Below are 115,343 nucleotides of genomic sequence, written 5' to 3' on the forward strand. Positions count from 1 at the left end.
ACAGCTGCTCTATCCCCTGAGCTACGAGGGCGCTGATCTGAATTCTACCAAAGCCCTTCCCGGTTGACAAATCGCACTGGCGTTGGTATAGTCAATTAAGAGATAATGACGCCTGCCATCAGGCGCAAAAGGGAGCGCAGCAAGCTATGCACGCGTATGTGATTGGGGTTGATTTGGGCGGCACGCAGGTGCGCGCGGCCCTGAGCGACGCCACGGGCCAGATCTACCGGCGCGTGGCTACCGCCACCAAGGCCGATGAGGGTCAGGATGCCGTCATCGAACGCATCAAATCCCTGATTGACCAAGTTTGGCCCAAGCCAGATCAGGGCACTGTCAAGGCGATTGGGTTGGCCGCGCCTGGCCCGCTCGATCCAACGTCTGGCGTGATCGTATTTGCGCCAAACCTGCCCGGTTGGGACATGGTGCCGTTGCGTAACATCATCGCCGGGGCTTATGGTCTACCGACATTCCTGGGCAACGACGCCAACCTGGCCGCCCTGGCTGAGAACCGTTATGGAGCCGGGCGTGATATTGCCGACATGATCTACATCACGGTAAGCACCGGCGTGGGCGGCGGTATCATTACGCATGGTGGGATGCTCCTGGGCAGTCACGGCTTCGCAGCCGAGGTGGGGCACATGACGGTGGAAGCGCAGGGCGCGCGCTGTCTGTGCGGCAATAGCGGTTGCCTGGAGGCCTATGCCAGTGGGCCAAGCATCGCCCGCCATGCCGTGGAGGCCCTGCACCAGGGCGCCACCAGCATGGTCACGGACATGGTGGCCGGTGATCTCAGTCGTATCACGGCCAAAGAACTGCATGATGCGGCCAAGGCCGGTGACCGCTTGGCGCAAGCCGAATTTCGACGCGCGGGGTTCTACCTGGGCGTCGGCATCACCAGCCTGCTGCATCTCTTCAACCCGCGTATGATCGTGCTTGGGGGCAGTGTCATGAAGGTGGGCGCGCTGCTGACCGACGCCATTTGGGAAGTTATCCGTGCCCGTGCGCCACATCAGTATTGGGAGGGCCTCTCCATCGTTTCCGCTGCCCTGGGCGATGACGTGGTCCTCATTGGCGCCATTGCACTGGCGGAGGCCGAAAGTCAGCGGCGGGGTCAGACTATGGCGCGCGTGCCATAGCTCACCGCTATGCGCCCGCCGGTCGGCGCCTGTGGAACGAACTCCTGGCGCCCCCAGCAAACAAAAAAGGGGAACACGTGGTTTTTTATCTGACCTTCTGGGAGATCATCGGTTTCGTCCTGATCGCGTGCCTGATTGTTCTGACCATCTTCGCGATCGTTGAGCCAGGCCCTCTCCAGCGTCGCTCACGCGACCGGCGCGGGCAACTGGCAAACACCGACACGCCGCCCGAAAAGAAGTAGAAGTAGCTGGAAGTAGCTGGAAGATTCAAACTGTGCAATCCTCGGCACCATACCGTGCGCCTGCCGAGGCGAAAAAATGTGGGAGATCACCGTGTTGATTCAAGCCTTACGCGACGTGTCGCTCATTATTCTCTCGATTCTTTCCTTCATCATGTGTATCTTGCCGCTCGTCGCCATGTTCTTTGCCGTGCGTGGCACACTGGCCCTGAAGCGCAAGACGCACGCCCTGGCGCCACAGGCCCAGGCCAAAGTGCGCTGGGCACAAACGATGGTGGATCAGGGCGCCAATAAGGTAGTCACACCCGTGGTTCGCGCCCACCTGGTTTACACCCGATGGTCAACCACCGGGCGCGTCCTGCTGCGGTCACTGCGACGCCAGACGCATCATTCCGATTGACTTGATTTCACTGATTTCACTGATTTCACTGATTTCATTGATTTCATTGACTTCATTGACTTCACTGACCTCTTGTCTCGTAAATCATTCTCACTCAGGGAGCAAATAAGCGATGGACAGAAAACAACAGCGATTAGTCTTTGGCCTTGTCATCGGCGCCATCTTTGGCCTGGTGCTGGCGTGGATTGCCACCAACCGCGATGAGCCGGCCAACAGCGCCGTGGCCCGCCTCAAGCCCGGCGATTGGGTCAAGTTGGGCATTAGCCTGCTCGGCGTTGCCCGCCAGATGAGCGATCTGATCGAAGCCGTGTAAGCGCGGGCGATCTCACCAGGCCGATAGTGTCTTGTCACGCTACCACGCGGCACTTTCTCTGTCGCTGCAACGTCATGACTTCTGTTCATTGGCCGCGCAGCCACCGGCGGGCCGGAAACCCTTAGAAACTCCCGTGACACCAGGCTCAAGTCACAGGCTGGGCCGCAGAAGAAATGGGAAGGAGAACGTGCCGTGAAGAAATCCATGCAACTGTTGTTGATCGTTGTTCTGACCAGCTTGCTGCTGGTCACACCGCTGGCCGCGCTGGCCGCACCGACCGATGGTGCGCCGGCTGCGGCCAGTTGTACCTATTACACCGTGCGCGCGGGCGACACACTGACCAAAATCGCAGCCCGCTATCACACGGATGTCTGGACCATCGCCCGCGCCAACGGCATCACCAATCTGAACCGCATTCACATCGGCCAGGTTCTGTGCATACCCGCGGCCAGTACGCCGCCCGCGTGCCCGATCAGCTATGTGGTGCAGCGTGGTGATACGCTCACCAAGATCGCCAGCCGTTTTCGGGTGAGCGTTCTGGCTTTGCGCAGCGCCAACCAGATCGGCGACATCAACCGTATCTACGTGGGCCAACGCCTGCGCATTCCCTGCAATCCACCGCCGCCGCCCACGCCTCCGCCACCCAGCAGCGCCGCGTGGACAGCCAAGTTCTACAATAACGAAGACTTGAGCGGTGCGCCGGTGCTGACGCGCCGCGATGCCGGCATCAACTTCAACTGGGGCTACGGCTCTCCGGCGCCCAGCAGCGTGCAGGCGGATCACTTCTCCGCCCAGTGGAGCCGCAGCGCCGCCTTCAGCGGTGGCACCTATCGCTTCTACGCACGCAGTGATGATGGCGTCCGCCTCTGGGTGGATGGGGTCAATCAAATTGACGAGTGGCGCGAACAAGCCATTGCGGGCTTCTACAAAGATGTGGTGCTCAACCAGGGTAGCCATACCGTCGTTGTCGAATACTTCGAACGAACCGGCCTGGCTGAAATCCACGTCTGGTGGGAAAAACGCTGAGCAGGCGTCAGATCAACTCACAGAAACCCGTTTTTTCTAAAGAAACGGGTTTCTGTACCTCCAACTCTCACGGCAAAATCCTCTGTAGCCACGTCAACGGGTCCACCGGTATGAGGCCCACGCGCATCTCCCAGTGCAGATGTGCGCCGGTGGAAAGACCGGTGGTGCCGACCTCGCCCAGTTTATCGCCCGCCTTGACCTGCTGCCCCACCGTGACCTCGATCTTGGACAGATGCCAATAGCCGGTGTGCAGCCCGGCGCCATGGTCGAGAATCACGGCATTACCGCGCACCGCCAACGTCTCCGCCAACACCACCACGCCGGGCGCCGGCGCCGTCACGGTCGTGCCGGTCGGCGCGCTATAATCCTGGCCTTCATGAAAACTGGTCACCGGCCCACCGTTGTAGCTGCGCCGCGTGCCAAACGGCGAGGTGGTCTGAAACGCGCTGCCCAACGGTGACGTGAAAACCCTAGTCCACTGGGGAGACAGCTCATGCTGCGGCCAGATGATGTTCAGCTTGACCCGCTCATCGGCCAACAACGTGGGCGCCAGCAGGCCTCCCTTGGCCGCGGGCAATACGATGTGCTGCGTCTCGAAACTGCCCGCCTGCACCGGCACCGGCCAGCGCAGATGCAGGGTCAAATCATCCGGCTCCGAGCGCAGGCGAAACGGCAAGGCCAGGCCTTGAATATCCACATCCAACCAGGTGAGACCCGGCGGCGCCAACGGATGCACACCAAACAAGGCCCACGTCTGCCCCTGCCCCGCCACCAGCGCCAGATTACTTCCGGCGTAGCGGGCCGTGACCGTCAGCGGATAGTCGGCAACCAACGCCAACGCAGCCGCCTGCCCCTGCAGCGGCGCCGCCGGCGTGATCTCGAACCGACGCACGCCCAGGGCCACCCAATTCGGCGTTATCGGAACCTCGATCTCCTGACCTGGCTCCAGCCTTCCCTTCGAATTGGACGGATTGGCTGAAACTAATAGTGATTTGACTATGCGAAATTTTGATGCCAGGCCGGTCCACGTATCGCCCGGCTGCACCAGGTAACGCAGGCGTGGCTGTGGCCAGGTGTCGGAGGTCCGCGCCGGAATCAGCAGGCGCTGACCGATTGCCAGCCGATCAGGGTTCTCCAAACGGTTCGCCTCTACCAGGGCTGCGACAGTGGTATCATAGCGCGCGGCAATCGCGCCCAGCGTTTCGCCGGCCTGCACCACATGCACGATGGCCCCGCTCTGCCGCACCGGCTGGGTGTGATCGGCGGCTGCTGGCGCCGCAGCCAGCGGGTCAGCCGGTAGGGTTAGGCTCAGCCAGAGAATCAGGCCAAGCAGGCCCTGGCTCAGCCTTGCACGCCTCATAATTAGTTTTGACACGTCTCGCACCTCATGCGATAATCGCCCGGAGATCAACCTGTTTGTGGAGGAGCCTACCTGATGGCATTGACCGACGCCCTGTCTGCAGCTCAGCAGTACGAGCCGCAACTATTTCATGATCTGCTCGAACTCCTGCGCATCCCCAGTGTCAGCACCGTGCTGGCTGCCCAGTCCGAGGTGCAACGCGCCGCGGACTGGGTCTGCGCCTATCTGCAAGAGATCGGCCTGGAACATGTGCAAACGCTGGAAACCAACCGTAACCCCATCGTGTATGCCGACTGGCTGCACGCGCCCGGTCAGCCCACCGTTCTTTGTTACGGGCATTATGATGTGCAGCCGGCGGACCCCCTGGAGCTTTGGCGCACACCGCCCTTCGAACCGACCATAGATGGGGGCAATGTTTACGCCCGCGGCGCGGCCGACGACAAGGGCCAGTTCATCATCCACCTGGCAGCCATCCGCGCCATCTTGCAGGCCGACGGCCGCCTGCCGGTCAATGTCAAGTTCCTCATCGAAGGTGAAGAAGAAATCGGTAGTCCCAGCCTGGACGCGGTGCTCGACACCTACCACGATATCTTCCAGGCTGACGCGTGCCTCATCTCTGATTCCCATATGCTGGCGCCCGACTGCCCCGTTATCATCACCAGCGTCCGCGGTTTGGTGGCCGTGCATGTGGAAGTAACCGGGCCGGGCAGGGATCTGCACTCCGGCACGTTCGGCGGCGCCGTCCACAACCCGCTGCAGGCGCTGTGTACCATCCTGGCCCGCCTGCACGACGCCGATGGCCGCGTGGCGGTTCCTCATTTCTACGACCGCGTGCGCCCGTTGACCGAGCATGACCGCGCCGCCCTGGCACAGATTCCTTTCACACGCGCCGCCTGGCTGGCCGAAGCCGGCAACCCGCCCGATGATTGGGGCGAACCGGAGTACACCATTAGCGAGCGTACCAGCAGCCGGCCCACCCTCGAAATCAACGGCCTGGCCGGGGGCTTTGCCGGCGATGGCCTCAAGACCGTCCTGCCGTCGCGTGCCATTGCCAAGATCTCCTGTCGCCTGGTGGCCGACCAGGACACGGAGGAGATTCGCAGCCTGCTCAGCGCGACCATCCACGCGCTGGCGCCACCCACGGTGCGTGTCGAGATCAAACCGATCCAGTCTGGCCCAGGGGCCACGGTCAACCTCGATCATCCGGCCATCCAGATAGCCAGCGCCGCCTACGCGGCCGTCTACGGCGTGGCGCCCCTCTTCGTACGCGAGGGCGGCTCCATCCCCATCGTCGCGCTTCTCCAGAATAAGTTCAACATGCCATCGCTCCTGATGGGCTTTGGCCTGCCGGACGATGGGCTGCACAGCCCTAACGAAAAGATGAGCCTGGCTCAAATTCGCCGCGGCGTTGCGACGATTGTCCACTTTTTCTATGGCATGGCGCGCTGACAACAGCCATCCGAACCCTATTCCTGGCCGGCCACGTGACCGGCCAGGAACTAGGCCTGATACTTCTCCGGCTTCAGCACTCCGATGAACGGCAGATTGCGGTACAGTTCATTGAAGTCAAGCCCATAACCCACGACAAACTCATTCGGAATGACGAAGCCCACGTAATCCACCGGCACGTTGGCCTCGCGGCGTCCTTTCTTGTCCAACAGTGAACAGATACACAGCGACGCGGGGTTGCGGGCCAGCAACAGGCGGCGCAGATACGCCAACGTATGCCCGCTGTCAATGATGTCTTCCACAATCAGCACATGACGGCCCTCGATACTCTCTTCCAGATCCTTGATAATCTGCACCGCCCCGGTGGATTGGGTCGAAGCGCCGTAGCTTGACGTGGCCATGAAATCAATCCGATGCGGAACGGTGATCGTACGGATCAGATCGGCCATGAAGACCACACTGCCCTTCAAAACGGCAACCAAAAACAGATCGCGTCCTGCATAGTCCTGGCTGATCTGCGCGCCCAGCGCCTGCACGCGCTCGCTCAGGGCGTCACGTGCAATCAAGACCCGCAGGATGTCGGCTTCTGTGCCCGCCGGGGTACTAACTGCATCTCCCATCATCCAATTCCTCCCCTCTCGATCCCTTGCTTCATTGAACTCCCGTTGCTGCGCTCCCCAGGCAGAGCGATTGAAATCTTACCCTTCAGGTAGATTCCAGGGGCGCAGCGGCCGCACGGGCGGCTGCGCAAGCGGCACCTGCGCCAACGGGCCGTGGGCCTCGACCACATTTGCCGCCACCCAGCCCGCGCCACCGCGGGCGGCACAACAGACCCGCCACCAGCCCGCATCGCCAGCCTGCGCGATGGACCGACCCACGATCAGTAACCGGCGACCAGGAGCCAACTGCTCCAGCACACGATAGGTGACACCCGGCCCTGCGCGCAGGTTGACTCCGCCGCGCGGCACAACCACCTGCGGTGCGGACGGCGTGGGAGCAGGGGTGGCTGTGGGGCGCGGCGGCGAAAGCGGTGCCGGCGCCGCACCTTCCCCATTCTTGTAACGCGCCGCCCATTCCCGCGTCAGGTCAACATAGCGGCTGCCGTAGGCCTGGCTTGGCTCGATGTAGGTTCCTTCGGGCCATTCGTTCCACGACGTGATGATCACCCAGTCCGCGGCGCTTGCCAGGGCGCCATTCCAGGTCTTGGCATAGTAGGCGCCATCCTCGCGGCCACGAATAAAGGCATCACTGCGGCCTGTGCGCGTATCGTTGTAACCAGGCATCACCGTGGCCACCCAAATTTTGCGTCCCCAGGTTTGACTGGCTGCCCGCACACGCCGCCCCCACTTGAGCAACTGCGCGCCAGGATCGGCCGACCAGGCCACGCTGTAGAGATGATGGCCGTCGAAGACCTGCTGAAAGCCAATATCCACCCCCTCGGCGATCCAGAGCGTCTGCCGGCCGGGGTCAACTTCGTCGCGCAGTGCCTGCCAGGCCCCCACCCCGAAGCGCTGCTGGCGCCAGAAGAAGATCACGGGGCGCCCGTCCACGCGTAGATAGGCCGGATGGTTGGCATGCGTCGCCAGCAGTGTACGCAGCGCCTGCGTCACATCACCGCTAGAACCAAAAAATGGCCCCTGCGTTTCGAAGTCAATGGCTATGCGAAAATTTCTTGCGGCCGCCTCATCCAGCAACACGCGCAGGTTGGTCTCGGTCTGGTTGTTCTCGATGCGCGGGCCGTACCAACTGACAACAAACGCATCTATGCCGGCGCTCTGCGCCTGCTCGATCTGCCGCGCCATTGCCCCGCGATCGCGCGAGGTGTAGAGCGTGGCCGGAAAATCTGGAACTTTTTCATTGCGCCAGGTATTTTCATCGAACCAGTTATAATAGAAAGCCAGCACCAGGCGCTCTCCGCCCAGCGCGGCCGGGGAGGCCGCCGCGGCCGGGTGTCCAGCCAGGGCTGAGGGTAGAATCAGGAGCAGCGCCAGCAGCCAGGGCAAGGCGTGGGCCGGGCCGCGCACGCCTGCAAAGAAGCGGGGGAACAGGCAGGGGTGGCGGGGTCTGTTGGTCATTAGTTTGTGCATGATCCTCGTCGTTTGAGTATTGCGAAAACGCTTACGCAATCATTCTACCAAAGGTGACCCAAAGCCCAAAACCGCACGCTGGCGTCGTATGCCGCGGTTTCTGGTTTTCGGTAGGTATCGGGTATAATCTCCTCCCAACCACGCGTGAGGTGAGAAAAAAGATGACGAGGCGTCTGTCAACTCGTGTTGCCCTGTTCGCCATGCCCGTCGCCCTAATTGCTGTCTTCATGGCTCTGATGCAAGTCGGTGTCCTCTCCCCTGGAGTTACCGCCGCCCCTCAATGGATAACGTCCGTCTTCCAACAGGGCCTGTTTGGCTACAATGGGACGCGCGACGCGACCATGAACGCCCGCGACCCGATTACGCCCGACGGCACGCGCGGCGCAGTGACGTTGGAATGGCAGGACTACGAGGAGAACACCAGTCGTGCTCTGCTGTTCTTCGACCTGGCTTCGATTCCGGCAACCGCCACTGTAAGCAGCGCAACCCTGCAATTGACCTTCACCGACCTGACGGTCGAGCGCCCCATCACCGTCACCGCCGCCCCCATGCTGCGCACCTGGCTGGAGTATGAAGCCACCTGGCTGGAGTCCGAAGTGGGCTTGCCCTGGAACAAGGCCGGCGCGGACGGCATTGGCGACGATCGCGGCGAAGCAGGGCCGCTGACCGTCGTACACACCCAAACCTTGACCGTGACTCTCGACCTGCTGGACTTCGTCCAGCAATGGGTCGCGGACGACGCCAGCAACACCGGCCTGATCCTCATGGTCAGCGGCGAACCTGACGAGTATGCCCGCCTGGAACTCGCCAGCCGCGAGCACAGCGTGCAGGGCCTGCGCCCGCGCCTGGAAGTAACTTACAGCACCGATCCCCTGGAGCCAACCTTCACCCCGACCGTAACCGATACGGCCACGGATACCCCCACCCCGACCGATACGGCTACGAATACTCCCACCTCAACGGACACCGCGACGCCTACGCCCACCCCAACGGACACGGCGACGCCTATGCCCACGCCGAGCCTCTGGGTCACCACAACCCTGGTGCAGGGCCAGGATGGTTTCCGTGGCTTCTACGACGCGACGATCACCAGCGGTACTCCCAACACGAACTACGGCGCCCGGCCCGAAACCACACTGAGTTGGATCAGCTATTGGCCTGGCCCCGATGACCGCACGCTGCTGCGCATGGACCTCTGGCAGATTCCTTCCAGCGATACCGTAGCCGAGGCCACGCTCAGCCTGTACGTGACACAGCGCAACCAGGCCACGCCCGCCCGCCTGCGCGTGTGGGGCCTGCTGCGCCACTGGTCCGAAGCCACCGTCACCTGGACGCGCCCCCACACCGAAACCGTGGGGAGCTGGGTCGCGGGCGGCGCGGCCGGCCTGGGCAACGACCGCGAAGCCACCGTCGCGGCCGAGGTCAACATCAACCAGACGAGCGGTTGGGTGCATATCCCAATCACCAATCTGGTCCGCAACTGGGTGGCGTCGCCAGACCGCAATTTCGGTCTGGTGCTGGAGGTCGAGGGCCTGAACTGGGAGAGCGTCTACTATTCCTTTGCCTCTGCCGACAACCCGTCGCCAGAGCTGCGCCCACGTCTCACCGTGCGCCATGCCGATCCGGGGTCGTGGCAGGTCAAACTGGTGCAAGAGGGGCGCTATGGCGAAAGTGTGGCCGACGACGCCTCCATCAGCTATTGGCAACCAACCGTACCCCTGGGCGGCGACTCCAACCTGGTCATGCAATGGCGCAGCAGCCCCAACGACCGCCCAGATACCCAACGCGCGCTCGTCCGCTTCGACCTGGACGATGTGCCCACCACCGCGCGCGTGCGAGAGGCGCAGATGTTCTTCTTCCTCCCGCCGGTCACCCAGGCTGAGCCGGTGCAACTGCGCGGCTGGCGCCTGCTGCGGCCCTGGAACGAAAGCGAAGTCACCTGGCTCAGCCCGGTCAGCGGCGCACCGTGGGGCCTCCCCGGCGCTGATTCCATCGCCCATGATCGCGCCGGTGAGACCAATGCCGACCTCTCGTTTACGCAATCCGACGGCTGGATCGTGCTCGATGTCACCGACCTGGTGCAATTTCAGGTCGCCAACCCTGAGGAGAACTACGGCCTGCTCCTGGCCATCGCCAGCCTCAACGGCACCGATGTGGCCTACGCGCCGCTCAGCTCGCAGAACGGTCAGGTCAATCTGCGCCCGCTGCTGCGCCTGATCTATTCCACCGATCGCCAGCAGCCCACACCGACGCCGACCCCTGCGTCCACCTTCACCCCCTGGCACGAAGTGACCTTGCGCCAGGGCCTCTACGGCTTCACTGACACGCAAGACACGACCATCATCCGCTGGCAGCCCACCACCAACCGCGGCACCTTTTCGCTACTCACGGCCGGCTGGCGGGACGACTTCACCAACCCCGCTGAGGACCAACGCGCCTTGCTGCGCTTTGGCCTCGATACCATCCCCTGGAGCGCCCCCGTGCGCGACGCCACGTTGTCGCTCTACTTCCAATACAGCTCCAATCCGCATCCTGTCCGGCTCAAGGTCTACCGCATGACGCGGCGCTGGTGGGAACAGCAGGCCACCTGGCTGCAGGCCAGCACCGGCGGCCCCTGGCAACAGCCCGGCGCTGATGGCCTCGAAACCGACCGCCTGACCGATCCCACCATCACGCAGGGCATTCTCCAGCCCAATGGTTGGGTCAATCTCGACGTGACTGCCCTGCTGCAATTCTGGCTCGACAATCCGGGGCAGAACTACGGCGTCATGCTGATGATCGAAGGGCTGGACGGCCAAACCGTCTATTACGACATGCGCAGTGGCACGCACTGGCAGGTAGATACCCGCCCCACGTTGCGCTTTGCCTACACCACCGACCCCGCCGTGCCCACTGCTACCAGCACGCCCACCTACACCCCCACGCCGACACCGCTCAACACCCCGACGCCGGACTACTGGCAGACCCTGGTTCTACAACAGGGCAGCGGTTTCAGCGGCATGCACGACGCGGACATCGAGATGTATGCGCCTGACACCAACAATGGCAGCGGCGCCTACCTGGACGTGCGCTGGTCCAACGACCTTTGGCCGGCTGCCGCCGACATGAAGGCGCTGATTCACTTCGACCTCAGCGCTCTGCCGTCAGGCGCTGTGGTCCAACAAGCCACCCTGAAGATGTACCAGGTCAGCCGCAGCAACGTCACCCCCATGAACCTGTCAGTCTACCGGGTCTTGCGCGCCTGGTGGGAAACCGAAGTCACCTGGAACCGCGCCATGCAGGGCGCCGAAGGCCCGCAGCCCTGGGCCAGGCCAGGGGTCGGCGGTGTCAACAGCGACCGCGAACGCGAGCCAAGCGGACACACGCTCATTGACAGCTATGCTGGCTGGCGCGTCTTCGATATGACGAACATCGTGCAGTTGTGGGTCAATCAACCGGCCACGAACCGCGGCCTGCTGTTGGAGGGCAAGACAGACAACAACGACACGGTTCTGGTCAGCTTCGCCAGCAGTGAGTATGGCCGCGATGTCACCTTGCGCCCGAGCCTGAGCCTGGTCTACACCACACATGGCTCGGTGCCGACCCCGACCGCCACGGCTACCCACACATCCACCCCGCTGCCCACCGCGACCCCAACTGCCACGCCGTCGGCCACCCCCATCTACAATCCCGACGCCCACACGTTGACCTTGCAGCAGGGTGTGCGCGGCTACTTTGGTACGAACGATTTCTGGATGGGCGCCGGTTCACCGTCTACCACCCATGCGCTTGAGCCGATCCTGCGCATTGGCTCAAGTTCGCATGACACCGTCGCCCGCGCAGTGATCTCCTTCAACCAGGAACTGTTGCCGCCCAATGCCGACATCCTGGGAGCCTGGCTTGAGCTCTACCTCAACGATCGTTCCAACGATGCGCCCCTGGCGGTCAGCGTTCACGTGATGCGTCGTGGCTGGGCCGCGGCCGCCGCCACCTGGCAGCAGGCCAACGCCGGTCAGGCCTGGAATCTTCCCGGCGCCAGCAGCCCAGCCGACCATGACCCTCAGCCCCTCGACATCCAAAATCTACCCTCACAGCCCGGGTGGCTGCGCTGGGATGTCACTCAGGCCATCAGGCGCTGGCTGGTCGAACCAACCGCCAACTACGGATTTCTGTTCAAGGGTGATGGGCCAACCAGCGTCCAGGTTGGCTTCAACAGCGCAGAGCGCATCTGGTCCGGCGCGATACCTACGGCAGGTCGCCCGCGGCTAGTCATTGTGTACCGCACACCATAACCTGAGAACGAGCGATTTCGTCAGCATGTGTACCCCGCCGTCACCTCGAAGGGGAGAAGAGGAGAAGAGGAGAAGAGGATGAAGAAGATGAGAGGAGAGAGGTAGTGGCTATTGCAGATGATTTGAAACAACTGCTGACCCAGCCCACGCGGCTTGAACAACTAGGCATCCCTGCATCCATCATCACAGACCTGATCTATCGTCTGTTGTTCAATGAAGGGGAGGTCAACGTCGGTCGTTTCGTAGAGATTCTGCGCGTGCATCCGCAAATCGTTGACCAGGTGCTCTCGGAACTGTCGCACGAACACCTGGTTGAAGTGGTACGCGCCGGCGCCCTCCGTTTCAGTTACACCTATCGTCTAACCGACGAGGGCGGCAGGCGCGCCCGTGATTCCGTGGATCGCACCCAGTACGTCGGGCCAGCACCGGTGGACGCAGAAGCCTACAAGCGCTCAGTGTTGCTCCAAACCACCAACAAACAGCGCGTCAACCAGGCCCAGGTCAAACAGGCGCTCAGTCATCTCATATTGCCAGAAAGCTTTCATCGCAAAATTGGCCCGGCCATCAACGCCGGCTCATCGCTCTTTCTCTACGGGCCACCTGGTAACGGCAAGACGACCGTGGCCCAGGCCGTCGCCAAGCTGATCGCCAATACCGAGCCGATTTGGATTCCCTACGCCATCTGCATGGGTGGCCAGATCATCCAGGTGTTCGATCCGCTCGTCCACGTGCCGATCAAAGCCGACCCCAACGACCCGCAGGCCGCACGCCTGAACGCCGGTGTAGATCGGCGCTGGGGCCTCTTTCAACGGCCCTCCGTCATGGTCGGCGGCGAGCTGCGCATGGAAGCCCTCGAACTGCGCTACGAGCCGGTCGCCAAATTCTACGAGGCGCCCCTGCAGCTCAAAGCCAACGCCGGCATGTTCTTGATTGACGACTTCGGCCGCCAGCAGATGAGTCCGCAAGAGCTGCTGAATCGCTGGATCGTGCCGTTGGAAAGTGGGATTGACTTCTTGCGTCTGCGCTCCGGCCAAACCATGGAAGTCCCATTCCGCCAGTTGATCGTCTTCTCGACCAACCTGGACCCCAGTGAGTTGGTGGATGGCGCATTTCTGCGCCGCATTCAGATGAAGGTTGAAGTGGCAGGTCCCGATGAAAAAACCTTCCGCCAGATCTTCATCAAGGTTTGCCAGGTCTTCGACGTGCCCTTCGACGAAGCCGGATTCAATCACATCCTGCAAAAGTGGTATCGGGATGCCCGTCGCCCCATCCAGTCTGTTCATGCGCGCGACATCATCAAGACCATCCTCTCTATCTCTGATTACACCGATTCACCCCCGCGCCTGGTGCCGGAGATGATTGACGAAGCCTGCAGTTCCTACTTCGTGGACAACCACAGCGCCGATTGACGCCCTGCGGACGGACCGGGAGTCCTCACCTCAACCCCCGACCCCTTCTCCTCTCCGCGCGGCGGAGAGGAGAAGGGGGGAAGAGGGCGGCTGTCTTTGTAGGTCTACCGCCGCCGCCTGTCAGGCATTGGCTCGCCTGGGAAGAGAAGGGGGGAAGAGGGCGGCTGTCTTTGTAGGTCCGGCCTCCTGGCCGGACGGCTTTGGGGCAGGAGCGTGTGATCTGGTGCAGAGAGCGCCGTCACGCCGGAGACGTGACCTACGGGCGACGATGCTATTTTCAGGTCAGCGTTGCCAGGGCCAGCGTCGCGGCTTGGCCGCGTCCTCCGCGGCGGTGTCTTCTTCTCGCTCTTCCAACAGTGGGATTGACTCCTGCGGTTCCGTCCCCATCGGCGCCTCGCTCATCCCCATCACCGGCAGATCGTCAAGGTCCAGGGGCCGCGTAGCGTCCTCCCGCGCCGGCTCCAACGTGGCCGTCGCTACTGGTGCGGGCAGGGCCAGCGGCGGCGCAGCATCTTCAGGCGAAGGCAACTGCGCCGCCCCGCGCTGGTAGATGTTCATGAAAACCGGCGCGGCCACGGCCAGCGGAATCGTCCGCCGCACCGGCACCACGCTGGTTTCCCACAACTGGCGCAGGGCCACGTAATCCCACGCGGCCGAGATGATGCCCTCGGTCGTTTCCGCGCCCACTTCGGCCATGATGCCCGTGTAGCGGTTGGTGAATTCCAGCGGCGCGCAGATGGCGCTGCGCCCGATGAACGGTTCGGACTCGCCCGGCGTGAATGGGTTGTAGCCAACGATGAAGCTGATCGCACCGTACAGATGGTTTTCCTGCACCCGTGCCAGCAGCCCGGCGCGCATGCGGTGGTAAAGGGCCGGTTCGCTGCAAGCTCCCAGGCTGATGATCATCTCTGCGCCCTGGTAAGCAAGCAGGCGCCCCGCCTCCGGATAAAGCACATCTGGCCCCAGGAGCAGGCCCAGGCGCCCGACCGGTGTGGCAATCGCCGTCCAACCGTCGCCTGCTTCGGCCAGCGCCGTATTTTCGGCCACCATCACCACCCGTGACTGCTGCCCGAGCACCGTGCCTTGCGGCCCAAACACCGTCGCCACATTACGAATACCACCATCGGTGCTGTCCACGGCGTACAGACTGCCGGCGACGATGGTCGCACTGAACTCCTGGGCCAGGCGTCCGAACAAATCGGCATAGCTGTCCCACAGGGTGTGGCTGTTCTGGTTGAGCAAGCGGCCCAGCTCACGTTGAAAATCGGAGCCAAGCAGGCCGGCCGTGCCAGAAGCCATCTTGCTGCGCGCGCGCTCCCAGAATCCGGCGCGGTTCTGGCGGCCGCGATCCGCCTGCTTGAGCAGGCCGGCCCGCAGGCTGTTCAGCAGCGGTGGCGCCGCCATCATGCCGGCCAGTTCGGGAAAAATAATCAACTGCGCGCCTTTTGCCTGCGCCACGCGCAGGAAGCGCCGCAGCTCATGCTCGAAATCGGCCAGATCGGCCGGCAGCCGCATCTTCTGTTGAACGACACAAACGATTACGTTATCCATCGGATTGAACCCCGCACGTCAAGAACAGGCTTGCGCCTCACGGCCCAGCGCCAGGCCGGCGTCAAAGGCCCTCTGCCACGAATTGTAACATGCCCCCATGCACAATCAAAATGTCACCGCTTGACATTCACCCCAACGCCAGCCATACTTGACGCTGACGCGCCCCTGGATGTATGATTAGCTTCCTGCACTCTACAGCCGGACCAGTTAGAATTGGTTGATCCCCAGATGATTGTGCTGACCTCCTGACCGGCGCGGTCGCCAATCCCCCTTTCCCCCAATCCCCTATCCCCCAAAAAAGGAGATTACGATGGACGACAGTTTTGCAGCACCTTCCACCCATTCGCCAAGCAGTTCCCCGCCCAGGTTCTATCTCTTCCTGATCGTCGTGCTCCTGCTTGGCGCGGCGCTGGTGGCAACCACGCGCATCCGCGCGCAGGAGACAGGCAGCAGCCTGTTGCGCCTGCAATGGGCCACCTTTGATCCGCGCGAGGTTGAGCAAAAGATGCCCGCCGGCGCCCTCGGCCTGGTGGACCCGGAGAAAGCGCCCTATCAGATCGTGCAGTTCCGCGGCCCCATCGAAGAGGCGTGGAAAACCGAGCTGGCCGGCGCCGGACTGGAACCGCTGATCTACATCCCTGATTATGCGTTTGTGGTACGGGTGCATGGCGAGGCCAGCCTGGCGCAGGCGCGCCAGATGCCGCAGGTGCGCTGGATCGGGGCCTACTACCCGGCCTTCAAGCTCAGCCCGGCTCTGACCGCGGAAGCAGCGTCAGCCAACGCCGCGCTCGATCTGCGCGTGCTCGGCTTTCCCGGCGAAAATCAGGACAGCCTGCTCGCAACCCTCAGCGGACTGGGCGCGCAGGTCAGTACAGCCTCTGACCACGGCTGGGGGCCTGTGCTGCGCCTGCGCCTGAGCGCCGATTCGCTACCCGCCCTGGCCCAGGTGGATGCGGTGCAGTGGATCGAGCCGGTTTACCCCGTGACGTTGAGCAACGATGTCGGTCGCGGCATCATGAACGTCAACCTGGCCTGGCAGCGCATGACCGCCCAGGGCGTCAACCTCTTCGGGCAGGGTCAGATCGTGGGCGTGGCCGATTCCGGTCTCGACACCGGCAGCCTCGGCACCATCAGCGCCGATTTCGCCGGCCGCATCGTCAGCACCTATGCCCTGGGGCGCACCAACAACTGGAGCGATCCGAGCGCGCACGGCACGCACGTGGCCGGCTCGGTGCTGGGCAATGGCGTCAATTCGGGCAGCAATCCGGCAACTCATACTTACGCTGCATCCTTTGCCGGCGTCGCACCTGAAGCCCAGCTCGTCTTCCAATCTCTGCAGGACTCCAGCGGTGGCCTGGGCGGCATTCCCGACGACCTCAACGACCTCTTCCAGGTGGCGTACAACGACGGCGCACGCATCCACACCAACAGTTGGGGCGGCCCCACCGGGTCAGCAGGCAATCCTTATGGCGGTTATACCGCAAACGCGCAGGAGGTGGATCAATTCACCTGGACGCACCAGGACATGGTGATCCTCTTCGCCGCGGGCAATGAAGGCACCGACCAAAACGGCAACGGCGTGATTGACCCCGACTCCATGGCCTCGCCGGGCACGGCCAAGAATGCAATCACCGTCGGCGCCAGCGAGAATCTGCGCAGCAGCGGCGGCTACAACCCCGGCGGGGCGTGCAGCCTGTGGGGCAACTGTTGGCCGGGCGATTTCAGCGCCAACCCCATCAGCTCTGACCGCCTTTCGGACAACGCCGAAGGGCTGGCCGGCTTCTCCAGCCGCGGACCAACCGACGATACCCGCATCAAGCCTGACATCGTCGCGCCCGGCACCAACATCGTCTCGGTGCGCTCACACGGCGCCGGCGCGGGCACAGGCTGGGGCGTCTACGATAGCAATTACCTCTACGAGGGCGGCACCAGCATGGCCACGCCGCTGACCGCCGGCGCCACCGCGCTGGTGCGCCAGTGGATCATCAGCGTGCGCGGCATCGCCAATCCCCTGGCCGCGCTGGTCAAGGCCGCGCTGATCAACGGCGCACACAACATGGCGCCTGGCCAGTACGGCAGCGGCACGACCCAGGAAGTGCCCAACGGTCGCCCCAACAGCGTCACCGGTTGGGGCCGCGTGGACGTGGCCGCCAGCGTCAAGCCTGACTCGCCGATCCAAATCGTGCTGAAGAACGACACCGCCGGCCTGGCGACAGGCGGCGTCAGAACCTACCAGATGACCATCAACAACGCGGCGGCCGCCGCAGCCGATGTGGCCGCAGTTGACAGCCGTGGCGGAGCACGCCCCGTCGCCTATGCACCGGCCGCCGAGATGCTGATCAACGGCGGCTTCGAGCAGTATCACAACGGCTGGACCGAAACCACCCAGGTGCCTACGCCCATCATCAACCATGCCAACGACCTGCCTGTGGCGCCGCACAGCGGCAGCTACGCGGCCTGGCTCGGCGGCTATCATGACGCCGACGACCAGCTCTTCCAATCGGTCAATGTCTCGGCCGCGGCCACCGGCGCCACCCTGGGATTCTGGTACTGGTCCACCACCGACGAAAGCGGCGCCGGCTTCGATTACTTCGCGCTGCAGATCATTGACCCGGTCAACGGCTCGCACTACGTGGACGCGGTAGACATTGACGCGGTGCCGCCCACCGATGCCTGGCAGTACGCCAGCTACACCCTGACCCCCAGCCAGGTGACGGCCATCCGCGGCAAGACGGTGCGCGTGCGCTTCCGCGTCGTCACCGATGGCAGCGTCCTTTCCAGCTTCTTCATTGACGATGTCAGCTTCGATGTGCAAAGCGGCCCGCCGGCCACTGCTACCGTCACACCAACCCCCACCGCCACCCCGATTAGCGGCGGCGGCCCCCTGCGCATCACCCTGGCCTGGTTGGACTACCCCGCCAATCCCGGCACTACGCACGCCCTCGTCAATGACCTGGATCTGGAAGTGACCGGGCCCACCGGCACGGTCTACCACGGCAACGGCGGCGGGTCGGCCGACCGCAACAATGTGATCGAAACCGTCTTCCTGGACAACGCACCCAGCGGCGCCTACACCGTGCGCGTCAAGGGCTTCAACGTGCCCCAGGGCAGCGCACAGCCGTTTGGTCTGGTTGCCAGCGGCAAGAACCTGACCGAAGGCGGCGGCGCAGCCACGGCCACACCCACCCCCACGCGCACGCGTACCCCAACGCCAACGCCCACCGGCGGCGCTTCGCAGCGACGCAGCTACCTGCCCTACGTCGCACCGTAACACAAGCCTCCGGCTTGTTTGTTACCGCGTCATCTTTGGTACACGGATTTTCACAGATCAACACAGACACGAAAGCGATCAGTGTCAATCTGTGTCAATCCGTGTACCTCTCCTGTCTGGCAAGAAATGTCAGGTATCGCGGCCGCACTCGTGGTAGACTGGCGTTCAGATCATCCGACGATCGCTCGGCCCACAGCCGGGAACCTGGCTGGCCATCGGTGACCTGGCAGCAAACGCGTCCGGGAACCAAATGCGTGCGCAGTGTCAGCGCAGGGCCACTACTTATGGCGCCATCCCGACGCGAAACGACACTTATCCCAGCACCGGCGCCCTCCGGTGCTTTCTGAATTAGTTATCCCGCTTCCCTAAGGAGAGTACCATGTCTCACCCAATCCCGGTTCGTACCCTACTGCTGAGCCTCTGCCTCAGCCTGCTCATCTGCGCGCCCGTCCAGGCCGGTGATGATCCAACCGCCCAACCTGGCGCGCCAGAAAACCCGACCACCCTGCCCTACCCGATCCTGTTTGTCGCACAACCGCCCATCCGTTCGGACTTCACCACCATCGGCTCCACCTTCGGCAACCAGGGCACCGACATGTCAGCCGTCGCCCGTGGCGGCGACCTCTGGATCCGCTATCCGGACGGTAGTCTCAAGAACCTGACGGCCGCGGCCGGCTACGGTGCGCCCAGCGCGTTCCAGGGCGCCACCGCCATCGCCGTGCGTGATCCGGCTGTGCATTGGAGCGGTAGCAAAGCCCTCTTCAGCATGGTGATTGGCGCGCCCACGCAGCGCTACCAGTGGATTACCGTCTATTGGCAACTCTACGAGATCACCGGCCTGGGGCCTGCCGACACCCCGATCATTACCCTGGTGCCCAATCAGCCGGCCAACTTCAACAACATCTACCCGCTCTACGCCAGCAACGAGCGCATCATCTTTGTCTCGGACCGGCCACGCGATGGCGCGGCGCATCTTTACCCCCAGCGTGACGAGTACGAACTGGCGCCCACCAACACCGGACTCTGGAGCCTTGATCCCCAGACCGGCGACCTGCGCCTGCTCAACCACGCGCCCTCCGGCGATTTCGGTCCCATCATTGACAGCTTCGGCCGCGTGCTCTTCACCCAGTGGGATCACCTGCAGCGTGACCAACAGGCCGACGCCGACGCCAACTATGGCACCGGCGCCAACTGCGCCAGCAGCTACTACGGCACCTTCAACTATTCTGATGAATCGGCCGCGGCCGTGCGCCTCGATGACCGCAGCGAAGTTTACCCGGAGCCGCGCCCCTGTCGCGGTGATCTGCTCGGCGGCACCAACCTGGCCGGACACACCTTCAACCAGTTCTTCCCCTGGCAAATCAACGAGGATGGCAGCGAAGGCGAGACCATCAACCACTTGGGGCGCCACGAACTGGCCGGCTGGATCCCGCGGGCGCTGACCGATGACCCCAACCTGATTGACTACTACGGGCAGATCGGCCGCTTCAACCCCAATCTGATCAACAACATGTTCCAAATCAAGGAAGACCCCCTGCACCCCGGCGCCTACTACGGTGTGGACGCGCCCGAATTCAGCACGCACGCCTCCGGCCAGGTCATCAGCATGACGGTACCGCCCGGGCTCGATGCCGATCATGTCGCCGTGACCTACGTAACCCATCGCGCCACCGCCAGCTATCGCCAGGATAACGACCCGCCCAACCCCAATCACTCCGGTCACTACCGTGAGCCGCTGCCCCTTGCTGATGGCACCCTGCTCGCCGTGCATACGCCGGAAACACGCGCCGAAGGCAACCAGGGCGGGCCACATGACACCCGCTATGATTTTCGCCTCAAGACCCTAACCCTCGGCGCCAACGGCTACTGGGTCGGCGGCCAATTGCTCACCACCGGCATCACCAAGACCCTGGGCTACTGGTCGCCCGACGAGTACATTAGCTACAGCGGCCCCCTCTGGGAGCTCAACCCGGTTGAAGTTCGGCCGCGGCCCATCCCCAGCCGTCCCACACCGCCGCTGGCTGCGCCCGAGCAGCAGATGTTCGATCAGGCCGGCGTCACGGTGGCGGAGCTGCGCGCCTACCTGGTGCAAAACCAGCTCGCCCTCGCTGTCAGCCGCAACGTGACCACCCGCGACGACCTGGATAAACAGCAGCCGTTCAACCTGCGAGTGCCCGGCGGCGCGCAGACCCTGGGCACAGGCGGGCGCATCTACGACCTGGGCCATCTGCAATTCTTCCAGGCCGATCAACTGCGCGGCTTCAGCGGCTGCTGTGGCGAGACGCCTTTCCCCGGTCGCCGCGTGCTTGCCCAACCCCTGCACGACGCCGCCGCGCTCAACAGCAACCCACTGACCGGCGGTCCCACTGGCAGCGTCGCCGTCGCGCTCGATGGCTCGACCGCGGCCTTTGTTCCCGCCCGCCGCGCCATGACCTGGCAACTGACCGACGGCAGCGGCGCCAGCGTCATTCGCGAACGCTACTGGATCACCTTCCAGCCCGGCGAGGTGCGCGTCTGCACTTCCTGCCACGGCCTGAACACCACCGACCAGGCCGGGCAACTGCCGCCCGCCAATCCACCGCAAGCCCTGCTGCAACTGCTGCAATACTGGAAGGCTCAGCACAATGCCACCGCAACCCCCACCCCCCTCAGCGCCACGCCGACCGCGACCCCCACGCCGGCGGTCGTCACCGTTACGCCCACGAGCACCGGCGTGCCCGCATCGGCAACCCCCACGCCGTCGCCCACGGCAGCGCCCGTCACCCCGCCGCCCACGCCCAACCTACCGCCCGATCATCCACGGCTGTGGCTGCGCCCGGCTGACCTACCGCGCCTGCGCGCCTGGGCCGTGCCGTCCAACCCCATCTACGCCCAGGGCATTCAGGCCCTCGCGCTCGACTACAAAGCGCGCATGGACGATGGCCGCCTGTTCACCGAAGACTGCGGCTGCACCTTCGGCGCCTACTATGCGTACCCCGTCGAATGGGGCGCGGAACTGTTCGCCTTCATGTCGTTGATTGAAAACAGCCCGGCAATCCGTGCTGACTACGCGCAACGCGCCCGCACCCTGCTCATGACCATCATGGATCAGGCGGTGCTTGGCCCCACCCCGGAGGACAGCCATTACCGGGGCGCCAACTTCTCTACCAATATGCGCTCCCTCTTCTTCGGCGAGGCCTTCCCACTCACCGTTGACTGGATCTACCCCTCGCTGACGGCGCAAGACAAGGTCACCATTCGCACCGTCTTCTTGCGCTGGCTCAACGAGAATCTGGTCGCCACCACCTCCGGTCTCGATCACCCAGAGCCGGTGTGGCTGCTGAACAACCCGGCCCTGCTCGCGGATTCGGACCGCTTCCGCACCGCGGCCAACAATTTCTTCGATGCGCACATGAACCAGATCGGCCTGATGGCGATGTCCCTGGACGCGGCCGATGATCCGGGCAATCCAAACGTGGTTGGGGATCAGGTGCAGGATTACCTGGCGGATGCCACCGGCGCCTGGCTCTACATGCACCGTCAACTGACCCTCAGCCAGGCTGGCGGCGGCATCTCGCCCGAAGGCGCTGCCTATGGCCCCACCGGCCTCGGTCGCGCGGCCGAACTGATGCTGGCCCTCAACACGGCCGGCCAGGCCGATCCCGCCGTCTGGGGGCCGCAGGTGCAATTGGACGGCGATCCCTTCTGGGACGCGGTCATCCCCGGCCACATGCAGTTGCTCAGCCCCGTGCCCAGCATCCTGCCAGGGTTGGAGTACATGGGGCCGGTCCATCTGCCCACCGATTTTGGCGATGCGCAGGATGTCTGGATGCGCGACACGATGACCCTCTTCGGCGCCCTCGGCCTCTACGCCGATTATCGCGGCGATAGCGCCCGCCGCGACGCCATCCGCTGGGCGCAGACTCACCTGGCGCCCGGCGGCGCCGCACACCTCGTTCAGCGCGCCGGCGATTTCAACCATGTGCGCGACTGTGTGCTCTACTTCATGCTGTTCGATCCGGCCGCCGCTCCAGTCGCAGATCCACGCCCGGCCCTGCCCACCGAGTATCTTGCGCCGGGCGTCGGGCTGCTCTCGGCCCGCACCGGCTGGGATGCCCAGGCGCGCTGGTTCACCTACAAGCTGGGCTGGAACAGCATTGACCACCAACAGGGCACGGGCAATATGTTCGAGTTCTACCGCAAGGGCGAATGGCTGACCAAGCAATGGGCCGGCTACGGCGTTTTCTCGGGCAACTCCGACTACAAGAACACCCTGGCTCTGCAAAACGACCCGCCGAACACCGGTATCAGCTTCTGGCAGGCCAACTACGCGCACGGCTCGCAGTACGCCTATGGCCCAGGCGGCGATCCTACCTGGCTCGCGCACAGCCTGGCGCCGCATTATGTCTACGCCAGCGGCGACGCTGCCAATCTCTACAACAACCCGGACGCCAACTCCAGCGCCATCCTGCAGGCGCAGCGCGCCATCGTCTGGCTCAAGCCTGACACTATCGTGGTTTACGACCGCGCCGCGTCAGCCAGCGCCAACCGCTTCAAGCGCTTTTGGCTCATGCTGCCGGCCGCGCCGATCATCGTTGGACATCACGTCACCGTCACCACTGCCGGCGCGCAGACCCTCGCTGTGGACACGCTCCTGCCCACCACGGCCACCCTGAGCTTCGACAACAGCGTTCCCAACGGCGCCGGCTACGATGAAACAGCGGTCGGCGAAATGATGCACTATCGCCTGCAGGTGGAAGCGCCGGGCGGCCCGGCCGCGGTTCGCTTCTTACACGTGTTGCAGGGCCTGGACGCGGGCGCGGCGCCCGCGCCGGTGACCGCCGTGCAAAGCGCCAGCGGCATCCCCTACGCTGGCGCGATCATCAGCGATACCGCCGTCCTGTTTCCCGTCAACTTTGGCGACAGTGGCGCGTTCAGCGTCAGCCTGCCGGCCACTGTCACCGCCTTCTTGATCACCGGCCTGCTGCCCAATGCCGGCGTCACGCTGACCGTGCAGCCGGCCGGCGCCGGCCAGACACTCAGCGTGACGCCCGGCGGCCAAACCTACCGCGCCGATGGCGGCGGCGTCCTGGCCCTGGGGCGCCTGGCCTCGCCGGCCTGCGTAGACCAAAATCAGGACGGCCGCAGCGGCGCCGATGATGTGCAACAGGTGGCCGGTCGTTGGAACACCCATCTCCTCACCCCTGGCTGGGATGCCAGCCTCGATCTGAACTACGACGGGCAAATTGACCTGCTCGATGTCACGCTGGCCGCATCCGCCTGGGATCAGGCGTGTACGGTCAACCAGATTTGGTAGGAAATGTCAAGTCTCGTCATGCTTTCATGCTTTCATGCTTTCCTTGACAGACTATCAGCACCCGCGGCATGGGTGGCACAGAGGGAGCCAAAGTCAGTGTTCTTACAGAATCGCCGACCGTGGTCTGTTATAATCTCGTTACGTTCCCGAATGTTTGTACCACAGTCCCTACCATCCCGTCGTCAACCCACCAGGTGGGCGTACTCCAAGGTCATCACCGCCACATGACGCCCAAACACAGAAACCAGGCACTGGCAACTGCAAGGAGGCAGCGAACGACCTATCGAACAACATTTGGCTGACCCCTCGGATCTTTACCACGTGTCCCCTCATGCCCCCTCATATAAAGTCCAAAGACGATTGTCGGTTTCCCGCTTGGTGATGATAGCGAGGCAAGCCGGCGCGTCGAGTTTAGTTTGCATCTGTCACAGGAGGATCGTATGAGTCTCTTTAGTCGTCGCTTGCGGGCCATGAGTCTGGCCCTGATCGTCATGGTCGTCTTGGCGGGCATGCCGCTTTATGCGCAGCGCAGCCAGGAGGGCTTCGTTTCCACCGAAAACGCTGGTACCGCAGTGGCTGCGGCGCCGTTTGAAGAAGTCGCAGAGTGGTCGGACAAGATGCCAGAATTGAGCAGCGAACAGCAGGCTCAGTTGGATTTCAACATTGACCGCGTCAATCTGCCGGGACCAGCCCGTGATCTCGACTCTGCCGAGGCCAGCGATGGTCTGCAGTTGGACGTCGCCCCGGCCGCTGATTCCGAGACCACGTTGGCCGAAGCGGCCAACGCCGACAAGGCGCCGCTGGCGCCTGGCGATGCCCAGCTCTATCGTAACGTTGCCTTCGGCGGCACCATCCCCAGTGGCAATAAGTCGAACGTGCTCGAGCCCAGCCTGGGCGTCGGCGGCAAGTACGCCTTCTACAGTGGCAACTGGTTTGCCGCGCGTTCTGTTAACGGCGGCTCGACGTGGAGCTACATCAACGCGTACACCAACATGTCCGACTTCTGCTGTGACCAGATTGTGCAGTACGACAAGGCGCGTGACATGTTCCTGTGGCTGCGCCAGGGCGTAGCCAACGGCTCCGGCGTCAATCGCTTCCGCCTGAGCGTCTCCACCAACGGCGCGGCCTCCTTCTGCGCCTATGACTTTTACCCCACCAACACCAACGCTGGCTGGACCAACCAATGGTGGGACTATCCGCACATCCAATTGGGCGCAGACTACGCGTACATCGCTTACAACATGTTCAACGCCAACAGTTCCTGGACGCGCACGGTAATGCTGCGTCTCCCGCTGGATGCCCTGCGCTCCTGTTCCGGGTTCAGCTACAACTACCTCTCCAGCACCTCGTGGTTCACCTTCGTGCCGGTGCAGGGCGCGGACCATGTCATGTACTTTGCGTCCAACAACCCGACCAGCTCGCCCTACAACCGCATCAGCATCTGGCGCTGGCCGGAGAATTCGACGAGCACCTACCAGGTCATCAACAGCGTGGCGGCGTGGACGTATGGCAGCAGCCATCAGTGCGGCAGCAGCAGCGGCAACTGGATGGGCCGCTCCAGCGACCGCCTCTTGGCCGGCGCACGCTACGAACTGCACCACGCCAACCTCAACGTCAACGGCCGTAAGATTCTCGGCTGGTGGTGGAATGTGCAGCAGGGCGGCAATTTCACGCAGCCCTACATTGATGGCTACGCGGTCTACGAAGACACCATGACGCAGGTCAGCGGTAGCCAGGGACGGCCCTACATCTGGAGCTCCAGCTACTGCTACGGCTACCCCAGCGTGGCGGCCAATGCACGCGGCGACCTGGGCATCGTCATGGACTACGCGCAGAGTAGTGATAGCTGGAAGTCGCGCGTCGGCTACATCATCGCCGATGATTTCACCAACGCGCCGCCAGGCTTCAGCCTCCATGGCGTCATCTCCAGCAGCGCGCGCCCCTCTGACAACAAATGGGGCGACTACAACACGGTGCGCGTCTTCCAACCCGGTCAAAATAACTGGGTGGCCGGCGCTCACTACATCCCCGGCAGCACCAACTGCAGCGTCTGCAGCGCCCCGGTCTACTTTGCCTTTGGCCGCTCACGCGACTACTACAACTGGAGCCGCTGGGCTGGCTACTAAACCCTGAGATAGACCTAAGATGGCGGCGGCCCCTCGCCCGCCTCCTGAGCCACTGACGGACCAGAAGTCCGGCGTCGCACATGCGACGCCGGACTTTTCTGTGGCCTGCGCCGTGCGTCCGCAATTGAACAAATCGCGCCAGGCAAGCGTCTTGGACGCGGCTCAACGAGAGTGAGACTTCGGAAGTCTGCAAGACTTCGGCAGTCTGCGAGTCAATCATCCAAAGGAGTCAGTACAACATGATGACAACAAGACAGTGGAGCACTTTCAAGATGTGTACCATCGCCAATATCGTGGCGCTTGCCCTGGGCGCCTGCACCTTCCAGGCCCCCATGAGCAATACCGGCGGTCAAGCCGACCAAACCGGCTGCCCCACACCCACGGCTGTGATCGGAGATAGCCTCGGCGCTGAAGAGAGCGGGCAGGCCAACGCCAGCCCTGTCGGCGTAGACGACCTGACCGTTGCCGCAGGGCCAACCGAACAACTCAGCCCGGCGGAACGCGAGGCAATACTGGACCGAGTCAATCAAGGCCCAGCCCGGCCTGACAGCGCAGATACTGCGTCGGTTCCTCCTGTACCTGGCACCGAATCTCACCCCGGAGACGCAACCACAGCCGATGCAGCCACCGACCTCGATGTTGCGCCCACGCCCACCCCCTGCCCGTAGTCCGCGCTTTGGTCACGCCTCGGGCGCGACGGCCGTCCGTTGCCCATTCGGCATCGCGCCAGAGGCGCTGACCACCGATAATTTGGCGGTTGTGTTACTCCATGTTATAATCGCCAATCGTGCGTCAACACGGCAATAAACCATGTGCGAAGTCTGACCCGGCGGCCCATGCCACCGGGTTCCGCTTGTCATAAAGGGCCTGCTGCGACCGGGACTGCAAGCGTCAGAGATCATTCGACGCAAGACCAAAAAATGGCAAAGACAGACCGTAGGAATCATAAGAAGAAAGGGTCATCATGACGAATACTTTGATGCTTTCAGTAGAGCAAGAACAACTGCGCAGCGACATGCCGGCGCTGAGAATCGGTGACACGGTCAAGGTGCATCAGCGCATCATCGAAGGCAACCGCGAGCGTGTGCAGATTTTTCAGGGCGTCATCATGCGCCTGCAGGGCGGCAGCGGTGTCAATTCATCGTTCACCGTACGCCGCATTGCCTCGCACGGCATTGGCGTCGAGCGCACGTTTCTGTCGCACTCGCCCCGCCTGGACAAGATCGAAGTCCTGCGGCACAGCAAGGTGCGCCGTGCCCAGCTTTACTTCCTACGTGAGCGCCGCGGCAAGTCCGCCCGCCTGCGTGAGCTGCGCGACTAGTCCGTCGTCGCCGCTCGTTCGCCGGGGTGCGGGGTGCCTTTCACTTCGCCAAGCGTGAGAGCGCAGGGATGTTCCCTGCGCTTTGTTTTTGGAGCGCGCAACTATGCCTGACCTGAGCGAAGAAACCCGGCTCTGGCAACTGGGCTACGGCACCGTGGCCGGGCTGGATGAGGTGGGCCGCGGGGCGCTGGCCGGGCCGGTGGTCGCAGCCGCCGTGGTCTTGCCCATCCTAAGCGATGTGCCGCCGGCGCTGGCTGAGGTCAATGACTCCAAGCAGTTGAGTACACGCCAACGGCAGCGCCTGGCCGTCGCCATTCACCGGGTTGCGCGTGGTGTAGGTGTCGGTCATGTGGCCGCCGCTGAGATTGACAGGATTGGCATCGTGGCGGCAACCCGGCAAGCGATGCAGCTCGCGCTCGCACAATTGCATGCCCTCGGCATGCCGGCCGATTTTCTGTTGATTGATTTCTTGACCCTGGAGCTTCCGGTGCCACAAAAAGGAATTGTCAGAGGGGACAGTTGCTCGCTCTCGATTGCCGCGGCCTCGATCGTGGCCAAGGTCACGCGCGACCGCTGGCTGACCGCTCTGCACGACACCTTTCCGGCCTACGATTTTGCGCACAACAAGGGCTATGGCACGCCTGCGCACTTGCGAGCGCTGGCCACCGTCGGTCCGTGTCCTGAGCATCGGCTGAGCTTTCGTCGCGTGCTGCCAACGCCCCAACCGCCGGCAACTTGGGCGGTAGAGCAGCAGGCATGACCACCGCACGCCAGGGGCTGGGCGCTCGCGGTGAATTATTGGCGGCCGCCGAACTGCAACGCCAGGGTTACACGATCCGAGCCACCAACTGGCGCTGCCGTTTTGGCGAAATTGACCTGGTGGGGGAGGATGCCGGCGTCCTGGCTTTCGTCGAAGTGCGTACCCGGCGCGGCGCCGCCTTCGGCACACCCGAAGAATCGGTCACGCCCGCCAAGCAGGCGCGCCTGGTTGCCACCGCGCAGACCTATGTCCAAACCACCGGCTGGACCGGCGCCTGGCGCATTGACGTCGTCGCCATTGTGCTCGATCACGCCGGTCACCTGCAGCGCATCACGGTGCTCCAAAATGTCGTCGGAGAATGAGACACGCCCGCCCGCCCCCGCCCTGCCTCCGCTGATTGCCGTGGTGGGACCGACCGCCGTGGGCAAGACGGCCCTGGCCATCCGGCTGGCGTTGGCCCTGGACGGTGAAATTGTCTCGGCTGACTCGCGCCAGGTTTACCAGGGGATGGACATTGGCACCGCCAAGTCTACCGCCGCCGAACGAGCATTGGTGCCCCATCATCTGCTGGACATCGCGCCGCCGGAGCAGGCGCTGACCCTGGCTGAGTTTCGGGACCTGGCCTACCAAGCGATTGATGATATTCTGCGCCGCGGGCGCTTGCCCTTCCTGGTGGGCGGCAGCGGCCAGTATGTGCGGGCCGTGCTGGAAGGTTGGACGCTGACCGCGATCGCGCCTGACCCTGACCTGCGCCTCCGCCTGGAAGCGGACGCGATCCGGCACGGGGCCGCGGCGCTGCATGAACGCCTGGCTGTGCTCGATCCGGTTGCCGCGGCGGCCATAGATGGGCGCAACGTGCGCCGCGTCATTCGGGCGTTGGAAGTGTGCCTGACCAGTACACAGCCCATCAGCCAATTGCAGACGCGACAGCCGCCGCCCTATCGGGTCTGGCAGGTTGGCCTGCAGCGGCCCGTCGCTGATCTCTACGCACGCCTCGATGCGCGGGTGGATGCTATGTTGGCCCAGGGGCTGGTGGCCGAGGTGCAGCAGGTGCGCCAGCGCGTGCTCGGACTTGGCTTGCAAGCGACCCAGCCGGCGCTGACTGGCCTGGGCTATCGGGAGATTGGGCAATACCTGGTCGGTGATTTGACCCTGGATGCGGCCGTGGTGGAAATCAAACGCAACACCCGCCGCTTCGTGCGCCAGCAACGCAACTGGTTCCGTGCCACCAACCCGGCCATTCACTGGTATGAAGCGGAACCCGACCCGACGGCCCGCATCCTGGCTGGCATCCACGGCTGGCTGACCGCGAGCGCCCTGCGCGCCGATGAGTGCTGACATTGGCGCCGATGATTTTATTATGTAAACAAGCGAGAGACACGAAAGCGAGAACCGCGAAAGGAAGGCGAACATGATCGCTGCGCAAAAAGTAACGACGTCCTGCCCTTATTGCCGGGCGTCCGTACCGGTTGAGATTCACAGTATCATTGACGTGGGCCAGAACCCCGACCTCAAGGGGCAGTTTTTGTCGGGCCGCCTGAATTCAGCGACCTGCCCGAACTGCCGACGCACTTTCCAGATGGGCGGCGCCCTGCTCTACCATGATGGCAGCAAGGACTTCCTGGGCATTTTCCTACCACACGAAATCAACCTGGCCAACAAGGATCGTCAGCGCCTCATCGGCGATCTCAACCGGCGCCTGGTGGACAGCCTGCTGCCGGAGCAGCGCCGGGCCTATCTCTTCCAGCCCAAGGAATTCATCACGCTCAACGGCATGGTCGAGGCCATCCTGGCTGCCGACGGCATCACACCGGAGATGCAGCGCGCCCAGCGTGAGCGGATGCAGTTGCTGGAGACCATTTTGCGCGGCGCGACCAGCGCGGACGCGCTGCAGGCCATGGCCAAAGAGTACGATGCCAAATTGGACTTGAACTTTTTCACCATGCTGGCGGCCATGGTGGAGCAATACGCAGCCGAGGGCGACACCCAGTCTGCCAACATGTTTGCCGCGCTCTATCAACAGATCCTACCGCAGACCTCGTTTGGTGACAAGGCCAGGGCACAGCAGGAAGCCGTCGGCCAGATCAACCAGCAGACCACGCGGGAGCAACTCCTGAACATGATCGTGGCCGCCGAGGACGATCAACTCGAGGCCTATGTCATGGCCGGTCGTCCGCTGATTGACTATGGTTTTTATCAAGAGCTGACCGGCCGCATCGAAACGGCGCAGGCGGCTGGCGACACCGCAACAGCCCAGCGCCTGACCTCGCTGCGCGAGCGCATCCTGGCGCTGACCGCGCAACTTGACCAGGCCAGCCGCCAGATGCTCGAAGAGGCCAGCACGTTCCTGCGCGACCTGCTGCAAGCGCCTGACCCGCAGACCCTCCTGCAGGAGAACTGGGATCGGGTGGACGATGCGTTCATGCAGGTGCTGGAGATGAACCTGGAGGCGGCGATGCAGCGCGGCAACCGTCCTGTGGCCAACCGTCTCAACGCGATCATGCAGACGATCATGCAGCAGATGCAGTCGGCGCAACCGCCTGAAGTGCAATTCATCAACGAACTACTGACCACCGAATACCCAAGCGGCACCCGCAAATTGCTGGTAGAGCGGCGCGCTGAACTGACACCTGATTTTCTGGCCGCCCTGGATGAAGTCGCGGGCATGATGGAACAGCAGGGGCAGGCCGAAGTAGCCAAGCGCCTGCGCGACGTGCGCGGGCAGGCTGCCCTGGTGGTGTGACAGCGCGTGCCATCTTGTCAATTCCACGGTGATCGTGTATAATGACGTCGTTTGTATCATGCTGGCGATTTTCCCGGTTTGCCACCGCAGCCAATGCAGGGGTCACATCATCATCAGATAGGCTCGATAGAAGACGGCGCCTTCGGCGCTGGTCTTTTTTTTGTTTCATTGCGCGCCATAGCGCGCCATAGCCCTGGTCAACGCCGTGACCACAAGAATGCACGAGAGAGGACGATGGCGAATAACAAGGAAGTATACTTGACAGTAGAAGGTATTCAGAAGCTGCGCGAAGAGCTGGAATACCTGCAGACCGTACGACGGGCGGACGTGGCCCACAAGATTCACGAAGCCAAAATGGATGGCGACGTGTCTGAGAATGCGGGCTACGACGAAGCCAAGAATGAGCAGGCGTTTGTGGAAGGACGCATCAAGACCGTTGAGCGCCTGATTGCCGGCGCGGTCATGATCGAGAGCAATCACCACAAAACCCACGTCGTGCTCGGCGCTCGCGTCACGGTACGCGATATCGAGTTTGACGAGACTGACACCTATGTGATCGTTGGTTCGGCCGAAGCTAACCCAGCAGAGGGGCGAATTTCGAACGAATCGCCTATGGGCCGCGCCTTGATGGGCGGACGGGTGGGTCAGCACAAACAGATCAACACACCAGGCGGCACCATCAACGTGGACATCGTCGAGATCGAGTGACCCGTGTTTGAAAATCTGAGCGATCAAGAGCAGGCCCGCCGCGAAAAGCTGGCGCGCTTACAAGAACTGAACATCCCTGCCTATCCCGCACGCTGCCAGCGCACCCACACGGCGCAGGAGGCAGTAGCGGCCCTGGAAGCCGCCGAGGCAACCGGCACAAGCGCGGCGACCGTCTGGTTGACCGGCCGCCTGGTGGCGCTCCGGATCATGGGCAAGGCGTCCTTCGCCCATATCGAAGACGGCAGTGGTCGTTTCCAGTTGTTCATTCGACAAAACGACGTGGGCGCTGAGATCTACGAGAATCTGCTCAAGAAACTCCTGGACCTCGGCGACTTCGTCGAGGCCAGCGGCGCCCTTGTGCGCACCAAGACGGGTGAACCGAGCTGCCAGGTGCAGTCACTGCGCCTGATCAGCAAAGCGCTGCACCCCTTACCAGATAAGTGGCATGGCCTGCGCGATGTCGAGACCCGCTTTCGCCAGCGTTACGTGGACCTGCTGGCCAATCCAGAGGTGCGCCAAACCTTTGTCACGCGGGCGCGCATCGTCAGCGCCATCCGTCGCTACCTGGATGAAGTCAGTTTCCTTGAGGTGGAAACCCCCATCCTGCAGCCGCTCTACGGCGGCGCGGAGGCGCGGCCCTTCGTCACCTTTCACAATCAGCTTAAACAGAATCTCTACCTGCGCATCTCCTTCGAGCTGTACCTCAAACGCCTGCTCGTCGGTGGCTACGAGCGCGTCTATGAGATCGGCCGCGACTTTCGCAACGAAGGCATCAGCTTCAAGCACAACCCGGAGTTCACCCAGCTTGAGTTCTACGAAGCCTATAGCGACTATGGCGGCATGATGCGACGCTGCGAAGAATTGATCACGTCGGTGGCGCGGGCGCTGAACGGCCATACCCGCCTCACCTACCAGGGTCATGAGCTTGATCTCACCCCGCCCTGGCGCCGGCTGACGATGCGCGAGGCCATTCGCACGGCCACCGGGCTGGACTACGCGGATTACGCCGATGCTGCCAGCCTGGCCGCCGCCATGCGCGGTCTGGGGCATCCACCAGAAGCCAACGCCAACCGAGGCAAACTGATCGAGAGCCTCTTTGCCACGCACGTCGAGCCAAATCTGGTGCAACCGACGTTCATCCTGGACTATCCGGTGGAAATTTCGCCACTGGCCAAGAAAAAGGACACGGATCCCACCACGGTCGAACGCTTCGAATGCTTCATCGGCGGCATGGAAATAAGCAATGCCTTCTCCGAACTCAACGATCCGCTCGATCAACTGCAGCGTTTCGAAGACATGGGGCGCGCGCTGGCTGCCGGTGACGAAGATGCGCATCCACTCGATGAAGACTTCATCACCGCGCTCTGCTACGGCCTGCCGCCCACCGGTGGTTGTGGCATCGGCATTGATCGCCTGGCAATGATCTTCACCGATCAGCCCACGATTCGGGAAGTTGTTCTCTTCCCCCACCTCCGCACAAAAGAAACATGAAACCAGGGCGCTGAAGAGGCATCGCCGGCTTCAGCGCCGCATGACTCGATGAGGTCAACGATGCCCTATCCACTCTACGTCGCCTTCGTCTGGCACATGCACCAGCCCTACTACCGCGCGCCTGGGCAGACTGAAGCCCTGCTGCCGTGGGTGCGTCTGCATGCGGCCAAGGACTACCTCCACATGGTTGAAGTCCTGGCGAAGTACCCCGCCGTCCACGCCACCTTCAACCTGGTCCCATCCCTCACCGAGCAACTGCTCGACTACGCCGCCGGTCGCCTGACCGACCGCGTCATGTCCCTGGCGCAGCGCAGCGCCTGGACCGAGGAAGAAAAGACGTATCTCGTCAACATCTGCTACAGCGTCAACTGGCCCAACATCGCGCGCCGCTACCCCCGCTTCAGCGAACTGATCGAACAGCGCGAGCGCGCCCTGCTCAATCCGCTGACCCTCAGCGATACCGACTACCGGGACCTCATCACCTGGTTCAACCTGGCCTGGACTGATCCCAACTGGTTGGAAAACGACCCTGAACTGTCCGCCCTCGTGCGCAAGGGGCGCCATTTCAGCCTGGCCGACACCATGGCCGTCATCCACAAACATCTCAAGATGTGCGGCATGGCCCTGCAAAGCTACCGCGAGCGCGAGGCCCAGGGGCAAATCGAACTGACCACAAGCCCCTACTACCATCCTATCCTGCCGCTCCTGCAAGACAATCGTCATGCCCTGCGCCATTCGCCCGGCCTGCCCTTGCCGCCGTCCGGCTACAACTTCAGCGCACCGACCGATGCCGAAACCCAAGTGCGGCTGGCCGTTGCCCATCACAGTCAGCATTTGGGTCGCCTGCCGCGCGGACTGTGGCCGGCCGAAGGCGCCGTCTCCCCGGAGATTCTGCCCTATGTCCAGGCCGCGGGCCTGCGCTGGCTGGCCTCGGATGAAGAGATCCTGGCCCGCAGTCTCGACATCCCCGTGGTTCGTGACCATGAGAAGCTCAACACCAACCCGGCCGCTTTCTACCAGCCCTATCGCCTGCTCGTTGACGACCAGCCCGGCCCCGCCATGATCTTCCGCGACCATGAGATGTCGGATCGCATTGGCTTTCTCTACCAGAACATCCACGGCGTGCAGGCGGCCGAAGACCTGGTCACCCGCCTGCAGTGGGTGCATTGGCGCCTAGGCGACACGCAGCCGTTCCTGCTGCCCATCATCCTGGACGGCGAGAACTGCTGGGAATGGTACGAACACAATGGTGATATTTTTCTCGACAGTCTTTATCAGCGCCTGCAGCAGAACCACGAACTGCGCGCCGTCACCGTCAGCGAATACCTGGACACGCACCCCACTCGCGCCACCCTGCCGCACCTGGCAACCGGCTCCTGGATTCGCGGCGACCTGACCACCTGGATCGGTGACCCTGAGCACACGCGCGCCTGGAGCGCCCTGGCCCGTACCCGCGCCGACCTGATCGCCTGGCAACAGGCGGCCGTGGACATCGAGCCGGCGCAGTTGGCGCGTGCCTGGCAGGCCATCTACATCAGCGAAGGCAGCGATTGGTTCTGGTGGTATTCGCGCAACAACTCCTCCGACCAGGACCTGCTGTTCGACCAAACCTTCCGCGCCAACATGGCGGTGGTTTATGAAATCATGCATCAGGCCATTCCAGAGTGGGTGATGACACCCATTGCCCAGGGCGGCCGCCTGCTGTGGAACCATCAACAGCCAACCGCGCAGATCACCCCCAGACTGCGCGCCGCGGCGGATGCAGCCCCCGAGTGGAACGGCGCGGCCATCATCCAGGCCCGCGCGGTCAGCGGCGCCATGCAGCGCGCCGACGATCGCCCCAGCCCGCTGCAGATCATCCGCGTCGGCTATGACAACAACGCCCTGTACCTGCGCCTGGAACTTGCCACCAGCACTGCTCACACCGACATTGGCGTCAACCTGCGCACGGAAGCGCCAGGGCGGACATCCACAACGTGGGGCGTGCGCCGGATGGCAGCCGCGACGACAGCCTGGCTGCACCAGCAGACGAGCGACGGCTGGGAGCATGTAGGTACGGCGCCCACAGCCGTAGGTGAGCGCGTCATCGAAGTGGCCGTGCCCCTGGAGTCACTCGGACTGACCTTCGGGATGACCATCCATGTACAAGCCGACGCCAGCGACGACCGCCAGCGCATCGTCAGCCTGCCGTCCGAAGGCCCGCAAGCCATTCTCTTTGCGGCCCTGGCCCCACCCGCCTGATGGTTGTTTCGTGTCAATTCGTGGCAAAAGTCGGCCCGGCGGGCGTGGGTGCTGGCCCGCGATCCGTGGCAGCATCTTCCCGACGATCAATGGCACGCGCAATTTGCGGCCATGGACCGTTTGGCGGAGGACTTTACGGGTGTCTCGGATGAGGAGCTATCAGATGAATTGAGGGATGCGCTGACCGCCGTGCGCGCCGAATCATCTCCCAACAAGCTGAGATAGCTGTGACAGAGCTGTTGACGAGTCGAGCATATCACGCGCGGCGATCTGCCAAGAGGCAAAATTTGGGGCGGGGGTGAGCGGGCGACCGGGCCGCGGTGAATTTGGACGCTGCGCAGATTTCGAGTAAGATGGCGTTACGTGGAAAACGAACCCAAGCAGAGGAGCGAGAGAGCAGATCATGGAAGTGCTTTTATTGAAAGACGTGCCGGCCCTGGGCCATGCCGGTGACATCAAGAAGGTAACGGGCGGCTATGCGGCTAATTATTTGATCCCACGTGGGCTGGCTACACCCGCGACCGGTGGTGTACGTCAGCAGGTCAAAGACATCAAGGATGCGACAACCCGCCGCCAGACACGCGAACGCCAGCAGGCGCAGTCCCTGGCCGAGCGCATGACGGCCACGACGCTCACGTTCACGGCCAAGGCCGGTGAGTCAGGCCGTCTCTACGGTTCGATCACTGGCGCTGATATTGCCACCGCGCTCGAAAAGGCATTGGGGCAGCCGGTGGACAAGCGCACCATTTTGCTTGAACATCCCATCCGCGAGGTTGGCACACACAGCGTAGGCGTCAAGCTGCTGGGGGACATTCGACCCGACGTCAAGGTTGTGGTCAATCACGAGGAGCAGTAAATCTTCGTCCGCTTTCGGGAAATGCCCGGTTGAGTCAGGGAGCCTGCGAAACGCCCGTTTCGCAGGCTCTCTTTGTTGCACCGATCAGGCGCGTGGGCTGTCTAGGGTTCGATCGGTATCTGAATGCTGCCCAGGTTCTCGAAGCTGCCGCTGTCAAGCTGACGGTAGATGACGATCTGCGCCGCATCCGGACGCGGATGACTGGGCAGAGGCAGGCGAAAAACGTCGGTGATGGCTTCGCCGGCGCTCCACGCGGTGGTGGGATACAGGCCGGCGACCGGGTGGCGTACATCGAATTGAACGAGCTGATCTGCCGCCTGCAGTGCCTGCCCCTGGCGAATGGCGCGTATGGACACCGCCCAGTCCGCGGCCGGCCGCGCCTGCGCCAGCCAGGTGACGCGCACTTCAAGGCTCGGCGTCAACGGCCTGGATGGCGCCCATCCGGGCCAATCGTCTGCGCGCTGCGGTTCGACCAGGCGCGCGGTGACGCTGAGCAAGGCCAGACCATCGCCGATGACCTGGGCGTCTCGTGTATCGGCGGCCAGCGCGGGCGCGGCCATCACCTCAATCAAGTTGGCGCTGACGGCTCGCCAATGCGGCTGCGCTGTGACCTCCTGCGCGACCAGGGGCGCGGCCGCCACCGAAGTGAAAAGCCGCCCGCCCGTGATCAAGATGTCGCGGGCCTCCGCGCTTGTGAGCGGGCGCACGTCTGGCCGCACGCCGCCGATGATGGTCAGGTAGCGCAGGGCGTCAGCCTCGGCTGTGGTCGCCAGGATGTGCGCCGCGGACGGCGCATCCGCCAAGAGATCCCAGCCTGGCGCCAGCCCCGTGTCGGTGATTCGATCGGACTGATCGGCGCGCCCAAAGTTGAACAGCAGGCGGCTGCCCAGCAGCAGACCGAGCGCCAGCAGCAGCAGCGCCGGCACGCGGCGCGCCCAGCGGCCGCTGTACACTGCGCCGGCCGTGGCGCGCTTCCAGACCCGGTCGGCTGCCACGCCTAACCCCAACGCCAGCAGGGCATAGACCGGCATCACCACCTGGTACCAGTTGCCCAGGCGGTCAATGAAACTGAAGGCGACGTAGATGAGGGCGGCGCCGGCCAGCAGGCCACCCAGGCGCCGACCGAGGAGCGCCCAGCCCGCAAGACCGGCCAGCGTGCCCAGGGGCGTCAGCTCACGCCAGAGCAGCGCGGGCCATTCGACCGTCCACGGGGGCGTGAGCGACCAGGTCAATTCGCTGCGGCCCTGGCCGGTGCTGATGAAATGCCAGAACCAGTCCCAGGTGCTCAACCAGACGCCGCTGCCGCGCCATTCCGGATGCTGCGCGCCACGCAGGTAGATGAAGATGTAGCTGAGCAGCGGGAGCAGGGCGATGACCAGGAGCTGAGCGAGGAAGCGCGGCCGGCGTAGGAGATCAGGCTGCTGGCGGAGCACCAGCCAGGCGATGGGTGGGACAATCGCCAGGACTGTGACCATGTGGCTGAGCGCAAGCCCGGTCAGGAGGGCGATGAGCATCAGCCAGCGGTCGGCCGCGTGAGGGGAGCCGACGGCTGCGCCTGCGCGTGGTGCAGCTTCCAGCCAGCGACAGGCGGCCCAGACGAACAGCAACGTGTGCAGCACGGCCGAGGTGTACTGTTCGGTGGTGACGGCGTAGAACCAGAAGAAGTAGGTGGTGGCGTAGATGGCGGCGGCGAGCCAGGCCAGCGGCCAGTTGTGCTGGGTCAGGCGCAGAAGCAGCCGATAGAGCAGGGCCAACGTCAGCAGCGCCCACCATGTGGAGTAGCCGGCCAGCAGGCTGACGGGGTTGACCTGGGGCAGCAGCAGGCGTCCGCCGTGGAACCAGAGCCAACCGCCCAAGGTGTAGAGCGGATAGCCGGGCGCGTTGCTTGGTCGTGCCTGCACCTGGGCATACTGGTGCGTGATCAGGTCGCCGCCGGCCAATTCACCGGCGCGCAATCCATTATCCAGCGTGGATAGGTAGAGGCAACAAGCCCCAATCAGCAGCACGATCAGCCCCATGCGGGCCGGCCGTCGCGGGTGTTGCAAGCGCGAGTGTTGATGGAAAGCCACGAAACGAGTCTGCCAGATCATGGGCTGCACTGTAGCATTGCTCACAGGCTTTGTCAACCAGCAAACGTTACATTTTAGGGGTAGTCCATGCACGCGGACTTTGACTTTGTTGCGGCGGCTTGGTGTCGCCCGGCTTATGCATTATCACAATGCGCTGGTCTATGATATACTTGCATACAACTGCTTTGCGTGTAAGCAGCGCGGAGGGATGAACGATGTTGGATCTACGAACAGAAGCGCGGCCAGTCGGCTTTGACTTCATGATGCTCGAGTTACCTACAGAGGATGGTGTCCCCTTGGAATCAAATTGGCATCGTATCGAGATGAACCTGCTGATTGACTCGCTGCACTATCATTGGCGCCAGCGCACCGACTATTTTGCCGGTGGCAACATGTTCATCTACTTCAGTGCGGAGCAAGCGCGCAATCGAGACTATCGCGGGCCTGATTTTTTCGTGGTCACTGGGGTGGATGGCAGCCGTGATCGGGGCGCCTGGATCGTCTGGGAGGAGAACGGCCGCTATCCGAATGTCATCATCGAGCTGGCCTCTCCATCCACGATTCATACCGATTTGGGATTCAAGAAGGACCTGTACGAGCGGGTGTTTCGCACGACGGAGTATTTCTGCTATGACCCCGGCGGACCTGAGCTACTGGGGTGGAGTCTGGACGCTGGCGAATACCGCGCCCTGAAACCGAATGCGCATGGTTGGCTCTGGAGTCATGAACTCGACGCTTGGTTGGGCGCCTGGCAGGGCGAGTTCCTGCGCCTGCAGCAGACCTGGCTGCGTCTCTATGGGTCGGATGGGGCTTTGATTCCCGTTGTTGGCGAGGCCGAAGCGCAGCGCGCCGCGACTGAAGCGCAGCGCGCGCCGCGACTGAAGCGCAGCGCACACACGAAGCCTTGCAGCGCGCTGAGGTGGCCGAGACAGAGGTTGCCCGCCTGCGAGCGCTCCTGGCAGGGAAAAACGGAACCCATAGCAACGGTTGAGCAGGCACGTCTCATGCCGGGCCAGGCGGGATCAGGCCGCACGTGGGCGCGCTGACTGAACGGAATCAGCAAACAAGAGAGTCGGCAAGCAGAGAGAACAAAGGTAGAGAGTCATGGGAGTGAACGGAAACGGATCGCGGCCGCGACAGGCATTGATTGGCATTCCGAGCGCGCGCGATCGCTCGCAGCGTTATTTTGGCCTGTCCATCTATATCCAGAATCGCATGTACGTCCAGGGCGTCACCCTGGCTGGCGGCGCACCTATTACCATCCCCTTGGAATTGGACGAGGCGACGCTGCGCACGATCTACGATAGCCTGGATGGCGTTTTTCTGCCGGGCGGAGAGGATATTGATCCCGCGCTGTACGAGGAAGAACCGCACGAACTCCTGGGCGCAGTGGACGCGGAGCGCGACCGCACCGAATCACTGCTGACGCGCTGGGCGTTGCAGGAGAACAAGCCGATCATGGCCATCTGTCGCGGCGCCCAGATGCTCAATGTGGTGGCCGGTGGCTCTCTCTTTCAGGACATCACCGCACTGCGGCCCCAGTCCGAAAAGCATGACTACTTCCCGCCCCAATTCGAGCGCTTCCGTATCAGCCACGAGATCGAGGTAGACACGGGCAGCCGGCTGCACGACATCATCGGCGGCGAGCATTCGGTCAACAGTATGCACCATCAGTCGGTCAAGGCGCTGGGCAACAACCTGCGCGCCGCCGCCTGGGCGCCTGACGGGGTCATCGAAGCCGTCGAGGCGATCAATCACCCCTTTGCCATCGGCCTGCAGTGGCATCCTGAGGAATTGGCCCCGCGCAATGATGCCGCCATGCTGCGCATCTTCCAGACGTTCGTGCAGACGGCGGTCGAGTCGCGGCGCAACGGGCACTGAGCCATCTGTGGCATCCATCGGTATTTTTGATTCTGGTGTAGGCGGTCTCTCGGTTTGGCGAGAGATCGCCTTTTTGCTGCCTGACGTGGACTTGATCTATTTTGCCGATCAGGGCTACTGCCCGTATGGACCACGCACCCTGCCCGACATTCGTCAACGTGTTGAGAAAGTGGCTCGTTTCTTGCTGGCCCAGGAAATCGAGCTGCTCGTCGTCGCGTGCAATACCGCCTCGGCCGCGGCGCTGTCGCACTTGCGCGGGCTGTTCGATCTGCCCATCGTAGGTATGGAGCCGGCGCTGAAGCCGGCCGTGGAGAAAACCAACAGCGGCAAGGTGGCGGTCATGGCGACGCCGGCCACCTTTCAGGGCGAACCCTTCGGACGCTTGATGGCGCGCTTTGCGCACGGCGTGCAGGTGTTCGTGCAGCCCTGTCCGGGCCTGGTGGAGCAGGTGGAGCAGGGTGATTTGGACGGCCCGGTCACCCAGCGCCTGCTGCACCGTTACCTGGACGGTCTGCCGGCTCAAGGCGTGGATGAGTTGGTGCTGGGCTGTACGCACTACCCGTTTCTGCGCCCGGCGATCGAGGCGGTCGTTGGGGCAGGCGTCCAGGTGATAGACCCAGCGCCGGCCGTCGCCCGGCAGGCGCGGCGCCTGTGGGAGCGGCTGGAGACAAAACCGCTGACAAGCTCAGTCCCACAGCGGCGCTTCTACACCACCGGGCCGGCTGAGCGCCTTCGCCAGCAGCTCTGGCAACTGCTCGGCCCCAAAGCGGCGCACCAGGCCAACGTGCAGACAGCGTCTCTCCACGAATAACCAATTCGTGCCAATTCGTGTAATTCGTGGCGAAAATATCCCCACTTTTATCCCAAATTTATCCCAAACGCTTTTTGGGTTATTTCAGGATGCGCATTAGGCTGCAAGCTGGTAGATGATAGGTCGGTAACGGGGTGGGGGAATGGGTTTGCCGGCGGCGCGGGCGGCGTCGAACCAGGCGTGCTTGGCGATCTCGGCTTGGGCCAGGGCATCGGCGGGGGTCAGGCCGAAGGCAGAGCATGCGCAGATCGGGGATATCGGCGATATACCCTTCATCCTCCTCGCTGTAAAAGATGTTGATGTGATAATCTTGTGGTGTCACAGTTCCTTCGTTATTTCAGGACGTAGTACGTACCCTTCTTGTCGCCCACTTTCAGCAGGATGCCCTTGTCCACCATGTCGGCGAAATCGAGGCGCAGGGTTTCGGCGGACACGTCCGGGCACAGGTCGCGATAGTCACGGTTGGTGATGCGGGTGCTGGTTTGGATGAATTGGATGGCGCGCAGTTGGCGCTCGTTCATGTTCTGCTGCCAGACCGGGATCGGCCGCGAGGTCTGGATGTTCCTGAGCACGACGGAGAACGCGTAGGGCGTTGGTTTGAACTCCGGCTGCGGGTGGCCGTTCTTGACCATATCCTCGATCATGCGATCAATGCCCAGTCCCAGCTCTTCGATGTAGCCCCACTGGAACAGGCCGTTGACCAGACGTGGATTGCGGCTGAAGTGCTCCTCGACGATATTGTCCAGGGTGATGTAGCCGGGCAAGCCGCCGGGGCTGCTCATTTCCAGGCGGTCGTCGAACATGCGCGCCTCGATGCGGCGGCCACGCACCCGGTAATCGCGGTGGCACACCGCGTTGACTAACGCCTCGCGCACGGCAAAGGGCGGGTATTCCGATTTTTCCTCGCGCTGCAAGCCGCGCACCACCGCCTGCACGCGCATTTCGCTCCAGATGATCTGCCACAGGCGCTCGATCAGGCGCGCCAGCGGACCGACGATCTCCTCGCGGCGGCCGTAGCCTGGTAGCCCCTGCGGCCCCCGCGCCTCCGTGCCGGTGAAGCGCACGAACACCGCGCCGCTGTGAGGAAGGAAAACCTGGGGATCGCGGCCGAACAGCAGAATGCCAACCGTCGTGGGCGCCAACTCGGGCGTCAACGCGCCGATCTGAACCAGCAACTCCTGACGCGACAGCGTCAGCTTGCGCCGCTGACGCTCCTCGCGCTTCTCGATGTATTCGGTGATGATGGCCTCGTCCAGGTCAGCCAGGGTGGCGCCGGCGATCGGCTCCGCCTCGAAGTCGCTGCTCGACTTAGTGGCCGCCAACTGCCGGATCTGCTCGCCGCCCAGTGGGCTGTTCTGCGCACCACTGCGCACGATCACCCGACCATCGGCCAGGCTGTGCAGCTCGGTGCTGCGCGGTACGAAGACGCCGACAACATCGCCCTGGCCTGTTGACACCAACTGCCACTCCGTTTTGACCGGGGGCCGGCAGTTGACCAGCGCATGGCGTAAGGCGCCCTCCACTTCTTCTTCCTGCAGATTGCCGATGACATGGCCGGCCGGCGTTACACCGAGCAGAATGTGGCCGCCATCGGTATTGGCGAATGCAACCAATGTTTCAGTCAACCGCTCTGCGTCCACTGTGGGCATACACTCAATCTGAGGGCCGGACCGGCGGCCGATGAGATGGGTCACAGACATGATGATGTTCCTATCGCCTCACGCTGTGGCTGACGCCGTCTCTTCGATTTGCAAGGGGGGTGGCAAGGGGGGTGGCAAAGGGGCTGGCAAAGGGGCTGGTAAGGGGAGCGGCGGAAGGGCAGCGGTTGGCGTGACTGGCTCCGCCGTCGGCGCAAGCCCCAGGCGCACCATCACCGCCACTGTGTCATCCTTCTTCAACTGCACCAGGCGCACACCGCTGGACGCGCGACCGTGGCGCGGGATGTCCCTGACACGCAGGCGCAGGGCAATGCCGCCGGCGGAGAAGAAGGCCACTTCTTCATCCTCCTGCACCACACGCGATGAGACGATGCGCCCGTCCTTTTCCAGGCGTGATTGTGACAGGGTGACCACACCGCCAGTGTAGCGGCCCCTCGGCGTATACTCGCTCAGCGAAGAACGTTTGCCAAAGCCCTGCGGCGTTACCACCAGCAGATCACCGCCTGGCTCTATGACATCGAGCGATGTGACCCGGTCGCCCTCGCCCAGGCGGATGCCCCAGACGCCGCTGGCGGTGCGTCCCATCGCGCGCACCTCGTTTTCGTCGAAGCGCAGCGCCTGCCCTTTCTCCGTCACCAGGATCAATTCCTGCTTGCCGCTTGTCACCCTGGCCCAGCCGAGCTCGTCGCCATCTTCCAACGGCATGGCGATGATGCCGTTAGGCCGCACCGAACTGAATTCGCTCAGCTCCACGCGTTTGATGCGACCGCCGACGGTTGCCATCGTCACATAGGTGGCGTGTTCGAAATCGGGCACGGCTACCATCGCCGTTACCCGTTCATCTGGCGGCAGATTGATGAAGTTGACAATGGCCAGGCCCTTGCCGGTGCGGCTGGCGTCGGGCAGGTTGAACGCGCGTTCGGAATAGATCCGGCCTTTGTTCGTAAAGAAGAGCACGAAATCCAGGGTGCGCGCGCTGAGCGCCTGCACCACCTGGTCCTCGTCACGTGTATTCATGCCGACGACACCGCGGCCACCACGTCCCTGTGCCCGGTAGACACGGGTCAGCGTACGCTTGACAAAATTGTCCTGTGTCAGCGTCACCAGGACGTGCTCTTGTGGAACGACATCCTCGTCGTCCGCGCTGCCGTCCGGCAGAATCTGCGTCCGGCGGCGGTCGCCGAATTTCTCCTTCAGTTCCAGGATGTCGGTCTTGATGATCTCCAGGATTTTTTCGGGATGATCGAGCAGTGTGCGCAGGTGGGCGATGCGCGCCATCATCTCCTGGTATTCGGCCTCGATCTTGGCTCGTTCCAGGGCTGCCAGGCGCCGCAGTTGCATGTCGAGAATGGCCTGCGCCTGCACCTCGCTCAGGTTGAAGTGGGTCATCAGCCCCGTGCGAGCATCATCGGCGCTCTTGGAAGCGCGGATGAGCGCAATCACCTCGTCCAGGAATTGCAGAGCGATGCGCAATCCTTCCAGGATATGCGCACGTTCCTGGGCCTTGCGCAGCTCGAAGCGTGTGCGCCGCGTCAGCACTTCCTGGCGGTGTTCGACATAAATCTGCAGGGCGCGGCGCAGCGAGAGCAGGCGCGGCTCGCCTTCAACCAGGGCTAACAGGTTGACCCCAAACGTACTTTGTAGCGGTGTCAATTTGTAGATCTGACTGAGCACCTTGCGCGCCGAAGCGCTGCGCTTCAGTTCGATCACGATGCGCATGCCTTCGCGATCGGACTCATCGCGCAGGTCGCTGATCTGATCGAGCCGTTCCTCACGCACCAGTTGGGCGATGCGTTCGAGCAGGGTGGTCTTGTTGAGTTGGTAGGGGATTTCAGTCACGATGATGCGGAAGCGCCCGCCCTTCGTGTCTTCGATGGAGGCCACGCCGCGCATGATAATGCGCCCTTTGCCGGTGGCATAGGCGCTGCGAATGCCCTCCGTGCCCATGATCAGGCCACCGGTGGGGAAGTCCGGGCCGCTGATCAGTTCCATTAAGTCCTCAACGGTCACGTCATCCCGCTGTTCCCATCGTTCGATCAGGTAGGCGATGGCATCGGCCAGTTCAGCCAGGTTGTGCGGCGGAATGTTGGTAGCCATGCCGACGGCAATGCCTGATGAGCCGTTGAGGAGCAGATTGGGGAGCTGGGCCGGCAGAACGGTCGGCTCCTCCAGGGAGTCGTCGAAGTTTGGCCCCCAGTCCACCGTTTCTTTTTCGATGTCACCGAGCATGTAGTCAGACAAACGGGCCAGGCGGGCCTCGGTGTAACGCATGGCGGCCGGGCTGTCACCGTCAATCGAGCCGAAGTTGCCCTGGCCGTCAATCAACAGGTAGCGCATCGAGAAGTCTTGCGCCAGGCGCACCATCGAATCGTAGACGGCCACGTCGCCGTGCGGGTGATACTTACCGAGCACTTCACCGACGATACGGGCGCTCTTCTTATACGCGGTACCCGGACGCATGCCCATGTCATGCATCGCATACAGAATACGCCGATGCACCGGCTTGAGGCCGTCACGCGCATCGGGCAGGGCGCGCGCCACAATCACACTCATGGCATAGTCAAGATACGCACTGCGCATCTCGACATCTATGTCAATAGGCTGGATTTTTCCGATTCGCGGATCAACACCGCTGGTGCCGACTTGTAGATCAACCCCGTTTGTGCCGGGTTGGAGACCCGTCAGTTCGTCCGTCAAGGCATTGCTCCCTCATCCATGCAAAAACCGCACCCGGTAACATGACCGAGGCGGCTTGTTGTTCCTCAGCGGCGTATTATAGCAAATTTCGCCTTGTTTCGCAATGTTTGTGTTTTCCACACTCCCTATGGTGACATGGGTACTCAATTTCGAAGCGCTGAGTTCGAATCGTTCATGTAAGCAGCTCGATGTCGTAGTCCACGACCTCGCAGTCGAGACGCCAGTGCTCGACGGCGTCGGCCACGGCTTGCAGCAGCCCGTGCGCATAGTCCGAGCTGACCGATACGCACGCGACGCCAATCACCGCGCGCTGCCAGGCGTCGTGCGCATCCACTTCAGCGGCCGAGACGTTGAACTCATGCCGCAGCCGCGCGAGAAGCGACTTCAGGATGCCGCGCTTGCCCTTCAAGGAACCGTTTCCTGGTAGGCGTAGCTCGAGACTGAGATAAGCGATAGATGGTGTCATGACGTCAGTTCTTGCCGGTCCACGCGGGATGGCGGTAGCGCTCGCTGAGCAGACGCTCGACGCGCTGCTGCTCGCGGGCGCTGAGTTCGCCTGGCTCGAAGCTCAGGTGCAAATGCTCGGCAAATGCGCCGGCGAGCGCGACCATGGCCGCATGGATGTCAATGGGTTTGCCCAATTCGGCTTCGACGGTGGTGGCGCGCTGACCCAGCGTCAGGCGTAGGGCCTCGCGTTCGTCTGCTGACGCCACGGCCAGGCCGTCCACCACGCGGGTGATGTCCCCGGTCAGCGGCAAGGAGCCGTGCTGTAGCACCCAACCCTGGCGCCGGCTCTGTGCACTGCCGATCAACTTGCGGCCATTGACCGTGATCTCATAGGCCGACGGCACTTCGAAGCACGCGGCGCTGACATCAGCACCGGTGCGGGTGTCACCGGGCGCCTTCTTGACCGTCAGCCCCATCCGCTCCAGCCCCAACTCCAGGGCCTCGGCCAGGCGCAGATACGCATCCAGCACGCCGCCGGTCAGGCGCGGCTCGGACGCAGGGCCGGTCACGCTGTAGGTCAGCTCGTCGGTGTGCAGGATGCTGCGCCCCCCAGTGGGTCGCCGGACGATGTCGTAGCCCAGGCGTTGACAGGCCGCCAGATCCACTTCTGACAAGGGCTGATTGCGACCCAGTGACAGGCATGGCGGCGCCCATTGGTAAAAACGCAGCGTCGGCAGGCTCTCACCCGCTCCGGCCGATTCGGCCAGCGCCTCATCCAGGGCCATATTGGTGGCGCCATCCAGCGGCGCGCTGCTCAGCAAGCGCCAACGGTCGGTCATGGCCGTTCGAATGGCAAGTCAACCACCTGCCCCTCGATCGTCTCGTCGCCGCTGCGCACCATGACCGCTGTCCCGGCCGTCGCGTAATCCCGTTTGACAAAGGCCAGGGCGATGGGACGTGCCAGCGCCGGCGAGTAGACGCTGCTGGAAACCGTGCCAATGCTGCGACCTTCGACCTCCAGCGCAGCGCCGGGCGCCACCATTTGCGCCAACAGCAGCCCGCACAGGTGACGCGTCACCTTGTCATAGGTGAGCTGGCGGGCGATGATCTCCTGACCGGTGTAGCAGCCCTTGGTCTGACTGATGTACGCCAGCAGGCCGGCTTCGAGCGGGGTCACGGCGTCTGTCATCTCGATGCCAGGCGCCGGCATTCCAGCTTCGACGCGCAGCCGATTGTAGGCCTCCTGCCCGATGGGGCGGGCGCCCGCGGCGGTCAGCGCCGCCCGGACCTCCGTCCAGCCCGCGGCCGGCGTCAAAAGGCGCCAAGCGTCAGCGCCTGGTCCGGGCAGGCGCACAACGGTGACCGAGTGACCGGCCAGGCTGATCTCGCGCCACTGAAAGCGCGCCAGGGCAGCGATGTCCGGTTGACCGCCGGCTGCGGCCAGGCAGTCGGGCGCCTGCGGGCCAAGTAATTCGAGCTGATGCGTCTCCGCGTTCAGGTCGGTCACCGTCACCTGATCCATGAAGAAAATCAGGCCGCGCAGATGACGCACCAACCGCTCACGCAGGGGCGGCCCGTTGAGGATGATGAAATCATCCGGCCGCGCCAGCACCGTGAGCGTATCGAGGATGCGCGCCTGCGGATTGGTCAACACCGTGATTGTGGCCTGGCCGGGGCGCAACGCCTTGACATCGTTGGTCGTCTGGCGCTGCACGAAATCAACCCGCGTCGCGCCGGAAAGGCGCAGCGCACCCATCTCCGCGCGCTCGATCAGCGCCACCGTGGCGCGAGCGGCTTCATATTCAGAGATGCCGACTCCCGGAAAGTTGGCATCTCTATCGGCTCCCGATACAACGGGTTGTGTCATCGTGTGCAACACCTCGGCAAACACTCGAATGCTGTCAGCGGGGGCATTGTCTACTGCAAGCGGGAATAGAGTTCACTTTTCTGTTTAAGAAAACAGGCGCAATTCGTGCCCGCTTGCAGTATATCATACGGGCAGACGATTTGCCAACTTGATTTATTGGCGCACGCCGCCGTGGTCGCGATCCGCACGCAACGGCCTGCATATGTTATAATTCCGCTATCCATGCCCATGCTGCCGGGCGCAACGGGCGGCGCAGAGGTGGTCACGTGATCGAAGGCAAACGGATTCTCTTGGGTGTCAGCGGCGGCATTGCTGCGTACAAGGCGGCCTTTTTAGCCAGCCGCTTGACGCAGGCCGGCGCGCGGGTAGATGTTATCATGACTTCTGGCGCGGCGCGTTTCGTCACGTCGTTGACCTTTCAAGGCGTGACCGGCCGACCGGTACATGACGACGTGTTCGGCTCGCTGCCTGATGGCCGCATCGCGCATGTCAACCTGGCCCGAGACGCTGACCTGCTCATCATCGCACCGCTCACCGCGCACACGCTGGCCCGCCTGGCGCACGGGTTGGCAGACGACCTGCTGACTGTCACCGCCCTGGCCTGCACCGCGCCGCTGCTCCTGGCCCCTGCGATGGAAGAACACATGTGGCAGCACCCGGCCACGCAGGCTAATCTGGAGACGCTGCGCCAGCGCGGCGCCTTCATCGTCGGCCCGCTCAGTGGTCACCTGGCGTCGGGCGCCAGTGGCAGCGGCCGCATGGTCGAGCCAGACGACCTGCTGAGCGCCGCGCGCTACCTGCTGGGGCGATCAGGGCCGTTGGCCGGCCAGCGCGTGGTCATCACCGCGGGTGGCACGCACGAGGCGCTCGACCCGGTTCGTTTCATCGGCAATCGCAGCAGCGGCAAGATGGGCGTGGCGCTGGCCGAAGCGGCGCTCGACCTGGGCGCAGAGGTGGTGCTGATTCACGGCCCGCTCGCGGTCTCACTGCCCTGGGGCGTGGAAACGGTGGCGGTCGAGTCGGCGCAGCAGATGTGCGACGCCGTCCTGGCGCAGCAGCCAACCACCGACGTACTCATCGGCGCGGCGGCTGTGGCCGATTTCCGGCCGGCGGCCGTGGCCGAACAGAAGATCAAGAAGCAGCCGGGCGGCGGCGGCCTGACCATCGAGCTGGTGCGCACGCCTGACATCCTGGCGATAGTGGCTGCGCAGCGCGCCCTCAGTGGACGGCCGCGGGTAACGGTGGGCTTTGCCGCGGAGACCGAAAACCTGCACGCCAACGCCCAGGCCAAGCTGGCGGCCAAAGGACTCGATCTGATCGTGGCCAATGACGTAACCGCCAGCGATGCCGGCTTTGGCGTAGACACCAACCGCGTCACCCTGCTCACCGCGGACAGCCCGCCGGAGCCATTACCGCTGCTGAGCAAGGCCGCCGTCGCCGCGCATATCATGCAGCGGATCGCGGCGCTGCTGAGCTAGGCTTCGATTTTCGCTCTTCGCTCTGTCCCTGCCCTCACAACCGGTCCGGATACACCCCTGCCGCCAGCAGGGCTTGGATTGCGGCTTGAACTCGCGGCCGATCAGCCCGGTAGGTGACGCCGAACCACTGCTCTTGCGTGGGCAGGACCTGCACCCGCGCGGCCTGCGCCTGCACCAGTTCGCCAACGACATTAGGCAGGAATAACTCGCTGCGTAGGAGGGCTGCGTCCTCCCGGTGCAGAAAGTGCGCCAGACGCTGTTCCAGCTCGCCAAAGAGTGCGGGCGTAAAACCCCAGAAGTTCATCGAAACGTGGGTGTCGGGTGCGAGAGGCGTCCAGTCGCTGGCCTCGTGCCAGGTCTTGATGCCATCGCTGAAGGCCTGGATGCGGGTGTGCTCCTGGATGCTGATCAGGGTGCCATCGGCAGCCACCTGGCACACACCGCGGGCCACGTGTCCATGGGCAGACAGGGTATTTTGCAGTGGGTAGCCCACCATGCTGAAGTCGTAGAAGCCGGGCTGATCGCTGGCCTGGCGGAGGTGCTCGGCGATGGCCTGAAATGAGGTTGCGCCGTAGAAATCGTCGGCGTTGATGACCGCAAAAGGCGCCTGGATGGTATGGCGGCAGCACCAGACCGCGTGGCCGGTGCCCCAGGGTTTGACGCGGCCGACCGGCGCCGGCGCCCCGCCGGGCAAATCGTGCAGTTCCTGAAAGACGTAGTCCACCGCGGCTTGCGCCTCGACCATGCGGCCGATGCGTGCGCGGAATGCGTCTTCGATATCGCGGCGAATGACAAAGACGATGCGGTCGAAACCGGCGCGCAGGGCGTCATAAACCGAATAGTGAATGATCAGCTCGTCATGTGGCCCCACCGGATCAACCTGCTTAAGCCCTCCATAGCGGCTGCCGATGCCTGCGGCCATGATGACCAGGCTAATATCGGGCATTGGTTCTCTTCTCTCCTTAACGTAGTTCAGCAATTCCCGCAGGGGGAAGTTTCATCCTTATCATACCCCGCACGATGAAAAAAGCCAAGCCACGCCGAGGGAACAGCAGCGAGTCGCATCATCCCTACGCAAAGCATGTGATCAGGATGAATCGGCCATCCGGTTGCCTTTCCAGAGTGATTGCGCTATAATCTGCTTGAACAGTACGTAAGGAGATACGAGTTTATGTGGACAACTTCAGCCATTTCGGCCGCCGGGCGGCTGACGATTCCTCAGGCGCTGCGTGATCGTCTCAGATTACGCCAGGGCAGCAAAGTACATATGCAGGAGTTGGCGGATGGCGTGGTGATCATCAGCACGCGACCGCTCACACATGCCCAAATCGCCGGATACCTGCTCGACAGTCTTGTCACCGGTATTGGGCCAGAAGCCGAAAGACTCGGATTCTACGATGAAGAAGATCTCGACGTAGTCATTCGCACCATTCGTGAGCGCACTCTTGCAGAACGCTATGGGATCACCCAAACAGCTTAGAGTCTTCGTGGATGCCAATGTCTTGATCCGAGGCATTACTTTCCCGCGCTACCCGTACGAGATCCTTCGTCTGGCTACCCGACACGAGATCGTCATGGTCATCTCGCCCACCGTTCTGGCGGATGCTCGTCACTACTTATCCACGCTTTTTCCCAACCATCTTCCCAAACTGGACAGCCTGTTGTCAGTTGCCCTGGTTGAAATCGCGACGATCTCGCGGGTCAGGAACCACGGGGGGGGGGGCGGAGACATCAAAGACGTTCCGGTGGTCTTGCGCGGTTAAGGCCGCGTGGACTCTCGGTCTGCCGGTGCCGACCTGACCGATGTAGACGCGTACCGAGGCTCCTTCTCTGCGCGGAGGTGCTCAGAGTTGGAACATTTCTGCGCGTGATGGGGTGGAGTCATCAGGCCCTGGATTCCATTAGCCGCCGACGTTGGGATGAGATCCACGGCGATACCTGGACGCGATAAGCACGTCAGGCAGGTCACCACGCTGCGCTGCAGCCGCCAAAGCAAGAACGCCAGGACCGTCATTAGCACAGTCCTGGCGTTCTTCGTTTCGCAACAAATTTGATCGTTGACGTGCTACCTGTCGCGGAAGACCTCGGTGCCCAACGCAGCCTGGGCGGCGGCCAGACGAGCGACGGGGACGCGGAAAGGCGAGCAGCTCACGTAGTTCAGGTCAATCATGTGGCAGAACTCGATGGAGCTGGGATCGCCGCCATGCTCGCCGCAGATGCCCACTTCCAGGCCGGGCCGCGCAGCGCGACCTTCGGTGACGGCCATGCGCATCAGGCGACCCACGCCTTCGCGATCCAATTGCTGGAAAGGATTGTTAGGCAGGATCTTGTCTTCGACATACTTGAGCAGGAACTTGCCCTCGGCGTCGTCGCGTGAGTAGCCGTAGGTGGTCTGGCTCAGGTCGTTGGTGCCGAAGCTAAAGAACTCGGCCTCTTTGGCAATGTCACCGGCGGTCAGGGCCGCGCGTGGCACTTCGATCATCGTGCCAAATTTGTATTGGACACTCACGCCCTTGTCACGGCAGACCTGCTCGGCCAGCGGGCGCAGCGTCTTCTCAACGACCGACAGCTCGTTGACGTGGCCGACCAGCGGGATCATGATCTCCGGATGCACCGCCTTGCCTTCCAGGGTGATGTTGCATGCGGCTTCCATGATGGCCCGCACCTGCATGGCGATCAGGCCGGGCAGCATGATGCCCAGGCGAATGCCGCGCAGACCGAGCATCGGGTTCATTTCGCGCATGCTCTCGACGGCCTTGAGCATCGTCTCGGTCTCGTGCAGCTCAGGCCCGGTGATGCCCTTGGTGCGCAGCTCCGTCACCTTGACCAGCAGTTCTTCGAAGCTGGGCAAGAATTCGTGCAGCGGTGGGTCAATCAAGCGGATGATGACGGGGTAGCCGTCCATCACGCGGAAGATGCCTTCGAAGTCACTGCGCTGGAACGGCAGCAACTGATCGAGGGCAGCCTGGCGGATGACGTCATCCTTGGCCAGAATCATTTGTTGGACAATGGGCAGGCGCTGCTGTTCGAAGAACATATGCTCCGTGCGGCAGAGGCCAATGCCCTCGGCGCCGAAGGCACGTGCGCGCACGGCGTCGCGTGGGTAGTCGGCGTTGGCCCACACCCCCAGGCGCTTGACCTGGTCGGCCCAGCCGAGCAGGGTCTTGAGGTCCACTTCCTCGTCGAAGTTGGGATCAATCCGGTTGATGGCGCCGGTGAAGATTTCGCCGGTGGTGCCATCAATGGAGATGATGTCGCCTTCCTTGATGGTCTGGCCGCGTGCAGCAAAGGTGCGCGCTTCCAGGTTAATGCGTAGTTCTTCGCAGCCGGAGACGCAGGGCAGGCCCAGGCCACGGGCCACCACGGCCGCGTGACTGGTGGCGCCGCCGCGCTGCGTCAACACACCCTTGGCCACCAACATGCCATGCACGTCGTCGGGGTTGGTCTCCGGGCGCACCAGGATGACGGGGTAATCCTTGCTGGCCAGGGACTCGGCACGGTCAGCGTCCAGGGTGGCATGCCCGACAGCGGCGCCGGGGCTGGCGTTGAGGCCCTTGGCCACCAAGCGGCCGGCCTTCCTGGCAGTATCCTGGTCTATCGGGTCGAAGCGCGGCAGAAGGAGCTGCACCACCTGGCCCGGCTCCACACGCATGAGAGCTTCTTCCCTGGTGATGATGCCTTCGTTGGTCAGATCAACCGCCACCTTGACGGCGGCGGCCGCGGTGCGCTTGCCGGCGCGGGTCTGCAACATCCACAGCTTGCCGCGCTCCACCGTAAACTCCAGGTCCTGGATGTCGCGGTAGTGGCGTTCGAGCATGTCGCAAATCTTGATGAATTCGTCGTAGGACTTTGGCATTTCCTTGGCCATGTCATCAATCGGATGCGGCGTGCGGATGCCGGCCACCACGTCTTCGCCCTGCGCGTTGATCAGATATTCGCCATAGACATGCTTTTCGCCGGTGGCCGGGCTGCGGGTAAACGCCACGCCGGTGGCAGAATCGTCGCCCATGTTGCCAAAGACCATCGTGCAGATGTTGACGGCCGTGCCCCAGTCGTGCGGCAGCTTGTTGAAGTTGCGATACTCCATGGCCGGCCGCCCAAACCACGAGTGGAAGACGGCCGCAGTGGCCTGCTTCATCTGCTCATAAACATCGTCCGGGAAATCTTCGCCCAGCGCTTCCTTGTAGATGGCCTTGAACGAGGCTACCACATCCTTGAGCTGGGCCGTGGTCAGGTCGGCGTCGGTCTTGGCGCCCACTTGCGCGCGCAGGTGCTCCAGCGCATGCTCGAACTTCTGGCGGTCCACACCCTTGACGGTGTTGCCGAACATCTGGATCAAGCGGCGGTACGAGTCCCAGGCAAAGCGCTCGTTGCCGGTCAAGCCCACCATGCCGGCCAGGGTTTGCGGATTCAAGCCGATGTTGAGCACCGTGTCCATCATGCCAGGCATGGAGACACGCCCGCCGGAACGACAGGAGACCAGGAGCGGATTGGCGGGATCGCCGTAGCGCTTGCCGGTCTGCGCTTCGACAACTTTGAGCGCCTCCAGGGTTTGCTCCCACATGCCGGCGGGGAACTCCTTGCCGGCATCAAAGTACGCGTTACAGGCTTCGGTGGTGATGGTAAAACCAGGCGGAACCGGTAAGCCAGCATTGGTCATTTCAGCGAGGCCGGCGCCCTTGCCACCCAGCAAGTTGCGCATATCCTTGTTGCCTTCGCTAAACAAATAGACCCACTTCTTTGTCATTTTTCCTCCTCGGACATAAAAAAAGAGATCAAATCGGGTCAGATCATCATCATTATAGGTCAGAAGCGCGGATTGTGCAAGGAAGCACGCACACAGGTCATAGGCCGGTTGAGGTGATTCCAACCCCAGACCCAAGGCGGTTTGACGGCGCATGAGCTTACCCATTATAATCCCGGCCCTACCAAGACAATGGACAGTGACCGCCGCGACCGTGGGCGCGGCTCTGCGGGGGAGATGCTGACCATGCGCAAAATGCGCAAAATGAACGCGACCGTGCTCTACCTGGTGTTGACGATCACCGTGGCTTTTCTGGAAGGGATGATCTTCACCGTCAGCTCCGTCTACCTGGTGACGATGGTCGGCCTCAATCCGCTGCAACTGGTGCTGGTCGGCTCCGTGCTGGAAGCGACCGCCTTCCTGGGCGAGGTGCCGACCGGTGTCGTGGCCGATGTCTACAGCCGACGCCTCTCCATGGTCATCGGTTATGTCGTGATGGGCTGCGGTTTCATTCTTCAGGGTGCGGTACCACAGTTCGGCGCCTTGTTGGTTGCGCAGGTGGTGTGGGGACTGGGCTACACCTTCACCAGCGGTGCAACCGAGGCCTGGCTGGTGGATGAGATTGGTCAGGAACAGGCGGGGCGGGCCTTCTTGCGGGCGACGCAGCTCAGCTCACTGGCGGTGCTGCTCGGCATCGGCGGTGGCACGCTGCTCGCCCAGGTTGGAGGCCTGCAGCTCCCCATTGTGCTGGGCGGGGCCGGCCTGATCGCGCTGGCTGCGGGGCTGGCGCTGGTGATGCCGGAACAGCACTTCACGCCGACGTCGCGCGCGGATCACACCACCTGGCAGACGATGATCCACACCACGCGCAGCGGCTGGCGGGTTGTGCGCTCACGGCCGGTGCTGTTCACCCTGCTGGTGGTGGGAATGATCAATGGCGCGTTCAGCGAAGGCGTGGATCGCCTGTGGACCATTCATCTGATACAAAACCTGACCTTGCCCCAGGTGTTTGGCTGGCAGCCCATCGTCTGGATTGGGCTGATTCGGGCTGCCTGGCTCATCCTGAGCATTGCCGCGGCTGAGGTGGTGCGGCGGCGCCTGGACATGCGCAGCGATCGGGCGATTGCGCGTACGCTGTGGTGGATGACCGCGGGCATCGTGGCCGGCGTCCTGGGTCTGGCGCTGGCGCCCAGTTTTGCGCTGGGGGTGATTGCGTTGGTGGCGATCATGATGCTGCGCCGCACGATGGGGCCGATCCTGTCCATCTGGACGAATCAGCACATTGGGACTGCGGATGCCGGCGTGCGCGCCACCGTGCTCTCCATGGTCAACCAGGCGGATGCGATGGGGCAGATTGCCGGCGGGCCGGTGGTGGGCGCCGTCGGCAACTTCTCCCTGCGCCTGGCGCTGACCATGTCGGCCCTCATCCTGACGCCCGCGCTGGCACTCTATCGCCGGACGCGCTTGCCGCCATCGCAGGTGTAGCTGGCCAACACCGTGCTTCCCTGCTTCACCTGCTGCAGCCGGTTCTCCGCATCGTAAACCAGCGTGTAGGTCACGCCGCCCACCGTGCGCCCGGTCATGTTGCCGTTGCAGGACGGAATCAGCCACGAATGACACGAATTCCAGGGCCTTTTCGTGTCAATTCGTGCAATTCGTGGCAAGAATCCGCCCAGCTTTCTCTGCCACGAATTTCACTAATTTGCACGAATTTCAGGGGCCTTTCGTGGCAATTCGTGCAATTCGTGGCAAAAATCGGGCTGATTGCGCCACTCATGGTAGATCACGGCGATGGCGTCGGGAGTGATGCCATCGCCGCCTCCCACCGATCATCGAGTTTGACCAGCAACTCGCCCAACTCATCCTCGTCAAGGGCCAGCGGCGCCGCGGGGGCAATCTGGGCCGAAAATCGTACGACGAACTCGCCATATCGCGCCAGCATATGGCAGAGTTTGGCGCCTTCCGTGTTGGGCGCAATGTAACTTGCACAGGCTACGTACGCCTCGTCTGCAAAATCCATTAGTGTTGTCAATTCGGGCTTTTCCTCCCAGGCGTCGTTAGCCTGTCTACCAGAATAGAACACGTCCAGTTGACGCTTGTACTCACGCTGCGCACTGCGCACGAATTCGTAACGATAGATTTCATGACCCACTACGCCGTCTCCACTCATGCCTCGTCGCGGATGCTCCAGGGCGCCATGCGAGTCTGCGGTTGGAATGATGGGCCGATTACTCCAGCCAGGAGGGAACAGCGTAGCATCCATCAGCATGGATTCAGTGGTAAAGGGCCGCAACGGCGCCGGGGCGCCGGGTGTGCAGATGAAGCTCAAGACAGCCACAGCGAGGCAAGTCGTCAGTGTCAGGACCGCCAAACGCAATCTCCGTGTGTTCATGGCGTCACCTCGGCCTGTTATCGAAATGACCAACGTCATAAGGCGCACCAGACCCCCGTACTGGAGCATAGTTCGGCGTCCCAGCCGCCAGGACATCATGGTATTCTGCCGCCAGCGCCGTTGATGATGACATTGGTCGCGTTCATGGGGTGTGGCTGTCTAGGCTGGTGGAAATCTTTTCGTCAATGGCGCGGAGGATACGCTCAAAGTCCGCCGGGGACATATTGTATTCGTTTCCAACAACTGCAGTAAATTGGGAAATATACTCACCGTACTGCCCAATAGCCGTACAGGCTGTCCACCTTTCTTCGCCTTTGATTTGGAGAGTCAGCTCTTGGAGCGTGCAGTATAGTCGAAATCGGTCGGCCACTTCGCTGTGATAGGCCGCTCCTCCCAGTTGTTCGATAGAAAAGGAAGAGTCTGGAGGTCGGAACCTCCTACGGAATTCCCAAACAGCCTCAACACTGCTTTCAAAGTTCCATATGACTTGATTAGCACCCAGAAAGTCGAGATGGTCATCTGGCGAAGCGAATCCCACATCAGCAAAATCGATTGCTCCCTGATCCATTAAGATGTCTAGACGATCTCGCGCCGAAAAAGGTGGTAAATCAACAGTCCACCCGGTTGGAAACAGGGATAGATCATCAATAAGCAGGTCCTCAGCAGGCACCCGTATGGAGCGCGCTCCACAACTTGTCAAACCGATCAACAATGCCACAGCTTGGAATAGAGCTATAGTAATTCCAGCTAGCTTTCTCATATTGGCCTCCCTTGCTGTCTAGAGCAACTACCGGATTGCCAAGCCAGGCGTGCGCTCGATCGCATCGATGATGTCCATCGGGGTGAGCGTCAGGTTGTAGGTGTTCCACAGGTCAATACCGATCTGGATGCCTATCTGATCTGCGGGATCGTCGAATGCACGCCAGCCCTGAACTCCTGAAGTTCGTCGAGGCAAGTATTCGAGACTACGCTCCTTTACCGTATAACCGAGGCTGCTCCCGATTTGTTCGGCGCCCGCGCCTTCGAGCAATGCATCCCCCGAGAAAGCCGATGCTGTTCCCAGGTAACCATATTCGATGTTTCCCCAAACATCGTAGTAGTACTCGACCTCACCTAATGCGGCCCAATAAGGAGAGATTTTGCTGCCGCGAAATTCGGCGACTAACTTGGGCTTAGGATCCCACTCACCACCCTGGCGGACTTTCCAGGCAAAGATAGCCATGGCCTTGAGACGATTGACTTGATCGCTCATACGTGCTACTGATGGTGCGCCGGCAATTGCAGGAACTCCACATCCCATGCATTGAGAGTTGAGGTTCGCCAACTGTGAAACAGTACTTCCCTTTGCGTTAGTGAGCAACTCCTGATAAATGAACTGCACCACCGCAGGAACGGATGCCCAATTGATATGAGCCGGTTGGCGACGCACCGCCGGGGGGGGGGGGGGCACCTGTCGCGGGGCGGGGGGGGGGGGGGGGGGGGGGGGGGGGGGGGAACGGGCGGGTCGTAGTATCTCGCGTTGTAGAAATACAACCCGCCCGCCACCTCGTCCAGCACCTGCCCGGTGAAGCGTCGCTGCGTCGGCGTCGTCTGATAGGGCGTCCCTCGATTCTCACCCCACGGCTTGTACCACAACTCCCCCGTGCGCACCCCGGTCGCGTCCGCCGTCACGCTGGTGCTGCCCAGGTGATCCCCGAACAGGTAGCTCACCGCACCGTTCTTGCGCAGCGCAATCCGCTGACCACCCGCCTGGTAATACTTCACCACCTCCGACACCACCAAATTGTCGAACAGCACGTTGGACGCATCGGTGCGCAGCGAAAGGTAGCTCCCGCTGAGGAGCGGCGTCGTGTCAGTCCAACTCCCCAGGTAGACGTTGTCTCGCCACACCTGTACCTTGCCCGTCAACGGATCGTAGATCACCTGGTAGCTGTGCGTCTGCCCGGCCGTATTGCTCGCCGTGAAACTGGCCCGCTGCGTGGCGGTGTTGCCGGTGCTTTCGTAGATCTTGACCGAGGTCGCATCCTGCCACACCCGGTAGCTGTTCCCCCGTTCCGCACCCGTGGTCGCACTCGCCAACAGGTACATCCCCGCATTCACGCCGCTGGTAAAGGTCGCTTGCCACCGATAGACCAGCAATTGGTTCTGCGTCTGCGCCCGGTACGCGTTGGTGTTGTTGGCGGTTCCGCTCTGCCGGTAGCCGCCGGTCGTCACCGCCCATGCCCCACTGCTCGCCGTCCAGCCCTGCGCTTGCCCATCGCTGAAGTCCTCACGATAGATCGGACTGACCTCCACCAGCTTGCTGACGTAGCTCGTGATGCTGGCGCTGTCGCCTGCCAAACACCGCCTTGACGCGGGCGCCGTCTGCGTCGTAGATGTGCGTCTCCATGGCCACACCGTTCATGCCGGTGAGACAGTTCTCCGCGTTGCAGGTGCAAGCAGAAACAGGATGGGCCTGGCGGGCTTTCGCCCTCCTCCATGTTCGTCGCGGTCACGGCCCCGCCGATGATCGGCACACAGGTCAGTAAGACCTTGTGGAGGCAGAATCTATCTTACCTTACCTCCGGCTATTCGCGTGTCCAGATTCTGCCATCCATCATACGAAGAAGATTCACGTCTCATCTCGCGGGATATCCGACCGCGCGTAGTACCACTTGGACCCAGGCCCCACAACAAGCACTTTATCCTCTGGGGTAAACAACTTCCAACTTTCGATCTCAACCGTATCTACAGCAAATAGTCGTAAGAACAGGCCACCTTCAAATTCAAAAGTCGCGTCAATAGCAGGAGAGTATAGAGACACAGCAAGCAGCGTCCGGCCTTCTAATATTTGGACCGCCGCCTTCAGCCGCTCCCGAGAATCCTCCCCGGCAATCAGAACTTGGTCTATCTGATCAATGCGCCATTCGCATCCGCAGAGCCATAGATACCATTCCCCGTATGACTGGCCGAACCTGTCGGGCGTCAACTGTTGGCCGAACTCCATGGTGACGAAGTTGCCAATGCCCAAACGCACATTCCAAACTCGCTTACCTACCAGCGACACCACCAAACCACTTACTGTATCTAGATCAGCCTGAGTCACCATTATTCTCCTCCAAACAGATCGCGAGCTAAGTCGACAATGTCATCGAATCCAGGATTCTCAAGTTCATGCACTGCCTTGTGAAGTTGTCGAATTTCACGGTCCGATAGAGTAAAGCCAGCCGCTCGGTGTGCTGTCGAAGTACTCGGCCGCGGCAAAGCGGGTCAGCGCGGGGCCGCGGCCCCGCGCCAGGCTTCACCCGCAGAACATGAGGATCTACAGCTCTTCGCTCACGACATCCGACCTGGTGTAAGACCAGTGCGCACCTGGTCCAATGACCAGTACCTTGTGCTCCGGGGTAAACAGATTCCAACTCTCAAGCTCGGTTGTATTCACGGCAAATAGTCGCAATGACAGGTGTCCTTCAAACTCAAAGATAGCATCAATAGCGGGAGAATACAGAGATACTGCAAGCAAGGTGCGTCCTTCTAGTTCTTGTACCGCGACCCTCAATTGCTCGCGGGAGTCCTCTCCAGCAATCAGAATTTGATCCTGCTGATCAATGCGCCATTCGCACCCCTCTAACCATAGATACCATTCTCCAAATAATTGGCCGAACTCGTTAGGTTCCAGCTGTTTGCCGAAGTTCATTGTAAGGGAGTTACCAATGCCCAGACGTACGTTCCAAGCCTGTTTGCCCACTAACGGCATCACCAACTCGCTTACTGCAACTAGATCAGATTGATTCACCATTATTTGTCTCCAAACAAATCGTAGATCATGTTGATGATATCGTCGTATCCGGGATTTTCACCTTCATGCAATGCCTCATGGAGCACCCGTCTTTGGTCCTTTGATAGTGTCTGGCCGGTCTGTCGCTCATACGATCGAATAGCTGCATTCTCTTGCGCCTTCTGATCGTAATTTTTACTCGGTCTACCATGCTTCTGAAGATCCGTCATTCTCTCGACGGGGTGGCTCTTGGCATACAGCAGTACCCCACCGCCATGGCCGGCCAACGCGCCACCACCTGCGACCATGGCACCTTCGGCGACCAAAGCTCCCCCTGCTGGCAATGCACATGCGCCTGCAGTTGCAAGAGCGCACACACCGCCACCTCCCAACGTCGGCGCGATGGCAGCAGTCCCAGCAGCAGCCATGCCAATTCCCGTGGCGATTTCGAACTTGGCCTGAGCATCGCTCACCATCGCCCCAGTTCGCGCCCCTGTTGGTAGCTTTCGTTTTCAATTAACGACAGATCACCATGCACAGCAAGTGCCGCAAATGCGCCCAGTGACACGTTATTCAGATACTGAGACACTGCACCCATGGTATAGCCGAAGGCGTTGTTCACCCATTCAGGCCAGTGGCCTGTGCGATCGACCGCCCCAAGAGAGTTATTCGCCGCGTAGGTGTACCTGTTTAGACTTTGCGGATTCCCCGGCTGGGGGATGATCGTATCCGCGGCCAGAAATCGCCCCACGACCGGATCATACCACCGGGCGTTATAGAACAGCAAGCCGCTCCCGCTGTCCTTGCGCTGACCGGTGAAGTTGAACGTCGTCGGCGTCGTTTGTGCGGTATAGCGTGCGGCGCCGTAAGGCATGTAGCGCAGCTCGGTGTTGGTGTTGAGCCGCGCCCCGGCGCTGGTCAGCGTCAGCGCCTGCGAACCCAGGTGGTCGCCCAACAGGTAATTCACCGTGCCCGGGCTGACCCCCGTGCGCATGGCGACCCGCACCGCGCCGGCGTAGTAATACTTCTTCATCGTGGCCGTGCTGCCCGTCCACTCGAAGGTGTTCCCGATGTAGACCGTCGTTGCCCCGCCGGCCGTCTCCTTGACCCGCGCCCCGTCCCCGTCGTAGACGTAGCTCGAGGTGACACCGCCGCTCATGGCTGTCAGCCGGTTTTCGGCATCGTAACTCAGCGTGACATCCTGCGTGCTGCTGATGCGCCGCGTGGCGTTGCCGTTGGCGTCGTACCAGTACTTCCGGTTGCCGGACGCCGTGCCGCCGATGTGCGTCACCGCATGCTTGTGCGCCTCGTCCTGATAGTACTGATTCTGCGTCGCGCTCTCGAAGGCGGTCAGGTTGCCGATGGCGTTGTAGCCGTAGTTCTTCTGGCTGTAACCGCCATAGCCCGTGGCGCCGCTGGCCTGCGCCGTGCTCAGCCGGTGCAGCGCATCGTAGGCGAAGGTCTGCGTCTGGCTGCCGCCATACGCCGCCGCATCCGTGATCGTCAGCACGTTCCCCACGTCATCGTAGGTGTAGCTGATGTTCTGCAGGTTGGTGTAGGGGGACGCGTTGCCGGTCTTCAGCGTCACCAGCCGGAAGTTCTCGGCCGCGGTGTAGGTGTAGAGCTGCTGCACCACTCCCGTCGTGCTGCCCAGCCAGCGTTGCGTCGTCTGGCCCAGCGCGTTGTAGAGCGTCTCGCCCACATAGTAAGTGCTGCCGTTGCTCTGCACCTGGCGCAGCAAGCCCTGGGTGTTGTAGGTGAACATCACCTGCTCGCCCACCTGGCCCGCGTTGCCGCCAGGATACTTTTGCCACGTGAGCCGGTCGGCGGAGTCGTAGTCCCATCGGGTCACGAACGTCCCGCCGCCTGTGCCATTGACCACCTTCGTCTCTTGCGTCGTCCGCCCGCGGGCATCGTACAGCCAGCTCGCGCTGCCCGAGGTGTCGCTCATCCCGGTGCGCCGGCCCTTGCCCAGGTTGCCGTTCGCCGTACTGTCGTAGCTGAAGCCGACGGCGTATGTCCCGCTGCACGTCAGAGTGCCCAGGTTGCTGATGCCCGCATGATAAGTCTTGCCCACCAGCCGGTTGTGGCCGTCGTAGTAGAAGCAAATCGCCTGGTTGCGCGCATCGCGCTGCTTCACCAGGTTGCCCGCCGCATCGTAGCGATACTGCCACGTGCCCATGTCCGGATCAACCATCTGCGTCTTGCGGCCCAGCAGGTCGTAGGTCAGCGTCGTCTGGTTGCTGGCGTGATCCTGCACCGTCAGCAGCCGGCCGGCCACGTCGTAGCTGTAGCGCGTGCGGTATTCGCTGCCCCAGGTAGGATTGGGCTGGCCGACCGGCCACGAACCGGTGCTCTCCGAGACGCTGCGCAGGTTGCCAAACACATCGGACGCACGGCGCACGAAGCGCCGATTGGCCGATCATGCACAACCGGATCGATCTGTCTGCTCACAGAAGGCTCTGGACGCCATGTTGAACATCGGGGGTGAAATCAGTGGAGTTACCTCATGGGTCTACCCCATACATCTCGTTAAACGTCCTGGGTGCATCGGCCGAGAACTGAAAGGATCGGGCGATGTCTTCCAGGACGGCCCGCAGGGCAGGGGCGTATTCGGTCCAGGTGGCGCTGCCGATCTGAATCACGATGTTACCCTGCCTGGTGAAGACGCTTTCCAATATAACGGCGCCTTCTTTGTCTGTAAGAAACTCCCGAACCATCTCGTGCAGGCTGCCATTGGGATCCGCAAAGGTGGCCTCGGAAGTCGCAGACAATGTGTAGCCCGAAGGATTGCCGGGCAGTGTCATTTGCAAGTACTTCTCAACCCAAGAGCGCAGGCTTCCTCCTTTAGCAAACTCAGACCCCATATATACAATGGCGACCCCAATGTTGCCACCCAGGTGATCCACTACAGGAGCACTCAATTGGAAATAGGGTAGATTGTATGGTTCGGGCTTTTCACGCACTGGAACGAACTTCCAATCGGCCGGATAGGCAAAGGACACGCCCACATAGGGAGACGTGTATCTGCGCCAGTCAGCGCGCTGGGGTTGACCAGTTGGGCCGGCAGTAACTGCGACTGTAATTGTGGCAGGGGCGGGACTGGCAACTGCAACGACTGGAGGGTCCGTTGGCAATGTTGTCACCGTCGGCGACACGCTTGCGGTTGGCGACATCGCCGCCAACCGCGTCGTTGGGGCCACAGCAGGCGTTGCGGGTCTGTTCCGGAGTGGTTGGCAGGAGACCAGAACACTGGCCAGCGCCACACTGCATAACAGCACCCAACCTGTCTTGTCGGCATGCACTAATCTCATGGTTTCCATACTTTTCTCTGTGAGCGAAGAAAGCAAGAAGTTCGGTCAGTATCCCCCACACCTGATGTTGCCTGTGGGATTATACCCCACCTGCCGGGTCAGAAGGACGCGGTCAATTCTCATGCCATCTTCACGCATCCAGATATTGATGACCCGCTCGCCTTCGCTGACGTCAAGGTAGGGACGCGCTCCGTTCATCTTGATGCTTTGCCATCGCCACGCGGCCGAAGCATAGCCCGTGATTTCGCGCGACGTGTCGTATGGGTAATCATCACGACCCATATGCAGCGAATCATCATTCACGGTTCCACCCAAGCCGCAAACCCAAATGTAGTATCGTCCCGTCTGCTTGAATGAAACGTTGGCATACCGCAACTCAGGTGAGAGCCAGTAATCCCAGGGATTGGCGTTCCAGCCTTGGCCGTTGTTTGGCATCCCTTTCATGAAACATTCGGTCGTGCGTTGAGAAGTGAGGGAATCGCTCTGATAACAGAACCAGTAATGATCCGAGCGCGGTTGGTATCGTTCGGTGAATGCCGCCGGTTCGATGATACGCAGGCTCTGGGCGCTGTTCAGCGGATAGATTGTGCCGCACGTAGCGCCTGAATTGGGATAGGTGGTCATCGGCACGAAGCCCAACAGCGGCGAAGCATCCACGGCGTCCGTGCTGGCATTGTGCAAGTTGATGTGGAAATGAAGATGCGGGGCGATAGGCACGGGCGGGGTCGCAGGCGGCGGGTTGGGACCAGTGGTTGCGCCTGACTTCGCAATGATGGTATCGCGCGTGACGTTGTCGTTCAGTGCCGAGATGAAGCTCGTCAGATGGGCGTAGAGATGGCGATACACGCGGCTCTCATTGGCCATATTCACCGAGGTGTGGACGTCCATTCGGTACCCGTAGCCAGACGAGTCCCAGTCACGATACATCACCTGCCCGGCCTGTGCAGCATACACATTGGTGTTGGTCGGTACTCCAATGTCCAAGGCGAACCCAGCGTTGCCCGTGTGCTTGTCAGAAGTACAATTGACATTCACAGTGCCGCTGCCGAGATGGATTGGGCTCCACCAATTGGCCGGCAGAGCCTTTCTAGAGGATTGTACATCCCCCTCGGGCTGTACGGTCTGGGCATCTACTCCCCGCAGGACTGGGTGGCTATCGAACCATTCGTAAAATCGCCTCTCGTATTCAGCAAAATCCGGATCAGGAGAAACAGATGGAAGCACAGGAAGACCCGCTTCAAGCTGGGCGTCGCGGCACGCCAGATCGCACGTTGGAGCAGGCTGAAGCCGATTGGCCTCAACGACGCTTTCCAGCGAAGGCCATGACTCGTTGCGGCCAAAAAGCTCGTTGAGGTTCCTCGGGGCGCCTGGTGCGAACTCAATAGAATCGGCAATCATGTCTAGCAGCGAAGTCATATAGTCAGCGTGGGTATAGGTGCTGATGGACAGAACCAGGCTGCCATGCGTGAGCTCAACGGCTTGCGATGGGCCGATTTCGGTTGTGCGCAAGGAGTGAAGAACCCGTCTGAGAACACCGGCTGGATCTACGAGCACTTGACTCCGGACTACTTCTGTGTCGGGCAATTGCGGGCGACCAATGGTAATGTGGGCATTACTCCAGGTCTGCAAATCCTGTTCGGATGCTATCTCGAACAAGAAAAAGGCTATATCGATCCGGTTGTCGTCCAGAGGATCACTTCCCGGGGGGTATAGAGTGAGCACATAAGGTCGAAGCTCCCCCGGCACCAAGGGGACGTCTGTGGGAGTGTGTATGAGATTCCACTGGCTCGGGTAATGCAACGTGAGTCCAAGTACAGGATCCGTGTGCATTAGAAAGAGAGGTGAGGCCCCTTGCATAGGATCAGCAAGCACTCGGCCACCTGCCACCGCAGGCGACGGCATCCTCGCGGGGACGGAGATCAGATCGGGCTGAGGACCAGGGGACATGAACTTAGCAGCGGTGTTTATTTGCAGGGGGGGTAGCGGCAGCCACGGCTGAGAACAGCAGGCTGCAAACCACCAGCAGATGGACGACCAGCAGCGGACGCGCCGCCAGCCGCGAGACAGGAAGGTGTGGTGAAGAGAGATGAAAGAGTGAGGAACACCAGCGCAACATGACAACGGACTCCTTTCATGCAGTAATCGAAACGGATGGGGTCAGGGAGATTTCCTGACTGCTGAAGGAGGTCTCGGTGCGGGAGAGAGAACTCTCGCCGGGGACTTCCGAAATCGGGAGGCGACTCGGAAGGCGGGGGGCAGACTTGTGGCTGGTCACAGCATAGCACGCGCGCGGCGCTCTGTCAAGAGGCAAAATTTGGGCGTAGCAATTCCGAATTGGGCAGACGATTGACCACAAGGAACGCATAGAACACAAAGCAACGGCAGAAGATTCGCAGATTGGCGACGTCTTTGCGCTCTTTGCGTTCTATGTGGCAAGGAGCCGCCCATCTGTCTCTGCCACGAATTTCACTAATTTGCACGAATCGAGCTTCTGCCTTCGTGTCAATTCGTGCAATTCGTGGCAAAAATCCGCCCAGCTTTCTCTGCCACTAATTTGCACGAATCGAGCTTCTGCCTTCGTGTCAATTCGTGCAATTCGTGGCAAAAATCCGCCAACCTCGCTCGCCCGGAAGTCATTTGGTTGGCCGCCCGATTGATGCTATACTCTCGCTTCGGTGTCCCCACGCAGCCGGCAACGGTCATGGTGGACAAACGTCATTCTGCCCATGGTGATGTCACCTTGAACGAACCATCACGTCCAACTTTTTCATGGCGCTCGCGCGAGATGCTCAGCGGGTTGTTCATGTTCACGGCGCTGCTCTTCCTGGCCTTCGCGGCCGGCTTCGGCGCGCACTGGCTGCTGACACGCGCGTCCGGGACAGCCAGTGACGCGCCAGGTTCGGTGACGATCCTCACCGATGCCCAGCGCCTGCTGCGCGACAATTTTCTGGGCCAGCCGCCGGCCGAGACCACGCAGGTGTACGGGGCCATCCGCGGCCTGGTGGAGACCTATCAAGATCCGTACACCGTTTTCATCGAGCCGCAGCCGCGGGCACGGGAAAAAGATCAACTGCGCGGGCGCTTTGGCGGCATCGGCGCGTACGTGGCAGTCAGCACCACCGGCCAGGTCTTTCTGACCCCCATGCCGGGACGACCGGCCGAGAAGGCGGGCATCCAGGCCAACGACGAGCTGCTGGCCGTGGACGGCAAGAGCGTCAGCGGCAAAAATCGTGACGAAGTGGTGGACATGGTGCGCGGCGAGGTCGGCACCCAAACGACGCTGCGCATCGGGCGCGTCGGCGCCGACCAGCCGTTTGACCTCGTCGTCACGCGTGAAGAGATCGAAAACCCGTCTGTGGAGTGGCGCTTGCTGGAAAATGACCCCCGCACCGGCTACGTGGCGCTGCACATCTTTGGTGAGCGCAGCGTGCAGGAACTGAAAGACGCGATCAACGACCTGCGCGGGCAGGGCGCGCAGCGCCTGATCCTGGATCTGCGACACAACCCCGGCGGCCTGCTGGAGACGGCCGTAGATGTCGCCAGCCAGTTCCTCGCCAGTGGACGTGTGCTCAATGAACGGCACGCGGACAGCGAGACGACGTACGATGTGCGCGGCGCTGGCGTGGCGCGGGATCTGCCCCTGGTCGTCTTGACTGATGAGGGCACCGCCAGCGCCGCGGAAATTGTGGCCGGCGCCCTGCAAGACGCCAAACGCGCGCCGATCATCGGGGCCAAGACCTTTGGCAAAGGCTCGGTGCAGCTCGTGTTCGATCTGCGCGATGGTTCATCCCTGCACGTGACGACCGCACGCTGGTTCACACCGGCCTATCAGCAGATTGACGGCAAGGGCCTGACTCCCGACGTGCCGGTGGCCACTGGTGACGCGGCAGCCGGCGGCGATCCGGTTCTGGACGCTGCGCTGGCCTGGTTCGATAAACCATGAGACTGAGGCTTGGGCGACTGCAAGTCGCTGCAACCATGACGAAGTCCACCGGCGTGGACTGGCGAGGAATCTGGCAATGACTTCATCTAACTTCACACGCTGGTTGCTGGCCGGCTGCCTGGTTGTGGCGCTAACCACCACTGCCTTTATGGCCGGGCTGGCCACCGGCTTTGGCCTGGGGCGCTGGACTGCGCCCGCGGTCGTGGTTGCCCCCGCCGCGCCGCAGGAGTCACCGGCAGCCGTCGTCGAGGCGCCGCGCGTCACGGCGATTCCCGCGGCCACCCAGGCGCCGCCCGCCATACTCCCCACCCCCAGACCTGCCCCCTCGGCCACACCGCAACGGGCGCCGCAACCGGCGGGCACGATCGCCGCGCAGGACAAGGAACTCAAGCTGTTCTGGGAGGCCATGACCCTGTTACAGGATGGCTTCTACGGCGACGTGCCCAGCGGCCAGAATCTGCAATATGCGGCCATTCGAGGCGTGGTCAGCAGCCTGGACGATCGTTTTACCAGCTTCATGACGGCTGACGAGGCGCAACGCTTCGAGGACTCCCTGGATGGCAGCTTCGAGGGCATCGGCGCGCAGGTTGACAAGACCGAGGACGACAAAGGCGCGCGCATCGTCGAAGTCTACCCTGGTTTTCCGGCGGCCACGGCCGGGGTGCGGCGCAATGACATCATCACTGCGGTGGACGGCCAGGATATCGGCCCCCTCAGCCTGACCGAGATCATCTCGCACATTCGCGGGCCACGCGGCACCACCGTCATCCTGACGATCCGCCGCGAGGGCGAGGACAAGCCGCTGGAGATCAGCGTGACGCGGGCGCGCATCGAGATTCCTGTGGTGGAATCGAAGATGTTGGCAGGCAACATCGGTTATGTCAAACTACAGGAGTTCAGCCGGCCAGCGCCGGAGCGTCTGAAGACGGCGCTGAAGGAGCTGCTCGATCAGGAGCCGGTGGGCCTGATCCTGGACCTGCGCGGCAATCCCGGCGGCCTGCTCGATGTCGCGGTGGAGGTTGGCAGTCAGTTTGTGGCCGCAGGCGACATCCTGATCGAACGGAAGAAGGATGGCAGCGAGGAGCACTTCAGCGTGCGCACCGGCGGCTTGGCTATCGGAGTTCCGCTGGCGGTGCTGGTCAATGAAGGTTCGGCCAGCGCCAGCGAGATCGTGGCCGGCGCGATTCAGGACGCCGGGCGCGGGCCGTTGGTGGGAACCAAGACCTTTGGCAAAGGCTCCGTACAACTGCCGCAGACCTTGAGTGATGGCTCCATGCTGCGCGTCACCATCGGCCACTGGTTCACCCCCAAAGGCCGCGGCATCCACGGCACTGGCCTGGAGCCAGACATCCCCATCGAACTGAGCGAACAGGATCGCAGCGCCGGCCGCGACCCGCAGTTGGACAGGGCCGTCGAATACCTGCGCGCGCAATAGTGAGTAAGGGGAGAAATTGGTGACGAAGAACGAAGATCAACGCAACCGCACGCTGGCGACCAATCGCAAGGCGCACCACGATTATTCGATCGAAGAGACCTACGAGGTGGGTTTGGCCCTGGTCGGCACGGAGATCAAGTCGCTGCGCGCTGGGCAGTGCAATCTGAAAGATGGCTATGCGGTCATTCGCCAGGGCGAAATCTGGATGCTGAACGTTCACATTTCACCCTGGGCGGGCGGCAACCGTGAGAACCATGACCCGCTGCGCGAACGCAAGTTGTTGCTGCATCGGCGCGAGATCAACAAGCTGGCGAGTCGCGTGGCCGAACGGGGCTGGACACTGGTCCCTCTGCGTATTTATCTCAAAAGCAACCGGGCCAAAGTGGAATTGGGCCTGGTGCGCGGTAAGAAGCAGTACGACAAACGGGAGGCGATTGCCAAACGCGACAGCGACCGCGATGTGGAGCGCGGGGTCAAAGACTATCAGCAGGAATAGGCGTGCTCAAGGCCTCTCGCTGCGCTCGGCCGACGCGGGCGGTGGTGGTTTTTCTCCTTGCTCACCCAGCGCCAACCGTTGGATGCGCGCGGCCAGGTCTGGCGGCGGAGGCGCTTGCTCGGTAGTCGGCACAGCAGCGGGCGGGTGCGCGGGCTTGGCGGTCGTGGCCGCGGACGGCGCGGGCGCTGCGCTGACCGCGGCGGGCGCACGCGCGGCCTCTTGCGCCAGTTTTGCCAGGCGCTGACGGCCGCGTGCGATGCGCTGCTGCAACGCACGTTCTTCGGCCTGCAGCTCAGTTGCTGACTGGCGCAGTCGGGTGACGTGCCGACCAAGTTCCTGCGCCAGGGTCTGCATCTGCGTACACTCGGCCTGCAAGGACTCGGCTTCCACGGAATTGCCCGCGCGCGTCGCGGCGTCCAGGCGCTGCTGCACCTCAGCCACACGCGCCTGGGCCTGCTGCCAGGCTGTTGCCGCCTCTTGCTGGCGGGCGTTGGTGTCAACCCACAGTTCTTGTTGCTGTGCCAGCCGCGCCTGCGCCACCTCGATGTCGGTCGCCAGGCGATCTTCCTCTGGCACGTGCGTGTCGCGGTCGAGTAAGTGATGAAAGACGGCACGAATGCCGCTTGTGATTCGGTCTCGTAGCCTCATGGTTTCCCTCTCAGTGGGTAGTCAGCAGGCGATCCACGGCTTCGGCCAGGCTGGCCATGTTGTTGACCTCGAACACGGCGCTGCAGAAGGGCAGGTAGCGCAGCATGTCGCTGTCACCGCTGCCCCACAGCAACGGCGATTCAGGCGTCAGCCAAACCAGCCGCCGCGACCGCCGCTTGATGTCGCCGAAAGCCTCAAGTTCAGGGTTGTTGTAGTTGTTGCGCCCATCGCCCACGATGATGACCGTGGTGCGGTGGTCAATGGCATCCAGGAAGTCGCGCTGGAAGTGCAGCAGGCTTTGGCCCAGGTCGGTGTTGTAGGAGCCGGGCTGCAAACGATTCAGCACATGCTCAATCGCCACGTCAGGGCGGAACTCCGTGAAGTCGGCCGTGATCTCTTGAATGTCATCAATGAAGGCAAAGGAGCGCGCCTGCGCCACCTGGTCTTGCAGGTCATACATCAGGCGCAGCATGAACTCAACCACGGAGCGCATGGAGGTTGAGACATCGCAGATGAGCAGAATCTTCGGCTTGATCTGGCGCCGGCGGTATTTCAACTCCAACGGCACCCCGCCATACTTCAGATTGGTGCGCAGCGTGCGTTTGACATCCAACTGACCGACCCGGCCGCGCCGCTGGCGCAGGGCGGCCCGGCTGCGCAACTGCGCGGCCAGGCGCTGCACCTGCTTGCGCAGTTCATCCGCTTCGCGCTCGCTGAGCGATTGAAAGGGGCGCTGTAAGAGATCGTCGTTGCGCTGCGCCTCCCGCGGCTCATTGAGCGCATTGCGCACAATGCTGGCACCCACATGTTGACTGACCTGCTGGCGCAGCGCGTCCTGATTGGCCTGCACCAACTGGCGCAGACGATCCAGGGAGCGCTTTGTCATGCCCATCCGATCCAGCAGCTCCCACAGTTCCTTGAGCGCCTTTTTCACCTCATCATGCCCCGCGGCGCGCAGCAGTCGGCTGGTCAGCCAGGGCTGTTGATACGGGTGCGTGGCATGGTTCAGCCCGACCATCTGGCCCAACTCCTCCAGTTCTGCTTGCGTCAGCGATTCCCCGCGCAGCAGGCGCTCCAGTTGCTGGCGCACGTTGCCGGTGAACTGACGGATGGCCTGGGCCAGGCGCTGCAAATCGGCATTTGACAAGTCCTGGGTGGCGTCCAGCAGCGGCGGCCCGCCCAGGCCAAAAAATTGTGGGAACAGCCGCTCGAACGTCGCCAGGTCCTGAGGCTCTTTGACGAGCGTGGCCCGCAGCGCGATGCGAAAGCGGTCACGATCCTGGACGCCCAGGGTTTCCACAGCGCGAAAGGCATCGGCGCTCTCCGCCACGGAGATACGCACGCCGGACGTGCGCAAGCCGGCGATGAATTCCACCATGCGTTCTTCCATCTAAAATCCCTCTAACTAATCCCTCTAACTAATCCCTCTAACTAATCCCTCCGAACCAGCGGGCCTAGTTGTCCCACCCTTGCCGGCGCTTGCCCGATGGACGCGGCTGGAAGTCAGTGCTGCTGCCGCTGCTGGGCAACCCGCGCTGCACCCGCAGCACATCGGCTTCGTGTTTGAGCAGCACCGTCAGCGTGCTGTCCAACATTTTTTGATCAATGTGCTTGGCGTTGAGCGTGACCAGGGCTTTGGCCCAATCGAGTGTCTCGCTGATGCTCGGGCGTTTCTTGAGGTCCATCTGGCGCATCTGCTGCACCATGTCCACGGCCTGGCGAGCCAACTGCGGCGCCAGGTCAGGCACTTTCAAGCGCACAATGGCCAGCTCATTTTCCAGGTCAGGGTAGCTGAGGAAGAGGTAGAGACAACGCCGCTTGAGCGCCTCGCTCAGTTCGCGCGTGTTATTGCTGGTCAACACCACCATCGGTTGATGTACTGCGGTCACCGTACCCAGTTCTGGCACGCTGACCTGGAAATCGCTCAGCACTTCGAGCAGGAACGCCTCGAAGGCCGCGTCGGCGCGATCAATTTCATCAATCAGTAGCACAACCGGTTCCTGCGAGGTGAGCGCCAACAGGAGCGGGCGCGGCAGCAGGAAGCGTTCCGAGAAGAAGACGTCATCTTCCAGGGCCAGGCGGTCGGCGGCCTCGACCAGAGTCTGGGCGTCGGCCAGCAGATTGGACAGCTTGTCGCGCAGGAGTTGCGTGTAGAGCATCTGCTTGGCGTATTCCCACTCGTACAGGGCCTTGGTTTCATCCAGGCCCTCGTAGCATTGCAGGCGGATCAAGCGGCGGCCGCTGGCAGCAGCCCAGGCTTTAGCCAATTCGGTCTTGCCGACGCCGGCCGGGCCTTCGGCCAGCACCGGTTTGCCCAACTGCTCGGCAAGATAGAGCACCGTGGAAATGGCATCCGATGCGATGTAACGTTGCTCACTCAACTGAGCACGGGCTGCGGTCGGATCTTTGAACATGAATTCCTCGTGGATAGTTTAGGTTTGGGGGCGTTTGGGTCAAGAGCCGGCAGATATCGGGTCAATGACAGGCGCCAGATCGGGGCGCAAGGCCATGATTTGCGTGCGCAATTGGGCCGCGCGGCGGCGCAGGTCATCGGCCTGCGCCGCGTCGGTCTGCTCCACGCGGCGCAGGCGCGTCTTGATGAAGGCCAGGTCAACCAATTGGCGCTGAAACAACGCAACACGCCGCGGCGCGCCGGCCCGCCACAGCGGCAGCATAGCCAGACGACGCACGGCGCGGGCGCTGAACGTCAGCATGGCCTGATATTCTTGTGGCTGCAGCAAGATGCCGACCTCGTCCGCCAAGCCGTCGCGCAGCCAGCGGCGCTCATTGTCCCATGTCAGGATGACGATCAGAACCAGAAGCCAGAAGCCGCCCCAATCAGCCAGCACGCCGACGAAAAACGGCAGGATGGTGACATCGGCCAACTCAGCGCCCAGGTTATGCAGCCCGTGAAAGAAAATGGCCGCGGCCAGGCCAAGCACAGGAAACAGCCAGCGGGCGACGCGCCGTCGGCTCAGCGCGGCCAGGCCAAAACCGATCCCGGTACACGCGGTGAAGAAGGCGTGATTGAATCCGAAGACGAAGGCGCGCAGCATGACCACCACGGCCCACCAGCCCCAGCCCTGCTCAGCGAACGCGCCGATGAAATAGAGCACGTTCTCGGTCATGGCGAAGCCGAAACCGATGACGGCCCCGTAGACGATGCCGTCGAGGATGCCGTCGAACTCGCGCGCAGCCCAAGTGGCGACGGCCAGCAAGGCCAGGGCCTTGAGAACCTCCTCCACGATGGGCGCCACCAACGCCGTAGAGGCCGCGCCGCCAATGACGGTCCGATCGAGCATGCGCTGCGAGGCGCTGTCGAAGGTTCCCTCGATCACCAGGGCGGCCACTACGGCCGGCACGGCGCCCCAGAAGAAGACCGTCAACAGCAAGGGCAGAGGCTCACGCTCGTGGCGGTCGGCCCACCAGACGAGCAGGGTATAGAGCACGGTGGGCACCAGGGCGGCGAGCAGGGATGCAGGGATGGCAATCAACATCAGGTTGCGGCCTCAACAGAATGAATCACGGTCTCACCAGGATCAACGCGGCGACAGGAAGATAGGAGCCGAGGGCGGTGGTCAACAGGCACGCATGGCGACCGACGCCGAGATCAGGCCGGCGGTTCGAAGCCGGTCAGGCGCTTATTCCATTTGGCGTAGGTGCTGGCAAAATGGGGCCACAGCCCGCTCAATGCGCCCAGGGCCTGCGCCTGGCTGAGGCTGTGCAGAAAACTGGCGCGCTCATCGGCGAACGGCGGCATGAGAAGGTAGCCATGGCCGATTTCGCCCAGGCTGTGCGCATCACTGCCGGCCGTGATGAGTTTGCCATAGCGCCGCGCCAGCGCCAGCGCTGCGTCGTTGTCGTCACGGTAGAGGCAGCGGGCATTGAAGACCTCGATGGCGTCTACCTGATCAATGAAGCGCCGTGCGTTCGCTTCGCCCAGCGCGGAGCGGCGAAACGAGTCGGCCGGATGTGGGATGCTAATCACGGCGCCCTGCTCGCGCAGGCGGGTCAGGGTCTCCTCAGGCGACAAGCCCTTGGGTACTTCCTCCTGCACGAAGTAGGCGATGAATTCGCCGGCGCTGCTCTTGACCTCTTCGCCAATGATGATCAGATCGGGCGCCAGGCGCTTGAGGTAACGGGCGCCCTCTACGTTGTTGTGCTCGGTGATAGCCAGCTTGTCAAGGCCGCGCACCCGTGCGGTCTCGATGATGGCACGCGGGTTCATCAGGCAATCGCGTGAAAACCAGCTATGACAGTGCAGATCAACCTTCCACAGTTCGGGCATACGCTTCATCCATTCTACGCTTGATCCATTCTACGTGCGTTGCGATTCTGGCGTGAGTATACAGCAAACGGGACAGAAAGTCCAACACTTTACCGGTAACGCATACGCAACCTTTGCTGGCGCCGGACGTCCTTGTTCTTGCATATCCAGGCAGAGGATGCTCAGACATCCCGACTTGGTAAGGTTGACTGCGGTTGTCTGGCCGCAGTCAGCCCACACTAAGCGCCGCAGGATGCTTGCAGCATGGGTGAGCATCACACGTTTGGGGACATGACCGGCCCGCGACGCTGCGAGCGGGACGCCTGCACTCCCACAAACCCGTGACGCTCTCAGCAGGGTCTCTTGTCACGCAGCCAATCGCCTGTTATAATGAGGGTACCCGATGATTGCCGCACAGTTCTCCCCGCTTGGAAGCCTATGACGCCCATAACTACTCCCTCCCACACGAACATCCTGGCCAGGCTCAGCCGCGTGGCGCGCGAAAGCGGTACGGTGGCGCTTTGGCGCGAGGCATTGCCGTGGCTGTGCCAGGTGTGCGGCGCCCAGGGCGGCTCGGTGGTGTTGGAGCGCCCGCCCACCCGTTTCCGTCATGGGGTGATCCCGCTCGCTACCGGTCTGCTGATTGACGCCTGGGAAGACACCGTCCTGACGGCGAGCCATTGGGTACCCAGCGCCGATCAATCCTTGTCCACACCAACACCGCTGGAGCCGATGACCACCGCCGGCATTCCCATGCTGCAAATACTGCTTGAGGATGGCCCGGTGATCCAGGGTGGCTTGAGCCTTGTCTACGGCAGCCTGGCAGAGATGAACGGGCCGCTGGCGGATACAGCGAGTGCCCTGGCCGGCGCCGTCGGCCAACTGGCGGCGCTATCGGCCGAGCTCCAGTCATCGCAGCGGCGCTTGACGCAGCTCAACCTCCTGCAAGAAGTGGGCCAGTCTATCGCCTCGTCGCTGGACCTGGCCGACGTGCTGCGCGAAACCACCAACCTGGCCGCCAGTATGCTCGACGCCGAGGGTGCGGCGCTGCTGTTGATAGATGAAGATCAACAGGAGTTGATCTTCGCGGTGCCGGTAGGCGAAAAAGAGCACGAACTACGCCAACAGCGTATGAACATCAACGAAGGCGTGGCCGGCTGGACGCTGCGCCGCGGCCAGGCGGTCATCGTCAACGATGTGCGCAACGATCCCCGTTTCACCAAGTCGGTTGACCAGGCTACCGGTTTTCTGACACGCTCGATTCTGTGTGTACCGCTACAGGCCAATGCGCGCATCGTCGGTGTGCTCGAAGTGGTCAACAAACGCAACGATCAGCCCTTTACCCAGGAAGACCAGGAATGGGTGAGCGCGCTGGCCACGCAGGCGGCGGTAGCCGTGGCCAATGCCCAACTCTTCGCACGTGAGCAGCAACGCGTGAGCGAGCTGACCGCCTTGAACCAGGTTGCCGCCACCCTCAGCCAATCGCTCGACCTGGACAAGATGCTGGAAGCGGCGCTGACCAATGTGCTGACCGTGGTGCGCGCCGACGCAGGCAGCATTGCCCTGCTGGACAGCAGCGGCAAAAACCTGGACCTGCGCACGGTGTATGGCTTCGACCGGAATCTGCAGATGTTGCCCCGCAAAGTTGCCGTCGGCTCGGGTTTGCAGGGAAGCGTGGCGGCCAGCGGCGAGATGGTTGTCGTCCATGACCTGGCGGCTGATGCCCGTGTCGGCGAGGAATCGAAGGAAATTCTGGCCCGCACCGGTTTGCGCGGGGCGGCCATTCTGCCTGTTCGTTCGCGCGGGCGGGTGCGTGGCGTGCTGTCGGTCATGGTGCGGCGCACGCGCCATTTCAGCGCCGAAGAATTGGCCCTGCTGACCTCCATCAGTCAGCAGATCGGTGTGGCGGTGGACAATGCCAACCTGTACACCGACCTGCGGGAGGAGCGTGACCGCATCATTGCGGTTCACGAGAAGGTGCGTCACGAGCTGGTGCGCGACCTGCACGACGGCACGGCCCAGGTGTTGTCGGCGATGATTATGAACATGGAGGTGGTCAAGCGCACGGCCGCCTCACGGCCAGAGCTGTTGCCGCGTGAATTGGCCTATCTGGATGATCTGACACGCCAGGCCAACCGGGAGATTCGCCAGCTCTTGTTTCAGCTACGCCCGGTGATTCTGGAGACCCAGGGCTTGGCTGCCGCGATTGCCGTCTATGCAGAACAACTGCGCCGCCATGAGTCCTATGCCCTGTATCTCGAACTCTCGACCGGCGATTTCAAGCTGACCTCACAGGCCAGCGGCACGGTCTTTGCCATTGTGCAGGAAGCGCTCAACAATATCAAGAAACATGCCCATGCGAGCACTGTTTGGATTCAGGTTTGGGTGGCACGGGATTACTTGCACGTCACGGTGACGGACGATGGCACAGGGATCAACATGGCAGCGATCAATGCACAGTACGATCAGCACGGCAGTTTTGGCCTGCTAAACATACGCGAGCGAGCACGGCTGCTGGATGCCAAGTTGGAGTTCGTCTCACCGCGTCCCGACGCGGGCAACGGGACGCAAATCCAGCTTTGCGTGCCGATGGATCGCCTTCTGCATGACAAGGATGAAGGGTGAAACGATAGTTCGCCCCAACTGAAGTGCCGGATCGCAGCACCTGTTTTCCCAGCACTTGCGCGTCTGTCGTTTTCGGCAAAGCCGAATACATCCGAATTACCCGCAAGGCAAACGCCTTCGTCCGCTCCGGCAAAACGAATTGATGGTTGTTCCTATTCTTCTAGCGATATGCAGGCGTGCGCCCAGACTCCAATCGTCCTCTACGGGCATGCCTTGTTGGCATTGTCTTGATGAGGGCGCGGAGAATCGCGTTGACGGATTCAGGCGTCGTGAAAACCTCGGAAATATCCGGGTCAAGCATGACTACCACCTGGCTTTTGTCCACCTGCCCCGCGAACCGGTTAGGGCGAGCCTTGCTGTAGTCGAAGTCGTATTCCGGCCGCAGTTCATCGGCGGCGTCTTGGTTGAAATTAGGTGTTGTCGGCATTGACACAGTCGGACTCAGATGTCACGAATCTAAGCTGGTATGGCGATGTACTCAGCGAATGAACGCGCCTGGGGCACTGGGAGTTTGTCTTCCAACAGTCCGCGCACATGCATCTCAATGGCTTCGTGCATGTTGCGCGCGGTCTGATCCCGGGTCTTGCCGGTTGCCACACAACCGGGCAGATCCGGCGAGTATGCCGAGTAGTTACCATCCGTTTTTTCGATTATGACCAAGAAGCGATGCATATCGTGGAACTCCCCAGATCTTTCTCCCCTGTCTGTATTGTACACCCATTTCGGCCGTTCGACTGCCTCAGCCTTCATTGACTGACACAGTCGGGTCACTACTTCACCCCTGCTCTGGGGCAGATGATTTCCACCATTTCTCCCTTGTAAAACACGATCGTATGCTCATCAGATTCTGAGTCGCCGAGATAAATCTTCTTCTTGTGACTCATCTTCTTGGCCTCCCGAATCGTGTTTTCAACGAAATCCGACTGATGCCCACAGTCGCACTGATATGAGGAAGGATAAATCTCTTTTGGCACTGATGGCTCCGCCTCTGGTCTGCTCGATCCTCTACGCATTATTTTTCAACCGTTCGACGGTCTGAGCCTTCATTGGCACAGTCGGCACCACGCCATCGAGCAGTGTCAAGACGCGCAACCCCACCGTCAGCCAACGAATCAGTGCGGTTGCACGACCTTCATCGGCCAGATACATGGGAGCCAGACTCAAGCTGCGACCCTTAATGCGACCAAAACCGCGTTCGAACAGGAACTCATCACGGTAGACCAGCACAGCCTGTTCGAACGACAAGTCAACAGCCGGTTGATTGGTGGCATAGACGCGCCAACCCAGACTTCGCTCGACGGATTGGATGGGCCGTCGCATTACGTTGCACGCTAACCTGTACCGTCGTTTCTGTGCGGGTCTCGGCTGGGCGGTCGCCATACTTGCGAACGTGTCGCTTCTGCACGGTTTCGGTATAGGTCAACGTCAGCAAGCCCACCACATTATGTTGTTTCAGCAACGCCTCCGCCGCTTTTTGCAGGGTCGCCACATCGGCGAACGGGGTCTTGCTTTGTTTGGGCGTATTGAGCGCAGCGATGGCCGCCTCGGCATGCGCCAGTCGCTTGTACAGGGCGGCTTCAGCTGCCGCCGTATGTTGCAGCGAACGCACAATCAAGCGCCGTTCCGTCCAAGTGACAGTGCGATCTCCCAGCGTGGCGGTCAACTGCTCCAGGCGTTCGAAGACTTCGGCGATTTTGGCCGATTTCTTGGTCAGGTTGTCGCGAGAGATCGGCGTCAGTGCTTGTTGGCCCTCACACGGGTTGCAGATATGTTTCTATGGTGGCCTGGGGCACCTGGATCATACCATCGGCCCCAGGTAATAATCGCTTTCGCTCGCCAGATGCGCCCGCGTGGCCAGCGCCATCATCTTGCAGTCCCCCACGTACAGCAGTCCGTGTCGGTTCAGGCTCGCACGCACCTCGTCAATCGCCGGAATGTACAATGGATCATCCGCCTTGTCACCGAAGATCACTTGCGTCACCAACGGCATGCCCAAGGGGTCGAGGGTCGCCAACATCACCTTGACCTGCGGCAGGTCCGGCCCGATGATCCTTGCTGTGCCCAAACTGAAACAGGCCATCTTCTGTCACTTCCCAATGCCCGCTGGCGCTGGTACTGTCCAGTCGCACGCACTTTGCCGTCAGATCATAGACCCGCACCGTGCGCTGGTTCAAAGCCCGTTCAAACGCAGCCCACTCGTTATCGTCACTCAACATGTTCAGCCCACTCGCCAGACGATCATCGCTGAAGTCCAGCGCACGCACCTTCGCATCCAACGTGGTCTGCAACACGTGCAGTCGGTCAGCCGCCCAACCTTGCACCTGGTTCAACCGGTGATCACCTTCCGACAAGACGTAGGCCAACCAGCCGGTCAATACCCCTCCCGGACTCAGACCCTGCCAATTCCCGTGGCGCCGAAAGTGCTCATCCACCAACTCGGCCAATCCCAGATGACTCATCGAGGCCAACAACACCGGAATGTCATCGGCCGATTCAATTGTTACGGTAAGTGTTTCGCTCATGCCGACAGCTTACCACATTTCTGGGATTTAGTACAAAAGATGAGCGAATCATGAGAGTAATGCTCCAGGTAGGATGAATTCTGTGGTTTCCATGTTGTGTCCTCTGAAAAGCAGTTCATCGGCGGCGTCTTGGTTGAGGTTAGGTGTTGTCGGCATTGGCACAGTCGGTTGTCGGCATTGGCACGATCGGACTCAGATGTAACGAATCTAAGCTGGTATGGCGATGTACTCAGCGAATGAACGCCTGGGGCACTGGGAGTTTGTCTTCCAACAGTCCGCGCACATGCATCTCAATGGCTTCGTGCATGTTGCGCGCGGTCTGATCCCGGGTCTTGCCGGTTGCCACACAACCGGGCAGATCCGGCGAGTATGCCGAGTAGTTACCATCCGCTTTTTCGATTATGACCAAGAAGCGATGCATATCGTGGAACCCCAGATCTTCTCCCCTGTCTGTATCGTACACCCATTTCGGCCGTTCGACTGTCTCCGCCTTCATTGACGCAGCCAGGTTTCTGCTCACGGCGTCACTACTTCACCCCTGCTCTGGGGGCAGATGATTTCCACCATTTCTCCCTTGTAAAACACGATCGTATGCTCATCAGATTCTGAGTCGCCGAGATAAATCTTCTTCTTGTGACTCATCTTCTTGGCCTCCCGAATCGTGTTTTCAAAGAAATCCGACTGATGCCCACAGTCGCACTGATATGAGGAAGGATAAATCTCTTTTGGCACTGATGGCTCCGCCTCTGGTCTGCTCGATCCTCTACGCATTATTTTTCAACCGTTCGACGGTCTCAGCCCTCATTGGCACAGTCGGATGCGCCTCGTACAACCGCAACGCTACAGCGTTGATTTCGGCTGCCCCACGGCGCCACATTGTCCAGCCTAACGGTTTGCGTTAGCTGCGGTGGGTGGGAGGGTGGATTCACCCTTGAAACGGGAAAAACCCAAAGCCAGACAAATGCCCGAAAAACGCGGCGCGTACCCACCGTTAGCTGCACGCTTTGTTGGGCGGTACTCACTTTGTTGACTCTTCCAGTGCGTGTTCGATATCCTTTACGCGATGGTAGCTGGAGTGACCGTCAAGATCAAAGGGCCATTCCGGTCGGCGCTCCCTGTCACTGAACCATGCTTCAGGTGTATCTTGAAGCGCAGCCAGCGCATCCTCCTGAACTTGCCTGTGCCAAGCCAAAGCCTCCTGTGGGGAGCGATCTCGCCAACGCTCGTAGATGAGGTGGTTCCCATCCGTCCAACTGAGCCCTTTCTCCTCTACCGGTATGGGTTGTTTCTTGATTTTTCTGACCACGTCAGCCTTCCAATGGGTGATATGCGCCAGCGCATCTTTCACTGTCCAAGGGTCTTTGGTCTCGGGTCTGGTTAGCAATCTATTCCAATCCTCATCGGTAAGGTTGTTAACCAGACGATCCAGGCGTTCGAACTCCCGAATAGTGCGCTTGATTACTTCCTCGCGAGTATGACGCATAAAAACGAACCTCCTGCATATTCTAATCCTGCTCGAGCTCTGGCTGCATGTACCGCCTAACGGCTGGCGTTAGCTGCGGTGGGTGGGAGGATGGACTCACCCTTGAAACGGAAAATCCAAAGCCAGACAAATGCCCGAAAACACGGCGACTCCCACTTGTCGGCTGCACGCTGTGTTGGGCGGCAATTTGATTCTATCCATTATCGAGTAGCACGTTCTGAGGACCTTGTGAAAGCGACAATGCCACTGCTTATCAATAAAAGAAACGCGGTAGGTGCCCAGATGGCTCACTCATCGGCACTGGTGTGATCAGATTGAGGACAAGACTCAGGGCTGCAAAGGCGACAATGAACCAGATGAGCCAGCGAGAGACGCGCGACTCATTTAGGTAGCATGACTTCTGCCCTCGCGAGGACAACCGCGGCCATCGCAAGAAGCAACGCGGCTTGGACAAGCGCTGCGATGCGTAAAGCAGGTGGAAATTGACCGGGGAAGCGCCGCCCATGGCAAACGCGCCCCAGGGAGCACCTGCCGCCAAGCGCGATCTGAAAGGCAACGACCGCTAAAGAAATGATTGCATAAGAAAGTGCTGCGATGCGTCTCAATGTCATAGGAACTCCTTACGAGGATACACCATTATCGTCTGCCGCTCAACGCCAACCGTCAGCCACCGGGGCCGCCAACATCGTCAACCGGTCCAGATCCTCCCCGATCGGTGTGCGGAATGTTGGGCAGCGGCGCCCCGAGCCCGACCTGACCGGACGGGCCTGGGCAAACCGGCGACCCCTTCCATTCCAACCGCCTGCCCGTGAACGGCCGTCGAAGGACCGCCCAACGCCAACCGGTCTCCAATCTCTGGTCTCCGCTCTCCGGCAGACCCGCCCAACGTTCCGCGTAACCCGCGTGGCCTCTGCTACGCTTCGGCCACGTCGGGTTCACGCGGTGTTAGCCCGCCCCCTCAGCGGTCATTATGCACAACTAATGCGTTTGGTCGGCCCACTCCCACCAGAGGAGAGTGCCAACAAGTCCAGCGACGCTGGTCAGAATGACAACCACATAACTGACCATTCCAAGGTCTTCACCTTGAACGTACAAAGCGGGCACAGACCAGGGAAAGTATTCTCCCCATCCGGCGGCATTGGTGAGTTGCGCCAGGACCATGGCAAGTATCATCACGCCGATTGGCGGCAAATAACCATGCCATGCGCTTGCCGCGAACGCGATCGGCGTTACGAGTGCGATGGTTAAACATGCGCCTGCAACTACCATAGCCCCGCTTTGTAGAAAAACCTGTGACGATACTTGCGGAAGTTTCAATGCCGTGCCAATCAAGAGAGTAATGAGACAGGTGGTTGCAGTCACTGCGGTTGACCAAATCGCAATCACGATGAATTTACTCAAAACAATGGTGAATCGCGCAGTCGGCAGCGCCAGCAATCTTTTACCGTTCGGTCAGAATACTCACGACCGAACACCCAACTGGCAATGAGACCAAAAGAAAGGCGCCGCCTGCTCCAACAGCCAGTGTAAGAAATCGAAGATACGTTGGCCAGTCGGCGGCGCCCATCGTCAGTTGTGCTTTGGCGCTGATCAGTCCAACGCGGCGCGCCATTTCAGGATCTTTCAGGACGATCATAAAGAATCCGCCGCCTAACGGAACCATCGCAAATCCAAGCGCAGTAAACAATGGCATTTTGGATCGGCGCGCCTTGAGAAATTCGACCCAGATTGCTTGAGCGAGGTTATTCATCTTGCGCCTCCTTCCTCCATGCCGACAAGTCGCAGAAAATAATGCTCCAGGTCTTCTTCTTCGACATTGAGCATGGTCGGCGCATGACCTGCGTTTACAAGTCGAATCGCAATATCATCTGGTCGTTTGATTGCCATATCGTCCTTCATCTCGATTGTCCCATCCGAAATAATATCGGCGGAGAATCCAGCATTCACAAGCACTGCACGCGCCGCCTGATTATCTCGTGTGCGAATGACAAGTTGTCGCCGCCGATTGCGTTCAAGTTCATCCACATCGAGTTCCTGCAACAATCGCCCTTGATGAATAATGCCAATACGTTTCGCCAGCCGCGACACTTCACCCAGATTGTGACTTGACATGAAAACAGTAACGCCCTGTTTTGTCGTTAACTCGATCAAGAGATTGCGGATTTCAACAATCCCTGCTGGGTCCAAGCCATTGGCTGGTTCGTCAAGGATGATGAGTTCCGGATTGTGCAACAGCGCCTTAGCGAGACCGAGACGCTGTGCATTGCCATGCGATAACGTGTTCGTGCGTCGATCCGCATATGCGTGCAAACCCAGTTGTCCGATAACGCGATCAACCGCTTGCGGTTCGGTGCCAGGACGAAGACGCCGCATCGCTTCCAGATTTTCGCGTACGGTGAGTTCTGGATAGGCGTCCGCAGTCTCAACCAAATATCCAACCGAGCGCCAGGGTTTTCTCTCGCCAACGCGAACCCGCGTACTTAGCACATGCGCTTCACCTGATGTTGGTTTGACCATTCCAAGTAACAGGCGAATCGTCGTTGTTTTGCCTGCGCCATTAAGACCCAGGAACGCGTAGATTTCGCCTTTGGCAACGCGCAAAGACAAGTCATCAACGGCGGTGACATTGCCGTATCGTTTCACAAGGTTGTTCGTTTCGATGACCGTGTGCATTTTGTCCTGAACAGCGGTAGTTAATCTAAAGGCTGCCATTTCCATCTTCTATCCTGCTTGGTGATATGCCCTAAACTGGGAAACGGAGAAAAATGAAAAGCCAGGACCAAGGCGTTTTGCTCTGCTGCACGTGAATAAATGGCTTGTCTGGTCGCAACTGTCTGCTCAGGAATTTGGTCCAGCTGAGAATACCATTCTGGATATTCAATCTGGATTGGATGGAGGGCGACATCAACCATATCAAGCAGGTATTCTCCACGTGACGCAACCTCAACGGCTATATGTCCGGTGGTATGTCCCGGCGCAGCAATAACCCGAATACCAGGAACAATCTCGGTTTCTTTATCAAGCGTCTGGAGTTGTCCGGCAAGTGGCGGAAGTTTCTGGCGGGCAATGCTGGCCGCCCACTCGGAAGACTCCTTCAGAGTTGCCTCTGTGGTCCAAAAATCCCATTCATCCCGCCACATATAATACGTGGCCTCTGAAAATGTTACATTCCCCGTGCCATCAACACATCCACCAATATGGTCGGCATGGCCATGTGTAAGAATCACGGTGTCAATGTCTTGTGGCTGAAAGCCTTCCTCGCGTAGTAGTGGCAATAACTGCCCTCCGTATTCGCTGCCCGTTCCAAAACCGGTGTCAACCAGTACGACATTGTTCGGTGTTTTGATAAGCAGACAGGTCCACGTAGAAGGTAAATAGTCAGGTTCATGACCATAGCGTTGGAGGACTTGCAGGAGTTCATCTTCTGGGGCGTTGGCGAATAACATATGGGCATTGCCGACAAAGCCCCCGTCATTGACGACCAAACATTGAAAATCTCCAATTTTAAGACGATAGCTGTCCCCCATTCTCCTACTCCTTAAAATGTTCTCTCGCTTCGCGGTTTGTCATTTGGCCGCCCAACGCGCCCCGCTTGAAACACCGCCGGTGGACGGGCATCCTCAGATTGACGGCGAACGGTGGAGTGCCGCCCGTCGCACGATCGCACATTTTCGCCATCCGCAATACCCGTGTTTAGAGTTCGTCCTGCAACTCCTCATGTGAAATGTCGCAATCGCGCAGTATTTGAGCGAGTAAACCACGTCCAATGGTTTCCCCACGATGCACCGGTACTACCGTGCCGCGCCCATCTGCGTGTCGGAGGAAATGATGACTGCCCTTGATGCGGATCACGTCGAAGCCCAACTTGCGCAAGGCCTTGATGAGTTGCGCACCGGAGACTGAAGAAAACGTACTCATGCCATGACCGCCACGCGTTGTATCCCAATGAATTCATTGGTTATGGGTTCCTGAACCTCCAGGCAGAGCTCGATCGCCTCCTTGATGCGCTTCATCAGGACATCCAACGATTTCGCTTGGGTATGACAACCGCGTAACGCGGGCACGGAGGCTACAAAGTAGCCATCTTCATCCTTCTCGATCATCACGCTGAATTCTCGCATCATGTTTCGCGCCTCCAAAGGTTGTAAGGCTCTATCGCTGTCTACGCTCTATCCTACCACGACTTGCGCCTCTGCGCTAGCGGATTCAAGAAGTTCGGAAGAAGGTGAGGCTCTACCTAAAAGGCGGCGCGTGCCGGCAATTGCCGGACGCGCCGCCCATCTTATCACGGAGAGCGCAGAGAGCGCCGAGGTTCCGATTCCCGCGGCGTTCTCCGCGCCCGCTGCGGTAAAAAATCCGCTCCCTATTCCTTCTCGGCCGCCTCGCGCTTGGCCTCGGCAATGATCGCCTCGGCCGCGTGCGCCGGCACCACTTCATAGTGTGAGACCGACATGGTGAAGACGCCGCGCCCCTGGGTGATCGAACGCAGGTCCGTGGCATAGCGTTGCATCTCAGCCAGCGGCACCTGGGCGGTCACAATGCTGCGCCCCCGCTCCTGAGTCATGCCATGCACACGAGCGCGCTTGGTGTTGATGTCGCCCAGCACATCGCCCATGTACTCGTCCGGCACCGTGATGGCTACGTCCATGATCGGCTCCAGCAGCACAGGGTTGGCCTGCTGAAGCGCGGCCTTGAAGGCTTCGCGGCCGGCCACCTGGAAGGCAATATCCTTCGAGTCCACCGGGTGCATCTTGCCATCGAATACTTCCGCCCGCACATCCACCACCGGATACCCGGCGATGGCGCCCGATTCCAACACCGACTTGATACCCTTTTCGATGGAGGAGAAGAAGGAGTTGGCAATGACGCCGCCGAAGACGCGATCGGTGCTGAACTCGAAACCGGCGCCACGCGCCAGGGGTTTGACCTCCAAGTGTACCTCGCCAAACTGACCGGCCCCGCCCGTCTGCTTCTTGTGGCGATACATGGCGCTGGCGTTCTTGGTGATTGACTCCTGGTACGGCACCTTGGGAATGCTGGTCTCGACGCCAACCCCGAACTTCGATTCCATGCGGCGGATGGCAATATCAATGTGTGTGTCGCCCATGCCTTCGAGGATGGTCTGCTGAGTGGTCAGTTCCTGGCGCCAGCGCAGGGTGGGGTCTTCTTCGCTCAGGCGAGCGAGTGCCGGCCCCAACTTGGCAGAATCGGTCTTGGTTCTGGGCGAAATCGCCACTGAGAAGAGCGGGCTCGGATAGCTCGGCTTCGCCATCTGGATCTGGGCCGACTTTTCGCACAGGGTGTCCGACGTCGTCGTGGCGGTCAACTTGGCCACCGCGCCAATGTCACCGGCAACCACCGCGTCCACATTGGTGTGCTGTTCGCCACGCGGTATGAAAAGCTGCGGAATGCGCTCTTCTGCCTGGCTACGCGGGTTGAACGCCCGTGAATCAGAGTGCATAGTGCCCGAGAAGACACGGAAGAAGGTCACACGGCCGACATAGGGATCGGCGACGGTCTTGAAGACGAGGGCGACCAGGGGGCCAGCGGGGTTTGGCGCCAGCATGATGGTTTCCTCGGTGGACACCTTGACAGCCGCGGTTGCGGCCGCGTCCGCGGGCGAAGGCGCCAATTGCACCAGCGCGTCCATCAAGGCTTGGACGCCCAGGTTGGCGCTGGCCGCGGTACACATCACGGGAATGATGGAGCCAGCGCGGATGCCGAGGCTAAGGCCCAACTGGATTTCCTCGGGCGTCAGTTCTTCGCCTTCGAGGTATTTCATGATCAGGTCGTCGTTGCCTTCGGCGGCGGCTTCGATCAGCTGTGTGCGTGCCTTTTCAACCTCGGCCTTCAGGTTGGCCGGAATATCCTGCACATCACCCTTGGAGCCAACGAAGGCCTTCATCTGCATGAGGTCAACCACGCCCTGGAAGTCATGCTCCTTGCCGATGGGGACCTGCAAGGCCACGATGGCGCCGGCAAAGTGTTCGCGCAACGATTGCAGGGCCTTCTCGAAATTGGCGTTCTCGCGGTCCATCTTGTTGACCACAATCAAACGTGGCAAGTTACGCTCATTGAGGTAACTCCAGGTCAACTCAGTACCCACTTCTGCTCCGGCCACCGCATCCACCATGACAAGGCCGGCATCGGCCACGGCCACGGCCGCGACCACATCGCCTGCAAAATCGGCGTAACCCGGCGTGTCAAGCACGTTGATCTTGCTGCCCTTCCATTCACATGGAATCACCGACGTGTTGATCGAAACGTGGCGCCGCTTCTCTTCATCGTCCCAGTCCGAAACGGTTGTGCCATCTTCAACCCGGCCGAGGCGTGTCGCGACGCCCGTATCAAAGAGCATCGCCTCACTGAGAGACGTTTTGCCGCAACCACTGTGCCCAACCAGGGCGATGTTGCGGATATTCTTCGTCGGAAAAGTCCCCATCAATCCTCCACTGATGCGTCTGTTTTCTGTTATGACCTTAACTGCCCACCCATTTTTGATATCGAACATGGGTCCTGCTGGCAGCGTCGTGTTGAGGTCAGGTGCGTGCATGATATGCCGCCAGCTTGATAGGCTGACGGCAACAACTGAATTTTAACCGAGAATACAAAAAATGTCAATCATGATACGAATCAGGGGCGCTCATGCGGTAACCGGTGCGTTCCGTCATTCGTTATGAGGCTGTCACCCTTGATTCCTGCTTGGCAACCAGCATCAGCTTCCGTGTACAACAGCCCACGCAAGTGGGCTTCGCAATCGTTGCAGCGACTTGCAGTCGCCGGGCGCGTTTGCTCATCGGCGTTTTACGTATCACATGGCACATGGTATAATGGCGCCGTCGCTGTGGTTGGCATAGCTGCCGCCCGGCCTGACCCCGACCCATACGGCCCGACACGTCGGTGGGCCGATTTTTTCGCCAAAATCTATCCCCGTCGGAGGAGAGTCCGAGTTGTTTAGCCCACTCAACTGGCTGTTAGGCCTGTTTTCCCTGGATATCGGGATTGACCTGGGTACCGCCAATACCCTGGTCTGCGTCCGCAACCAGGGTATTGTCATCAACGAACCGTCTGTCGTGGCCATCGAGAAGAAAACCAAGAAAGTCCTGGCTATCGGCGCCGAGGCCAAGGAGATGGTTGGCCGCACGCCGGCCAACATTGTGGCGGTGCGCCCCTTGCGTGACGGCGTGATCTCCGATTTTGATGTCACCGAGCAAATGCTCCATCATTTCATTCGCAAAGTGCATGATCGCTCGCTGCTGCGCATCCCGCGTCCGCGCGTGGTGGTTGGCATCCCCAGCGGTGTCACCGAGGTTGAGAAACGCGCCGTACATGATGCGACCATCAGCGCTGGCGCGCGCGAGGCTTACCTGGTTGAGGAACCGATGGCGGCCGCCATTGGCGCCGGCCTCAAGGTGACCGAAGCCAAAGGCTCGATGATCGTTGACATTGGTGGCGGCACCACCGAAGTGGCAGTCATTGCCCTGGGCGGCATCGTCGTGGCCCGTTCCATTCGCGTGGCCGGTGATGAGATGGACGAAGACATCATCGCGTATGCCCGCCAGAAATACAACATGCTGATCGGTGATCGCACGGCCGAACAAGCCAAGATTCAGGCCGGTTCCGCCTACCCCCTGGAGCAGGAGATCACCCACACGCTGCGCGGCCGTAATCTGATCACCGGACTGCCGGAGGGCATCGAGATCAGCAGCATCGAGATTCGCGAGGCCCTCCGTAACTCGGTCAGCGTCATTGTGGAAGCCGTCAAGTCTGCCCTGGACGACACCCCACCAGAACTGGTGGCCGACTTGATGAGCGGTGGCATTGTGTTGGCGGGTGGCGGCGCCCTGCTGCGTGGCCTGGCTCAACGCCTGAGCGAAGAAACCAAGATGCGCGTCTACGCAGCGGACGACCCCATGACGTGTGTGGCCAAGGGCGCGGAGAAAATCCTGGAATCGCTGGAAGACCTGCGCAAGGTGTTGACCAGTATGCAGCGCGGCAGCACCATTCACTGATCCGCCCAGGAAGTCACCTGAGAAATCCGAACGATAGACGCTGGTGGATCGCATCTATGCCTGAATTGACATGACTCAAGCCAATCGACGCGCCACCCCGCGGCGCCTGTTCATCTTCGTGGGGGTCTGCGCCCTGCTCATGCTCCTCGACCTGAGCGGCCGACTGCTGGCGATCAAAGGGCTGATCTTGCGGCCGGTGCTGCCCGTTCAATCTGGCTTGACCAGTCTGGCAGGAGGAGCCCGGTCGGTCGTCAACCTGGTTCAGGACTTGGGTACCTTACGCCAACGCAATCAGGACTTGCAGGAGTTGGCGGACCGCCTGACCGTGGAGAACGTGCGCTTACGCGACGTTGAAATCGAAGACGAGAACCTGCGCCGCCTGTTGGATTTTCGCCAGAGCAACCCCAACTTCGCAATGCGCGGCGGCCAGATCGTCGGGCGCGTGCTGGGCCGTGATCCCAATTTTCTGAAGTACCTGGTGATTGATCTCGGCAGCGACCAGGGCATCGCGCCGGGCATGCCGGTGATGAGCGATGTGGGGCTGGTCGGGCGCATCGTCGAGGTGAGCGCCAGCAGCGCGAAGGTGCTGCTCATCACCGACCCCGGCAGCGCAGTCAATGCCCTGGTGCAAGGCTCGCGTGTGTTGGGCGTGCTGCAGGGCGTAGACGGCGGCAACCCCCAGATCAAATACTTGACCCAGGATGCGGTCATCAGTCCCGGTGACATCGTGTTGACTTCGGGCCTGGGCGGCAGCCTGCCCAAGGGTTTGGTCATTGGCCAGATTCTCAAGGTGCGGCATCGAGATTACGAGATGTTCCAGGAGGCAGAGGTGCGTCCCACGGTCAACTTTGGGCGCCTCGAACTGGTCCTGGTCATCACTGACTTCACCGCGGCGGACGCAGGCTCAACGTCGCCCTGACTGGTAAACCGTGGATGAACCTATACTTCTTGGTGCCCATGCTGGCCGCAATCGGCCTGCTACAAACCACCTTCGTTCCCTACCTCAGCCTCTTGGGCGCAAAACCCAACCTGATGCTGTTGGTAGTGGTGGCGTGGACACTGATCGCCGGCAGCCGCGAGGGCCTGTGGTGGGCATTCATTGGCGGTCTATGGCTCGACCTGCTAGGCGGCAGCCCGCTCGGCGCCTCAGCGCTGGCGCTGGTGGCTGCTGCCTATCTGATCGGACAGGGCGCAGGTGCCATCTTTCGCGAACGACTGCTGATTCGAGTGCTCAGCGGCCTGGCTGCCGGTCTGGTGTACGGCAGCGTACTGCTCGGTCTGTTGGCCCTGGGCGGCCGCCCGGCCGATTGGCCGGCCACGTTGGTCAGAGTCATCGTGCCCGATGCGCTCTACAATGCCATGCTACTACCGGTGGTGTACGTGCTGGTTCTGGCCGCAAGTCGTCGCGTTGGGTCGCGACGATGGGAAGTGTGAGGCGCGCGCGCCAACCTGGGCGACGGCAATCATCAACGTGAACCAAATACAAGCAGCGATCATTCGCACATTTCTTTATCGCATCGTCATCCTCCTGGCCTTCATCGTGCTGGCGGGCCAACTGTGGCGCTTGCAGATCAACCAGGGCGCTACGTTGCGCGCACGGGCCGATCAAAATCGCTTTCGTGAGGTGTCGGAGCCGGCTCTGCGCGGCGTCATCTATGACAGCCAGGGGCGCACCCTGGCACGCAACCGCCCGACGTTTGCCGTGGCTGTGGTGCCGGCAGATTTGCCTGACGATGAAGACGCACTGACCGCTGAACTTCAGCGCGTGCTTGATCTGTTGACCATGCCGATTCAGGCCGTCATCACGCCGACGGCCACGGTGATGCCGGAGGCCACCGTGCCACCGACGCGGGCGCCGGCGCGGGGCCGTGCCACAGCGACGCCCAACGCGACCGCAACAGAGGTTGCACCCGCACCCGCACCGCTGCGTCTGCCGGTGTCCGCACGGAAGGTGGCAACCCTGCCGCGTGCGGACGTGATCGCCCAGGTGATACAGGCCGTTGAAAATGCGCGCCTGGGCAGCGCCTTTGCACCGGTCACGCTGGTGGTGAACCTGTCCGTTGAGACTGCCTTTGTGATCGAAGAAGCGCGGCACACCTTGCCCGGCGTGGTCGTATTGGCCAGCGCCGAACGAGAATACCTGACCGGCGCGCTGACAGCCGATCTGATCGGCTACATGGGGCCAATTCCGGCCGAGCAAGCCGAGGCGTATCGTGACAGGGGCTATGCAAGCAACGACTGGGTTGGCTACGCGGGCATCGAGCGTTCCTTCGAGACCGAGATGCGGGGCCAGGCCAGCCTGCGTGAGATCGAGGTGGACGTCGCTGGGCGCGAGATTTCCACGATCGGCAAGCCCGCGCCGGCGGTGCCGGGCCATAACCTGGTGTTGACCATTGACATGGACTTGCAGCAGGCCATGGAGGCGGCGTTGCGCCGCGGCCTGGAAGCAGCCCATTCGTCATCCGGCGCGGCTGTGGCCATCAACCCCCAGAATGGCGCCGTGCTCGGCATGGTCAGCCTGCCGACGTACGATAACAACCTGTTTGCCGATGGCATTACAACCGATGAGTACGCGACGCTCAGTGAAGACAAATACCGCCCCCTCCTGAACCATGCCATCAGTGGCATCTACCCGCCTGGCTCGACGTTCAAGACGGTGCCGGCGGCCGGCGCGTTGCAAGAGGGCGTCATCACCTCGCGCACCCGCTTGCAGGACAACGGTATTATGTGGCTGCCCAACAAATTCTACCCTGACGACTTCAGCAAGGCGCAACCATTCTACTGCTGGCTGTACAAGTATGGGGGAGGCCATGGCGCAATCACGGTGGCCGAAGCGCTGGCCGTCTCTTGCGACGTCTTTTTCTATCAGGCCGGCGGCGGCTTGCGTGATTTTCAGGGCCTCAACGCGGACCGCATGGCCGACTACGCGCGTGCCTTTGGCTACGGTGAAGTGACCGGCATTGACCTGCCGGGCGAGCATCCGGGCCTGATCCCGAGCGATCAGTGGAAACGTCTGACCTATGGCGAAGGTTGGGTCACCGGCGACACCTACAACATGTCCATCGGCCAGGGCTTCGTTTTGGCAACCCCGCTGCAAGTGGCGAACGCAACCGCGGCCGTGGCCAATGGCGGCGCCCTCTACCGGCCCCAGTTAGTGGCGAGCATAACGGACGCCGAGGGCGCGGTCGTCATGGAGATGCAGCCGGAAATGATCCGTGCGCTGCCGGTCAAACCGGAACACATGGCTGTGGTGCGCGAAGGCATGTTTGGCGCCGTCAACTGGGCAAATGGCACCGCACCAGGCGCACGCGTGGCGGGGGTTGCAGTGGCCGGCAAGACCGGGACGGCCGAGTTCTGGGACCCGGAGATCGGCTACGATGCCAAAGGTTTCCTGCCGACGCATGCCTGGTTCATGGCCTTTGCCCCCTTCGACAACCCGCAAATTGCGGTCGTTGCCTTTATCTACAATGGCGGCGAAGGGTCCGCCGTGGCGGTGCCGGTGGTTTCAGAGATTTTGCACTACTTTTTCAAGGTGCCGATGCCGCCCGGCAACCCCTATCAGCGGCTGCAAGTGGGAGATTGAGCGCGTTGGATCGTTCATGGTCAGCATATGGCAACCAGTAGCAGCGAACAGTCAGTTCAGATCAGGGGCACCAGCAGCGGGCTGGTCATCACTCTACCCAATGGAGACCTAGTCGCAGTGTTGGCCCAGCTTGCTGAGCGCCTGCAGGCGATGGGGTCTTTTGTCAAGGGCGGGCGCGTGGCGGTGGAGATTGGCGCCCGCGCGTTGAACGAGCCTGACATTGCAGACATCGGTCGCCTGCTGGAAGCCCACCAGGTGAGTTTATGGGCATTGTTGAGCGAGCATCCGCCCACACGACAACTGGCTGCCAATCTCGGCCTGGCCGTTGACCTCGCGCCACCGTTGCGTCATAACGGCAACGGCCAACCGGCGCCGGCGGCGGGACCGCCGCCTGGCGTCGAGCCGTTGCTGCACGCGGGCGAGGATTTCTCCGCGTTGCTCGTGCATGGCACCCTGCGCGGCGGGCAGAGCATCGAACATCCGGGCGCGGTGATCGTGATGGGCGATGTCAACGCTGGCGCGCAGGTGGTGGCCGGCGGTGATGTGGTGATTTGGGGTCGCCTGCGTGGAACCGTTCATGCCGGCGCCGCGGGTAACCGAGCGGCCGTGGTCTGCGCGTTGGTGTTACAGCCCACGCAACTGCGCATCGGCGACACGATTGGCCGCGCGCCCGACCCCATCGGCCAGCGCTGGCGCCTGCATTTGCGGCCTAGCCGGCCGGCCCCCGAAGTCGCACACGTCAGCGATGGCGCGATTGTGGTAGAACCCTGGGATCAAGTGAAGAGTTGGTGAAAGAAATAGCATGGGAGCAACCGTCATAACCATTACCTCCGGCAAGGGAGGCGTCGGCAAGACAACCACCACGGCCAATTTGGGCGTGGCACTCGCACTGCAAGGCATGCGCGTCGCCGTCATTGACGCCGACATCGGTCTGCGCAATCTGGACGTCGTCCTCGGACTGGAGAACCGCATCGTCTACGACCTGGTGGATGTGGTGGAGGGCCGCGCGCGCCTGCGCCAGGCCCTGATTCGCGACAAACGCCTGACCGAACTGTATCTGTTACCGGCCGCACAGACGCGTGACAAGAACGCAGTCTCCGAGAAACAGATGATCGCCCTGACCGACGAGATGCGCGCGGAGTTCGATTTCATCCTGGTTGATTCGCCTGCCGGCATCGAACAGGGCTACCGCAACGCGATAGCGCCGGCCGACCGCGTCATCATCGTCACCACGCCAGAGGTTTCAGCGGTCCGTGACGCCGATCGCATCATCGGCCTGATCGAAGCCGCGCAGAAAGGCCCTGGCGACCTGCTTCTCAACCGCCTGAATCCAACGTTGGTGAAGCGCGGAGACATGTTGAGCGCCGACGATGTGATCGAGATTCTGTCCATCAACCTGCTCGGCATCATTCCTGAAGACCCCAGATCGTCGTGACCACCAATCGGGGACAGCCAGCAGCCCTGAACGGTGATTCCCCGGCCGGATGGCCTATCGCCACATTGCGCGGCGCGTCTTGGGAGAAGACGTACCGCTCATGCCGATGCGCGATCAAACCGGGCTGTTCGGTCGGCTGGCACGTTTCTTTGGGGGAAGTGGGCAGTAGATGTTAGGAGAAACGCCATGAACGTCATCGAACAACTGCGCAGATTCTTCAGCCCCGATCCTCCGAGCCGTGAGGTGGCCAAAGAGCGCCTCAAACTCGTCCTGGTGCATGACCGGCTGTCGCTCTCGCCAGCGCTCATGCAAACCCTGAAGGATGAGTTGATCGCCGTCATCTCCAAATACGTCGCCATTGATCCGGCCGGGGTCGAGGTCACACTGAGTCAGTCGCGTTACGATCAGCGCCTGGTGGCCGACATTCCACTGGCGCCGCTGGCGCCGCTGCCGCCGCCCGATGATCCTGCCGCGCCAACCGCGTCAGGCAGCCGACCGCGCCGCCGATCCAGGCCGGCCAGTCCGGTCCACAGGCAAACCACCTGATGGCGCGCGCCTGGCGCAACTTCGACTGGACGCTGCTCGGCATCACGCTGGTCATGCTGGTGATCGGCGTGGTCATGGTGCGCAGCGCCACGATCAACACACCGGGATTAGAGGACATGGTCCGCCGGCAAATCACCTTCTGCCTGGCCGGGCTGGTCATCCTCTTCGTCGCGGCCAGCGTGGATTACACGCTCGTCGCCACCGCGCCCACGCTGACCTATCTGATTTTGGTTGGCCTGCTGGCGCTTGTAGAGATCGTCGGCATGACGCAGGGCGGCGCACAGCGCTGGGTGGAAATTGGCCTCGCGGTGCAGCCGTCCGAGCTGGCCAAGATCCTGGTGGTGATCATTCTGGCACGCTTCCTGGCCGACCGTGAACAGGCGATGAGACGCATCAGCACCTACCTCGGCGCGGTGCTCCTGCTGGCGCTGCCGCTGGTGCTCATTTACCTGCAGCCGGACCTGGGTACGACGCTCTCCATCGCCTTTGCGGGCGGCGTCATGCTGCTCATCGCCGGGCTGCCGCTCATCTACGCGGCGCTGACTGGCGTGGCCGCCGCGGCCGTGGCGCCGCTGGCCTGGTTGTCCATGCAAGAGTACATGCGCAACCGCATTCTGCTCTTTCTCAACCCGGCGGGCAACCCGGACGACTTCTACAACGTCAACCAGGCGCTCATCAGCATCGGCAACGGCGGCATCCTGGGGCAGGGGCTTTCCCACGGCAGTCAGAGTCAACTGCACTTCTTGCGTGCGCCACACCGACTTCATCTTTTCTGTCATCGCCGAAGAACTGGGCTTTGTGGGCGCGGTCATCGTACTCGTCCTATTCATTCTGCTGCTCCTGCGCCTGCTGCGCATCGCTGACCTGGCCCGCGATAGTTTTGGCCGCCTGCTGGTCATCGGCATGACCTCCATCATCTTCTTCCAGGCCGCGGTCAATATCGGCATGAACCTGAACCTGCTGCCTGTGACCGGCAAACCGCTGCCCTTCATCAGCTACGGAGGCAGCTCGCTGCTCATTTTCATGCTGAGCATCGGCCTGGCCGAAAGCGTAGCCATGCGCTATCGCAAACTGGAGTTTTAGTACGTCACGCAATCATGCCTGATTGACAGGAGACAACGATGTCCACACTTCTTTTGCAGCACGCCGATGTGCTGGTCACTATGGACGCGCAGCGGCGCCAGATCAAAGATGGTGCGCTTTTTGTGCGCGATCAGGCCATCGAGCAGGTGGGGCCGACGGCCAGCCTGCCCGCCAGCGCCGACACCGTCATCAATGCCCGCGGCATGATCGTGCTGCCGGGCCTCGTCAACACCCACCATCACCTCTATCAATCACTCACCGCGCCCTGGCGCAGGACAGCGTTCTCTTCGCCTGGCTGAAGACCTCTATCCCATCTGGGCGCGGCTGACGCCGGAGGCGGTTTACCTGGGCGCCAAGCTGGGCCTGGCCGAGCTGATGCTCAGCGGCTGCACCACCAGCAGCGACCATCATTACCTATGGCCGCACGGCAGCCGCATTGACGACGAAATCGAGGCTGCAGGGGAGCTGGGCATCCGCTTCCACGCCAGCCGCGGCTCCATGTCGCTGGGCGAAAGCCAGGGCGGTCTGCCGCCCGATTCTGTGGTTGAAGATGAGGACGCTATCCTGGCCGACTGTCGCCGCGCCATCGAGACCTTTCACCAGCGTGAGCGCTTCGGCATGGTGCGCATCGTCGTCGCGCCTGCTCACCCCTTCTCCGTCACGCCTGATCTGATGCGCAGAGCGCCGCGCTGGCGCGCAGCTACGGCGTCAGGCTGCACACGCATCTGGCCGAGACGAAGGATGAAGAGGGAGTTCTGCCTGGCACGCTTTGGCCGGCGACCCGTTGCCTATGCCGAAGACCTGGGCTGGACCGGGCGCGATGTCTGGCATGCGCACTGCGTCCACCTGAGCGAGGCTGAGATTGACCTGTTTGTTCGCACCGGCACCGGCGCCGCACACTGTCCCAGCAGCAACATGCGCCTGGGGAGCGGCATTGCGCCCATTCGCCGCCTGCTCGATCGCGGCGCGTCCGTGGGCCTGGGCGTGGATGGCAGCGCCAGCAACGACGGCGCCCATCTCCTGGGCGAGGCACGGCAGGCCATGCTCCTGCAGCGCGTGCTGGGCAATCCGGCCGCGCTGACCGCGCAGGAGGCGCTCGAACTCGCCACCCTGGGCGGCGCGGCCGTCCTCGGTCGTGACGACATCGGTGCGCTCGCCCGGCATGGCCGCGGACTTCATCGGCCTGAACCTGAATCGCCTGGCCTACAGCGGCGCCCTGCACGATCCCCTGGCCGCCGTCCTCTTCGCGCCGCAGCCGGTGGACATCAGCGTCATCAACGGCCGTGTGCGCGTCCAAGAGGGCCAGATCGTGGGCCTGGACGCGGCCGACCTGGTGGCGCGACACAGCGCCGCCAGTCGGAGGCTGGTGAGGGGAGAGTAGAGAGCGGAGATTGGAGATCGGAGATTGGAGATCGGTGACCGACGAGCAATCTGCGTGTAGCGGTTGGAAACCGTAACCGGCACGTGGTGCCAGTTGGCAACTTGTGTTACCGCGCGGCCTTGTGCAAACGATTTGATTTTGGTAGAATACGGGGCAAGTAGTGAAAATGCAGCGATGAAGGGTGGAAGCTGATGAGCATGAAAGCGATCAATCTCGCACAGACAGTCAATTACTTCAGGCAGATCCCGCTCAGCGGCCAAGACCTGCGTTTCTGGTTTGTGGCCCGAGAAGGGTCGCCCCGAGGCTATATGCGCAGTCTGCTCCGAACAGTGAATGAACCGGTGAAACTCCTGTTTGTGGGCCATCGCGGCAGCGGCAAGTCCACCGAGCTGAACAAGCTGGCCGAAGAATTGAGCGACAAGTTCTACACCATTCATATTGACATCCGCGCCATCACCGGTCGCACCACGCCAGAATATGAGGATGTCATGCTGGCAATGAGTACGCAGATTGTTATTTTCTGCATCGAACACAACCTGGTACGTACTCCGCTCGTTGAGCCAGTGCGGCAGGGCTGGGAAAGCCTGCGCGACTGGTGGCTGCAGGTGGTCGCCGGTTTGCCCATCCGCCCCGCATCTGCCGAAACCACGATTTCAGCGCAGGTGAAAACGCTTCTGGGCGACATCGAGCTGAGCGCGCGTCAGTCCTCAGCCGCAAGGGAGCAGCTCAAGTTCCAAATCAACCAACAGATGCCCGATTTAATCCGTCATCTTAATTGGGTGATTGCCGAAGCCGAAAAGAACAGCCAAAAGCACCTGCTCATCGTGGTCGAAGGTCTGGACAAGGTGGATCTGGAAGCGGCGACGCAGATTTTTCGCGACCATGCGCCGACGATTACCTCGCCCATCACGGCGATGATCTACACCTGCCCGCTGGCGCTGCGCTTTTCCGATCACTACAACACGCTGAAACTGAGTTTCAGCGAAGTTCGCTATCTGCCCAACATTGCACCGCGCCACCGTGACAATTCGCCCAACCCGGAAGGGATGGCGACGTTGCGTGACATCGTTCTTCAGCGCCTCGAGGATCGTCTGATCGAGCCGTTGGCGTTTGACTTGATCCTGCAGGCGTGCGGCGGCGTGCCAGTTTGGCTTGTCTTTCTCGTGCGCAGCGCGGCTGTCTACGCGCTAAACCGCAGCGAACAGGCCGTAATCATCCGGGCCGAGGATGCCCGCAGCGCCATCAAGGAGCTGCGCCGTGAAGCCCTGGCCCCCCTCAGCCGCCGCGACCTGACCGTACTGCGAGCGCGGCATGGGGACCGCCGCCTGACCAACGATACCGATGAACAGCGGCTGATCTACAACGGCAGCCTGATCGAATACGACAACGACGTTCAGTGGTGCGATGCCCACCCGGCGTTGTGGAGCTTGTTGGAGCAGGCCGATGATGACAACCCAGATGACAACGGCCTTGACTGACTTCTCAGCTACGGCCACTGCGTCCGAGCTGCATCGCCTGGTCATCCTGCTGAACCTGGCCGAAGGCGCATGGGCGCTGGCGATCTACGAAGATGGCGCCGTGCGCCGGCAGGTGATTGCGGATTTGCGGCCGGCGCTGGCGCCGCTGGCGTTGGTGGAAATCTCCCTGGCAGGCAACTCCGCAAATGTCTTGGACCACATGCAGCAAGCGGCGCAGACCGCGAGACAGCCTGCACCCGTTGTTTCATTTAACGATGTGAGCCACGCCTTTCCGGCCCTCTTTGGCCATCTTGACGTTCAGCGTGAAACTCTGGCGCGCGCACCGCATCGCCTGCTCTTTTGGCTCAGCGAAGGCGAGCGTCGTGAATTGGCCCACAGTGCGCCCAATTTCTATTCACGCCTGAGCGGCGTATTTCGCTTTCCGGGGCGCGTGGGTCCGCAGGCAATGGTCCTTTCGAATCCGCCGCTGCGTGTCACGCCGGGGGAGAGCAGTGGCGCAGGGGCGCGGCGCCGTCCCCGCGTGCCGGTTGTAGATGAACGTGATCGCCAACAGATCATCGCCCGACAGAAGAGCCGGCTCGACGCGCTGCGCGGCCGTCCGCGGCCCGACTGGAAAGCGGTTGGCGATGCCTGGTATGACATGGCCGGGCTACACGAAGAAGAGATGCCGCGACGCTGGGATGTGGCCGCAGCCTCCTATGCCGAAGCCGCGCGTGCGTATACCAACGCCGGGCAAACGGCCTGGCAGGCCGAGGCGCTTTTCCAGGCCGCAGATGCCGCCCGACGCGTCTACGCGACTGAGGCCAGTCTTGACTATGCGCAAAATAGCCTGGCGCTGTACCGCCTCCTGAGCGACGGCAGCAGCACACCGCAGACGATTCTACTGGGCGAGGCCAACGTGCTGAAGGCCATCGGCGACGTGCAGCAATTTCGTGCCGACCGGGAGGGAGCGTTGGCGTCGTACGGGCAGGCGCTGGACCTGTTCCGGCAGGTGGGCGACCGGCTGGGCGAGGCCAACGTGCTGAGGGCCATCGGCGACGCGCAGCAATTTCGTAAAGAAATCGAGGGTGCGTTGGCGTCGTACCGCCAGGCGTTGGAGCTGTATCGCCAGGTGGGCGACCGGCTGGGCGAGGCGAACGTGCTCAAGGCCATCGGCGACGCGCAGCAATTTCGTAAAGAAATCGAGGGGGCGTTGGCGTCGTACCGCCAGGCGCTCGACCTGTATCGCCAGGTGGGCGCCCGGTTGGGCGAGGCCAACACGCTGCAGGTCATCGGGAATCTATCCCGCACAGCGCAGCAGTACGAAGAAGCTAAATCGTTATACGATAATTCTCTTACGCTCTATCAAGCCATCGGCGAGCGGCAAGGCGAGGCCAACAGCTATCTGGAGTTGGCGCGCCTTGCTCTGGTGCAAGGAAACGCCAGGCCAGCGCAGCAGTACGCGCAGCAAGCCATCGAACGCCATACGGCTAACGGAGATCGCTACGGCGCGGCGCTGGACCACGAGACGCTGGCGGCTGCGTGCCGGGCCGCCAATGAACCCGCGGCCGCCATGGATGCCATGCAGCAGGCGGCCGCGTTGTACACCGAGATTGGGTTGACCGGGAAAGCCGCGTCCGTGGGCAGCGCATTAGCCGATCTGCTCGCAGAGCAAGATCGTCTTGAGGAGGCGTTGGCGGTCTCGGCGGCCACGGTGGAGTCGGCGCCGGACGTCGCCATGTAGCGTCGCAACTAATGCGAGCAGAGAGCGGGGGCAAGCCATGTGGTTTGAAAGATTAACCGGTTTTCCTGAAGTGTCACCTCATCAGGTTCGCGAGAAGATCGCGGTGGACGGGAAGATGTTGATTTCGCATGTCAACGGGAGGGCCATGGTCCACGGCCAACTGGAGACCCCGACCCTGGGCGAGCTGCGAGAACGTGTCCATGCGAGTGGGTATCAGAGCGGGAAAATGTCAGTCCGTGAAATCGTGGCTAACGTGCAGCAGTTGCACACAGAGGTCGCGAATGCCGGCGCGCTGTTTCAGGTCGCCTCCCAGTTCAATCTGCTGGAAATGGTCTCTCCAGACGTCACGCCAGAGCGAGGTGTGGGCATCTATGACCATGACCATACCCAGGGGCCAGCGTGCGCGATTGCGGCTGGCGCGGGAACGATCTATCGCAACTACTTTGCCATGGTCAATGGACAAATCGGCCAATCAGCAAGCAACCAAATTGATTGCCTGGCCGATGTTGGTGCTGCGTTGGGCAATACTGCGGGCCGGCTGTGGGAAATGCGCAACGGTTATGCGTTGGCATCGCAGCGGGGTCTGGCTGAAATTACCCATCGCCTGCAAGCCTCAAGCGAGCGTGAGCTTGATGAATTGCGACAACTGTTGCGCATCGGCCTCCAGTGGAATACGCAAGTGACCCTCGATAAGGCCAAACACACCGTCTCTCAAGCCTACTGCTCGGCCCTACCAGTGACCTATTCCACGCATCCCGCGCCTCTGTGGGCGGCGTTTGCCCGGCTCATTCTTGAGGCAGCCTATGAGGCCACGATCTGCGCAGGCATCTTGAATGCGCTCAGCAGTGGCAACAAAAGCGTATTTCTCACCTTGCTTGGCGGTGGAGCATTTGGCAATACAACGGAATGGATCATGAGCGCGATCCAACGCGCCTTGAACCTTAACAGATACGCCGATCTCGATGTGGCCATCGTCAGCTATGGCGCGTCCAATCCCCAGGTCCAGCAACTCTTGCATCAATGGTCATAGGCGCGCGCGACGCAGGCGGGATGGCTTGCCCCTACTCCTGCTCGAACACCGTCCCCAGCGGCCGGCGGTGACGTCTGCAGGGCGCGCAGGCTGCGCACGAGGATGCGGCGCAGGCCGTCCGGCAGGCGACCGAGGCTGCGCTGCAGCCACTCGGCGTTGCCCAGTGTGACCAGCACCAGGGTCAGGATCATCAGCGGGAAGGGCAGTGTGGGGAAGAGCTGCGTGGGCACGTTGGGCATGGCGCTCTGCAGGGTGTTGGCCAGGGTCTGCAGGGTGACGAAGGCGTACGCACCCACGCCGCGCGCAGGGGCCGCCAGCCGCCAAAGATGACAATCGCCAGCGCAATCCAGCCCGTGCCTTCGATGCCGTAGGGCCGCGCCCAGCCTGGCTTGACCAGCAGGGAGAACGCGGCGCCACCCAACCCCACCAACGCGCCGCCCGCCAGGGGTGTAGACGTAGCGCATGCGGGTCACATTGACGCCACGCGCAAACGCGGCCGCGGGCCGTTCACCCAGCCCTTGCAGCTTCAGGCCGGGCTGCGTCTTGTTCATGTAGAACCAAACCAGGAAGATCGCCAGCAGACTCAGATAGACCATCGGGTCCTGATCGAAGAAGATGCGGCCGACGACCGGCAGGCTGACCAGGCCGGGGATGGGCAGGTGCTGCACCTGTGGGCCGGGCACGCGCGTGTACGCGTTGCCCAGCACATAGGCCAGGTCGCGCGTGAGCAGGGTCAGGATGAAGCCGGTGGCAACCTGGGGCTGATGCAGGGTCAGGCTGATGACGGCAATCACCCCGGCCACCAGCGCGCCGACGAGCATGGCCGCGGCCATGCCGAGCAGCAGGCTGCCGCTGACCGTCGCAACAATGAACGCGGTCATGGCCGACAGCAGGATCGAGCCATCGAGCGACAGGTTGATGACGCCCGCCTTTTCGGTGATGGTCTCGCCCAACACAGCGAAGATGATCGGCGGCGCCGCGGCTAACACCGAGGCCAAAAGAATGACGATGTCCATGGTCGTTGTCCCCGTCAAGGCTGCGTTCTACGATTTACGCTTGAAGAGCCGCGCTTGCAGGCCCTGCGTGATGAGCACTGAGAGCACAAGCAGGCCCTGGATGACCCCGCCGAGGGAGGAGTCGAGCTGGCGCTGCAAGGCGAGCTGCAGGCTGCCCATGGCGATGGCGGCAAAAAGACCGAGATGGGCACGCTCCACGCCGCGCTGAGGTTGGCCAGCAGTACGACCAGGATCGCCAGAAAGCCATAGCCGCCGGAAATCAGCGGGAAGAGGTTGTGCCGGGCGCTGGTACCGACGATCAACACCCAGCCGGCCAGGCCAGCGAGCGCGCCGCAGATGGCAAAGGCCAACAGCATGTGGCGATCGGTGGAGACGCCCAGGGTGTAGGCGGCGCGCACGTTCTTGCCGATGGCCTTGAGCCGCAGGCCGAAGTAGGTGCCGCGCAGCGCAACGCCGACCACCGCAATTGCCGCCAGGGCCAGGAGAATTTCCACCGGGCTGACCTGGAAACCGGGAAAGGCCGGCAACCACAACGATGGCGGGAATGGCTCGGTGCCGCTCGTGGAGCCGATGCCAGGGCGCTTCCAGGACCGAGCACGAGGTAGACGGTGAGGCTGCCGGCGATGAAGTTCAACCCCAGGCCGCCAAAGATCTCGTTGACATTGCCGTAGCGCTTGAGCAGGCCCGTCAACACCCCCCACAGCGCGCCGCCCAGCGCCGCGCCCAGCGCGGCCGCGATCAGCGTCAGGGCAGGCGGCAGGCTGGGCTGCAACCAACGCAGGACGCCAGTGGCGAAGATCGCTCCCAGCACCACCTGGCCTTCGATGCCGATGTTCCACAGGCCCGCGGCGAAGGTGACTAAGAGGCCGGCCGCGCACAAGAGCACCGGCGCCCACGCAGTCAGGACATAGGCCAGGCGCGGAGGAGCCAAACGCCCCGTTGATGATCAAGCCAAAGGCATCGAGCGGCGACGCGCCGATGGCGAGCAGGATCAGGGCAGAGAGCGCCAGGGCCGCCAGCATGCCACCGACGCGCAAAGCCCATTCTGCCAGGCTGGTGCCCGGCCGCGAAAGTGTGTCACGCAAAGCCCTTCCCTCCTATCAGTTCCCCCAACTGCTCCACCGTGGTCAGGCGGGAATCGAGCGGTCCCACCACGCCGCCCCAAAAAACACCAGGAGATGATCGCTGCGGTCCAGCAGTTCATCCAGGTCGGCCGAGGCGAAGACGATCGCCATGCCCGCGCGCGTACGTTCCTGCAGCAGCCCCCAAATGTATTCGATGGATTCCATGTCCAGGCCGCGCGTGGGCTGCTCCATCAGCAGCAGGCGCAGGTTGAGCGGCAGCAGGCCAAGCAGGGTGCGCTGCTGATTGCCGCCGGACAGCGCCTCCACCGGGCTGGTCGGCGTCCCCTTGATGTTGAACTGCTTGATGCGTGCCACCGCGGTCTGGCCGGCCTGCACCCAGTTGACCAGGAATGGCTGCTTTCGTTCGGCCAGGGCCACATGCTCGGTCACGGTCAAGCCGGCCACCAGTCCCTCGGCCAGGCGATTGGCCGGCACGTAGGCGACCCCCGCTTGCAAATAGACCCGATACGCACGGTTGGTCATGTCCTGGCTGCCGATGCGGATATGCCCGGCGGTGGGGCGCAGCAGGCCGCCCAGGGCTTGCAGGAGCAGCCGCTGGCCGCTGCCCTCCAGCCCGGCCAGGCCGATCACCTGCCCGGCCAGCAGTTCGAGCGACAGGTCGTTGACCTCCAGGCGCCAGTCGCTGACCGTCACGCGATCCAGCGTCACGATCGGTTCGCCCAGCGGCAGAGCCTCGCGCTTCTTGAAGGTGATGACCTGACCAAACATCATCTGCACCAGCCGCTCCGTGGGGCAGGGCATGGTCGCCTCGCCTGTCAGCTTGCCCCGCGCCATCACCGACACCTGTGTACACAGGTCTTCCACTTCTTCCAGCTTATGCGAGACGAAGATCACCGTCTTGCCCTGCGCCGCCAGCTTGCGCAGCGCGGCGAAGAGCTTGGCCCCTCTGCTGCGCGGAGATGGCGGTGGTCGGCTCGTCCAGGATGACTGCCGCACGCCCAGCCAGAGCAGGCGTGCAATCTCGAGCTGCTGGCGTTCACCGATGCTCAGGCTGGCGACCTGGGCGTCGGGATCAATCTTGAAATCGAACTGGATGCAGAGGTCTTGCAGAGCCTGGCGCGCGCTGGCCCGGTCGGGCAAGATGCCGCCGGGGCTGCCAACGAGCAGGTTGTCGAGCACGCGCAGGGCCGGGAAATCGAGCGGGTCCTGGTGCAGCATGCCCACACCCAGGCGCACCGCCTCGGCGGGGGAAGTCAGAGCCACCGGCCGGCCGTCGAGCACGATCTCACCGCTGTCTGCAAAGATGAAGGGGGTTGGAGTGAGAGTTCAACCTTGCCTGGGCGAAGGCCAGGCAAGGTTGGAAAAAAGCACTTACTTGCTGGGGCCTTCCATGCCCTGGAGCAGCTGCGACAGGTACCACACCTGGAGGTCGGTGGCTGCCTCGCCATCCTTCAGGAAGGCCGAGCCGTCCTGGAAGTTGAGCGGCCCCTTGAACAGGGCGATGGAGCCATCGGCCAGGCCCTTGATGAACTTGTCCACGTTGGCTGCCGCGTCCGCGCTCAGCGCCTGGCCCTTGATGAAGCCAACCGCGCTGGTGTCTGCGTTGTTGATGTTGGCCCAGTCCGGCGCGTTCCAGTCCCAATACTGCGCCCATTTGCCATCTGCGGCCATCTGTACGGCCTTGAGGTAGGACGGCCCCCAGTTGAAGTACGGCACGCCCAGGCAGATCGCTTCAGCTTCTTTGCAGGCGTCCTCGTAGTCGTAGGGTATGGTCCAGACCTTCTTGCCGGCCTGCGCCATCTTGCCGCCCTCGACCAGCGCCTCCGTGGTGTCAATGCCGGAGAGGACCACATCGTAGCCGTTGTTGTAGAAGTCGTCTGCCACCTTGGTGGGGTCGAGCGTCTGGCCAGGGATGTTGAACCAGAAGCCGATCCAGGTCACCTTGAAGCTGAGCGCCGCGGCGTCCTTCTTGGCGAATTCGGTCCAACAGTAGCGGGCGCCCAGGTACGCCGAAGCGGTCAGGCGCCGCGTCTCGTCGTTGATCAGGGGCCAAGATAGCCGATCTTGCCGGTCTGCGAAGTCAGCGCGGCCGCACAGCCTGCGATCATCTTGCCGTACCCATGCGACCCATGAAATTGCTCAGGTTCTTGGGCGCCTTGAAGTCCTCGCCATCTTTCCAGGCATGGTCACCGGAGACGTTGACAATCGGCAGGTCCGGATGCTTGATGGCGGCTTCGAGGGTGCCGTCCTTGAAATCGTCTGAGGTGGTGAAGACGATCTTGACGCCCTGTCCCACCAGGTCATCCACCAACTGCGGCACGGTGACGCCGGGCTTGGCGCCGGGATTGACGTTGTCTACGTAAACCATCTTGGCGCCGGGGATTTTCGATTCGATGTACTTACCGGCCTGGTAGTGGGCCTCGCTCCAACCATGATCGTTATACGGGCCAACCAGAATCAGGCCAAATTTGAACTCGGTGGCGGCCGGCGCCTTCGTTGGCTCGACTGCAGCCGTGGGTGCGGCCGGTGTGGCAGCCGGCGTGCAGGCGGTCAGCAGAAGCGCGGAGATCAGGAACAGGGCCATCAGATTCACAAGACGTTTGGAAATCATACACTCTCCTCCTCAAGTTGCTGTAAAATGTTCGGGCAAATGGCGTTGCGTGCAGGCAAGCGCCTGGACAAAGATCGCGGAGGGCACAAGAAATGCAGGGGAGTAGACTCCAGATGCAGAGAGATTATAACATAGGGCAGATGATTCTCAAATTTCGATTTGGAGAGCGTCAATTGATATAATCAAGATAGGAGGATTGAATCATGAACATGCAAGAACGATTGGCGGCGGCGCGCGGGGATGTAGAGGCTGACCTGGTGTTGCGCGGCGGACGCCTGATCAATGTGTTCTCCGGCGCCATCGAGGAGACCGATATTGTGATCGCCGGCGAGAATATAGTGGGCTTTGGCAGTGGCTACCCGGCGCGCGAGGTGCATGACCTGGATGGCGCGTTCGTGGCGCCCGGCCTGATTGATGCGCACGTCCACATCGAAAGCTCGCTGTGTACCGTGCCTCAGTTCGCCCGCGCGGTCGTGCCACATGGCACCACCACCGTGATCACCGACCCGCATGAGATTGCCAACGTCCTGGGCCTGGACGGTATCCGCTACATGCTGGAAACGGCCAAATACGGCCCCTTGACGGTTTACGTCAATGTGCCATCGTGCGTGCCGGCCACGGCCATGGAAACCACCGGCGCCCGCCTGGAGGCGGAAGACATTGCCGACCTGCGTCACAACCCCTGGGTGCTTGGCCTGGCCGAGGTGATGAACTATCCCGGTGTCATCAGCGGCGATGAAGGCGTGCTGGCCAAGCTGGCCGCGTTTCATGGCCGGCCGGTGGATGGACACGCGCCGGGAGTCAGCGGCCGTGCGCTCAACGCCTATGCCAGCGCCGGCATCGGCTCCGATCATGAGTGTACCACGGTGGCGGAGGCGCTGGAGAAACTGCGCCGCGGCCTGTTCATCCTGATTCGTGAGGCCACCAACGCGCACAACCTGCAGACGCTGCTGCCGCTGATTACCCCTGCCACCAGCCGGCGCATCTGCCTGTGTACCGATGACCGCCAGCCGGCCGATCTGCTCGACCTGGGCGGCATTGACTACATGATACGCCGCGCGCTGCAAGCCGGCATCCCGCCGGTCACCGCCTTCCAGATGGCAACCCTCAACCCTTGCGAGTGGTTTGGCCTGCACGACCGCGGCGCGGTGGCGCCCGGCCGGCGTGGCTGACCTGATCGTCTTCGAGTCACTGGCCGATTTCAGGGTCAAGCGCGTCTACCGCGCCGGGCAGGTGGTGGCCGAAGATGGGCGTATGCTGCCCTGGTCCGGCAGCGCCATGCAGCGCCAGCCTCGCGTGCGCAGCTCCATGAATGTGGATTGGGACACCCTCGACTTTGCCATTCCGGCCGCCGGCCGCGCCGTGCGCGTCATTGGCGCCATCGAAGATCAACTGATCACCGAGCACCTGATCGAGCCGCCCACGCTGCGCGACGGGCTGGCCGTGGCGGATCCGGCGCGTGATCTGCTCAAGATGGCGGTAATCGAGCGGCATCAGCACAGCGGGCATGTGGGCAAGGGTTTCATCAAACGCTTTGGCTTGACCCGCGGCGCGCTGGCCGGCACCGTCGCGCATGATCATCACAACCTGGTGGTGATCGGCGCAGACGACCGCAGCATGATGACCGCGGCGCGCGCGGTGGGTTCGATGCGCGGCGGCCTGGTGGTGGCCGAAGGCGACAAAGTCCTGGCGCAACTACCGCTGTCGGTGGCCGGCCTGATGTCGGATCAGCCGATCGAGGCGGTGCGCGGTGGCTATGATGATTTACTGCAGGCCGCGCACACGCTGGGCGCGTCCATGCACGATCCGTTCATGGCAATGAGCTTCTCCGCCCTGGAGGTGATCCCGCACCTCAAGCTGACCGACCTCGGCCTTGTGGATGTGGACGAGTTCAAACTGGTGCCGCTGTGGGTGGAGTGAAGAGTCGCCGGCAGTCAGGAAAATGTCCCTGACCCCATCCGTTTCGATTGCTGCACGAAAGGAGTCCGTGGTCATGTTACGCCGGTGTTCTACTTTCTCTTTTCTATCTTCTACTTTCTCTTTTCTATCTTCTACTTTCTCTTTTCTATCTACTACTTTCTCTCCCCTCTCCTCCCGACATTCTGCTCGCGGCCGGCTCGCGCCGCGCCTGTCGTCGTTGGTTCATCTGCTGGTGATATTCAGCGTTATAGTATTGGGCGTGCTCGCAGTCGCCTGCGGACCTGCCGGTGACTCGTCGAGACGCCCTCCTCTACTACCGATGCAACCCCAGTCGTCGCTGCCTTCCGCAGTTGCACCGACACCTGACCCAACCGACGCCGCGATCTGCGCCAGGTATCCCACGCCACCCTATCCAATCAGTCTGACGCCTTGTCCTGAATACTTGACGCCGCCAGCCGAGCCTATCGAAATTTTCACCCCTGCACCGCGCCCAACCCCTATCGTGCCTATCGTCATCGTTGGACCACAGATGAGCACGGCTAGAGGTAATACCTTCAGGCCGGTATTCATTTCCAAAGACTACACAGGGTCAGGCGAGTTGTGCGATATGCGCCCGTCTCCTGATGGACAGAAGGTTGCTTTGCATCTGTGCAACACTGAAGGCATGTCACTGGTAATCATCGCTCCTGTGAATGGGGGCAGAGCCGTGGGAGAGGCGAGAGGTGGTTGGTTCCGCGGCTGGTTTCCAGATTCCAATCAATGGCTATTGATGGGCGACCATTTGGAGGTACTGAACAGTGACACAGGCGAGGCCCGCAGGATCACGCCCGAAGGTGAAACCGTGACCGACGCTGCCGTGTCGCCAGACGGGAAAGCCGTTGCCTACACGATCATTCAGGGTGACAGGCTGAAGATTATCGACACAGCTGGCAACCTACTTCGCGAGATACTCGCCCCTTCATCCAAACCTGGTGATAGACCAGAAGGTATCACTTGGTCCTCTGACGGACTGCTCATCGCTTATGTCTGGGATCAAACTGTCATTCAGTTTAACAGCTTTGGCCCCCTCTGGGTGGCAGAAACTCAAACAGGTGAGCAGCGGCAACTCAGCCCTGATAAAATGTTTGACGGTTTCCCCATTTGGGATGCACAGAGTCATCAGGTCCTTGTTGTCCGACGGGAGAATATGGAAGACCGGTCAGCGGACTTCGATCTGAGCAAATTAATCAGCAACCTGTGGATTGTAGACGCGGACACGCAAGAATGGCGTCAGTTGACTGACCTCAATGGTCAAGGGGCTTGGTCGCCGATTTGGACGCCGGATGGCTCAGCGGTGGTGTTCATGTCGAATATGGGTAACCAACTTAACAGCTGGCTAATCAACGTCGACGACCGTAGCTTACAGCAATTGACCTTCGACAGTCCAATAATGCCTCGCACCCTGAGCGTGATACCGTAGGGGGTCTCCGAAAATGAAACACACGTCTCGCCTCGCAGTTTTCTGTTTGTTGGTCGTTGCTGTGATCGTTATCTCTGTGCAATCGCCGCAGGTGGCTCAGTCTCAAGGAGGTGAACCTCGCTTCTCCTTTCCGAGCGCGCGACGTTTTGCTATCACGTCTTACTTTGACCATACTCATCCTGATGTACTCTATAACACCATCGACGACGAGATAGCGACTTATACCACTGAACGAGGGTTGCGTTCCAATAACTGCTTTGATTGTTTCTGGTCAGGGACCGTACAGGTTTGCGGATATTACACGGTTCTTCAAGACGCAGCCAACTGTGGCGCGGCTGGCGGACGACGTATCTACTACGATATGCACCCGGCCATTGATTACGGCTTTCCCTTGAACACCGCAATCGCCGCCACTGCGCCCGGTACAGCTTATCGGCGCACAATCCTCGGCTCCGCTGTTGTGATTGACCATGGGAGTGATTATTGGACCAAGTACGGTCACGTCGATCCCAATTCTCGGATTGCTGACGGTACTCAGGTCATACGTGGGCAACAGATTGCGCTCAGTAGCAACACGGGTACAGGGGCCGCCCATCTGCACTTCGAAGCCCGATACAGCGGCGAAAATAGCACCGTATTCGATCCTTACGGCTGGCGGGGGACTTGGTTCACTGACCCCTGGAACCAACCACCTGGGCATACCGAATCTTGATGGCGCAGCGGCGACCCCATTCCAATGGGCTACCGTGATCAAAACCACAACACTCAAGGCCCTTATCAACTCACCGGCGTGATGGAGAGCAAATGGTACGATCTGAACGGCTTGCCGGGTTCGCCCATTGGTAATCGAGGTAGCAACAATTGTCCTGGCAGCTACGGCGACTGCCAGTTTTTCGAGAGAGGGTATCTCCGCTGGGATTACATCAACAATGTGACCCTCTATTACGACTACGCCTCAACCGTGGTCAGTCAAGTGTTCTATTTTCAGACGAGTAACTGGAATACAACTCTCTCCATCCAGAATATCAGCGGCGTTTCGGCTCAGGTCAGCGTTATCTTTGTGGAAAATGGCCGTGTGATTGACTCGCACACGTATTTAGCCTTGCCCAGCAGCTCCACCTGGATACTGAGCGCACAACATGCACTTCAAGATGTGACCAGTAGCTTTGCAGGCGCCGCTGAAGTGTATTCCAACCAAGCGTTTCAGATCACTGTGGCCCATCAACCTGCATTCAGCAATACGTTCGTGTCAACGATTATGAACAATTACTGATTGAGTAGTTGGCATGGGCATATGGGACATCGGACGCGGGCCAGGAATCGCTCGACACAATGTCCCACCTTTCTGTCAGGCATTTAGACGGGAAGCGGGGATGAGAGAGTGGGTACGATGCGACCAACCCGACGCTGCGGTTCAGCTACACCCACTACGCGGGAACGTCATCGCCGTACTGGGTGAAACAGGAGCAGAAGGAGAGCGGATCGAACTACCTGGAGAGTCGCACCTTCTACGATGGGATGGGCCGCGTGGTGCAGACACAGGCCGAGGCGGCGGACAGCAGCCAGAGCATCCTCGTCAACACGCAGTACCAGCCGTTGGGAGTGTTGCGAGCGAGCGTACACTACACCGTCACGGGCAGTCTGGGTGGGTATCGGACGCCGGACTGGAATCAGACCAAGACGCAAACGACCTACGATGCGCTGGGCCGCGTGACGCAGGTGACGCAGCCGGACGGGACGATGGTCAAGAGCTTCTACCAGAACCGGCAGACGGCGATGCTGGATGCGCTGAATCGGCAGACGATCTCGGAGACCGATGCGGTGGGGCGGCTGTACCGGGTGCAGCAGTACTTGGCCACGGTCAATGGGCAGCCCGACTGGGGCGCGACGGTGTATGCGCGCTCCGTCTACACCTACACGGTGAGCGACCAGCTCGAGCAGATGAAAGGGCCGGATGAGGCATTGACCGCGATGACTTACGATCTGTTGGGCCGCAAGACGAGCATGAACGATCCGGACATGGGCGCGTGGCAGTATCGCTACGATGCGGCGGGCAACCTGGTGAAACAGCGCGATGCGCGCTACCAGGCGATCTGCTTCTACTACGACGGCCACAATCGGCTGGTGGGCAAGACCTATCATGCGGGCATCAGCAACCTGGACACCCTGACGTGCAGCGGGGCTTATGCCGTCAGCTTCAGCTACGACAGCACGGCGAACGGCAACCTGGGCAAGGGCCGACGCACGGGCATGAACGATCCATCGGGCAGCAGCGCCTGGGCCTATGATCTGCGCGGCCGGGTGATCACCGAGACCCAGGTGATCAGCGGTACAGGGGGCGGCGCCTTCGTGACGGCCTGGTGGTATGACTCAGCCGACCGGCCGCTGTGGCAAAAGTATCCTGGCGGCAACGCGGGCCAGGTGGGCGAGCAGGTGAATTTCACCTACACCACCCAGGGGTTGCTGCGCCAGGTGCGGAGCAACGGCAGCACTTACTATGTGGGCGAGACGCTCTACAACGCGTTGGGCCAGGTGACGGAACGCTGGCTGGGCAGCACGACGGGAGTGGTGCAGCAGCTCTACACCTACACCGCGGCCGAGAACTTCCGGCTGGTGACGCTGAAGACCGGCAACGCGTCCCCCTACACCAACCTGCAGAACATCAGCTACACCTACGATGACGCCGGCAACGTGTTGAGCATCATTGACATCGCAGCCTACAACGGCCCTCCGCCAACGCCGCCGGCCACCCAGACGCAGAGCTTCAGCTACGATGCGCTGCACCGTCTGAGCACCGCGCAGGCCAGTGGCGCCACGGGGTACGGCGGTTACAGCCAGAAGAACTACGGCTACAACGCCATCGGCAACCTGACCCACTTCGAGAGCACGACGCAGAATCAGTACTATCAAGACGCGGCGCACAAGCATGCGGTGACGCACATCGGCGGCACGGCGCCCGGCAACCAGAAGTACTGGTACGACGCCAACGGCAACGCCACGCGGCGCATCAGCGGCAGCCAGGACATCACGCTGAGTTACGATGCTGAGAACCGGCTGACGGGCATGTCCGGCGGTGTCACGGCGAGTTACGTCTACGACGGGGACGGGGCGCGGGTCAAGGAGACGGCCGGCGGCGCAACGACGGTCTACATCGGGAACACCTTCGAGTGGACGGGCAGCACGGCCACGATGAAGAAGTATTACTACGCCGGCGCAGTGCGGGTCGCCATGCGCACGGGGACCAGCACGCTCAACTACCTGCTGAGCGACCACCTCGGCTCGCAGGCGTTGACGCTGACCAGCACCGGCGCCCGGCTGAACACCAATACCGAGCTGCGCTACATGCCTTACGGCGCTGCACGCTATACCGCTGGCACAACGCCGACCAGCTACAACTTCACGGGTCAGCGCAAGGATAGCAGCAGCGGTTTGCTGTTCTACAACGCACGGTGGTATGATCCGACGGTCGGGCGGTTTCTGCAGGCGGATACCATCATCCAAAGCAACGCCCGGGATGCCAAGCCCATTCTCCCATTGCTAGTGTCCTATGCCGAGCAGGGTCTGGTGGCGAATTGGAACGAATTCCAGCGAAGCGGTCGTCAAGCCATCACGACACATGATTCGCAGTTGCTTAACCGTTACACTTACGCCCGCAACAACCCTCTGTCCTATCGAGATGATACGGGTCACGTGATCTGGTGGGTGGTCGGCGGCATCGGTGGGGCTGTTGGTGGCTTCGGCGCCTATGCCCTGACGCATCAGGATAACTTCGACTGGGGGCAGGCTGCGTTGTGGACGGGCGGCGGCGCGGTGGTTGGCGCGACGTTCGGCGCGGGTGCGCAGTGGGTGGCCGGTGCGTTGACGGCGGAAGCTGCGGCGGCGACGGGAACCGCAGCCACCACAGCAGGCGTAGCTGCAAGCTCACCAACAGGACAGCGCACGATTCTCTGGCTGGAGAATCAACTGCCCCGAGTGCAGCACATCATGGCGCAGAAGCACGCCTGGGACAAGCTCGTGAACCTCGGTGGCAATCTGCAGCAAGATTATCAGGCTGTGCAACCGTATCTGAGTCAGGTTGTTCAAACTGGGGAACGTACGATCATGGAAGGGGGTAGCGTGCAGTATCGCGCGTTTATCAACGGCCAAGAGGTAATCGTAAGGGGAATTGAACTCGCAAATGGGGCTTTCCAAATCGCGGACGCGTTTGTCAAGACAGTGACGAGGTGAACATGAATGTAAGCATTGAACTACTTAGAGAAGCGGGCAAGTGTCGTGATGAACGACGTTATACTGAAGCAAATCGTCTGTATTTGCAGCATCTTGAGATTCACGGCCTCGCCTCCGATATCTTAGAAGCACTGGCACAAGTCGAGTTCTCAATGAGCATCGTGTCGCCTGATGCCGAGAACACTCACGGAAGAAAGGCTATTGAATGGATCAGCCAAGCGATCACCTTAAGGCCCAACGAGCCGGAGTATCTTTTTTTGTATGGGGTACTGTTAGAGCATGCACTCCTGGATTATCAAGCAGCTGCCGATGCTTATCGGCACGCTCTGCGGTCAGAGCCCCTCTTTGTACCAGCACTAGATAGACTCGCAGCGCTCTGTGGCGTTCCAGAGGATGTCGTATCGTTGGAAGAAGGGATTCTCTGCCGCGAGCAAGCGATCCGGATTAGTCCGACTCGCTCGGGGTGGCTTCGCTTGGGGCAGTTGTATGAGTGGGCTGGTCGTGAAGCAGACGGCGAGCAGGCTGCGGTCAGAGGACTGACCGCAGCACTAGAAACCGATACCATTAGATACTGATCCCTCGCAGCCAGCGCGTACCGGAGCAACCGCTATTGCTATGACACCAACGGCAACCAGACGGTGCGCCGGATAGGCAACAAGCTGCATCTGCTGACCTACGACGCGGAGAATCGCCTGACCGACCTGAGCGGCGGTGTCACGGCGAGTTACGTCTACGACGGGGACGGCAACCGGGTCAAGGAGACCATCGGCCCGACTTTCGGCCACGAATTGCACGAATCGAAACGAAAGGATCCTGAAATTCGTGCAAATTAGTGAAATTCGTGGCTGCTTCTGCTCTGCAACGGCAACATGACCGGGCGCACGGTGGGCGGCGTGACCTACACCCTGGTCTATGATGCGGAGAAGGTGAGAAGGGGAGAGGCGGTGATTGGCAGCAACACGACGGTGTACGTGGGGGGCGATCTACGAGAAGATGACGAGCGGCATCAGCACAGCGGGCATGTGGGCAAAGGCTTCATCAAACGCTTTGGCTTGACTCGCGGCGCGCTGGCCGGCGCCGTCGCGCACGATCATCATAACCTGGTGGTGATCGGCGCAGACGACCACAGCATGATGACCGCGGCGCGCGCGGTGGGTTCGATGCGCGGCGGCCTGGTGGTGGCGGAAGGCGACAAAGTCCTGGCGCAACTACCACTGTCGGTGGCCGGCCTGATGTCGGACCAGCCGATCGAAGCGGTGCGCGGGAGCTATGATGATTTGCTTGCGGCCAGACGCGGCCTGAGCCTGTCGAAGGGCGCTGGCCGCGTCGCTTCGACAAGCTCAGGCCGCGTTTCAGGGGATGCCCGTTCAGCCTCAGCAGTTCCAAATGTAGCACACATTCAACCACAAAGAGCACAGAGAACACAAAGAAACGGCAGATCAGACGCAAATCGGCAACCTCTCTGCGTTCTTTGTGATCTCTGTGGTTAAAAACCAGGCTACATTTGGAACTGCTGGTTCAGCCTGGCCCTGACCAGCCCCATGCCGCGGACACGCGTTGGATGTCCACGATAGTGATCTCACCGTCGTGATCTCCGTCAAACACCCGACTGTAGTTCCACTGGCCCTGGCCAGCCAGCCAGTGATCCGCGATCATGGTAATGTCCAGGGTTGTCACCATCGAATCGCAGTTCAGATCGGCCCAGTAGCAATCGGTGCGCACCGCGGCCATGTGGGCGAATGACCCCAGGGAGGCCTTGGTCATGTTGGTCAAGAAGGTCTGGTCGTAGTACAAGGTGCGATCGTTCGCCGTGTGGTAGTAGGCATTGAAGTCGGCCGCGATGATCCCGTCTGACCAATAGTTCTCGATCACTAAAAATGCAGGAATGCCCACGTTCCAAAATGACGCGTGATCGCTGGCGCCTGTGCCGTTGCTGTAGATCGCCGGCGTCAGGTTGATGCCGTACGCGCTGACGACATCCGCGTAGACCTGCGCCAACGCCATGCTGCCCGCCACACCGCTATTGGCATGTAGGTCCATGTTCGGCCCGCCCGTATTATCCCACGCGATCATGTCCATGTTCAGCACGCCGCGCACATCCTCGTTCTGCACCATCTGGGCATAGGCCGCGCTGCCGTACAATCCTTGCTCCTCGCCGGTGAACAG

102 protein-coding genes, 1 tRNA gene and 6 pseudogenes (2 of these 109 only partly in view) are annotated in these 115,343 nt (G+C 61.6%); 55 read left to right on the forward strand and 54 right to left on the reverse strand.

Annotation, left to right across the window (positions count from 1 at the left end):
• Positions 1-31, reverse strand: a tRNA-Arg gene (locus tag IPF85_RS00950); it reaches 42 nt to the left of the window's first position.
• A gap of 115 nt (positions 32-146) precedes the next feature.
• Here IPF85_RS00950 and IPF85_RS00955 point away from each other — a divergent pair.
• The 5 genes from IPF85_RS00955 to IPF85_RS00975 all read left to right on the forward strand — a co-directional run bounded on the left by IPF85_RS00955 (position 147) and on the right by IPF85_RS00975 (position 3,114).
• The gene (locus tag IPF85_RS00955; RefSeq protein WP_343406186.1) at positions 147-1,136 is read left to right on the forward strand and encodes an ROK family protein; all 990 of its coding nucleotides are present in this window, start codon (positions 147-149) and stop codon (positions 1,134-1,136) included.
• A gap of 77 nt (positions 1,137-1,213) precedes the next feature.
• Positions 1,214-1,378, forward strand: a complete 165-nt coding sequence (locus tag IPF85_RS00960) for a hypothetical protein (RefSeq protein WP_343406187.1) — start codon at positions 1,214-1,216, stop codon at positions 1,376-1,378.
• A 76-nt stretch (positions 1,379-1,454) separates the two neighbouring features.
• Complete coding sequence (locus IPF85_RS00965; RefSeq protein WP_343406188.1) at positions 1,455-1,775, forward strand: hypothetical protein; 321 nt, start codon at positions 1,455-1,457, stop codon at positions 1,773-1,775.
• 112 nt (positions 1,776-1,887) lie between these two features.
• Positions 1,888-2,088 carry a hypothetical protein gene (locus IPF85_RS00970; protein WP_343406189.1) on the forward strand — a complete coding sequence of 67 codons (201 nt, stop codon included), beginning with the start codon at positions 1,888-1,890 and terminating at the stop codon, positions 2,086-2,088.
• Positions 2,089-2,280: 192 nt separating this feature from the next.
• Entirely contained in the window at positions 2,281-3,114 is an 834-nt protein-coding gene (locus IPF85_RS00975; RefSeq protein WP_343406190.1) for a LysM peptidoglycan-binding domain-containing protein, read from the forward strand.
• 67 nt (positions 3,115-3,181) lie between these two features.
• Here IPF85_RS00975 and IPF85_RS00980 read toward each other — a convergent pair whose 3' ends face one another.
• Positions 3,182-4,489, reverse strand: a complete 1,308-nt coding sequence (locus IPF85_RS00980) for a peptidoglycan DD-metalloendopeptidase family protein (protein ID WP_343406191.1) — start codon at positions 4,487-4,489, stop codon at positions 3,182-3,184.
• A gap of 60 nt (positions 4,490-4,549) precedes the next feature.
• Between IPF85_RS00980 and IPF85_RS00985 the strand changes: the two genes are divergently transcribed.
• Complete coding sequence (locus IPF85_RS00985; RefSeq protein ID WP_343406192.1) at positions 4,550-5,923, forward strand: dipeptidase; 1,374 nt, start codon at positions 4,550-4,552, stop codon at positions 5,921-5,923.
• Between the two features lie 50 nt (positions 5,924-5,973).
• On the opposite strand, the gene hpt is transcribed toward IPF85_RS00985, so the two are convergent.
• Together hpt and IPF85_RS00995 are read right to left on the reverse strand one after the other, a co-directional pair.
• Entirely contained in the window at positions 5,974-6,546 is a 573-nt protein-coding gene (hpt, locus tag IPF85_RS00990; RefSeq protein WP_343406193.1) for a hypoxanthine phosphoribosyltransferase, read from the reverse strand.
• 75 nt (positions 6,547-6,621) lie between these two features.
• A complete protein-coding gene (locus IPF85_RS00995) occupies positions 6,622-7,998 on the reverse strand; it encodes an endo-1,3-alpha-glucanase family glycosylhydrolase (RefSeq protein WP_343406194.1) in 1,377 nt (458 codons plus the stop codon).
• Positions 7,999-8,171: 173 nt separating this feature from the next.
• On the opposite strand from IPF85_RS00995, the gene IPF85_RS01000 reads away from it, so the two are divergent.
• Both IPF85_RS01000 and IPF85_RS01005 read left to right on the forward strand, forming a co-directional pair.
• On the forward strand, positions 8,172-12,281 hold the full coding sequence (locus IPF85_RS01000) for a DNRLRE domain-containing protein (RefSeq protein WP_343406195.1): 4,110 nt from the start codon (positions 8,172-8,174) through the stop codon (positions 12,279-12,281).
• 104 nt (positions 12,282-12,385) lie between these two features.
• Positions 12,386-13,690: an AAA family ATPase gene (locus tag IPF85_RS01005; protein ID WP_343406196.1), complete on the forward strand. Its 1,305-nt coding sequence runs from the start codon at positions 12,386-12,388 to the stop codon at positions 13,688-13,690.
• 282 nt (positions 13,691-13,972) lie between these two features.
• Here IPF85_RS01005 and IPF85_RS01010 read toward each other — a convergent pair whose 3' ends face one another.
• Complete coding sequence (locus IPF85_RS01010) at positions 13,973-15,241, reverse strand: nitrilase-related carbon-nitrogen hydrolase (RefSeq protein WP_343406197.1); 1,269 nt, start codon at positions 15,239-15,241, stop codon at positions 13,973-13,975.
• A 310-nt stretch (positions 15,242-15,551) separates the two neighbouring features.
• Here IPF85_RS01010 and IPF85_RS01015 point away from each other — a divergent pair, with 310 nt between their 5' ends.
• From IPF85_RS01015 to rplI, 14 genes are all read left to right on the forward strand, one after another.
• The gene (locus tag IPF85_RS01015) at positions 15,552-18,512 is read left to right on the forward strand and encodes a S8 family serine peptidase (protein WP_343406198.1); all 2,961 of its coding nucleotides are present in this window, start codon (positions 15,552-15,554) and stop codon (positions 18,510-18,512) included.
• Between the two features lie 379 nt (positions 18,513-18,891).
• Positions 18,892-23,808: a hypothetical protein gene (locus IPF85_RS01020; protein ID WP_343406199.1), complete on the forward strand. Its 4,917-nt coding sequence runs from the start codon at positions 18,892-18,894 to the stop codon at positions 23,806-23,808.
• A 440-nt stretch (positions 23,809-24,248) separates the two neighbouring features.
• The gene (locus IPF85_RS01025; protein WP_343406200.1) at positions 24,249-25,934 is read left to right on the forward strand and encodes a hypothetical protein; all 1,686 of its coding nucleotides are present in this window, start codon (positions 24,249-24,251) and stop codon (positions 25,932-25,934) included.
• Positions 25,935-26,173: 239 nt separating this feature from the next.
• Entirely contained in the window at positions 26,174-26,602 is a 429-nt protein-coding gene (locus tag IPF85_RS01030; protein ID WP_343406201.1) for a hypothetical protein, read from the forward strand.
• A gap of 296 nt (positions 26,603-26,898) precedes the next feature.
• Positions 26,899-27,255 carry a 50S ribosomal protein L19 gene (gene rplS / locus IPF85_RS01035; protein ID WP_343406202.1) on the forward strand — a complete coding sequence of 119 codons (357 nt, stop codon included), beginning with the start codon at positions 26,899-26,901 and terminating at the stop codon, positions 27,253-27,255.
• Positions 27,256-27,358: 103 nt separating this feature from the next.
• Positions 27,359-28,015, forward strand: a complete 657-nt coding sequence (locus IPF85_RS01040) for a ribonuclease HII (RefSeq protein WP_343406203.1) — start codon at positions 27,359-27,361, stop codon at positions 28,013-28,015.
• Positions 28,012-28,377 carry a YraN family protein gene (locus tag IPF85_RS01045; protein WP_343406204.1) on the forward strand — a complete coding sequence of 122 codons (366 nt, stop codon included), beginning with the start codon at positions 28,012-28,014 and terminating at the stop codon, positions 28,375-28,377. The genes IPF85_RS01040 and IPF85_RS01045 overlap by 4 nt, the downstream gene beginning before the upstream one ends.
• Positions 28,361-29,353 (forward strand): tRNA (adenosine(37)-N6)-dimethylallyltransferase MiaA, encoded by a 993-nt coding sequence (gene miaA / locus IPF85_RS01050; RefSeq protein WP_343406205.1) that lies wholly within the window; start codon positions 28,361-28,363, stop codon positions 29,351-29,353. The genes IPF85_RS01045 and miaA overlap by 17 nt, the downstream gene beginning before the upstream one ends.
• A 73-nt stretch (positions 29,354-29,426) precedes the next feature.
• Complete coding sequence (locus IPF85_RS01055; RefSeq protein WP_343406206.1) at positions 29,427-30,758, forward strand: CpXC domain-containing protein; 1,332 nt, start codon at positions 29,427-29,429, stop codon at positions 30,756-30,758.
• Positions 30,759-30,992: 234 nt separating this feature from the next.
• Entirely contained in the window at positions 30,993-31,466 is a 474-nt protein-coding gene (gene greA / locus IPF85_RS01060; RefSeq protein WP_343406207.1) for a transcription elongation factor GreA, read from the forward strand.
• 3 nt (positions 31,467-31,469) lie between these two features.
• Positions 31,470-32,957 (forward strand): lysine--tRNA ligase, encoded by a 1,488-nt coding sequence (gene lysS, locus IPF85_RS01065; RefSeq protein ID WP_343406208.1) that lies wholly within the window; start codon positions 31,470-31,472, stop codon positions 32,955-32,957.
• Positions 32,958-33,017: 60 nt separating this feature from the next.
• A complete protein-coding gene (locus IPF85_RS01070) occupies positions 33,018-35,198 on the forward strand; it encodes a glycoside hydrolase family 57 protein (protein WP_343406209.1) in 2,181 nt (726 codons plus the stop codon).
• Positions 35,199-35,246: 48 nt separating this feature from the next.
• Positions 35,247-35,423 (forward strand): hypothetical protein, encoded by a 177-nt coding sequence (locus IPF85_RS01075; protein WP_343406210.1) that lies wholly within the window; start codon positions 35,247-35,249, stop codon positions 35,421-35,423.
• Positions 35,424-35,601: 178 nt separating this feature from the next.
• On the forward strand, positions 35,602-36,054 hold the full coding sequence (gene rplI / locus IPF85_RS01080; protein WP_343406211.1) for a 50S ribosomal protein L9: 453 nt from the start codon (positions 35,602-35,604) through the stop codon (positions 36,052-36,054).
• 101 nt (positions 36,055-36,155) lie between these two features.
• On the opposite strand, the gene IPF85_RS01085 is transcribed toward rplI, so the two are convergent.
• Positions 36,156-38,168 carry a DUF2723 domain-containing protein gene (locus IPF85_RS01085; protein WP_343406212.1) on the reverse strand — a complete coding sequence of 671 codons (2,013 nt, stop codon included), beginning with the start codon at positions 38,166-38,168 and terminating at the stop codon, positions 36,156-36,158.
• 251 nt (positions 38,169-38,419) lie between these two features.
• Here IPF85_RS01085 and IPF85_RS01090 point away from each other — a divergent pair, with 251 nt between their 5' ends.
• Genes IPF85_RS01090 through murI form a run of 3 tightly spaced genes read left to right on the forward strand, consistent with a single transcriptional unit; the run spans position 38,420 to position 40,815 of the window.
• Complete coding sequence (locus IPF85_RS01090) at positions 38,420-39,169, forward strand: Uma2 family endonuclease (protein ID WP_343406213.1); 750 nt, start codon at positions 38,420-38,422, stop codon at positions 39,167-39,169.
• A gap of 58 nt (positions 39,170-39,227) precedes the next feature.
• Positions 39,228-40,004: a gamma-glutamyl-gamma-aminobutyrate hydrolase family protein gene (locus tag IPF85_RS01095; RefSeq protein ID WP_343406214.1), complete on the forward strand. Its 777-nt coding sequence runs from the start codon at positions 39,228-39,230 to the stop codon at positions 40,002-40,004.
• A gap of 7 nt (positions 40,005-40,011) precedes the next feature.
• The gene (gene murI / locus IPF85_RS01100; protein ID WP_343406215.1) at positions 40,012-40,815 is read left to right on the forward strand and encodes a glutamate racemase; all 804 of its coding nucleotides are present in this window, start codon (positions 40,012-40,014) and stop codon (positions 40,813-40,815) included.
• Between the two features lie 96 nt (positions 40,816-40,911).
• Here the strand turns inward: murI and IPF85_RS01105 are convergent.
• The 6 genes and pseudogenes from IPF85_RS01105 to IPF85_RS01130 form a co-directional block, all read right to left on the reverse strand.
• Positions 40,912-41,137: pseudogene (locus tag IPF85_RS01105) on the reverse strand (type II toxin-antitoxin system HicB family antitoxin).
• Between the two features lie 10 nt (positions 41,138-41,147).
• Positions 41,148-42,515 carry an ATP-binding protein gene (locus IPF85_RS01110; RefSeq protein WP_343406216.1) on the reverse strand — a complete coding sequence of 456 codons (1,368 nt, stop codon included), beginning with the start codon at positions 42,513-42,515 and terminating at the stop codon, positions 41,148-41,150.
• Between the two features lie 18 nt (positions 42,516-42,533).
• On the reverse strand, positions 42,534-45,170 hold the full coding sequence (gene gyrA, locus IPF85_RS01115; protein WP_343406217.1) for a DNA gyrase subunit A: 2,637 nt from the start codon (positions 45,168-45,170) through the stop codon (positions 42,534-42,536).
• Positions 45,171-45,342: 172 nt separating this feature from the next.
• Positions 45,343-45,636, reverse strand: a complete 294-nt coding sequence (locus IPF85_RS01120) for a DUF503 domain-containing protein (protein ID WP_343406218.1) — start codon at positions 45,634-45,636, stop codon at positions 45,343-45,345.
• A 4-nt stretch (positions 45,637-45,640) separates the two neighbouring features.
• Positions 45,641-46,456, reverse strand: coding sequence for a biotin/lipoate A/B protein ligase family protein (locus IPF85_RS01125; protein WP_343406219.1), 816 nt, complete (start codon positions 46,454-46,456; stop codon positions 45,641-45,643).
• Positions 46,453-47,484 (reverse strand): aminomethyltransferase family protein, encoded by a 1,032-nt coding sequence (locus IPF85_RS01130; RefSeq protein ID WP_343406220.1) that lies wholly within the window; start codon positions 47,482-47,484, stop codon positions 46,453-46,455. Before IPF85_RS01130 ends, IPF85_RS01125 begins: the two co-directional genes overlap by 4 nt.
• Before the next feature lie 266 nt (positions 47,485-47,750).
• On the opposite strand from IPF85_RS01130, the gene coaBC reads away from it, so the two are divergent.
• Complete coding sequence (coaBC, locus tag IPF85_RS01135) at positions 47,751-48,962, forward strand: bifunctional phosphopantothenoylcysteine decarboxylase/phosphopantothenate--cysteine ligase CoaBC (protein ID WP_343406221.1); 1,212 nt, start codon at positions 47,751-47,753, stop codon at positions 48,960-48,962.
• 34 nt (positions 48,963-48,996) lie between these two features.
• Here coaBC and IPF85_RS01140 read toward each other — a convergent pair whose 3' ends face one another.
• Positions 48,997-49,908 (reverse strand): sugar phosphate nucleotidyltransferase, encoded by a 912-nt coding sequence (locus IPF85_RS01140; RefSeq protein ID WP_343406222.1) that lies wholly within the window; start codon positions 49,906-49,908, stop codon positions 48,997-48,999.
• A 225-nt stretch (positions 49,909-50,133) separates the two neighbouring features.
• On the opposite strand from IPF85_RS01140, the gene IPF85_RS01145 reads away from it, so the two are divergent.
• Together IPF85_RS01145 and IPF85_RS01150 are read left to right on the forward strand one after the other, a co-directional pair.
• Positions 50,134-50,442 carry a hypothetical protein gene (locus IPF85_RS01145; protein WP_343406223.1) on the forward strand — a complete coding sequence of 103 codons (309 nt, stop codon included), beginning with the start codon at positions 50,134-50,136 and terminating at the stop codon, positions 50,440-50,442.
• Positions 50,443-50,449: 7 nt separating this feature from the next.
• Positions 50,450-50,725, forward strand: a complete 276-nt coding sequence (locus IPF85_RS01150; RefSeq protein ID WP_343406224.1) for a hypothetical protein — start codon at positions 50,450-50,452, stop codon at positions 50,723-50,725.
• 302 nt (positions 50,726-51,027) lie between these two features.
• Here IPF85_RS01150 and ppdK read toward each other — a convergent pair whose 3' ends face one another.
• Positions 51,028-53,709, reverse strand: a complete 2,682-nt coding sequence (gene ppdK / locus IPF85_RS01155) for a pyruvate, phosphate dikinase (RefSeq protein WP_343406225.1) — start codon at positions 53,707-53,709, stop codon at positions 51,028-51,030.
• A gap of 243 nt (positions 53,710-53,952) precedes the next feature.
• Here ppdK and IPF85_RS01160 point away from each other — a divergent pair, with 243 nt between their 5' ends.
• Positions 53,953-55,191: an MFS transporter gene (locus tag IPF85_RS01160; protein ID WP_343406226.1), complete on the forward strand. Its 1,239-nt coding sequence runs from the start codon at positions 53,953-53,955 to the stop codon at positions 55,189-55,191.
• On the opposite strand, the gene IPF85_RS01165 is transcribed toward IPF85_RS01160, so the two are convergent.
• From IPF85_RS01165 to IPF85_RS01215, 11 genes are all read right to left on the reverse strand, one after another.
• Positions 55,155-55,370, reverse strand: a complete 216-nt coding sequence (locus IPF85_RS01165; protein WP_343406227.1) for a hypothetical protein — start codon at positions 55,368-55,370, stop codon at positions 55,155-55,157. The two genes, IPF85_RS01160 and IPF85_RS01165, sit on opposite strands and share 37 nt — an antisense overlap.
• A gap of 119 nt (positions 55,371-55,489) precedes the next feature.
• A complete protein-coding gene (locus IPF85_RS01170; protein WP_343406228.1) occupies positions 55,490-56,077 on the reverse strand; it encodes a hypothetical protein in 588 nt (195 codons plus the stop codon).
• Positions 56,078-56,240: 163 nt separating this feature from the next.
• Complete coding sequence (locus IPF85_RS01175; RefSeq protein ID WP_343406229.1) at positions 56,241-56,858, reverse strand: hypothetical protein; 618 nt, start codon at positions 56,856-56,858, stop codon at positions 56,241-56,243.
• 27 nt (positions 56,859-56,885) lie between these two features.
• Positions 56,886-57,350, reverse strand: a complete 465-nt coding sequence (locus tag IPF85_RS01180; RefSeq protein ID WP_343406230.1) for a polymorphic toxin type 44 domain-containing protein — start codon at positions 57,348-57,350, stop codon at positions 56,886-56,888.
• Positions 57,351-57,355: 5 nt separating this feature from the next.
• Positions 57,356-58,438 carry a hypothetical protein gene (locus IPF85_RS01185; protein WP_343406231.1) on the reverse strand — a complete coding sequence of 361 codons (1,083 nt, stop codon included), beginning with the start codon at positions 58,436-58,438 and terminating at the stop codon, positions 57,356-57,358.
• Between the two features lie 271 nt (positions 58,439-58,709).
• Positions 58,710-59,186 carry a hypothetical protein gene (locus IPF85_RS01190; protein ID WP_343406232.1) on the reverse strand — a complete coding sequence of 159 codons (477 nt, stop codon included), beginning with the start codon at positions 59,184-59,186 and terminating at the stop codon, positions 58,710-58,712.
• Between the two features lie 213 nt (positions 59,187-59,399).
• The gene (locus IPF85_RS01195) at positions 59,400-59,876 is read right to left on the reverse strand and encodes a hypothetical protein (RefSeq protein WP_343406233.1); all 477 of its coding nucleotides are present in this window, start codon (positions 59,874-59,876) and stop codon (positions 59,400-59,402) included.
• Complete coding sequence (locus IPF85_RS01200) at positions 59,876-60,331, reverse strand: hypothetical protein (RefSeq protein ID WP_343406234.1); 456 nt, start codon at positions 60,329-60,331, stop codon at positions 59,876-59,878. The genes IPF85_RS01195 and IPF85_RS01200 overlap by 1 nt, the downstream gene beginning before the upstream one ends.
• Entirely contained in the window at positions 60,325-62,259 is a 1,935-nt protein-coding gene (locus IPF85_RS01205) for an RHS repeat-associated core domain-containing protein (protein WP_343406235.1), read from the reverse strand. Before IPF85_RS01205 ends, IPF85_RS01200 begins: the two co-directional genes overlap by 7 nt.
• Positions 62,260-62,362: 103 nt before the next feature.
• Entirely contained in the window at positions 62,363-62,860 is a 498-nt protein-coding gene (locus IPF85_RS01210) for a hypothetical protein (RefSeq protein WP_343406236.1), read from the reverse strand.
• A gap of 354 nt (positions 62,861-63,214) precedes the next feature.
• Positions 63,215-64,891 carry a M23 family metallopeptidase gene (locus IPF85_RS01215; protein ID WP_343406237.1) on the reverse strand — a complete coding sequence of 559 codons (1,677 nt, stop codon included), beginning with the start codon at positions 64,889-64,891 and terminating at the stop codon, positions 63,215-63,217.
• Between the two features lie 1,018 nt (positions 64,892-65,909).
• Here IPF85_RS01215 and IPF85_RS01220 point away from each other — a divergent pair.
• The 3 genes from IPF85_RS01220 to smpB all read left to right on the forward strand — a co-directional run bounded on the left by IPF85_RS01220 (position 65,910) and on the right by smpB (position 69,043).
• The gene (locus IPF85_RS01220) at positions 65,910-67,112 is read left to right on the forward strand and encodes a S41 family peptidase (RefSeq protein ID WP_343406238.1); all 1,203 of its coding nucleotides are present in this window, start codon (positions 65,910-65,912) and stop codon (positions 67,110-67,112) included.
• Positions 67,113-67,188: 76 nt separating this feature from the next.
• Positions 67,189-68,547: a S41 family peptidase gene (locus tag IPF85_RS01225; RefSeq protein ID WP_343406239.1), complete on the forward strand. Its 1,359-nt coding sequence runs from the start codon at positions 67,189-67,191 to the stop codon at positions 68,545-68,547.
• A 19-nt stretch (positions 68,548-68,566) separates the two neighbouring features.
• Complete coding sequence (gene smpB / locus IPF85_RS01230) at positions 68,567-69,043, forward strand: SsrA-binding protein SmpB (RefSeq protein WP_343406240.1); 477 nt, start codon at positions 68,567-68,569, stop codon at positions 69,041-69,043.
• A 6-nt stretch (positions 69,044-69,049) separates the two neighbouring features.
• On the opposite strand, the gene IPF85_RS01235 is transcribed toward smpB, so the two are convergent.
• The 5 genes from IPF85_RS01235 to IPF85_RS01255 form a co-directional block, all read right to left on the reverse strand.
• Positions 69,050-69,691 carry a hypothetical protein gene (locus IPF85_RS01235; protein WP_343406241.1) on the reverse strand — a complete coding sequence of 214 codons (642 nt, stop codon included), beginning with the start codon at positions 69,689-69,691 and terminating at the stop codon, positions 69,050-69,052.
• Between the two features lie 10 nt (positions 69,692-69,701).
• Complete coding sequence (locus tag IPF85_RS01240; protein WP_343406242.1) at positions 69,702-71,081, reverse strand: VWA domain-containing protein; 1,380 nt, start codon at positions 71,079-71,081, stop codon at positions 69,702-69,704.
• A 64-nt stretch (positions 71,082-71,145) separates the two neighbouring features.
• A complete protein-coding gene (locus tag IPF85_RS01245) occupies positions 71,146-72,105 on the reverse strand; it encodes a MoxR family ATPase (protein WP_343406243.1) in 960 nt (319 codons plus the stop codon).
• A 39-nt stretch (positions 72,106-72,144) separates the two neighbouring features.
• Entirely contained in the window at positions 72,145-73,188 is a 1,044-nt protein-coding gene (locus IPF85_RS01250; protein ID WP_343406244.1) for a PrsW family intramembrane metalloprotease, read from the reverse strand.
• A gap of 113 nt (positions 73,189-73,301) precedes the next feature.
• The gene (locus IPF85_RS01255) at positions 73,302-73,979 is read right to left on the reverse strand and encodes a PHP-associated domain-containing protein (protein ID WP_343406245.1); all 678 of its coding nucleotides are present in this window, start codon (positions 73,977-73,979) and stop codon (positions 73,302-73,304) included.
• A 417-nt stretch (positions 73,980-74,396) separates the two neighbouring features.
• Here IPF85_RS01255 and IPF85_RS01260 point away from each other — a divergent pair, with 417 nt between their 5' ends.
• On the forward strand, positions 74,397-76,583 hold the full coding sequence (locus IPF85_RS01260; RefSeq protein ID WP_343406246.1) for a GAF domain-containing sensor histidine kinase: 2,187 nt from the start codon (positions 74,397-74,399) through the stop codon (positions 76,581-76,583).
• A gap of 1 nt (position 76,584) precedes the next feature.
• Here the strand turns inward: IPF85_RS01260 and IPF85_RS01265 are convergent.
• The 17 genes and pseudogenes from IPF85_RS01265 to fusA all read right to left on the reverse strand — a co-directional run.
• A pseudogene (locus IPF85_RS01265) lies at positions 76,585-76,716 on the reverse strand (four helix bundle protein); the annotation flags it as partial.
• A 27-nt stretch (positions 76,717-76,743) separates the two neighbouring features.
• Positions 76,744-77,010 carry a hypothetical protein gene (locus tag IPF85_RS01270; protein WP_343406247.1) on the reverse strand — a complete coding sequence of 89 codons (267 nt, stop codon included), beginning with the start codon at positions 77,008-77,010 and terminating at the stop codon, positions 76,744-76,746.
• 29 nt (positions 77,011-77,039) lie between these two features.
• Positions 77,040-77,255: a type II toxin-antitoxin system HicB family antitoxin gene (locus IPF85_RS01275; protein WP_343406248.1), complete on the reverse strand. Its 216-nt coding sequence runs from the start codon at positions 77,253-77,255 to the stop codon at positions 77,040-77,042.
• Between the two features lie 98 nt (positions 77,256-77,353).
• Positions 77,354-77,557, reverse strand: coding sequence for a hypothetical protein (locus IPF85_RS01280; RefSeq protein ID WP_343406249.1), 204 nt, complete (start codon positions 77,555-77,557; stop codon positions 77,354-77,356).
• A 31-nt stretch (positions 77,558-77,588) separates the two neighbouring features.
• Positions 77,589-77,828 (reverse strand): hypothetical protein, encoded by a 240-nt coding sequence (locus tag IPF85_RS01285; RefSeq protein ID WP_343406250.1) that lies wholly within the window; start codon positions 77,826-77,828, stop codon positions 77,589-77,591.
• A gap of 1 nt (position 77,829) precedes the next feature.
• Positions 77,830-78,246 carry a hypothetical protein gene (locus tag IPF85_RS01290; protein ID WP_343406251.1) on the reverse strand — a complete coding sequence of 139 codons (417 nt, stop codon included), beginning with the start codon at positions 78,244-78,246 and terminating at the stop codon, positions 77,830-77,832.
• Positions 78,247-78,381: 135 nt separating this feature from the next.
• Positions 78,382-78,663: a hypothetical protein gene (locus IPF85_RS01295; RefSeq protein WP_343406252.1), complete on the reverse strand. Its 282-nt coding sequence runs from the start codon at positions 78,661-78,663 to the stop codon at positions 78,382-78,384.
• A 649-nt stretch (positions 78,664-79,312) separates the two neighbouring features.
• Positions 79,313-79,526 (reverse strand): annotated as a pseudogene (locus tag IPF85_RS01300) (type II toxin-antitoxin system HicB family antitoxin).
• Positions 79,527-79,621: 95 nt separating this feature from the next.
• Positions 79,622-79,837, reverse strand: a complete 216-nt coding sequence (locus tag IPF85_RS01305; RefSeq protein ID WP_343406253.1) for a hypothetical protein — start codon at positions 79,835-79,837, stop codon at positions 79,622-79,624.
• Between the two features lie 286 nt (positions 79,838-80,123).
• A complete protein-coding gene (locus IPF85_RS01310; protein ID WP_343406254.1) occupies positions 80,124-80,588 on the reverse strand; it encodes a DinB family protein in 465 nt (154 codons plus the stop codon).
• A gap of 978 nt (positions 80,589-81,566) precedes the next feature.
• Positions 81,567-82,025 (reverse strand): ABC transporter permease, encoded by a 459-nt coding sequence (locus IPF85_RS01315; protein WP_343406255.1) that lies wholly within the window; start codon positions 82,023-82,025, stop codon positions 81,567-81,569.
• Positions 82,026-82,029: 4 nt separating this feature from the next.
• Positions 82,030-82,338 (reverse strand): hypothetical protein, encoded by a 309-nt coding sequence (locus IPF85_RS01320; protein WP_343406256.1) that lies wholly within the window; start codon positions 82,336-82,338, stop codon positions 82,030-82,032.
• Positions 82,335-83,306: an ABC transporter ATP-binding protein gene (locus IPF85_RS01325; RefSeq protein WP_343406257.1), complete on the reverse strand. Its 972-nt coding sequence runs from the start codon at positions 83,304-83,306 to the stop codon at positions 82,335-82,337. Before IPF85_RS01325 ends, IPF85_RS01320 begins: the two co-directional genes overlap by 4 nt.
• Positions 83,282-84,115 carry an MBL fold metallo-hydrolase gene (locus IPF85_RS01330; protein ID WP_343406258.1) on the reverse strand — a complete coding sequence of 278 codons (834 nt, stop codon included), beginning with the start codon at positions 84,113-84,115 and terminating at the stop codon, positions 83,282-83,284. Before IPF85_RS01330 ends, IPF85_RS01325 begins: the two co-directional genes overlap by 25 nt.
• Before the next feature lie 166 nt (positions 84,116-84,281).
• On the reverse strand, positions 84,282-84,506 hold the full coding sequence (locus IPF85_RS01335; protein WP_343406259.1) for a type II toxin-antitoxin system HicA family toxin: 225 nt from the start codon (positions 84,504-84,506) through the stop codon (positions 84,282-84,284).
• On the reverse strand, positions 84,503-84,712 hold the full coding sequence (locus IPF85_RS01340) for a type II toxin-antitoxin system HicB family antitoxin (RefSeq protein WP_343406260.1): 210 nt from the start codon (positions 84,710-84,712) through the stop codon (positions 84,503-84,505). Before IPF85_RS01340 ends, IPF85_RS01335 begins: the two co-directional genes overlap by 4 nt.
• A 239-nt stretch (positions 84,713-84,951) precedes the next feature.
• Positions 84,952-87,030, reverse strand: a complete 2,079-nt coding sequence (gene fusA / locus IPF85_RS01345) for an elongation factor G (RefSeq protein WP_343406261.1) — start codon at positions 87,028-87,030, stop codon at positions 84,952-84,954.
• 508 nt (positions 87,031-87,538) lie between these two features.
• On the opposite strand from fusA, the gene IPF85_RS01350 reads away from it, so the two are divergent.
• From IPF85_RS01350 to IPF85_RS01410, 13 genes and pseudogenes are all read left to right on the forward strand, one after another.
• Positions 87,539-88,600, forward strand: a complete 1,062-nt coding sequence (locus tag IPF85_RS01350) for a rod shape-determining protein (RefSeq protein ID WP_343406262.1) — start codon at positions 87,539-87,541, stop codon at positions 88,598-88,600.
• Positions 88,601-88,670: 70 nt separating this feature from the next.
• Entirely contained in the window at positions 88,671-89,519 is an 849-nt protein-coding gene (mreC, locus tag IPF85_RS01355; protein WP_343406263.1) for a rod shape-determining protein MreC, read from the forward strand.
• Positions 89,520-89,533: 14 nt separating this feature from the next.
• On the forward strand, positions 89,534-90,034 hold the full coding sequence (gene mreD / locus IPF85_RS01360; RefSeq protein ID WP_343406264.1) for a rod shape-determining protein MreD: 501 nt from the start codon (positions 89,534-89,536) through the stop codon (positions 90,032-90,034).
• 37 nt (positions 90,035-90,071) lie between these two features.
• Positions 90,072-92,183 carry a penicillin-binding protein 2 gene (gene mrdA, locus IPF85_RS01365; RefSeq protein ID WP_343406265.1) on the forward strand — a complete coding sequence of 704 codons (2,112 nt, stop codon included), beginning with the start codon at positions 90,072-90,074 and terminating at the stop codon, positions 92,181-92,183.
• Positions 92,184-92,210: 27 nt separating this feature from the next.
• Positions 92,211-92,975 carry a septum site-determining protein MinC gene (gene minC, locus IPF85_RS01370; RefSeq protein WP_343406266.1) on the forward strand — a complete coding sequence of 255 codons (765 nt, stop codon included), beginning with the start codon at positions 92,211-92,213 and terminating at the stop codon, positions 92,973-92,975.
• 10 nt (positions 92,976-92,985) lie between these two features.
• Positions 92,986-93,787: pseudogene (gene minD / locus IPF85_RS01375) on the forward strand (septum site-determining protein MinD).
• 17 nt (positions 93,788-93,804) lie between these two features.
• Positions 93,805-94,050 (forward strand): annotated as a pseudogene (gene minE, locus IPF85_RS01380) (cell division topological specificity factor MinE); the annotation flags it as partial.
• Between the two features lie 188 nt (positions 94,051-94,238).
• Positions 94,239-95,247, forward strand: a pseudogene (locus IPF85_RS01385) (FtsW/RodA/SpoVE family cell cycle protein).
• A gap of 38 nt (positions 95,248-95,285) precedes the next feature.
• Positions 95,286-95,546 (forward strand): hypothetical protein, encoded by a 261-nt coding sequence (locus IPF85_RS01390; RefSeq protein WP_343406267.1) that lies wholly within the window; start codon positions 95,286-95,288, stop codon positions 95,544-95,546.
• Positions 95,547-95,622: 76 nt separating this feature from the next.
• Positions 95,623-96,666, forward strand: coding sequence for an amidohydrolase family protein (locus tag IPF85_RS01395; protein ID WP_343406268.1), 1,044 nt, complete (start codon positions 95,623-95,625; stop codon positions 96,664-96,666).
• Positions 96,667-96,825: 159 nt separating this feature from the next.
• Positions 96,826-98,106: a hypothetical protein gene (locus tag IPF85_RS01400; protein ID WP_343406269.1), complete on the forward strand. Its 1,281-nt coding sequence runs from the start codon at positions 96,826-96,828 to the stop codon at positions 98,104-98,106.
• Positions 98,072-99,829, forward strand: a complete 1,758-nt coding sequence (locus IPF85_RS01405) for a tetratricopeptide repeat protein (protein WP_343406270.1) — start codon at positions 98,072-98,074, stop codon at positions 99,827-99,829. Before IPF85_RS01400 ends, IPF85_RS01405 begins: the two co-directional genes overlap by 35 nt.
• Positions 99,830-99,866: 37 nt before the next feature.
• Entirely contained in the window at positions 99,867-100,859 is a 993-nt protein-coding gene (locus IPF85_RS01410; protein WP_343406271.1) for a hypothetical protein, read from the forward strand.
• Here the strand turns inward: IPF85_RS01410 and IPF85_RS01415 are convergent.
• From IPF85_RS01415 to IPF85_RS01440, 6 genes are all read right to left on the reverse strand, one after another.
• Positions 100,847-101,875: an ABC transporter permease gene (locus tag IPF85_RS01415; protein ID WP_343406272.1), complete on the reverse strand. Its 1,029-nt coding sequence runs from the start codon at positions 101,873-101,875 to the stop codon at positions 100,847-100,849. The two genes, IPF85_RS01410 and IPF85_RS01415, sit on opposite strands and share 13 nt — an antisense overlap.
• A 27-nt stretch (positions 101,876-101,902) precedes the next feature.
• Entirely contained in the window at positions 101,903-102,073 is a 171-nt protein-coding gene (locus IPF85_RS01420; protein ID WP_343406273.1) for a hypothetical protein, read from the reverse strand.
• Between the two features lie 100 nt (positions 102,074-102,173).
• Positions 102,174-102,806 carry a hypothetical protein gene (locus IPF85_RS01425; RefSeq protein ID WP_343406274.1) on the reverse strand — a complete coding sequence of 211 codons (633 nt, stop codon included), beginning with the start codon at positions 102,804-102,806 and terminating at the stop codon, positions 102,174-102,176.
• Between the two features lie 196 nt (positions 102,807-103,002).
• Complete coding sequence (locus tag IPF85_RS01430; protein WP_343406311.1) at positions 103,003-104,265, reverse strand: ATP-binding cassette domain-containing protein; 1,263 nt, start codon at positions 104,263-104,265, stop codon at positions 103,003-103,005.
• Between the two features lie 66 nt (positions 104,266-104,331).
• Complete coding sequence (locus IPF85_RS01435; protein WP_343406275.1) at positions 104,332-104,901, reverse strand: hypothetical protein; 570 nt, start codon at positions 104,899-104,901, stop codon at positions 104,332-104,334.
• Positions 104,902-105,064: 163 nt separating this feature from the next.
• Positions 105,065-105,571: a hypothetical protein gene (locus tag IPF85_RS01440; RefSeq protein WP_343406276.1), complete on the reverse strand. Its 507-nt coding sequence runs from the start codon at positions 105,569-105,571 to the stop codon at positions 105,065-105,067.
• Between the two features lie 203 nt (positions 105,572-105,774).
• Here IPF85_RS01440 and IPF85_RS01445 point away from each other — a divergent pair, with 203 nt between their 5' ends.
• The 9 genes from IPF85_RS01445 (at position 105,775) to IPF85_RS01485 (ending at position 114,667) form a co-directional block, all read left to right on the forward strand.
• A complete protein-coding gene (locus IPF85_RS01445; protein ID WP_343406277.1) occupies positions 105,775-106,743 on the forward strand; it encodes an amidohydrolase family protein in 969 nt (322 codons plus the stop codon).
• Positions 106,697-107,491: an adenine deaminase C-terminal domain-containing protein gene (locus IPF85_RS01450; protein ID WP_343406278.1), complete on the forward strand. Its 795-nt coding sequence runs from the start codon at positions 106,697-106,699 to the stop codon at positions 107,489-107,491. Before IPF85_RS01445 ends, IPF85_RS01450 begins: the two co-directional genes overlap by 47 nt.
• 529 nt (positions 107,492-108,020) lie before the next feature.
• On the forward strand, positions 108,021-108,950 hold the full coding sequence (locus tag IPF85_RS01455) for a hypothetical protein (protein ID WP_343406279.1): 930 nt from the start codon (positions 108,021-108,023) through the stop codon (positions 108,948-108,950).
• A 13-nt stretch (positions 108,951-108,963) separates the two neighbouring features.
• Positions 108,964-109,662, forward strand: a complete 699-nt coding sequence (locus IPF85_RS01460) for a M23 family metallopeptidase (protein WP_343406280.1) — start codon at positions 108,964-108,966, stop codon at positions 109,660-109,662.
• A gap of 24 nt (positions 109,663-109,686) precedes the next feature.
• Positions 109,687-110,223: a hypothetical protein gene (locus tag IPF85_RS01465; RefSeq protein WP_343406281.1), complete on the forward strand. Its 537-nt coding sequence runs from the start codon at positions 109,687-109,689 to the stop codon at positions 110,221-110,223.
• Between the two features lie 182 nt (positions 110,224-110,405).
• Complete coding sequence (locus IPF85_RS01470) at positions 110,406-113,177, forward strand: RHS repeat-associated core domain-containing protein (protein ID WP_343406282.1); 2,772 nt, start codon at positions 110,406-110,408, stop codon at positions 113,175-113,177.
• Positions 113,178-113,179: 2 nt separating this feature from the next.
• Positions 113,180-113,752, forward strand: a complete 573-nt coding sequence (locus IPF85_RS01475) for a hypothetical protein (protein ID WP_343406283.1) — start codon at positions 113,180-113,182, stop codon at positions 113,750-113,752.
• A 63-nt stretch (positions 113,753-113,815) separates the two neighbouring features.
• Entirely contained in the window at positions 113,816-114,010 is a 195-nt protein-coding gene (locus IPF85_RS01480) for a hypothetical protein (RefSeq protein WP_343406284.1), read from the forward strand.
• A 36-nt stretch (positions 114,011-114,046) separates the two neighbouring features.
• Positions 114,047-114,667: an adenine deaminase C-terminal domain-containing protein gene (locus IPF85_RS01485; protein WP_343406285.1), complete on the forward strand. Its 621-nt coding sequence runs from the start codon at positions 114,047-114,049 to the stop codon at positions 114,665-114,667.
• Between the two features lie 28 nt (positions 114,668-114,695).
• Here the strand turns inward: IPF85_RS01485 and IPF85_RS01490 are convergent, their stop codons facing one another.
• Positions 114,696-115,343, reverse strand: partial view of a M28 family peptidase gene (locus tag IPF85_RS01490; protein WP_343406286.1) — the final stretch only. The gene runs 921 nt beyond the window's last position; only the last 648 of its 1,569 coding nucleotides appear in the window; its start codon lies off the right edge, out of view — the gene reads right to left on this strand; it ends in the stop codon at positions 114,696-114,698.

It is taken from the genome of Candidatus Amarolinea dominans (genome assembly GCF_016704685.1).
Lineage (GTDB): Bacteria > Chloroflexota > Anaerolineae > SSC4 > Amarolineaceae > Amarolinea > Amarolinea dominans.

What these genes read in the sequence shown, in the direction of transcription:
- IPF85_RS01245 (WP_343406243.1), bottom strand. Translation starts at nt 72,105, where the DNA reads ATGTTCAAAGATCCGACCGCAGCCCGTGCTCAGTTGAGTGAGCAACGT.
- IPF85_RS01125 (WP_343406219.1), bottom strand. Translation starts at nt 46,456, where the DNA reads ATGACCGACCGTTGGCGCTTGCTGAGCAGCGCGCCGCTGGATGGCGCC.
- IPF85_RS01070 (WP_343406209.1), top strand. Translation starts at nt 33,018, where the DNA reads ATGCCCTATCCACTCTACGTCGCCTTCGTCTGGCACATGCACCAGCCC.
- IPF85_RS00985 (WP_343406192.1), top strand. Translation starts at nt 4,550, where the DNA reads ATGGCATTGACCGACGCCCTGTCTGCAGCTCAGCAGTACGAGCCGCAA.
- IPF85_RS01175 (WP_343406229.1), bottom strand. Translation starts at nt 56,858, where the DNA reads ATGAGAAAGCTAGCTGGAATTACTATAGCTCTATTCCAAGCTGTGGCA.
- minC (WP_343406266.1), top strand. Translation starts at nt 92,211, where the DNA reads ATGGCAACCAGTAGCAGCGAACAGTCAGTTCAGATCAGGGGCACCAGC.
- IPF85_RS01120 (WP_343406218.1), bottom strand. Translation starts at nt 45,636, where the DNA reads ATGACACCATCTATCGCTTATCTCAGTCTCGAGCTACGCCTACCAGGA.
- ppdK (WP_343406225.1), bottom strand. Translation starts at nt 53,709, where the DNA reads ATGACAAAGAAGTGGGTCTATTTGTTTAGCGAAGGCAACAAGGATATG.
- IPF85_RS01400 (WP_343406269.1), top strand. Translation starts at nt 96,826, where the DNA reads ATGAAAGCGATCAATCTCGCACAGACAGTCAATTACTTCAGGCAGATC.
- IPF85_RS01475 (WP_343406283.1), top strand. Translation starts at nt 113,180, where the DNA reads ATGAATGTAAGCATTGAACTACTTAGAGAAGCGGGCAAGTGTCGTGAT.
- IPF85_RS01405 (WP_343406270.1), top strand. Translation starts at nt 98,072, where the DNA reads ATGATGACAACCCAGATGACAACGGCCTTGACTGACTTCTCAGCTACG.
- IPF85_RS01320 (WP_343406256.1), bottom strand. Translation starts at nt 82,338, where the DNA reads ATGAATAACCTCGCTCAAGCAATCTGGGTCGAATTTCTCAAGGCGCGC.
- IPF85_RS01415 (WP_343406272.1), bottom strand. Translation starts at nt 101,875, where the DNA reads ATGGACATCGTCATTCTTTTGGCCTCGGTGTTAGCCGCGGCGCCGCCG.
- IPF85_RS01240 (WP_343406242.1), bottom strand. Translation starts at nt 71,081, where the DNA reads ATGGAAGAACGCATGGTGGAATTCATCGCCGGCTTGCGCACGTCCGGC.
- IPF85_RS01455 (WP_343406279.1), top strand. Translation starts at nt 108,021, where the DNA reads ATGAGCACGGCTAGAGGTAATACCTTCAGGCCGGTATTCATTTCCAAA.
- IPF85_RS01390 (WP_343406267.1), top strand. Translation starts at nt 95,286, where the DNA reads ATGTCCACACTTCTTTTGCAGCACGCCGATGTGCTGGTCACTATGGAC.
- IPF85_RS01025 (WP_343406200.1), top strand. Translation starts at nt 24,249, where the DNA reads ATGAGTCTCTTTAGTCGTCGCTTGCGGGCCATGAGTCTGGCCCTGATC.
- IPF85_RS01040 (WP_343406203.1), top strand. Translation starts at nt 27,359, where the DNA reads ATGCCTGACCTGAGCGAAGAAACCCGGCTCTGGCAACTGGGCTACGGC.
- IPF85_RS01055 (WP_343406206.1), top strand. Translation starts at nt 29,427, where the DNA reads ATGATCGCTGCGCAAAAAGTAACGACGTCCTGCCCTTATTGCCGGGCG.
- IPF85_RS00970 (WP_343406189.1), top strand. Translation starts at nt 1,888, where the DNA reads ATGGACAGAAAACAACAGCGATTAGTCTTTGGCCTTGTCATCGGCGCC.
- IPF85_RS01225 (WP_343406239.1), top strand. Translation starts at nt 67,189, where the DNA reads ATGACTTCATCTAACTTCACACGCTGGTTGCTGGCCGGCTGCCTGGTT.
- IPF85_RS01445 (WP_343406277.1), top strand. Translation starts at nt 105,775, where the DNA reads ATGAACATGCAAGAACGATTGGCGGCGGCGCGCGGGGATGTAGAGGCT.
- IPF85_RS01340 (WP_343406260.1), bottom strand. Translation starts at nt 84,712, where the DNA reads ATGATGCGAGAATTCAGCGTGATGATCGAGAAGGATGAAGATGGCTAC.
- IPF85_RS01325 (WP_343406257.1), bottom strand. Translation starts at nt 83,306, where the DNA reads ATGGAAATGGCAGCCTTTAGATTAACTACCGCTGTTCAGGACAAAATG.
- IPF85_RS01140 (WP_343406222.1), bottom strand. Translation starts at nt 49,908, where the DNA reads ATGCCCGATATTAGCCTGGTCATCATGGCCGCAGGCATCGGCAGCCGC.
- fusA (WP_343406261.1), bottom strand. Translation starts at nt 87,030, where the DNA reads ATGGGGACTTTTCCGACGAAGAATATCCGCAACATCGCCCTGGTTGGG.
- mreD (WP_343406264.1), top strand. Translation starts at nt 89,534, where the DNA reads ATGAACCTATACTTCTTGGTGCCCATGCTGGCCGCAATCGGCCTGCTA.
- hpt (WP_343406193.1), bottom strand. Translation starts at nt 6,546, where the DNA reads ATGATGGGAGATGCAGTTAGTACCCCGGCGGGCACAGAAGCCGACATC.
- IPF85_RS01110 (WP_343406216.1), bottom strand. Translation starts at nt 42,515, where the DNA reads ATGTCTGTGACCCATCTCATCGGCCGCCGGTCCGGCCCTCAGATTGAG.
- IPF85_RS01000 (WP_343406195.1), top strand. Translation starts at nt 8,172, where the DNA reads ATGACGAGGCGTCTGTCAACTCGTGTTGCCCTGTTCGCCATGCCCGTC.
- IPF85_RS01020 (WP_343406199.1), top strand. Translation starts at nt 18,892, where the DNA reads ATGTCTCACCCAATCCCGGTTCGTACCCTACTGCTGAGCCTCTGCCTC.
- IPF85_RS01130 (WP_343406220.1), bottom strand. Translation starts at nt 47,484, where the DNA reads ATGACACAACCCGTTGTATCGGGAGCCGATAGAGATGCCAACTTTCCG.
- IPF85_RS01010 (WP_343406197.1), bottom strand. Translation starts at nt 15,241, where the DNA reads ATGGATAACGTAATCGTTTGTGTCGTTCAACAGAAGATGCGGCTGCCG.
- IPF85_RS01160 (WP_343406226.1), top strand. Translation starts at nt 53,953, where the DNA reads ATGCGCAAAATGCGCAAAATGAACGCGACCGTGCTCTACCTGGTGTTG.
- IPF85_RS01095 (WP_343406214.1), top strand. Translation starts at nt 39,228, where the DNA reads ATGGGAGTGAACGGAAACGGATCGCGGCCGCGACAGGCATTGATTGGC.
- mreC (WP_343406263.1), top strand. Translation starts at nt 88,671, where the DNA reads ATGACTCAAGCCAATCGACGCGCCACCCCGCGGCGCCTGTTCATCTTC.
- IPF85_RS01255 (WP_343406245.1), bottom strand. Translation starts at nt 73,979, where the DNA reads ATGCCCGAACTGTGGAAGGTTGATCTGCACTGTCATAGCTGGTTTTCA.
- IPF85_RS01145 (WP_343406223.1), top strand. Translation starts at nt 50,134, where the DNA reads ATGTGGACAACTTCAGCCATTTCGGCCGCCGGGCGGCTGACGATTCCT.
- greA (WP_343406207.1), top strand. Translation starts at nt 30,993, where the DNA reads ATGGCGAATAACAAGGAAGTATACTTGACAGTAGAAGGTATTCAGAAG.
- IPF85_RS01485 (WP_343406285.1), top strand. Translation starts at nt 114,047, where the DNA reads ATGACCGGGCGCACGGTGGGCGGCGTGACCTACACCCTGGTCTATGAT.
- IPF85_RS01410 (WP_343406271.1), top strand. Translation starts at nt 99,867, where the DNA reads ATGTGGTTTGAAAGATTAACCGGTTTTCCTGAAGTGTCACCTCATCAG.
- IPF85_RS01235 (WP_343406241.1), bottom strand. Translation starts at nt 69,691, where the DNA reads ATGAGGCTACGAGACCGAATCACAAGCGGCATTCGTGCCGTCTTTCAT.
- IPF85_RS00965 (WP_343406188.1), top strand. Translation starts at nt 1,455, where the DNA reads ATGTGGGAGATCACCGTGTTGATTCAAGCCTTACGCGACGTGTCGCTC.
- IPF85_RS01270 (WP_343406247.1), bottom strand. Translation starts at nt 77,010, where the DNA reads ATGCCGACAACACCTAATTTCAACCAAGACGCCGCCGATGAACTGCGG.
- IPF85_RS01275 (WP_343406248.1), bottom strand. Translation starts at nt 77,255, where the DNA reads ATGCATCGCTTCTTGGTCATAATCGAAAAAACGGATGGTAACTACTCG.
- IPF85_RS01250 (WP_343406244.1), bottom strand. Translation starts at nt 73,188, where the DNA reads ATGTTGATTGCCATCCCTGCATCCCTGCTCGCCGCCCTGGTGCCCACC.
- IPF85_RS00955 (WP_343406186.1), top strand. Translation starts at nt 147, where the DNA reads ATGCACGCGTATGTGATTGGGGTTGATTTGGGCGGCACGCAGGTGCGC.
- IPF85_RS01335 (WP_343406259.1), bottom strand. Translation starts at nt 84,506, where the DNA reads ATGAGTACGTTTTCTTCAGTCTCCGGTGCGCAACTCATCAAGGCCTTG.
- IPF85_RS01440 (WP_343406276.1), bottom strand. Translation starts at nt 105,571, where the DNA reads ATGATTTCCAAACGTCTTGTGAATCTGATGGCCCTGTTCCTGATCTCC.
- IPF85_RS01310 (WP_343406254.1), bottom strand. Translation starts at nt 80,588, where the DNA reads ATGCGTCATACTCGCGAGGAAGTAATCAAGCGCACTATTCGGGAGTTC.
- IPF85_RS01460 (WP_343406280.1), top strand. Translation starts at nt 108,964, where the DNA reads ATGAAACACACGTCTCGCCTCGCAGTTTTCTGTTTGTTGGTCGTTGCT.
- miaA (WP_343406205.1), top strand. Translation starts at nt 28,361, where the DNA reads ATGTCGTCGGAGAATGAGACACGCCCGCCCGCCCCCGCCCTGCCTCCG.
- IPF85_RS01200 (WP_343406234.1), bottom strand. Translation starts at nt 60,331, where the DNA reads ATGGTGAGCGATGCTCAGGCCAAGTTCGAAATCGCCACGGGAATTGGC.
- IPF85_RS01295 (WP_343406252.1), bottom strand. Translation starts at nt 78,663, where the DNA reads ATGGCCTGTTTCAGTTTGGGCACAGCAAGGATCATCGGGCCGGACCTG.
- rplI (WP_343406211.1), top strand. Translation starts at nt 35,602, where the DNA reads ATGGAAGTGCTTTTATTGAAAGACGTGCCGGCCCTGGGCCATGCCGGT.
- IPF85_RS01395 (WP_343406268.1), top strand. Translation starts at nt 95,623, where the DNA reads ATGCTCAGCGGCTGCACCACCAGCAGCGACCATCATTACCTATGGCCG.
- IPF85_RS01180 (WP_343406230.1), bottom strand. Translation starts at nt 57,350, where the DNA reads ATGAGCGATCAAGTCAATCGTCTCAAGGCCATGGCTATCTTTGCCTGG.
- IPF85_RS00995 (WP_343406194.1), bottom strand. Translation starts at nt 7,998, where the DNA reads ATGACCAACAGACCCCGCCACCCCTGCCTGTTCCCCCGCTTCTTTGCA.
- IPF85_RS01330 (WP_343406258.1), bottom strand. Translation starts at nt 84,115, where the DNA reads ATGGGGGACAGCTATCGTCTTAAAATTGGAGATTTTCAATGTTTGGTC.
- IPF85_RS01465 (WP_343406281.1), top strand. Translation starts at nt 109,687, where the DNA reads ATGGGCTACCGTGATCAAAACCACAACACTCAAGGCCCTTATCAACTC.
- IPF85_RS01045 (WP_343406204.1), top strand. Translation starts at nt 28,012, where the DNA reads ATGACCACCGCACGCCAGGGGCTGGGCGCTCGCGGTGAATTATTGGCG.
- IPF85_RS01030 (WP_343406201.1), top strand. Translation starts at nt 26,174, where the DNA reads ATGATGACAACAAGACAGTGGAGCACTTTCAAGATGTGTACCATCGCC.
- IPF85_RS01015 (WP_343406198.1), top strand. Translation starts at nt 15,552, where the DNA reads ATGGACGACAGTTTTGCAGCACCTTCCACCCATTCGCCAAGCAGTTCC.
- rplS (WP_343406202.1), top strand. Translation starts at nt 26,899, where the DNA reads ATGACGAATACTTTGATGCTTTCAGTAGAGCAAGAACAACTGCGCAGC.
- IPF85_RS01195 (WP_343406233.1), bottom strand. Translation starts at nt 59,876, where the DNA reads ATGGTGAATCAATCTGATCTAGTTGCAGTAAGCGAGTTGGTGATGCCG.
- IPF85_RS01260 (WP_343406246.1), top strand. Translation starts at nt 74,397, where the DNA reads ATGACGCCCATAACTACTCCCTCCCACACGAACATCCTGGCCAGGCTC.
- IPF85_RS01190 (WP_343406232.1), bottom strand. Translation starts at nt 59,186, where the DNA reads ATGGTGACTCAGGCTGATCTAGATACAGTAAGTGGTTTGGTGGTGTCG.